Raw genomic sequence first — 94,364 nt, 5'->3', positions numbered from 1 at the left:
GATCATCCTCTCAGACCAGCTACAGATCGTTGCCTTGGTAGGCCTTTACCCCACCAACTAGCTAATCTGACATCGGCCACTCCAATCGCGCGAGGTCTTGCGATCCCCCGCTTTCTCCCTCAGGACGTATGCGGTATTAGCACTTCTTTCGAAGTGTTATCCCCCACGACTGGGCATGTTCCGATGTATTACTCACCCGTTCGCCGCTCGCCACCAGGGTTACCCCCGTGCTGCCGCTCGACTTGCATGTGTAAAGCATTCCGCCAGCGTTCAATCTGAGCCAGGATCAAACTCTTCAGTTTAATTCCCAAAACTCGTCAGAATTCACAGGTATAAGCTTTCGCTTAAAACCTTTGATTCGTATGAGCACTTCAATTTAGTTGTCATGCGATCAACCACCGCCCCAAGTTACCCTGAAACGACAGCTGCTCGCCATCTCAACTACAACGTGCCCACACCTATCGGCTGTTTGTTTTGTTAAAGAACGTTCGCTGCGTCGCGCTGTTTGTTTCGCTGCAGCAGAGAAACGAGACTATAGCGACGTTTTCTTCGTTGCGCAAGCTTTTTTGAAAACTTTTTTGCAACGCACTCGACGCCGAGTGAAGAGTCCTGCGTTTCTCTATGTGTTCGATATCGCACTGCGACATCGAACCAGGCCACTCCGCTTTAGAACCACTTTCCGAACCCGACCGCAACGCGGATCTCAGAAAAGAATCGGCCCGCATGTCCCTAGGACTGAGCGGGCCGTCCTGAATCTGGCGGAGAGGGTGGGATTCGAACCCACGGTAGACTTGCGCCTACGCCTGATTTCGAGTCAGGTACATTCGACCACTCTGCCACCTCTCCGGGGTACTGCACGACTTCGTGGTCTCGAAGCGGCGCGCAGTATAGCACCGGGCCGCAGTGAATTGCTACTTTCAGTCGCGGAGGCGGCTCATTCGCGTACCTGCGGACTCAGTGACTCAGACGCTGATGCGCTCCACGCCGCCCATCCAGGGGCGCAGCGCCTCCGGCACAACGACCGAGCCATCCGCCTGCTGGTAGTTCTCCAGGATGGCCACAAGCGTACGGCCGACGGCCAGACCCGAGCCGTTAAGCGTATGCAGGATTTCATTCTTGCCCTGTTCGTTCTTGAAGCGTGCCTGCATGCGGCGCGCCTGGAAGGTTTCGAAGTTCGAGCAGGACGAGATTTCGCGGTAGGTGTTCTGTGCCGGCAGCCACACTTCGAGGTCGTAGGTCTTGGCGGCGCCGAAACCCATGTCGCCGGTGCACAGCGCCACCTTACGGTAAGGCAGTTCGAGTTTTCGCAGGATGGTTTCGGCGTGTCCGGTCAGCTCTTCAAGCGCGGCCCAGGAACGATCCGGGGTCACGATCTGCACCAGCTCGACCTTGTCGAACTGGTGCTGACGGATCATGCCGCGCGTGTCCCGCCCGTACGAGCCCGCTTCGGAACGGAAGCACGGCGTGTGGCAGACGAACTTCAGCGGCAGCGCCGATGCGGCCTGCACGGTATCACGCACGATATTGGTGACCGGTACCTCGGCGGTCGGAATCAAATAGAACTTCCCGCCGTCCCCACGAGGCACCGCGAAGAGGTCTTCTTCGAACTTCGGCAGCTGACCGGTCCCGAACATGCTCTCCGCGTTGACCATATAAGGTGCGTACAGCTCGGTATAGCCGTGATCGGTCGTGTGGGTATCCAGCATGAACTGGGCAAGCGCCCGGTGCATGCGGGCAATGCCTGCACGCAGCAGCGTGAAGCGGGCCCCGCTGATCTTGGTCGCGGTCTCGAAGTCGAGGCCGCCAAGCCCGGTGCCGACATCGACATGGTCCTTCACCTCGAAATCGAAGCTGCGCGGCGTACCCCAGCGCAGCACCTCGACATTGTCAGCCTCAGACTTACCGACCGGAACCGATTCGTGCGGCAGGTTGGGCAGTGAGGCAACGAAGGCCTGGATGTCAGCCAGCAGTGCGGCGAGGCGTTCTTCGCCCGCCTTCAGCGCGTCACCCAGGCCTGCAACCTCGGCCATCACGGCCGAAGTGTCTTCGCCCTTCGCCTTGAGCTGACCGATCTGCTTTGACGCGGCATTACGCTTCGCCTGCAGGTCCTGGGTGTCGGTCTGGATGCGCTTGCGTTCGGATTCCAGCGCCTCAAAGCGGGCAACGTCGAGCACGAAACCCCGAGTGGCAAGGCGTTCCTGAACGAAAGCGAGCTGGCTGCGCAGCAGTTGGGCGTCTAGCATGAAAAGAACCTGTGGCTGATGGAACGGGGCCTGTCCAAGCATTCGGGACAGGCGCTGCAATGTAAAATTCTAACAGCGCACCGTGCCACGGGCGTTATAGTTGCCCTGCCAGCCACCTTCACGCAAACGTCATGCTTTCACTTCGCGACTGCCTCGATCACAGCAATCTGAGCGAACTGGAAGTCGGTGTGCTTGCTGACTACACCGGCCTGTCGCCGATGCTTGCCGCCACGCTGGCCGGTGCGATGCTGCAGAGCGAAGGGGGGGCGGACCTGATGCTGCGCCTTCTGCAGGACGCGGAGAAGCAGGCGGCCCAGCGGCTCAACATGGATGAACGTGCCCGCACCCGGGCTGCGGTAGAGCGCTTCCGCGCAGTACACAAGCCGGATCTGCACTGAACCGGTTCAGTCTGCGGCACGGGCAGTTCGCGGCATCGCAGGCTCGATCAGGCGCAAACAACGGAACGCAGCCCGCCCACAGACGACGGGGCAAGGACCCGGCAGGGCATGAGGCCCGGTCTGCGGGCGCCGACCTGGCCGCCGCACACATCAGTCACCCCTCGCCTTGCGGTCCTGCTCTCGCAGCCAGTTCAGCTTTTCGGCAATCTTCGCTTCCATGCCGCGGTCTGTCGGGCGATACCACTGCACGTCCTTCATGCCGTCCGGAAGGTAGCGCTCGCCGGCAGCGTAGCCACCCTCCTCGTCGTGCGCGTAGCGGTACTCCGCGCCGAAGCCCATGTTCTTCATCAGCCTGGTCGGTGCATTGCGCAGATGCAGCGGCACAGGGCGCGAACCGTCATCGGCGATGAAGCGGCGCACTTCGTTGTAAGCCATGTAGACCGCGTTCGATTTGGCCGCACAGGCAAGGAAGATGACCGCCTGTGCCAGCGCCAGTTCACCCTCCGGGGAACCGAGCCGCTCGTAGGTCTGACAGGCCTGCAGCGAAATCTCCAGTCCGCGGGGGTCGGCCAGGCCGATGTCCTCGATCGCCATGCGGACGATGCGCCGTCCGAGGTAGAGCGGATCGGCGCCGCCGTCCAGCATGCGTACGAACCAGTACAGCGCGGCATCCGGATTGGAACCGCGCACCGATTTGTGCAGCGCCGATATCTGGTCGTAGAAGGCGTCGCCGCCCTTGTCAAAGCGGCGCAGATTGCGCGACAGCGTGCTGTCGACGAATGCTGCGGTGACCGGATCCACCTTCGCGGTACGGGCAGCGGTATTGAGCTGTTCGAGCAGGTTGAGCAGCTTGCGCGCATCGCCGTCAGCGAAGCCGATCAGGCGGGCCCGGGCGTCCTCGTCGAAAACGAGGCCGTTCAGCGCACCGCTGCGTGCGCGCTCGAACAGCGCCACCATTTCGTCCTCGTTCAGGCTCTGCAGGACGTAGACTGAAGCCCGCGAAAGCAGCGCGGAATTCACCTCGAAACTGGGGTTCTCGGTGGTGGCACCGATGAAGGTGACCAGACCGGATTCGACATAGGGCAGGAAAGCGTCCTGCTGAGCCTTGTTGAAGCGATGGACCTCATCCACGAACAGGATGGTGCGCCGGCCGGTGCTGGCATTGACCGCTTCGGCGCGCTGCATCGCTTCGCGGATGTCCTTCACGCCGGAAAACACCGCGGACAGCGCGATGAATTCGGCGTCGAAGGCTGTCGCCATCAGACGCGCCAGCGTGGTCTTGCCCACGCCGGGCGGCCCCCACAGGATCATCGAATGCGGGATGCCGGATTCGAAAGCCAGACGCAGCGGTTTGCCCGGCCCGAGAAGATGCTGCTGGCCGATCACTTCGTCCGGCGTCTTCGGGCGCAGCAGCTCTGCCAGCGGCGCGTTGGCGGGAGGGCTGGCCAGCGTGCGCACCTCGGCGCCGCCCGCCGTGGCGGCACGTCGCACAGGCGCCGGTTCGTCCGGGATGCCGAACAGGTCGCTCACCGTACCCTGCTCACTTCTTCGCGTCGTCGCTGATCACGTCCGCGCCCGCCGGCGGCGTGAAACGGAACTGCCCGGGATCAATGGCCGGATTGCGCTCGAATGCGGTGAAACGCAGCTTCGTCGTCTGGCCGAAACTGTCGCGCAGCACCATACCACGCAGCAGACCGTCCTTGAATCCGATGCGCACCGCCTCGAAGCCGCCCTCGGTGGCTTTCGGCTTCGCATCGACCCAGTCCAGCCCGTCTTCGGCGCCGCCTTCGGTGAGATCGAAATTCTTTTCCAGCTCGTTGCGGCCGGCCAGCAGTGCTGCGGGCGTGGACGCGAGTGCGTCGCCCAGCCTCTTCACCGTCACCTGGTTCAGGTCGCGGTCATGCACCCACAGCCTTTCGCCGTCACCGACCAGCAGCTGATAGTAGGGCTTGTCGTAGGTCCAGCGGAACTTGCCCGGACGCGAGAACGCCATCGTGCCGCTGGCGTTCTGCGGCTTGCGGCCGGATTTCGCGGTCACCTGCTGTTCGAAGGTGGCGCGGCCGGACTGCGTCGATTCGACGAAAGCACGCAGCTGGTCGATCGCGCCGGCAGCGAAGGCCGACACGGGCAGCGCCAGCACGGCGGCGGCAATGCAGCTTCGGAAACGTGAAATCATGGTCATTCCTCGCGGGCGGGCGCGATCACCTCGCGGCCGCCGGTGGCATTCATCGGGGTTACCAGACCCGACCGTTCCATCTGTTCGATCAGTCGCGCCGCCCGGTTGTAGCCGATGCGCAAGTGGCGCTGAACCAGAGAGATCGACGGACGCCGGGTCTTGAGCACGACTTCGACCGCCTGATCGTACAAAGGGTCCGACTCGCCGTCGGCGCTCCCGCCGCCTGCGCCTTCCAGCGAGAGATCGCCGCCGTCGTCATCGCCGGCTCCGCTCAGGATGCCTTCGACGTAATCCGGCGCACCGGTGGTCTTCAGATGCTCGACCACCTTGTGCACTTCGCCGTCGGCGACGAAAGCACCATGCACCCGGATCGGCACCCCGGTGCCCGGTGCGAGGTAGAGCATGTCGCCCTGCCCCAGCAGCGCCTCGGCGCCCATCTGGTCGAGAATGGTGCGCGAGTCGATCTTGCTCGACACCTGGAAGGCGATGCGGGTCGGTACATTGGCCTTGATCAGGCCGGTGATCACATCGACCGACGGCCTCTGCGTCGCGAGGATCAGGTGGATGCCCGCCGCGCGCGCCTTCTGTGCCAGCCGTGCGATCAGTTCCTCGATCTTCTTGCCGGCAACCATCATCAGGTCGGCCAGTTCGTCGATCACCACCACGATCATCGGCATGGTCGACAGCGGCTCCGGCGTTTCCGGCGTGATCGAGAACGGATTGGTCAGCGGCGTGCCGGCCTTCTCGGCGTCGGCGATCTTGCTGTTGTAGCCGGCCAGATTGCGCACGCCCATCGCCGACATGAGCTTATAGCGGCGGTCCATTTCGCCGACGCACCAGTTCAGCGCGTTGGCGGCGTGCCGCATGTCGGTCACCACCGGCGCCAGCAGATGCGGAATGCCCTCATAGACCGACAGTTCCAGCATCTTCGGGTCGACCATGATGAGCCGTACCTTGGACGGGTCGGCCTTGTACAGCAGCGACAGGATCATCGCGTTGATCGCCACCGACTTGCCGGAGCCGGTGGTACCGGCGACCAGCACGTGCGGCATGCGGGCGAGATCGGCCACCATGGGCTGACCGCCGATGTCTTTGCCCAGCGCCATCGTCAGCGGACTGGACATGTCGTGATACACCGCCGAACCGAGGATTTCCGACAGCCGCACGATCTGCCGTCGGGTGTTCGGGATTTCCAGGCCCATGCAGCTCTTGCCCGGAATCGTTTCGACCACGCGGATGCTCATGACCGACAATGCGCGCGCCAGGTCCTTCACCAGATTGACGATCTGGCTGCCCTTCACGCCGGTGGCCGGCTCGATTTCGTAGCGCGTGATGACCGGGCCGGGATAGGCGGCCAGCACCTTTACCTCGACGTTGAAGTCGGCCAGCTTGCGTTCGATCTGGCGCGAAATGAGCTCCAGCGACTCGGGGCTGGGCGGGTCGATCTCCGCTTTCGCCTCGTCGAGCAGCGCCAGCGGCGGCAGCGAACCCGGCAGGTCGGCGAACAGCGTCTGCTGGCGTTCCTTCTCGACCCGCTCCGACTTCTGGACCTCGACTTCCGGCACCTCGATCCGCACCGGCTCGCGCCGGCGGGTCGGCTTGCGGCGCTCGGCCTCGACCACCGCCTCGCGCTGTTCCGCCACCTGCTCGCCGATGCGGCGGTCACGCCAGCGGACGATGGCATGCAGCGCCGCGAACCAGCCGGCCTCGAGCGCCGCCCCCACCCGCTCGGCCGCGCGCAGCCAGGTCACCCCGGTCATCGCACTCAGGCCGACACCCAGCGTGACCAGCAGCAGCAGCGTGCTGCCGGTGAAACCGAAGGCGCCACTGAGCAGTCGCCCGAGCTCCATCCCGACCATGCCGCCGGGTCCGACCGGCAGTTCGGCCTGCAGGCTGTAGAAACGGATGGCTTCCAGCGCACAGCTGGCCAGCAGCACGACCAGGAAGCCGGCCAGCGCGACGAACAGCGGGCGGCGGTCCTCCCGGCGTTCCGCGCTGCGCGCCAGCCAGACACAGCCGCCGATCAGCATGGCCACCCACCACCAGGCGGACAGGCCGAACAGGAAAAGCGCCAGATCGGACAGCCAGGCGCCGAAGCGGCCACCCGGGTTATGCACGTGCTCGACGACCGAGGCATGCGACCAGCCGGGGTCGGCGCGGTCATAGCCGCCCAGTACCATGACCAGATAGAGCGCAAGCGCGCCCAGAATGAGCCAGCGTGCTTCGTGCAGCACGGCGGCAATGCGTTCGGGAAGGGGAAGCTGCTGAGCGTCTTTCGCCACAGGGGAAATGGCGCGGGGCCGGGGGAGAAACAAAGCCGGATTATATAAGCGGCACGGGCCGCATCAGCGGCCCGTGTGCATCAGGGGGAAACAGTCGGGTCAGACGGTTTCGAGCCGCTCACGCAGCAGGATCTTGCCGTTGGTTTCCTCGATCAGGCCCTGCAGGTGCAGGTCCTTCATCACGCGCGACACCATTTCGCGCGATGCACCGATCATCTTGGCGATGTCCTGCTTGGAAATCTTGCGGTTCACCACCTTCTCGCCATTGACCTCATCGGCCATTTCCAGCAGCAGGCGGGCGACACGGCCGTACACGTCCATCAGCGCCAGGCTCTCGATCTTGCGGTCGGCGGTACGCAGGCGGGCCACCAGATTGCGCATGATGAACATCGAAACTTCGAAGTTCTCCTGCAGCACCCGCTTGAAATCGCTCTTGGCGATCACGATGAGGTCGCTGGGCACCACGGTGACCACGGTGGCGGAGCGCGGGTTGTCATCCAGCACGCCCATTTCGCCGAACAGTTCGCCCGGGCCGAGCATGGACAGGATGACTTCGCGACCTTCCTCGTCGCTCACCAGCACCTTGAGACTGCCGGAAAGCACCAGATATACGAAATCGGTCTTGTCACCGGCACGCACCACGATGGAACCACGCGGCACGCGCCGCATGTTCGAAACCTTGGCGATCGGCTCCAGGCTCGCGTCAGCCAGACCGCTGAACATCGAAAACGTCCGCAGAGCGGTAATTGAAACGGGGTGAGCCGTTACCATCAAAAGACCTCCTGATACGGGCATGCCGGACGGGGCAACAGGCTGCGCCGCTTTGAATGGATCGTCGCGCCTGTGGTCGGTGCCGAGGGCCGCGCCAGTGCGGCCGTTCAGCGGAATCGAGCCACAAACACTGAAGCGGCCCTGATTATAGGTAGTTTTTCACGGCGGAAACAAACTGACCCATTATCTGTCACCTGTATCGGTCCCGGATCACCCGAACTTGAGCCCCGACGGCCGATGCAGGCCGGCTCGTTATAATCGCCCGACTCCTTTTCAATACAACGAACGGAATTCCGCCATGGCTGTACGTCACTCCCGCCTGCTCATCCTCGGTTCGGGCCCGGCCGGCTACACCGCCGCCGTCTATGCCGCCCGCGCCAACCTCAAGCCGGTGCTGATCACCGGCCTGGCGCAGGGCGGTCAGCTGATGACCACCACCGACGTGGATAACTGGCCGGCGGACGCCGACGGTGTCCAGGGGCCGGACCTGATGTCCCGCTTCCAGCGCCACGCCGAGCGCTTCGAAACCGAAATGGTGTTCGACCACATCCACACCGCCCACCTGAAGGAAAAGCCGATCCGTCTGGTCGGCGACAGCGGTGAATACACCTGCGACGCGCTCATCATCGCCACCGGCGCCAGCGCCAAATACCTCGGCCTGCCGTCGGAAGAGGCCTTCGCCGGCAAGGGCGTGTCGGCCTGCGCGACCTGCGACGGCTTCTTCTACCGCAACCAGGACGTGGCGGTGATCGGCGGCGGCAATACCGCAGTCGAAGAGGCGCTCTACCTGTCGAACATCGCGCGCCACGTGACCGTGGTGCATCGCCGCGACAAGTTCAAGTCCGAGAAAATCCTGCAGGACAAGCTGTTCGAGAAGCAGGCGCAGGGCAAGGTCACCATCCGCTGGAACAGCACGCTGGACGAAGTGCTGGGTGACAAGACCGGCGTGACCGGCATGCGCATCAAGTCGACCCATGACGGCAGCACCGAGGACATCGCGCTGGCTGGCGTGTTCATCGCCATCGGCCACCAGCCCAACACCCAGCTGTTCGAAGGTCAGCTCGAGATGGAGGGCGGCTACATCGTCACCCAGGCCGGCCGCAACGGCAATTTCACCGCCACCAGCATTCCCGGCGTGTTCGCCGCCGGCGACGTGCAGGACCACATCTACCGGCAGGCGGTCACCAGCGCCGGCACCGGCTGCATGGCGGCACTGGACGCCGAACGCTATCTGGACAGTCTCGGCCTGGCCTGAGTGCGGTCGCAAGACCCGCTCCATGTCATCGAAGAAGCGGCGCCACCCTAGAGCGCCCGCGCTGCCCAGCGAAGACGACATCGCGCTGTTCCGGCAGGCGGTGGTCGGCGTGCAGCCGATCACCACCGACCGCGTGCTGCTCGAACTTCCGCCGCCGCGCGCATGGCCTGCCCAGCGTGAGGCCGACGACCTGTCGGTGCTGGCCGAATCGATACGCGGACCGCTGTCGATCGACCTCAGGCTGGAGGGCGGCGAGGAGCCGTCCTTCCTGCGCGCCGGACTGACGCGGCAGGTGCTGCGCGACCTGCGCCGCGGGCGCTGGGTATCACAGGGCCAGATCGACCTGCACGGCGCCACGCGCGACGTGGCGCACGATCTGGTGGTCGAATTCCTGCACGACGCGCACCGCCGCGGCATTCGCTGCGTGCGGGTGATACACGGAAAGGGACTGGGTTCTCCCGGACGGGAGCCGGTACTGAAAGGACTGGTGCTGCGCTGGCTGATGCACCGGCCGGAGGTGCTCGCCTTCTGTCAGGCCCGGCCGCACGAAGGCGGCGCCGGGGCCCTGATGGTGCTGCTGAAGCCGGCCACGCGCGACTGAGTCAGGCCTTCGCCTGACTGCGCGCCGCCGGCCGCGGCGGAGTTCAGATCGCCGCTTCGCCCGCTTCGCCGGTGCGGATGCGGATCACCTGCTCCACCGGCATGACGAAAATCTTGCCGTCGCCGATCTTGCCGGTGCGGGCCGCCTTGATGATGGCCTCCACAGCCTGTTCGACCGTCTCGTCGGCGACGATGACCTCGATCTTGATCTTGGGCAGGAAGTCGACCACGTACTCGGCGCCGCGGTACAGCTCGGTATGACCCTTCTGGCGACCGAAACCCTTCACCTCGGTCACGGTAAGGCCGGTCACGCCGACTTCGGACAGACCTTCGCGGACTTCATCGAGCTTGAACGGCTTGATCACTGCTTCGATTTTCTTCATGGAACGCTCTCCTCGCTGAGGCGGCGAAGTATAAAGGTTCGGACGCTTCATCAGGGTGCATTGTGCGGCTGCATGCGCCGCAGCCAGTCGTACATCGCGGACCGGCACGCGCGCTCAAGCCTCTGATCCGTCAGCTGACAACGGCGTTCGCGACAGGCGCGTGCGAGGTCCGGATGAAGGGTGTGGTGTTTGCCAAGTTCATCGACATGGTGGAGCAGCGCTGCACGCCGGAATGGATGGACGAGGTGATCGAGGCGGTCGCGGAGCCTATACCGCGGTCGGCCACTACGACCACCGCAAAAGGGTGAGCATGGTGGTCGTACTGTCGGCCCGCACCGGCGCGCCCGTGTCCGGTCCGGTAAACACCTTCGGCGAATACCTTTTCGGACGCGTCCACAAGGGCTTTCCCCAGCTGTTCGCCGGCGTGAAGATGCGTTCCAGATGCTGTCCAGCATCCACCCGGAAGTACGCAGGCTCTATCCGGATGCCCGCCGCATTTCGACATCGGCGGCGACGGCGTGAATACCCTTGAAATGACCTGCCGCTCGGTCCGTCACTTCGGCGAACGGGTCGCGGTCCGTCGTGAAGACCTGACCGTGACGTCGGGCAGCACGATCCGCTTCACGCTCTCGCGCACCGGAACATGAACGAAGAGGACGTCGCGGAGAAGGCGCGCGAACCGTTCGACAGCAATGCTGCGCGCGTTCGCCACCACGCTGGAGGCCCAGGTCGAGGAGCGCACACGCACACTCGCCGCCGCACTGGCCCGGGCCGAACAGGCCGACCGCGCGAAATCGGCATTCCTGGCCACGATGAGCCATGAAATCCGCACGCTGATGAATGGTGTGACCGGCATGGCCCTGCTGCTGGCGTCGTCGCCGCTCGACGCCGAACAGAGCGCCTGTGTCGATACACTGATCGAGTGCTGCAAAAGCCTGCTGGAGCAGCACGGCATCCGCGCCGAAGTGGCCTGCGATGGCGGGGAGGCGGTGAGCCAGTGCGGCCTGCAGCCGTTCGAAGTGGTGCTGATGGACATGGCCATGCCGGGCATGGACGGTCTCGAAGCCACGCGCCTCATCGGCGGCTGCGGCATGCACCCGCCGCACATCATCGCGCTCACCGCCAATGCCTTCGAGAGCGACCGGCGCGCCTGCCTGGACGCCGGCATGGACGATTTCCTGGCCAAGCCGATGGACGCCTGCCAGCTGGCGGCCAAGCTGGCTCTGGCCGTGCCCCGGCCAGCCTGAAACCTGCGTTCAGACCGCGGTCAGATCCGTGCGCAGTGGCATCGTGATGACGAAGCGCGCCCCGCCCCGCTCGGACGCATCCGCGACCAGCGAGCCGCCCTGGCGGACCACCAGCGCGTGGGCGATCGACAGACCGAGACCGGATCCGCCGGTGGCCTTGGAGCGCGAGCGATCGGTGCGCATGAAGCGCTGGAACAGATGGCGCCGCGCTTCTTCGGACAGCCCCATGCCGCCGTCGCTGACTTCGATCCGCGCATGCCGGCCGTCCGTGTCCGCGGCCACCCGCACGCCGAGCCAGCCGCCGTCGTGCGCGTGACGCAACGCGTTCTCGATCAGATTGACCAGCACCTGGCGCATGCGGTCGCGGTCGGCATGTACCCAGGCCTCGTCCAGCTCGTACCGGATCTCGGTGGCCATCGCATGTTCCATCAGCCGACCTTCGAAGGTGGCCAGCACCTCGCCGACCAGGGGCACCAGATCCAACCATTCGAGCTGCATGGACAGCCGGCCCGCGTCGGCCAGCGACAGCGTGTGCAGATCCTCGACCAGCCGGCCGAGATGCTCGACCTGATCCAGCAGGGTATGGAATTCGTCCGGACCGGGCGTGATGACACCGTCGCACAGCGCGTGCAGCCGGGCCCTGAGCACGGTCAGCGGCGTGCGCAGCTCGTGCGACACCGCGGCCGCGGTCATCTTGCGCTCGCGTTCGAGCATTTCGAGCGCGTCGGTCATGTGGTTGAAGTGGCGCACCATTTCCGCCAGTTCGCCGCGATAGCGGCCGGTCTGCGCCCGCACCGAAAAGTCGCCGGTCGCCACCCGCTGCGCCGCTTCAGCCATCGATGCCAGCGGCAGCGTCACCAGCCGCGACACCATGAAACCGGTCACCAGACCGACCGGCAGACAGACCAGCAGGCCGATCACCAGCGACCATTTCTCGCCGAACAGAATGTCGCCGGTCCAGTACTCGCCGTAGATCGCCATCGCCCGCGGGCTGTCTTCCAGCCCGGCGCCATGCAGCGCATCGAGTTCGTGCCGCACCGCTTCCGGCAGACTCTTCTGGAACTCGCTGTACTCATGCTGCGCGAACAGGCCCACGCTCACGCTGAGCACCGCCACCGTCACCAGCACCGTGGCGGCGATCCACAGGCCGAAGCGGATCCAGATGCGGTCTAGGCCTCGGGCCACAGGCGGTATCCGATGCTGCGTACGGTTTCGATCAGGTCGCCCAGCCCGGCCTGCTGCAGCTTGCGCCGCAGCTTGCTCAGATGGGAGTCGATGACGCGGTCCATCGCGTCGCTCTCCGGCAGACAGGTCTCGATCAGGTGGCTGCGCGAGAAGCACTGCCGCGGCTGTCGCGCCATGCAGGCGAGCAGCCGGAACTCGGTCAGCGTGAGCGGCAGCGGCAGCTGGTTGCCCTGCTCGTCCTCGACCAGCGCACAGTGCGCGCTCATGTCGACGATCAGCCGCCCGACCCGGATCAGTTCCTTGCGCGCCCCCTCCTCGCGCCGGGCAGAGCGGCGCAGCACCGCGCGCACCCGGGCCACCACCTCGGCCGGGCTGAAAGGTTTCACCACGTAGTCGTCGGCGCCCAGCCGCAGGCTGAGCAGCTTGTCCACGTCCTCGGCGCGCGCGGTCACCATGATGACCGGTACCTCGCCGGCTGCCCGCACGCTGTTCAGCACGTCGATGCCGTCCATGCCCGGCAGCTGGATGTCGAGCAGCACCAGATCCGGCCGGATGCGCGCGAACATCTGCAGCGCTTCCTCTCCGGACAGGGCATGCACCGCGCGCAGGCCGTCGCGCTTCAGGTAGGCCAGCAGGATTTCGGCGATCGCCGGCTCGTCCTCGACGACTAGGACGAGCTGAGAGGACGGGGACGCATCGTGGGTGGCGGACATCTGCAAACGGACCTCGGCTGCCTGCGCCGATGGATGAAAGCGGCATCCGGCGCACAGGAATGACGCGCAGTGTAGCGCCCCGTCCAGCCGGTGTGGCAGGCCTGCGTCGTCTCCACGAAACCTCCACACAAGCCGCACGGCGGCTCAAGGTTGCCGCGATCCAATAGGCCCCCTGAACTGATCCGGACTACGCATACCTTGCTGCTGCACCGATCTGCCACGCTGATGACGATCGCCCTCGCACTGAGCGGGCTGGCCGGCTGCGCCACAGTGGACCTGCCGTCGCTGCCCGACGCGGTACCGGCGGCCTGGCGTGATCGTCCGGTGCTGCACGCGGGCGCCCCGGCGGCCGACCCTGCGCTGTGGTGGACCGGACTGAAGGACCCGGTGCTGGACGACCTGGTCAGCCAGGCACTGCGCGACAACCTCTCGCTGGCCCAGGCACACAGCCGGCTGCGACAGGCCGCCGCAGTGGCCAGCGGCGGCGACGCGCTGTACCGCCCGGCGCTGTCGCTGTCCTCGCGCACGCTGCAGGACGTGTCGGCCACCGACACCTATCTGCACGTCGGTCTGGACATGGTGTGGGAGATCGGTGCGTTCGGCGCACGCGAGGCGCACCAGCGGGCGGCCCGAGCCGATCTCGACAGCGCGGACACCGACGCCCGCCTGGCCCGCGTCAATACGGTGGCCGGCGTGGTCCGCACCTATGCCGAACTGCGCACGGCCAGCCGGCAGGCCGCGCTGTTCGGCGATCTCGCCGCGGTCGATGGCCGCAGCCGCGACCTGCTGGCCGTACTCGAAACACAGCGTCTGGGTACCCATGGCGCGGTGCTCGAAGCCGCCGCCCAGCTGGCCCGCACCGAAGCCGGCCAGGCCCCGCCGGAACAGCAGCGCGACCGTTCCGCTCAGGGTCTGGCACTGCTGCTCGGCCGCACCGAGCCGGATCCGTCCTGGCTTCAGGGTGCGCCGGCACCGGTGGTGCCGTCCTTCTCGCTGACCCGGCTGCCGGCCGACCTGCTCCGCCAGCGCCCTGAAATCCGCCACGCCGAAGCGGGCGTGCTGCGGGCGGCCGGCGAACTGGGTATCGCACGGGCCGACCTTTACCCCAAGCTGTCGCTGGGTGCGTCACTGCTCTACGCCTACAACATCACGAAGAGCATCGGCACCCGTACCGACCATCTGCCGGCGATCGGGCCGACGATAGACATTCCGCTGTTCGACTGGGGACAGCGTCGCGCCGCAGCCAGCGCCCGCGAAGAAGCGCTGCAGGGCAGCCTGCTGGCCTACCGCCAGACCGTGCTCGAAGGCGTCGCCGAAACCGAACAGGCACTGGCCGCGCTGCAGGCGACCACCGCCCGCCGCGACCGGCTGGCCGACGCGCTGGACCTGCTGCGCAGCCGCGAACAGGCGGCCATCGCCCGCCGGCAGGCCGGCCTGTCGAGCGAACTTGCGGTGCTGGGCGCACACCGGGACGCGCTGCTGGCCGAACTGGACCTGTCCGCCGCCGAACTGGACCGCACGCTGTCCTTCGTCGCGCTGTTCCGTTCGCTCGGCGGTGCCGCGCTGCCGGCGGAGGCCACGCCGTGATTCCGCTGGCGCGCAAGACCCTGTTCCACGAATGGCGGCGCTTCGTACCCGCGCTGTTCGCGGTCGCCTTCTCCTGCGTGCTGCTGGTGGTGCAGGCGGCGCTGGTCGAGGGCATCTTCGGCAGCGCCGCGCTCTACATCAACGCGTCGTCAGCCGACCTGTGGGCCGGCTACCCCGGTACGCAGAGCGTGAACTTCGGCCGCGAGATCGGGCCGGACGTGGCGCTGCACCTCGGCATGGACCCGGCAGTGAGCGCGGTCGAATCCTATCTGTGGGTCGAGGGCGACTGGTACAACGCGCAGCGCTCCGGCGGCGGCGTGTCGGTCTTCGTATCCGGCATTTCCACCGCAGCCGACGCGCTGATGTTCTCGCGCATCCTGACCCCCTATCTGCGGGCGCTGCTGCGCAGCCCGGACACGGTCATCGTCGATCGCGCCGATCTCGAACAGCTGGGCACCGGTGTCGGCGCTACCGCCTGGCTGAACGGCCGGCGGGTGCGCATCGCCGCCGCGGTCACCGGCCTGCGCGCGCTGGGCGGCGTGAACGTGCTGGCATCGCAGGACACCGCCCGCCTGCTGCAGCCGGGCGATGCCGGTACCGGCAGCACTTATGTGGTGGCCCGCCTGCGCGATCCGGAGCAGGCCGTCGCAGTGCGCGACCGGCTGGCCGGTGCCGCCAGCTTCGGCCCCTATGAACTGTGGACCGCTCAGGAATTCGCGCGCCGCTCGCAGCTGTACTGGCTGCTCGATACCGGCGCCGGCATCGCGGTGCTGTTCATGGCGGTCATCGTCTGCATCGTCGGCGCCATCGTCACCAGCCAGTCGCTGACCGCGGTGGTGATCGCGTCCGCCCGCGAGTACGCCACGCTGAATGCGCTGGGCGCCAGCCTGCGCGCGCTCAGCCGGGTGGTGCTGGAACAGTCGTGCTGGATAGGCGGGCTGGGCCTGGCGATCGGCGGCATGACCAGCGCAGTGCTGCTGTTCATCGCCGCGCGTAACGACGTGCCGGTCCAGCTCACGCTGCCGGTGGCCGGCGGCTGCGCGCTGGCGGTGCTTGCACTGGCGCTGGGTTCAGGCCTGTTCGCGGTACGCGGCCTGCTGCGTGCCGACCCTGCCCTGCTGCTGCGCTGAGGACACACGGCTCATGAATGCACGCACATCCGCCCCGGTCAGCCTCGAAACGCATACCGTCAGCAAGGCCTTCCGCTCGGGCACGGTGACGGTGCACGTACTCGACCGGCTGTCGGTCGCCATCCACGCCGGCGAACTGACCCTCATTTCCGGTCCGTCCGGCTGCGGCAAGAGCACGCTGCTGTCGCTGCTCAGCGGCCTGCAGGCACCGGACGACGGCGATACGGTGGCGCTCGGCGAGAACCTGTCGCGCATGGGCAAGGGCGCGCTCGAGCGCTTCCGGCTGCGCCACACCGGCTTCGTGTTCCAGGGCTTCAATCTGTTCCCGGCGCTGACCGCGTGCGAACAGGTGCAGCTGCCGCTCGGCTACATGGGCGTCAGCGCGCGTGAATCGCTGCGGCGGGCGCAGGAGGCGCTGGAAGAAGTGGGCATGGCGCACCGGCGCGACGCCTTTCCGGCCCAGCTGTCCGGGGGCGAGAAGCAGCGCGTCGCGGTCGCGCGGGCGCTGGCCAAATCGCCCCGCCTGCTGTTCGCCGACGAACCCACCAGCGCGCTCGACGCCGAGAACGGCCAGCGGGTGACCGGCATTCTGAGACGCATCGCGCACCAGCACGGCACAACCGTGCTGTGCGTGAGCCACGACCCGCGCCTGGTGCGCCAGGCGGACCGGGTACTGACCATGGAGGACGGACGCATGCAGAGCGACTGGCGACCGCCGGTGCAGGACGATATCGGACCCGGCGCCGGGCGCGCCTGCATCGAGGACATCGCATCGTGACGGCGGCATCGCACGGACGATGGCGCGCCCGGGGCCTGTCCTTCGGGCTGACGCTGGGCCTGGCGCTGACGCTCGCCGGCTGCGACGGCAACGAGGGCAGTGCCAGCGCGGCCACCGCGACGCCCGTGATGCCGGCGGCGATGGCACGCGGCAAGGTCGAGGTGGAAGGCGGCCTGTTCGAGGTGCTGGCGCCGGTAGAGGGCACGGTAGAGAGCGTCACGGTGAAGGAAGGCGACAGCGTGCGCCGCGGACAGGTGCTGCTGCAGCTTCAGGCCGATCAGGCCCGGCTGGACGTCGACATGGCCGAAGCCGAACTGTCGCTGATCCAGTCGCGCGAACACGCGCAGCGCGCCCGCCAGCCGGCCGCACGGCAGCTGGCCGAGCGCACTGCCGCGGCGGCGCGCGCCGGCGCCTTCGAACAGCAACGCGCCGACGAGGCGCACCAGGCGCTGCAGGACATCGAGTCGGGCATCTCGGTGCTGGAATCCGAACAGGCGGTGGCACGGCAGAAGCTGCGCCAGGCCCGGCTGGCGGAACAGCGGCTCACGGTTCGGGCAGCAGCCGACGCCAGCGTACTGAAGCTCGCGGTGCAGCCGGGCGCCCGGGTCGGGCCGCAGGCGGGCCGCGCGCTGATGGTGCTGCTGCCGCACCGGCCGCTGCTGGTGCGCGCCGAGCTGAACGAAAGCTTTCTCGCCAGCGTGCATCCGGGCATGAGCGCCACGGTCACACCGGACGTCGATCTGCATCCGGGCGAGCACGCGCCGTCGCAGCAGGCGCGGGTGGCCCGCCTCAGTCCCGCCTACAGCGGCAGCCGGCTGGGCGAAGACGCGGTGCGCGGCAGCGTGCGGGTGGTCGATTGTTTCCTCGAACTGGATCCGGCCGCGTCATCGGCGCTGCGCCTGGGTCAGAACGTGAAGGTGAGTTTTCATGAATGACGCATGCAACCGTGCGCTGTACGCCCCGCTCCGTCAGGCGTTCGCGACGCCCTCCATCGCATGGGCGGTGCAGTGCGATTTCGACGGCACCATCTGCCTGACCGACGTCGCCGACTCGCTGCTGCAGCGCTTCGGCCGGCCCGGCTGGGAGGCGCTGGAAGAGGACTGGGAGGCGGGCCGGATCGGCTCGCGCGCCTGCATGCAGGGCCAGGTCGCGCTGCTCGACATGAGCCAGGACGAACTCGATGCGCATCTGGACCGGCTGTCCATCGATCCCGGCTTCCCGGCCTTCGTCGCCGCCGCGGAGCGCCTCGGCGTGCCGCTGCAGGTGGTCAGTGACGGTCTGGACTACGCGATCCACCGCATCCTCGCCGCACACGGGCTGGATCACCTGCCGGTACTGGCCAACCGGCTGCTGCGCACCGGCGAGCGCAGCTGGGCGCTCGAATGCCCGCACGGCAGCGACGCCTGCGTGCGCGCCAGCGGCAACTGCAAGTGCGCCCGGCTGGCGGACGTGAAACCGGTCCGTGCCCGGCAGGTGCTGTTCGTCGGCGACGGCAGTTCCGACTTCTGCGTGTCCGGCCGTGCCGACCACGTGCTGGCCAAGGCGCGGCTGATCGACCACTGCCGCGAACGCGGCTATCCGCACACCCCCTTCGCGCAGTTCGACGAGGCGTGCGCGATGCTGCAGCAGCTGGCACTGCCGGAAGGAGCCTGCGCATGAATGCCCGCGTCGACGACCCGCTGCTCAACGCAGCCCTGGACGCACCGCAGACACCCTGCGTCACGCCGCACGAATTCTTCCTGCCCGGCAGCGGCGAGGCGGGCCGCACCGGCGTGCTGCTGGTGCACGGCCTCACCGGCACGCCGAACGAAATGCGCCTGCTGGCCAAGGGCCTGAACCGGGGCGGCTTTGCGGTCTATGCGGTGCAGCTGGCCGGCCACTGCGGCACGCCGGACGACCTCATCCGGGTGCGCTGGACCGACTGGACCGCCAGCGTGCACGCCGGCGCCGAGCGGCTGCGCGCCCAGGTCGACCGCGTGGTGGTGATGGGCCTGTCGATGGGCGCCGTGCTGGCGCTGGAACTGGCCATCGCACGCCCGGATCTGGTGGACGGCGTGGGCGCCCTGTCCGCCACCTTCCGCTACGACGGCTGGAGCATTCCGCGCTACACACGCCTGTCCTTCCTGCTGCCGCTGTTCCGCCTGCTCGGCATCGGCCGCCGGCGCGCCTTCATGGAACAGCCGCCCTACGGCATCAAGGACGAGGCGCTGCGCAAGCGCGTGGTCGAACAGATGAACAGCGGCGACAGCAGCGCCGCCGGGCTGCCGGGCAACCCGTGGTACGCGGTGATCGAAATGCACCGCCTGTCGTCCCACGTGCGCCGGCGCCTGCAGTCGGTGCGCGCGCCCTGCCTGGTGCTGCATGCGAGCGAAGACGACATTTCCAGCGTGAACAACGCCCGCCTGATCGCTCGCCGGGTACGCGGACCGGTCAGTCTGGTGCTGCTGCACGACAGCTATCACATGATCACGATAGACCGCGAACGGCGCACCGTGACCACACTGGCCACCGAATTCGTCGGCCGGCTGGCGGTGGATGCCGACGGCACCGCCGCCGCATGAGTGCGCCCGCCGGATGGCTGGTCGCGCTGCTGTGGGCACTGAACGTGGTGGTCGATACCGCCGGCCAGCTCGCCTTCAAGGCGGCCGCCCACGACGCGCACGAAAGTGACGGCCTGCAGCGCTGGCGGCACATGGCCAGCCGCCCCTGGCTGTGGCTGGGCATAGGCTGCTACATCGCCGAATTCCTGGTCTGGCTGGCCTTCCTGTCGCTGGTGCCGCTGTCCGAAGGGGTGCTGCTCGGATCGATCAACATCGTGGTCGTCATGCTGGCCGGCCGCGTGCTGTTCGGCGAACGGCTGTCGCGGATGCGCACCGCCGGCATCCTGCTGATCGCGACCGGCGTCGCGCTGGTGGGCCTGCCCTGATGCGCCGCTTCTATGTCATCGGCTTCGGGCTGCTGCTGCTGTTCGACACGCTGGCCCAGATCAGCTTCAAGCTGGCGGGCGATTACGCGCTGCCGCTCGAATTCGGCCCGGCCTGGCTGCTGCGGGTCTTCGGCGCGCCGTGGATCTACGGCGCTTTCGTCGGCTATGTCGGCGCCTTCTTCACCTGGATGACGCTGCTGCGGCACGCGCCGATCGGCCCGGCCTTCGCCGCCTCGCACCTGGAAATCGTGTCGGTGCTGCTGCTGTCGCACGGGCTGTTCGACGAGCACATCGGCACGCTGCAGCTGCTGGGCGCGCTGTGCATCGTGGCCGGCATCCTCTGTCTGGCAGTCGGCGAAACCGAAAGCGAACGCGCCGGCGCCACGCTGGAACACCTGCCGCCGGCGCCACATGAGCCGCCACTTGAGCCCCCACGTGAGCCGCCCCGCTGAGCGCTGCGTGCCGCCGACCGCGGGGCTGCCGCTGGCACTGTCCGATCTGTTCGGCCGCGTGCCGGGTGCGGACTCCGATCTGGCCAGCGGGCTGGCGCGCGCATTCAACCTGCCCTGGGCGCGCATCGAATGTTCGGGCACCGCCGCGCTGGTGATCGCGCTGACCGCGCTGCAGCGCCTGCAGCCGGGGCGCAACGAGGTCATCGTGCCGGCCTACACCTGCCCGCTGGTCGCCATCGCGGTGGCGCACTGCGGGCTCGAACTGCGGCTGTGCGACCTGCAGCCGGGCCGGCCCGACATGGACCTCGACCATCTGGAAAGACTGTGCGGCGCGCGCACGCTGGCGGTGCTGCCCACCCACCTCGCCGGACGGGTGACTGACGTGGCCGGCGCGGCAGCCCTCGCCCGCCGCACCGGCGCCTTCGTGATCGAGGACGCCGCGCAGGCACTGGGGGCCCGGATCGGAACCGAAAGCGTGGGCACACAGGGCGACATCGGTTTCTTCAGCCTGGCGGTGGGCAAGGGTCTCACGCTCTATGAAGGCGGCGTGCTGGCCGCGCGCGACCCCGCGCTGCGCGCGGCCTGTACCCGGGCGAGCGAGGCGCTGGCCCGCAGGCACGCCGGCTGGGAACTGCGCCGCACGCTCGAACTGGTCGCCTATGCGCTGTGCTACCGGCCGGCGCTGCTGGGCGTGGTCTATGGCCGCCCGCTGCGCAACGCGCTGCGGGCCGGCGACCGGGTGGATGCCGCCGGCGATCTGTTCGACCTCCGCATACCGCTGCACCGGCCCGGACGCTGGCGCCAGTCGGTGGGCCTGCGCGCGCTCGGCCGCCTGCCCGCCTTCATCGCCGGCTGCACCGACCGGGCACGGCGGCGCCGCGCGCAGCTGGAAAGCCTGCCGGGCATCGAAGTGCTGGGCGACAGCCCGGTGGTGCCCGGCGCTGCCGGCATCTGGCCAGTGCTGCTGCTGCGGGTCAGCGACGCAGCGCGGCGCGACCGGCTGCTCGATCGTCTGTGGGTCGCCGGCTGCGGCATCGGGCTGCCGTTCGCACACGCCCTGCCGGACTACCGGCGCTATGCCTCGGTCGTGCCCTGGCAGGACGCCGGCGCCCTGCCGAACGCACGCGACTTCGCGGCGCGCGTACTGTCGCTGAGCAACAGCCCATGGCTGGACGACGAACGCTTCGAGCGCCTGTGCGCAGCGCTGGTGGCGGACTGATCAGCCGCCCGCCGCGGCGATGCGGGCGATCAGCGCGCGGTTCACCTCGTGCTGGCGACCCTGACCGCCGTCGATCGCGGCGGCGGTCAGATCGATGTCCTGCCCGTCCAGACCGCTCAGCAGGCGCTTCCACAGCGTGGCGTAGCGGTGACTGGAAATTTCGCCGGTGATGTCGCTGCCTTCGATGCAGCCCGTGAGCACGTCGATCACCGCGCCGGCCTGCTCCAGCGTGAGCACGCCCTGATCCCAGTTGGTCTGGACCACGGCGGTGGACAGCACGTCCTTGTCGATGGACAGATAGGTGGGTTCGGGTCGCGCCACCAGATGGGCGGTCAGCGCGGCCACCAGTTCGGCGCCGTCGCGGTGCGCGTGAAAGGCATGGTCCAGCCCGAGCCAGCGCGCCCAGCGGGTGTCGACGCCACAGCTCCAGTAGCTCAGCTTGCCGGCCCGCAGCGGCTGCAGCCGGTTTTCCCAGCAGTGGGCGACGCTGATGTCGGCCGAGGTGATGCCGGCCACATGGACGTGGCTCACCGCCTCATCCATCGCCACCTGCCGAACCCACGAGCCGCAGTGCACGCCGAACGGGAAACGCATATTGTCCGGATGGTTGTCGAGCACCACCACGCGCAGGCGCTGGCCGGTGCGCGCGTGCAGCGCCCGTGCGCAGCGCAGGATGAGCGGCACGCTCAGATGATGGAAATCGCCGCTGCCGATGAAGGTGGTGCCGGTGCGCCGGACCGCCGGCAGCAGCTGCGCGAGGTCGCGGGCGAGCTGGTCCAGCTGGCGCGCGGAACAGCCGAAGCGCAGCGCTTCCTGCCGGTCGCTCAGCGCAATCCGCAGTTCGCCGTCGAGCGCACCGACCGCGCCGTCCACGTCCAGCACCACCGGAATGCGGGACTGCAGCGTCACGCCGCGTCTCCTTCCCGTTCCGCCTGCCAGATGCGGTCGCTTTCGAAATGACCGGCAAAGCGCCGGGCCAGCGCCCGCAGCAGCGGATTGCGCACGTGCACCGCGTGCCGGGTGAAGGTGAAACGCGCGCCGAGCTGCGCCTTCACGCCCGGGTCGCTCCAGCCGGCCACATAGGCGGTGAGGCCGCGCTCGAGCGCGTATTCGAGATTGACCATCCAGCTCACGAAATAGAGATTGCAGTCGCGCGCCTGCGGGTAGCGCAGACCGATGTACTTGTCGACCAGACGGCCGTCATGCTCGAAACACAGATTCCAGCCGACGAGTGCGCCGTCCAGCCAGTACTCGAACACGATGCCGCCAGTCGCGGCGTCACGCAGCACGGTGGCGAAGAAGTCGCGGGTCAGGCGGTCGAAATGCAGTTCGCTCTGCGCATAGACCGCCTCGTACAGCGCGTAGTACGCATCGACAGCGACCTCGTCCGCGAACGCGGCATCGCCGCAGGGCCGGCGGCGCACCTCAAGCCGCGCACGCTGGCGCAGCTTGCGCTTCAGATCCTTGCGCCGGCCGGCCGACAGCCGCTGCAGATAGGCGTCGATGCTGTCGAAATCGATCGGTACGTAGGCCAGCGCCTGGCCTTCGACCAGAATGCAGCCGGCCTGCACGCAGGCCTGCGCGAGCGCTTCGGCAAAGGCGTTGTCGCGCGGCCCGAGCAGCGGCGACGCGAGCGGCAGGTCCTTCACGATGAGCAGCGGATAGCGCGGCGCCCAGTCAGACAGCACGCGGCGCAGCTGCGCCTGCGCGCGGTCGGCGCGCGGCCAGGGCAGGTACTCGGACACGGTCGCACCGAAGAAGGCGGTACGCAGACGCAGCAGCCGTGACCACAGACGGTAAAGCGGCAGCCGCGCCAGCCGGCGCTTAAGCGCGGGGTCGGCGGTGGTGAGCAGATCGAAGGGCGCGGCGAACAGCAGCGGCCGCCCGGCGAGCACCTCGAAACCTTCCGGCGGATGTGCACGGAAGGCTTCGATCAGCGCGTCGGGTTCGAGCTGGAAGGCAGTGTGCCCCTCCTCCCGGGCGGTGCTCACGGACGCTTGGCGTACACCAGCAGCTGGTCGAGCAGCACCATGGCTTCGTCGATCTCGGCGCGGGTGATTTCGAGCGAGGGCGCGAAGGTGATGACGTTCTTGTAGTAGCCGCCGACATCCAGCACCAGTCCGGCGCGCCGGCCCTGGTATTCGAGCCGGCCGCTGAGGCCGATGTCCACCATGCGATCGAGCAGCGCACGGTTGGGCGTGAATCCGTCGGCGGTACAGATTTCGGCGCGCAGCGCCAGACCCAGACCGTCGACATCGCCGATTTCCGGGTGCCGCTTCTGCAGGTCCTTCAGGCCTTCGAGGAAGTAGGCACCGCTGGCGCGCACCTTGGCGCCGTAATCGACCTCGGCGGTCATCTTCAGCACTTCCAGACCCAGCGCGGTACCCAGCGGGTTGGACGCGAAGGTGGAATGGGTCGAGCCGGGCGGGAACACGGTCGGGTTGATCAGTTCCTCGCGCGCCCACAGGCCGGACAGCGGATTCAGGCCGTTGGTGAGCGCCTTGGCGAACACCAGCACGTCCGGTTCGACGCCGAAGTTCTCGATCGACCACAGCTTGCCGGTGCGCCAGAAACCCATCTGTATTTCATCCACCACCATCAGGATGCCGTGCTCGTCCAGCACCTTTTTCAGGCCGGTGTAGAAATTGGCCGGCGGCACCACATAGCCGCCGGTGCCCTGGATCGGTTCGACGTAGAAGGCGGCGTATTCGCACTGGCGGGTTTTCGGGTCCCACACCGCGTGGTACTCGTTCTCGAACTTGCGCGCGAACTCGGCGACGATGGCGTCCGCGTATTCTTCCGAGGTCATGCCCTTGGGGCGACGGAAGGGATAGGGGAATGGAATGAACTGCGCGCGGTCACCGAAGTGACCGAAGCGGCGGCGGTAGCGGTAGCTGGAGGTGATGCTTGAGGCGCCCAGCGTGCGGCCGTGATAGCCGCCCTCGAAGGCGAACATCAGGCTCTTGCCCTGGCTGGCGTTGCGCACGATCTTCAGCGAATCCTCGATCGCCTGCGCACCGCCGACGTTGAAATGCACCCGGCCCGGCCGGCCCCACTTGCGCTGCGCGTCCTGCGCGATCCACTTCGCCAGTTCGATCTTGGTCGGATGCAGGTACTGGCTGGCGATCTGCGGCAGCGTTTCGAGCTGCCGCTTCATCACGTCTTCGAGGCGCTTGTTGCGGTAACCGAAATTCACCGCGGAGTACCACATCTGGAGGTCCAGATAGGGCGTGCCCGCCTCGTCGAACATGTAGCTGCCTTCGCATCCGGCGAACACCTTGGGCGGGTTCACATAGTGGACCGTGTCTCCGAAGGAGCAATAGGTCGCTTCGTCAGCCAGCAGCTGTTCATTCATCTCTCGAGCACTCCATATCCAGATCATGCGGGGCGGCCGCCGGCGGTGCCGGGCGCGGGCCGGTCATCCGCAGCACCGGGCGCGATGCGCCGGTGTGCGGAGCCTGCAGTCTGGACAGGGAACCTTGAGTGACTGTCGAGCGTATGTGTGCGAATTGTGGAGACGGCCAGCGGCGCTCAGGTGGCGTCGCTCAGCTGGCGTCGTACTCGTCGGCGTAGCGGTTGGTGATCGGGTAGCGCCAGTCCTTGCCGAAGCCGCGTTCGGTCACCCGCACGCCGGGCGGTGCCTGCCGGCGCTTGTACTCGTTGCGCCGGAGCAGGCCGATCACGCGGCGCACGTCCGCCTCTGCGAAGCCGCGCGCGATGATGTCGCGCGGCGACTCGTCGCGCTCCATATAGGCTTCGATGATGGCATCGAGCACCGCGTACGGCGGCAGACTGTCCTGGTCGGTCTGGTCCGGACGCAGTTCGGCCGACGGCGCGCGGGTCAGGATGTTGTCCGGAATGTCGTGCCGCACGCTGTTTCGCCAGTCGCACAAGCGATAGACGAAGGTCTTGAAGATGTCCTTGATCACCGCGAAACCGCCGGCCAGATCGCCGTACAGCGTCGAGTAGCCTACCGCCATTTCGCTCTTGTTGCCGGTGGTGAGCACGATGGCGCCGGTCTTGTTCGACAGTGCCATCAGCATGATCATGCGGGCGCGGGCCTGCACGTTCTCTTCGGTGGTGTCGGCCGCCGCGTCGCCGAACAGCGGCTTCAGCATCTGTTCGAAGGTGGCCATGGCCGGCGCGATCGACACTTCGTCGTACTGCACGCCGAGGTTCTTCACCAGCGCGCGCGAATCGTCGAGACTCATCTGCGCGGTGTAGGGCGAGGGCATCATGACCGCGCGCACCCGGTCCGCACCCAGCGCGTCGACCGCGATGCACAGCGTGAGCGCCGAATCGACACCGCCCGAAAGCCCGATCAGCGCGGACCTGAAACCGTTCTTGCCGAGGTAGTCGCGCACGCCCAGCACCAGCGCCTCGTAACAGTCCTGTTCCACCGTGGACTGCTGCGGCAGCGGCTGCGGCAGCACATCGCCGTCACGCAGTTCGACCAGCGCGAAATGCTCCTGGCAGTGCGGCGCGCGCCAGACCAGACGAGCGCTGCGGTCGAGCGCGAACGAGGCGCCGTCGAACACCAGCTCGTCCTGTCCGCCGACCAGATTGCAGTACACGACCGGCAGACCGGTGGCGGCGATCCGCTCGCCCACCACCTGTTCGCGGGTAACCGGCTTGTTCAGGTGCCAGGGCGACGCATTGAGCACCGCCAGCACCTGGGCCCCGGCGGCGGCCGCGGCTTCAGGCGCGCCCGGCTCCCACACGTCGGCGCAGATGTTCACGCCCACCTTCACGCCGGCGATGTCGACCACCAGAGCATCGGTGCCGGCATCGAAATAGCGTTCCTCGTCGAACACCTCGTAATTCGGCAGCCGCATCTTGCGATAGGTGGCCTCGACCTGCCCGCCCCGGATCAGGCTGGCGGCGTTGTACAGGCGGTCGTCCTCACGATGCGGATGCCCGACCAGCAGCGCCAGTCCCGCCGGCGCGCCGGCCGCGATGCGGGCGAGCTGGCGCGCGCAGGCGCGGTGGAAATCCGGCCGCAGCAGCAGGTCTTCCGGCGGGTAGCCGCACAGCGCCAGTTCCGGCGTCAGCAGCAGATCGGCGCCCTGCTCCGCCGCCCGGCGGGCGGCGTCCAGGATGAGCGCGGCGTTGTGGTCGAGATCGCCGACCACGCAGTTCAGCTGGGCCACAGCGATGCGGAGCGTGCTCATCGCCTCATTCCATGCGCAGGAAGTGTTCGCGGTAGAACTTCAGTTCGTCGATCGATTCGTAGATGTCGGCCAGCGCCTCATGACGCTGCGCCTTCTTGAACTGACCCGACAGCTCCGGACGCCAGCGCCGGCACAGTTCCTTCAGCGTGGACACGTCCAGGTTGCGGTAGTGGAACCACGCTTCCAGTCCGGGCATGTGGCGCGCGAGGAAGCGGCGGTCCTGGCAGATCGAATTGCCGCAGATCGGGCTGCTGCGTTCCGGCACGTACTGGCTCAGGAAGGCGATCATCTGCGCTTCGGCGGCCGCCTCGTCCAGCGTCGATGCGCGCACGCGGTCGGTCAGGCCCGACTTGCCGTGAGTGGAGGTGTTCCACTTGTCCATGCCGTTGAGCACCTCGTCGGACTGATGCACCACCAGCACCGGCCCTTCGGCGATCACTTCGAGCTGCGCGTTCGTGACCACGCACGCCAGTTCGATCACGCGGTCGTTGTCCGGATCCAGACCGGTCATTTCCATGTCCAGCCAGACGAGATGGGAGGGGTCCTGTGCCATAATCGAGAAAATTTCCAAGCGGGATTAATGCGTTCGTCCGAACGCGGAGCGGCCCGATTTTGTCACACTCGCGTGACCTGGACTGAGTCTAAATTCAGTCCCGACACCCAGTCTGGCAATTGAGTCGGCAATCAGTCCGACAACCGTTTCCTACCCGAGGCCACCCCATCATGCTGACCGAAATCTTCGTCGTCGCCCTCGTGCTGACCAGCGCCGTGCGCCTGTGGCTGGCCACACGCCACCGCTCGCACGTGGCCGCTCACCGCGGCGAGGTGCCGCTTGCCTTCCGTGACGCGATTCCGCTCGAAGCCCACCAGAAGGCGGCCGACTACACCGTCGCCCGCGCCGGCCTGGCGCGGGCCGACGTGATCATCGGCGCGCTGTGGCTGGCGGTGCTGACGCTGGGCGGCGGCCTGCAGTGGATGTTCGATGTCGCCACCGGTCTGGCCGGCAGCGGCATGCTGCGCGATCTGGTGTTCATCGGCATCGTCACCTTTGCGTCGTCGCTGATCGAGCTGCCGGTACTGCTGTGGCGCACCTTCGTGATCGAACAGGGCTTCGGCTTCAACAAGATGACGCTGGGCATGTTCTTCGGCGACCAGATCAAGCACGGCCTGGTCGGTGCCGCCATCGGTGCACCGGCGGTGGCCGCGGTGCTGTGGATCATGGACAGCCTGGGCGTGGCCTGGTGGGTGTGGGCCTGGGCCTTCTGGCTCAGTTTCAGCCTCGCGCTGATGGTGATCTATCCCACCTTCATCGCGCCCATGTTCAACAAGTTCGAGCCGATGCCGGCCGGCGAACTGCGCAGCCGCATCGAGTCGCTGCTCGAGCGCTGCGGCTTCCGCTCCGACGGCCTGTTCGTGATGGACGGCTCGCGCCGCTCGGCGCACGGCAACGCCTACTTCACCGGCTTCGGCAAGGGCAAGCGCATCGTGTTCTTCGACACCCTGCTCAACCGCCTCGGCGCGGACGAGATCGAAGCGGTGCTGGCGCACGAACTGGGCCACTACAAGCACCACCACATCTGGAAGCGCGTCGGCTGGATCGCCGCCGGCAGCTTCGCCTTCTTCGCGCTGCTCGGCTGGCTGGTCGATGCGCCATGGTTCTTCACCGAACTGGGTGTGGCGGAACCGGCCAGCTGGGGCCACGCGATGGCGCTCACGCTGTTCGCGCTGGTGATTCCGGTGTTCAGCTTCCCGCTGTCGCCGCTGCTCAAGCTCATGTCGCGCAAGCACGAATTCGAGGCCGACGCCTACGCGGTCGCCCAGACCCGGGCCGACTGGCTGGTCGCCGCGCTGGTCAAGCTGTACCGCGACAACGCGTCCACGCTGACGCCGGACCCGCTGTATTCGCAGTTCTACGATTCCCACCCGCCGGCCGCGCTGCGCGTGGCCCGGCTGCAGTCCGCCTGATCCATGACCCGACAAGAACTTGCACAACAGCAGTGCGCGCCGCAGAAGGGCGCGCACCGCCGCATCGAGGGCGAAGCGCTCGCCCTGGCCCTGAAGGACCTGCACGGCTGGATAGAGGTCGACAAGCACCTGGCGAAGGACTTCCAGTTCGGCGACTACGATCAGGTGGTGAACTTCGTGAATCAGGTTGCCGCGATCGCGAAGTCGCAGGACCACCACCCGGACATCATGTTCGGCGCCAACCGCGTGCGCGTGGTGTTCACCACCCACAGCGTGCGCAGCATTTCGATCAACGACCTCATCTGCGCCGCCCGCATCGAAGCGATGCGCGACGCCGGCTGACGGCTTGAAGAAGACCGCCCAGCCGGCCGCCCGCATCGTGTCGGCCCACGGCCGGCACTACGTCGCCCGGCTGGAGGACGGCCGCGAACTGCAGGCCTTCCCGCGCGGCAAGAAATCGGACATCGCCTGCGGCGACCGCGTGCTGCTCGACATCCAGGGCGAGGACCAGGCGCGCATCGCCGAAGTGCTGCCGCGCACCAGCCTGCTCTACCGCAAGGACATGTGGAAGCAGAAGATGGTGGCCGCCAATGTGGATCTGGTCGCCATCGTGGTGGCCACCGAACCGTCGTTCAGCCCGGAACTGGTGGCGCGCATCCTGGTGGCCTGCGACGCGCAGCAGGTCGACGCGCTCATCGTGCTGAACAAGTGCGACCTGACCGCGGCACTGCCGGCCGCCCGCGCCGCGCTCGAACCTTTCCGCCGCCTGGGCTACAACGTCCTTGAACTGAGCGCGCTGCAGGGGGCGGACGCACTGCGCCCCCACCTTGCCGGCCGCACTGCGGTCTTCACCGGCCAGTCCGGCATGGGCAAATCGACGCTGGTCAATGCGCTGGTGCCGGACGCCCGGGCCGCGACGCGCGAAGTGTCGCAGGCGCTCGATTCGGGCAAGCACACCACCACCTACGCCAAGCTGTACGACCTCGCCGGCGGCGGCGCGCTGATCGACAGTCCGGGCCTGCAGGAATTCGGCCTGGCCCAGCTCGACGTGAACGATCTCGAACAGGCTTTCCCGGATTTCCGCGCCCATCTCGGCAGCTGCCGCTTCCGCGACTGCGCGCACGACAGCGAGCCGGGCTGCGGCCTGCGCGATCACGTCGCGCCCGATCGGCTGGCGCTGTACCACCTGCTGCGCCACGAAATCACCACGGCAGCCGCCCCGCAGTACTGAGCTGCAAGCTGCAAGATTCAAGCGGCAAGACAATACGGAGCCTGCGCGTCTTGAACCTTGCCGCTTGAATCTTGCAGCTTGCCTCTCTACTGCAGCATGAAGGTTTCGTACTCCAGCCGCCCCAGCTTCCGGTCCAGCGTCCACAGGCCCAGCATCAGCGTGAGCAGCACCGACAGCGCATAGCCGTAGCCGTAGAAGCTGGCGCCCAGCTTGAACGACAGCGCGGTGAAAGCGATATTGGACAGGCAGAAGAAGCCGCACAGCGCGAGGATGATGCGCCGCTGGTCGAGGTAGAAGAACACGTTCAGCAGCGCCAGCAGCCCGACCTGCAGGCTGGCGGCCAGGGTCTGGATGTAGAGCAGCGGCAGGTTCAGCTCCGAAATGTCCAGCACCGCGAACACCGCCGGACCGGCGACGATGGCGGCCAGCATGGCCAGCGTCTGTATCTTGCCGATCTCCGCCAGGCCCTGACGTATCGACAGCACCATTTCGTCGCGCATGTCCTCGATGTATTCGAGCGAACCGCCGGTGCGCACCGCGTCGAAGAAGCGGTCGTAGTACTCGACGAAATCGGTTTCGATGCGCACCAGAAACACCGCCATGCCCGGAATGATGGACAGATAGGCCATGAACACCGGCAAGTCGTAGATGACCGACGCGCGCAGCGGCCCGATGATGGCGTCCGACGTTTCCTGCCAGCTCCAGAACATGAACTTGTCCACCCAGACGCCGAGGTTGTACAAGAGGCCAATCAGCATGAGCGAGGGGTAACGGGTTTCCGCGCGCGAAAACTCGTACGAAATCGTGACCCGCGAGCGGTAGTGCCAGGCGGTGATGAGCCACATGCCGATGAACAGCACGAAATGGCCCAGCACGAAGCCGCCGAGCAGGCCTTCCAGCCCCCAGGGGCGCGCCAGCAGCGCGGTGATGACGGTGACCGCATAACCCAGCGCGTACAGCAGCAGAATGGCGCGGTACATCTTGAGGCCGGACAGGAAAATGGTGGCGACCCAGATGCCACACAGCAGCACGAAGCCGGACAGCATGAGCAGCCGGTAGATGACCGGCAGCCCGGCGAACAGCGTGAATGCCAGCATCAGCCCGAGCACGCCGGCCACGCCGATCACCCACAGCAGCAGGCCGTTGAAGTTGGACATGACCAGATCGTCGCGCTTCTCGAACAGGCGGTCCGAAATGAAGCGGGTGAAGGCCAGTTGCACCAGCCCGGTCAGGATGAGCGAACTCGAGATCAGATAGGTGACCGACACCTGGAACTGGGTGATCAGGAATTCCGGCACCACCACCGCGCGCGACAGCAGACCCACCATCAGGATGCCGACGATGGACAGCACCCACGGTCCGGAGCCGATCACGCCGGCATAGCTGTAGGCCTGCACCAGCCCGAGCAGGCTGTCCTTCTTCAGCAGTTTGCGCAGTTCGAAACCGATGCCGGCCATCAGCGCGCTCCGTGTCCGAAGGGGCAGCCGCCGGCACGGCGCGTGTCGTGCTCGAATGCCCCGGCATAGACCTCACGGTAGCGGTCGAACATCAGCGTGTCGGCGTAGTAGCGCTCGACCCGTGCGATGCCCGCCTGCTGCGCCGCCTGCCAGGCGGCGCCGTCATTGAGCAGTTCCAGCGCGGCGTCGGCCAGCGACTGCGGATCGGCGATGCCTACCACCCGGCCGGCGGCGCCCAGCGCCTCGTCCTCCGCGCCCAGCCCGTACATGAGCTGGCGGCAGGAGCCGACGTCGGTGGCCACCGCCGGCACGCCGGCGGCAAACCCTTCCAGCAGCACCAGCGGCAGCGCCTCGGAAATCGACGACAGCACCACCAGCCCGATCTTCGGCATCAGCTCGTCGATCTTCTGCATGCCCAGAAAGCGCACGTTGTCGGTCAGACCCAGACTGTCGACCAGATTGCGACACTCCTCCGCGTAGGCCGGATCCTCGTCCGCCGGGCCGGCGATCCAGCCCTGAGCTTCGGGCATCCGGTTCACCACCCGGCGCATCGCGCGCACGAAGGTCTTGATGTCCTTGATCGGCACCACGCGGCCGATCAGGCACAGCACCGGCGGCGCGTCGGCCGGCCGCTGCGCGCGCAGCGGCGCCAGCCGGCCGATGTTCACGCCATTCGGAATGTTGCGGGTGCGCGCCGCGTCGGCGCCGTCCGCAACCTGACGCAGCCGGTTGGTTTCGTACAGCGCGACGATGGGATCGGCCGCCGCGTAGGTGAGCCGGCCCAGCCACTCGAAGAAACGTATCCAGAGCTGGCGGAAATAGCTCAGTTCGGACGCGTCCTTCTGGAACACGTTGCGGTTGTCCCGTATCCACTCGTTCTGGTACAGGTCGATCTTGCGTTCCTTGGTGTAGATGCCGTGTTCGGACAGCACCAGCGGCCGGCCGGTCGATTGCGCCAGCAGCGCGCCGAGGAAGCCGGCGTAACCGGTAGACACGCTGTGATAGACCCGCGCCGGCACCAGCGTGTGCGCGATGCGGGCCAGCTGCCACAAGGGCTGGTGCATGATGCGCACGGTCCAGAAGTAGTCGACGAAGCTGGGGTCGCTGCAGTAGGTGCGGTAGCGATCGGTCACCACCTCCCACGACGCCTCGCTGCGCAGGAAGGCCTCCAGATCGATGCGGCCGCCCGGCGCGATGTCGCGGCAGGCTTCGCCGAACAGCGACAGCACATCCGGATCAGCGCCGCGACGGAAGGCGTCGTGCAGCGCCGCCATCTGCGCGAAGGCGCCCGCGTCTCCCTTCAGCCCGCGCTTGCGCTCGTGCGCGGTGGCCACCGTGCCGAGATCGTCATGCAGGTAGTGGGTTTCCAGATGCACCACGTTGTCCGGCAGCGCATAGCGCATGTCGCCGTAATCGCCGTGCCGGCTGCCGATGAACACCACGCCGAAGCGCAGGTCCGGAAATGCGCGGATGATCTGGTTCACCCAGCTCGATACCCCGCCCGCCACATAGGGGAAAGTGCCCTCGAGCAGCAGCGCGACATCGACCCCTTCCGGCGCTCGGCGGACGACTTCGCTCATGCCTGCCCCCAGAATTTCAGCACCGGCTCCAGCCGCGACAGCCCTTCCCAGTCCTGCATGGACTGCAGCAGCGCCCGCACGCGCGCGAAGTCTCGCCGCGCGAACGCCAGTTCCGCCAGATAGGGCACCACGCGTGAGGCCGGCAGACCCAGTTCGCGCGCCCGCTGATAGGCGGCATCCGCCTCGTCCAGCCGGCCCATCTGCTGCAGCAGGCGGCCGTGCTGCAGATGCAGCGCCGGGTCTTCGCGCAGCGCGGCCAGCGCAGTTTCGGTGTGGCGCAGCGCCTCGCCGACCGCGTAGTCGAGCAGATCGCCCTGCACCAGCCCCTGATAGATCAGCTCCCAGTACAGCGCGGCGAGCTGCTGCGCCACCCGGCCGCGTTCGTCGTCGCTGCGGCAGGCGGCCAGCTTCTGGCGCGCGGCGTGGATGTCCGCGTTGAGCCGTTTCTCGCGGTTGTCGAGCAGACCGTAGGCCAGCAGGCGCAGGTCGTCCTCGGCGTCGCCCAGCAGTTCGCGCAGCACCGGCGAGCCGATGCGCGACGGCGCGTGCGACAGCGCCACCATGGCGCGCAGCCGCTGCGGCACCGGCGCCCGCTCGTTCTTCAGGAACTGGCGCACGCCGGCCTGACGGAAACCGGCGCCGGATTTCTGGCTGCTTTCGTGAATGTCCAGATCCGGCAGCCGCACCGCCGAAAAGCGGCTGGGAGCCTCCAGCCGCGGCAGCAGGTGGCGCACCAGCGCACCGACCAGCACGCCGACGAAGCCGAGCACCGGCACGAAGAAGATGCAGCAGAACAGCAGCGACAGCACGCTCAGCCGCGGCTTGGAGCGCGCCAGCGGAATCAGCAGATAGACTGCCAGCGCCAGCAGCAGGCTGGCCGGCGCATGGGCGGCCAGATAGGCGGACAGCGCGAGGTCGGGCGACTCGATGTGGCCCAGGCCGTAGAAGGCGGCGAGTTCGGCCAGCAGCGCGGCCAGCGCGAGCTTGCTACTGCCCATTGCGCGCCCCGAGCAGACGGGCCAGCAGTTCGGCCGGCGCCTCCTGATCCAGCATGCGGGTGCGGCTGTCCACCCGGCAGTGGTCCAGTCCGCCGCCGCGATGCTGGGTAAGCCAGTTGTCGATGCGCGCCAGATAGCCTTCGACCGCGGCCGGGCCGGCCAGCGGCATCAGCGTGAGCAGGCGGGCACCGTCCGCGCGTTCGATCCGCCACACCACGTCCAGCGAGCGCTGCATGCGCGCGATCTGCAGCGCCAGATCCTGCCCCGCCTCGCCCGTCGGAAAGCTGAGCATGACGAGCGCGCTGCTGACGCCGGACTCGACGCGTACCCGCCACATGCGGGCCATTTCAAAAGCGAAGTCCAGCGGGCAGTCCGGCAGTTCCGCACGCAGCGGCGCGGCGAGCGCGCTGGCCGACAGCCCGTCCGCGTAATAGCCCAGCAGCAGGTTGAGCATCTGCAGGGTTTCGTCATGCAGCGCAAAGAAAGGCATGCGATCAACCAGCAGCAGCGCGCGCAGGTCGCCGCCCAGACCGGTGAGCGGCGCCACCACCAGATAGCGCGAACCGGCCGGCGCACCGCCGCCGTCGAGCGCGACGTGGGCCAGCCTGCGGTGTTCGAGCGCGAAACGGACCAGCGGATCGCCAGCGTCCACATCGAAGGAGGTGCCGAGCCAGGCCGGCGCATCAGCGGCCGGCCGGCCGTCGGCATCGACCGCCACCAGCGCGGCGCGCTCGATCTGGCAGTACTGCGCCACCAGTCGCAGCAGATCGGCCGCGCCCGGCAGCGCCTCGCCGATCGCTGCGGGCGAGGCCGCCAGGCCGCGCAGGCCGACCAGCGCGTCGCGCATGGACACCGGGCGTGAAATGAGATCCTGCTCCAGCCGGTCGTGCGACAGGCGCAGCAGATAGTGCTGATGGGTCAGGTATTCGAGGCGCTGTTCTAGATAGGACTGCACGCTTTCGGCACGCCGCACCCGGCCGCGCCACAGCGAGGAGAATTCGCCGCAGATCATGACCGCGATCAGCCAGCCGAGGAAGTACAGCTTGGGCAGTTCGCCCAGCGCCACGCCGATTTCGCTGAACACGAACCAGGCGGAAAACAGCAGCGCGCTGGCTGCCAGTCCGGGCACCGGACCATAGCGCAGCGCCACCAGCAGCGGCCCCAGCCACACCCAGGCGAACTGGGCGCGCAGGAAGAAGGGATCGAGCGGATTCAGCCAGAAGGCCAGCAACAGCGACAGCGTCGGCAGCGCCACGGTTTCCGCGAGCGCGGCGGGGCCCGCGCCGGAACCGGTCGGCGTGATGCGCGCCAGCAGGCGCCGCCACAGCGGCTCGGCAACCCGCCGCAGGTGCGGGCGATCGCCGGGCGAACGGGCGTCGTTCATTTGAGCGCCGGCACCAGCAGCGACTTGATCAGTTCCTGCGCCACACCGGACAGCGATTCACGGCTCCAGCCGCTCTTGCCACCGACACCGCTCCACAGCACGCGACCGCTGTCGACCTCGACGATCTGCAGCGCGACACCGACCGCCGGCTCGCCATCGACGCCCACCTTGTAGCGCCACTCATCGACCGTGCCGGTCACCGCATAGCGGGCGCCCTGCTCCTTCGCCCATTCAAGCGCGCGCGCGGCGTCCTTGGGCTGGCCGCTCTCGAACAGCGTGTCGTTCTGCAGGCTGGCCGGATAGCGCTGCACCCGGGCCACGCCCAGGCTGCGCAGCAGATTCTCGGTCACCGCTTCGGCGCGCTGGCCGGCGAACGGCGTTTCGGTCGCGTTGCCGAAGGGCAGCAGCACCCATTGCGCGGACTTGTCCGCGCCCGACGGGGCCGAATGGTCGATCACCGCGCAGCCGGAAAACAGCGCGACGGAGGCCACGAGGGCGCAGAAGAGCTTGATCAGGTGTTTCATGCGAACGCTCCCGGTTCAGAAAAACAGTCGGTAATGCAGTGCGAATTCGGTGGTGCGCGCGAAGATGCCACCACCGCCCTTGTCCTGTCGCCAGGACAGCGAAAAATGATCGGTGCCGAGCACGCTGCCGGCCACGCCCAGAGACACGTCGTAGCCGGCGCCGGCCACGCTGTTGTTCGATACGCCGATCGAGCCGAAAGGCCGCAGCGCCTTCGTGTAATCGCGCAGCAGCCGGATGTTGTGGGTGAGCCGCACGCCCTGCAGCGTGAAACTCTGCGGCCGCAGCGCGGTGGCATCCAGCCCGCTGCCGGCGAACAGCCGCTGCCGCACCTCGACCGCGCGCGCATCGGCCAGATCGATGTCGGCGCGGCTGAACTGGTATCCGGCCACATAGGCGCTCACTTCCAGATCCGGCAGTTCGGTGCGGATCGCGTGCGCAGCCTCCACCTGCCACAGCCGGCCGCGACCGATGTCGAGGCCGTTCTGCGCCTGATAGCGGTAGCTGCCGAACTGCAGGCCGATGCGGTCGTCGCGCGCCACGCGGTAGTTCGCGCGCAGGTCGATCTGGTCGCGCATGCCCGCCATGCGCAGGCCGAGGTTCTCGGTTGCGGGCATGTGCAGCCCGATGCCGACGGTGGCGCTGAGCCGGCTGTCGATGCGCTGTTCGCGTTCGAGAGCGAGCGGATGGATGGTTTCGAAGCCGTCGCGCTGGCCGATCAGGATGCGGGTGACGCCATCATCGTGCTGCCAGGCGAGCCGCGCCAGCAGATAGCCGCTTTCGCCCGGGGTGGCGCTGAACTGCGCGTTGTCGCCCCGGTCGCGGGTGATGGAGCCGAATTCCAGACTCATGCGCAGGTCGGGCGCCACCGCCATGTCCAGCGTGGCGCTGCTCTGCCGTTCGTCGACGCCGCCCAGCGTGCGCTGCGCGATGTCGAGGTCGAAGCGGTGCGAAAAATCGAGCAGCGCGTCCGACAGCTGCAGATGCAGCGGCGCGTCGTCGCGCTGCGCGTCCAGCGTGTCGAAAGCGGCGCTCTGCGCAAGACGCAGGTCGCCCACCATGCGCGCACTGTTCACCCGGTCGTAGCGCGGCAGGCGTTCGTCCCAGGTGTCCAGCAGCGCGCCGACCGCCGCCACGTCGCCCTGTGCCAGCGCCGCGGTGATGTCGGCCCACAGCGGGCGGTTCAGGCTGCGGCCGTACTGCTGCCACAGGAATCCGCGCACCGCGTCGAATTCGCCGCGGTCGATGAAGGCGGACAGCGCCAGTTCGCGTGCCGCCGGCAGCCAGCGGCCATCCGGGTCGCGGTCCAGCCGCATCACTTCGCGCAGCAGCGCGTTCGCCGCGTCGCCCGGCGCCAGCGTGCGCGCCAGCCGCACCCGCGCCTGACGCTGCAACCGGCCGACGTCGTCGGCGCCCAGTTCGGCTAGCCGCGGGCGCTCCTTTTTCCACAGCATCTGGCGCACCCGCCAGGCACGGTCGACGTCGCCGTTCTGCTCAAGTGCGTCGGCCACGTTCATCATCCACAGGAAATCGTCGCGCCGCGCACCGATGCGCGGCAGCAGATAGCGGTCTAGCGCCACCTGCGGGCGCGACAGCGCCTGCCACGCGGCCGCCAGCGCGTCGTGCAGCGCTTCATCGCGCGCCCACACCTGTTCGTGCCGGGCCAGCAATTCGCGCAGCATGCGGGTGTCGTTGCCATCGATCAGCAGCCACAGCAGCGTGGTGCGCACCGATGCGGACTCGGGTTCCACCTTCAGTGCCGCCGACAGGTCGGCGAAGGCCTCGACACGGCGGCCGCCATCCAGATGCCACTGCGCGCGCCGCTGCAGGAAAGCAGCACTGCGCTCGGCTTCGGCGCGCTGCGCCGCCTGTGCAGGCTGCTGCAATTCACCGAACAGCCGCGCCAGCTCGGCCGGCTGGCCGGCGGCGGCATACAGTTCCAGCGTGCGCAGGAACCAGACGCTGCCGCCGAAACGGCGCCAGCCGCGTTCGGCCTCGCGGGCCGCGGCCAGCGGCGACACATCGCTCAGCAGATCGACCAGATCGCCCTGTTCGAAGGCGTCGGAGTCATCGAAGCGGGTCACCCGCTCGAGCGCGCTGCGGGCGCGGTCGTCGTCCTGCACCAGCTGGGCCAGCGCCACGTACAGCCGCCAGAAATCGCGCTGGTCGTCACCGGCGGCGACCTTCGCCGTCTCCATCACCTGCAGTGCATCGTCGAAACGGCTGTCGAGAATGAACAGCGCCGCACGGCGGGCGGCCCGCGCCGGGTCCGGCGGCAGCAGCGCGTCGAGCCGGGCCAGCGTGCGTCGGGCCAGTTCGATGTCGGCCGCGCGTTCGGCCAGATCGGCCAGCATCTGCAGTTCGGCCACCGACGGCGTGTCGCCGGCCGCCCGCTGCAGGAAGGCGATGGCTTCGCGCGGCCGGCCGGCACGTTCGTGCAGCGCGACGATTTCGCCCATGAACCTGAGGTCATGAGGGCGCTGGCGCAGCCGGTATTCGAGCGCCGGCAGCAGCGCGTCGTCGTCGAGCAGGCCGGGCGCCAGTCTGAGCACCGCGTCCCACGCGTCCTCGCGGCCGCTGCGGCGGGCGATCTGCGACCACTGGTCGAGCGCCTCCTGCGGCTTGCCCATCCATTCCTGCACCGTGGCCAGCCGTTCGCGCCAGCGCAGATCGTCCGGCGCCTGCCGCACCGCCGACTGCGCCACCCGCTCGGCATCCTCCAGCTGACGGTTGCCGAGAAAGGCTTCGTAGCCCAGCGTGTAGATGCGGTCGTCGAAGGGCAGCTCCGGCCCGCCACCGGCCGCCACCCGCCAGGGCAGCACATCGAGACCGGCAGCCGCGAACTGGCTGCGGCGCAGCTGCCGCTCCAGCGACAGCTGCAGCATCCGCTTCGCGTAGCGCGCAGCGGCGTCCGGCCGGTTGGCGGCGCGCGCCAGCGTGACCAGGAAGTACATCACCTCGGTGTCGTTCTCCAGCTCGCCAAGCTCGCGGTCGGCGATGTCGAGCGCGAGGTCCAGCCGGTTGCCCGACTGCAGGGTGCGCAGCGCCTGCAGGAACAGCGCCCGGCGCTTCGCGGCATCCGGCTCGCGGCTGCGCTGCAGCAGCAGCATGCGCGCAGCCCCCTCGTACTCGCCATGGCCCAGCATTTCGGCAGCCGCCTGGCCGTACAGACGCGGATCGATGTCGTCGCCATTGCGCCGGAAGGTGGCGATCAGTTCGAGCGCGAGCAGGGCCTGACCGCGCGACAGCGCGCGCTGCACCAGCGACATCCGGTTGTCGTCGGTCAGTCCGTCCACCGTCACCGCATTGCGCAGCCGCTGCGGCAACTGCGCTTCCAGCTCGGCGTGACGCGCGGAAAAGGGCGGCGCGGACAGCAGTTCGCTTTCGTACAGCGTCCATTCGACCCAGCGCGCTTCGGTCAGCGTTTCGCGGTCGGCCGGGCTGGCCAGCAGCGGCGCAAGATCGGCACGGGCCTGTTCGTAATCGCGGCGTGCAATCGACTGGCGGACCAGGGCCAGCCTCAGCTCAGGATTGAGCGGATCGGTGCGCAGCAGGTTGCGCAGATAGGCCAGCGTCAGCGCGTCGCCGCGGGTGGCGTTCAGCGTGTACTGGACCAGCGCGCGATACGGAAACAGCACCGTGAACAGCACGCCGACCAGCAGGCCGATGGCCAGCAGCACATGCGGGGCGACCAGGCGCGGCCGCTCAACCGACGCGGCAGCGTAGCTCGATCGTCGCAGCATGGGCGTCCAGACGGAAATGTGTGAGACCGGCCTCGCTGCGCACCGGGCCCAGCGCGCGGCCGTCGGCGGTGACCCGGCACTGGCTGGCGCCGGACAGCGCGAATTCGAGCGGCACCTGGCCATTCAGACGGTAGCGCTGAACGCCCTGCTCCACACTGGCCGACTCCAGCCGCGCGTTCGCTTCGGCCAGCACCGGGGTCGCGTCGGCACGGTCGCCGAGTACCAGCGTCGCGGTTTCGCCGGTCAGGTGGGCGTAAATGCCTTCGGCGCCGTCGCGCCAGCCGCCGATGCCTGAGGAGGCGCCGATGTCCGGCAGGCCCAGTCCGCGCGGCAGGCGCAGCGTGCGCAGATGGGTGGCGTTGCGCACCAGATAGCGCCCGCCGTCCAGCGTGCGCGCGAGCACGACGTCGTTGAAATTCATCGCGATGCGCACGTATTCGCTCGGATAGACCGGATGCACCGGCTGCGCCAGCGCGTGCCGATACACCTTGTGCAGCACCGCCAGCGAGGCCGGCTTGCTGGCCGAATAGGTGTGGAAGTAGAGATTCACCGGCTTGAGCCGGCGCGGCGTTTCGGTGAAGGCCAGCGTCTGCGTCACCCGCTCGAAGCCGTAGTACGGACCGGTCCACAGATTGGTGTAGACGTTCTCGTTCATGATGGGCGCGTGCACATGGAAGTGCCGCCCCTGCCAGGTGCCCAGCGACGACACCGCCGCCAGACTGGGATAGAGCGTGCTGGCAACGGTGTAGCCGCCATTCATCTGCACCATGCCCAGTCGCTCGACCCATTCCAGCGCCGCCTCGGTCGGCGCCGCGTCGCCGGTCCACAGCATGAGACCGACCGGCTTGCCGGGCGGCGCGAGCCGGCTGCGGATGTAGTCGACCGAGCCGGCGATCTCGCGCTCCAGACTGGGCGTGTAGCCGGCCGGTGCGAGCGAGTAGCCCTGCGCGGCTTCCTTCGCCTCGCCGCGCTCGACGCTGTCCCAGTAGAAAGGGTGGGTGTAGCTGTGCGAAGCGATCTCGACGTGAGGCAGCGCGAACATGCGGCGGGCCACCGCCTCCATTTCGGCGGAATCGCGTGCGAACGGGCCGCGTTCGCTGGTTTCGATCTCGATCACCGACATCGCGTGCGGCACCCGGTAGCGCTTGAGCACGTCTTCCAGCAGCACTTCGGCCGCCAGTCTGCGGCCCTTCATTTCGGCGCGCGAGGCGAAGCCGTCGCCGTCGATGTGGGCGAAGAACATGCGGCGGCCGGTCAGCGTGGTGGTGTCGGGCACGGGCAGCGCCGGCAGCGCCAGCGCATCGCGGATGAAGGCGAAGGGTTCGATCACCCAGCGGGTCTGCGCGTCGTCCAGCGGCAGTACCCGCACCGCGAACGGATGCAGCGCGAAGCCGCCCCAGGCAGTCTGCGCCACCGCGTCGTAGCGGTTGCCGGCGCTGTCGTTCAGGCTCAGCAGCACGCGGGCATCCGGCTGTTCCACCCGCAGTCGCTGCAGCCGGCCGCGGTCGGGAATGGCCGGCGTTTCGAAGCCGACCGCCGGATCGCGCAGCGCGATGTCGAGCCGGCCTTTCGCGGGGGGCGCCTGGGCCAGGCCGGCCGCCCGCAGGAAATCCGCGTCCGGTTCGAAACCGAAGGAACCGAACACCGCCAGCCGCGTGCCTTCGGCGATGCGCGCGACCATCCAGTCCATCAGCGCACGGGCGCGCTCGCCCGGCACATAGCCGTCGAACCACAGCACCGCACCGGCATATTCACCGGCCGGTACCGACTCCGGCAGCGGGCCGGTCACGTCGACATACTCGGCGACATAGCCCAGATGATTCACCGGCATTTCCGCGTAGCGGTGCGGGCTGGACACGTTCACCCGGGCCGCCTCGCGGCTGTTGTAGAGAAACATGAGCTTGCGCGGCAGCACCTCGACCAGACCGACGCCCAGATGCTTCAGGTCGCCGTCGGTCACATAGGGCACGATGCCGTGGGCGTGAATGCGCCGCGCGGTGTCGCGCGCGAGTTCGCGCGCGGCCGGCGCGACATAGTCGATCGCGATCGCGATCACGCCGTAGCGGTCGCGTGCGGTCTGAAGCTGGCCGAGCAGCCATTCGCGGTCATTGGCGGGCACCTCGACATAGCGCTTGCGCTTCGCGTCCCAGCCCCGGTAGAGCGACTCGGCGGCCACGGCATGGACCTCGCCGCGCAGTTCGGGCAGCAGTTCGAAGCCACGGTTGAAGATGAGCCGGATGCCGGGATAGCGCTTGCGCAGCATGCGCACTACGGCCACCAGCCCGCGCTGCTGAGCGGCGACGTCGACATCCTTCACCAGATGGTAGGAATCCAGCGTGTCGAGGAAGAAGCCGCGATAGCCGCGCGCCCACAGCGGCCCCACCACCTCGTCGGCGAAGAAGGCGGGCCAGGCCGGCTGGGCCTGGTCGATCACCAGCGAGTGCCAGGTCGCGTTGCGGCCGATGCGCCAGGCGTCAGGGATGCGGGCGGCGTAGCTCCGCGTCGGGTGAACTTCGCCCACGCTCACGTAGGCGAACAGTTCGGAGCCGCCCTGCCCCCTGTAGGCGAGCGGATCGAAACCGTGGTCAGGTTCGACCACCGCGATATCGAAGGCCTTCATCGCGGCCAGCGGCGCGTCCTTGCCGTAGTGCAGCGCCACCGAAGGCAGGTCGGCGGCATGTACCGCAGGGATCAGGACGCCGAGCAGGGCCAGTGCGCAGACGATGCAGAACCGGATCCGGCCCGGCCAGGATGGACGGGACTGCGGCACGAAGGCGAAGCGGTGCGGAAATGCGGGCATACCGGTCATGGGCGGGGTGAACGGCCCATTCTAGGGAACCTTTAGCTTTGTGGCCCGATCGCCGGCCGGCACCGGTCGCGCGGGGCGATGGCCCACGCGCTAGGGCCATCGGAAACGGCACGGGGAGCCGGCGCAGGCATCCGCCGGTGCGGCGCCCGGCATGCCGCTGCGCCGCGTGTCCGCCGCAGACGAGGAAAGGCCTGCCGGGTCGTCAGTCCGCCAGCCAGTCGGGCGACGGCAGCGCGTGGAAAGCTTCGCGCAGACTGTCACTCCAGCGCTTGCGGATCATGTCGAAGTAGGCGTTGTCGGCGTCGATGCGGGTATGAGAGGCCACTTTCAGCGCACCGGTGCGCAGCACCAGCAGGTCCAGCGGAACGCCCACCGACAGGTTGGACCGTATGGTCGAATCCATCGAGATCAGTGCGCACTTGGCGGCTTCGTCCAGCGCGGTGTCGGGACGGATGACGCGGTCGATGATGGGCTTGCCGTATTTGGCCTCGCCGATCTGGAAGTACGGCGTATCGCGGGTGGCTTCGATGAAGTTGCCGGCGGCGTAGATCTGGAACAGCCGCGGCTCCTCGCCCAGTATCTGGCCACCGAGGATGAAGCTGGCGTTGAACTCGATGCCGAATTCCTTCAGTGCCTCGGCATCACGCGCGTGCACTTCGCGCAGGCAGTCACCGACATGCCGCGCCGCCTCGAACAGATTGGGCACCGTGTGCAGGCTGGGGCCTTCGGCGGCAAGCCGCTCGCGCAGCAGGCTCATCAGGGTCTGGGTGAGCGCCAGATTGCCGGCGCTCATGAGCACCAGCACCCGTTCGCCCGGACGTTCGAACACGGTGAGCTTGCGGAAGGTGTTGATGTGATCGACACCGGCGTTGGTGCGCGAATCGGAAAGGCACACGATGCCCGCATCGAGCAGCATGCCCACGCAATAGGTCATGGCGGAGTTCAGTCAGCGAAAATTGAAGGATGGACGGACCGCACGCACGCTGCCCGCCGGTACCCGCTTCAGTGTGCGTGCACCGACACCCGGGTCAGCGTGCCCTGTACCGACTCGCCGCCGGCCACGCGGACCGGGCAGGCGTCGAGGTGATCGCGCCCGACCGCGAGGCGGCAATAGCCGTGCCCGGCCAGCGTGCGCTCAAGCACGTCCACGCTCACCCAGCCGGCTTCGCCGCCGGCCGCCGGGCCGCTGGCAAGCCAGACGTCTACCCAGCTGTGCGGCACCGCCCATTCGCCTGCGGCGTCGATCAGATAGCCGCTGACGAAGCGCGCCGGCAGACCGGCGGCGCGGCAGCAGGCGATGAAGGCGTGGGCAATGTCGGCGCTGCAGCCGACACCGGCGGCGAGCGCGCTCAGCGCGCCGCCGGGCGGCAGGCGTTCCGGCAGATGACGGACCGCGCCGCACACCGCACCGCTCAGATCCAGCAGTTCGCCGACCGTGTCGCGCCGGGCGCGCAGATGGCTGGCGGCCATCGCGTGCGCCTGTTCGTCCGCTTCGGTCAGCCGCGTGCCGGCCAGATAGGACAGCGGCGACAGCGGGCCGGCGTCGCGCGGCATCCAGGCGTCGGCGTCGGTCAGGCGCACGGTGCCGCTGACCACGATGGTCAGTTCGCTGTGCGGGCGGTCCATCGTGAGCAGGTGGCCGACATTGCCGTGCGCGTCGATCGCGCGCCGCGCGCTGCCGGGCGCCTGCACCCGCCAGTTCAGCGGGCGCTGGGTCGATTCCTCGCGCGGCGTCAGCCGCAGCTGCTGGATGCTGTAGCTGACCGGGCTGGCGTACTGCACCGTGGTTTCATGATGAATGTCGAGCAGCATGGCGGTCTCCTCAACTGGCGGACATCGGAACCAGGAAGTCGTTGGAAATGCGGTTGCCCAGCTCGTTCACGCGCACGATGAACTGGGTCAGGTACTCGTGCAGGCCGCGGGCGAACACGTCCTCGATGCGACCGAACTTGAGGCTGGCCTGCAGTTCGCCGGCACGGCGCTGGGTTTCCTTCGAGCGGTAGTTGGACACCGCCTGCAGGTTTTCGTACACCTCGACCATGCTGGTGCGCAGCGAACGCGGCATCTGCTCGTTCAGGATGAGCAGTTCGGTCACCTTCACCGGCGTGATCAGGTCGCGGTACACCTTGCGATACACCTCGAACGCCGACACCGAGCGCAGCAGCGCGCTCCACTGGTAGTAGTCGGCGGCCGCGTCCGGCGGCGCCTTGCCATCGACCAGCATGTGGTACTTCACGTCGATGAAGCGCGCGGTCGCGTCGGCCCGCTCGAGGAAAGTGCCCAGCCGGATGAAGTGGAAGGCCTCGTCGCGCAGCATGGTGCCCAGCGTGACGCCGCGCGACAGGTGGGAGCGGAACTTCACCCACTCGAAGAACTCGCCGATCTCGCTGCCGGCCAGCTTCCAGCGCGGGTAGTCGCGCATCCTGAGCCAGGTATCGTTGGTGGTTTCCCACATTTCCGAGGTGATGGTGCCGCGCACCGCGTGCGCGTTCTCGCGCGCCATGCGCAGGCAGCTCAGGATGGACGACGGGTTGTCGCCGTCGAACACCATGAAATTCAGCACCGCCTCGGCAGTCGCCTCGTCGTGCTTGGCCCGGAAGGCCTGTTCCAGCCCGTTGATCGACAGCGTGGCGCCCCAGCCGGCGTCGCCTTCCGGCACCATGGACATGCGGTAGTTCACGTCCAGCATGCGGGCGATGTTCTCGGCACGCTCGATGTAGCGCGCCATCCAGTACAGGTGGTCTGCGGTTCTGCTCAACATGGGAACACCATCCGGTTATCTGCAATCGCGATGAACGAAGCGGCCGACGCGCCCGCGCTGCGCCGGCTCTGTGCGAACGAAGTGAGCGTGGGAGCCATCATCACTCCTCCAGTACCCAGGTGTCCTTGGTGCCGCCACCCTGCGACGAATTCACCACCAGCGAACCTTCGCGCAGCGCGACCCGGGTCAGGCCACCCGGCACCATGTTGATGTCCTTGCCCGACAGCACGAAGGGCCGCAGGTCGATGTGGCGCGGCGCGATGCCCTGTTCGACGAAGGTCGGGCAAGCCGACAGCGACAGCGTGGGCTGGGCGATATAGCCCTCCGGGTTGTCGGTCAGCAGCTGGCGGAAGCGGGCGATCTCGTCCTTCGATGCACGCGGGCCGATGAGCATGCCGTAGCCGCCCGCGCCGTGAACCTCCTTCACCACCAGTTCGTCGAGGTGAGCCAGCACATAGGCCAGGTCCTCCTTCTTCCGGCACATGTAGGTGGGCACGTTGTTGAGCAGCGGCTCCTCGCCCAGATAGAAGCGGATCATGTCCGGCACATAGGGGTAGATGGACTTGTCATCCGCCACCCCGGTGCCGATGGCGTTGGCCAGCGTGACGTGGCCAGCGCGATAGACCTGCAGCAGGCCCGGCACGCCCAGCATCGAATCGGCGCGGAACGCGAGCGGATCGAGGAAGTCGTCGTCGATGCGGCGGTAGATCACGTCGACCCGCTGCGGCCCCTGGGTGGTGCGCATGTACAGGTGCTCGTCACGCACGAACAGGTCCTGCCCCTCGACCAGTTCCACGCCCATCTGCTGGGCCAGGAAGGCGTGCTCGAAATAGGCCGAGTTGTAGGCGCCGGGCGTGAGCACGATGACGGTCGGGTCGACCACGCCCTGCGGAGCCACCGCGCGCAGGTTCGCCAGCAGCATGTCCGGGTAGTGCTCGACCGGCGCCACGCGGTGACGCGAGAACAGTTCCGGGAACAGCCGCATCATCATGCGGCGGTCTTCCAGCATGTAGGACACGCCGGACGGTACGCGCAGGTTGTCCTCCAGCACGTAGAACTCGCCGGCGCCGGCGCGCACCACGTCGACACCGGCGATGTGGGCGTAGATGCCGCCCGGCACGTCCACGCCCTGCATTTCCGGCCGGTACTGGCTGTTGGACAGCACCTGTTCGGCCGGAATGCGGCCCGTCTTCAGGATGTTCTGGTCGTGATAGACGTCGTGCAGGAACATGTTCAGCGCCTTCACCCGCTGGCGCAGGCCGGCGGCAAGCTGCTTCCATTCCTGCGCCGGGATGATGCGCGGCACGACGTCGAAGGGGATCAGGCGTTCCTTGCCCTCTTCCTCGCCATAGACCGCGAAGGTGATGCCGACCCGGTGGAACACCAGGTCCGCTTCGGCGCGCTTCTGCGCAATGCGCTCAGGCGGCGTTTCAGCCAGCCACTTCTGGTAGCCGGCGTAATGAGCGCGCACCGTGCCGTCGGCGCCGTTCATTTCGTCGTAGATCGAGGACGGATGGACCATGATCGGGTTTCTCGTGTTGTGTGGCGCATTTTCCTATCAGCGAAAAATGTGCCACCCGGGAAACCCGCGCCAGTGCTGGAAACCCTGCTTACCGCAGGGTCTTGCGCACCAGTGAGGTGCAGACGCGGAGTGCATCTGGTGCAGCCCGTACAAAACAAAACGCCCCGCACGAAGGCGGGGCGTCAGTGCGCGAAAAGCGCGGGCGCGATCAGAGGCGCTCGATCACTGCGGCAATGCCCTGGCCGCCGCCGATGCACATCGTGATCAGACCATAGCGGCCGCCGGTGCGCTGCAGTTCGTACAGGCACTTGACGGTCAGGATGGCACCGGTGGCGCCGACCGGGTGGCCGAGGCCCACCGCGCCGCCATTCGGGTTCACCTTGGCCGGGTCCAGACCCAGTTCGCGGGTGCAGCACATCGCCTGCACTGCGAAAGCTTCGTTGGACTCGATCACCGACAGATCGTCCGCCTTCAGGCCCGCGCGCTGGAGCGCCAGCTTGACCGCAGGGATCGGGCCGGTGCCCATGATGGTCGGATCGACACCGGCCACCGCGTAGGACACCAGACGGGCCAGCGGCTTGGCACCTGCGCGGGCGGCCGCACCGGCTTCCATCAGCACCACGGCACCGGCGCCATCATTGATGCCGGAGGCGTTGCCGGCGGTGACCGAACCGTCCTTCTTGAACACCGGCTTCAGCTTGGCCATGCCTTCGACCGACGCGTCACGGCGGAAATGCTCGTCAGTATCGATGACTGTGGTGCCCTTCTTGGTCACCACTTCAAGCGGCGCGATCTGCGACTTGAAGTGACCGGCATCGGTCGCCGCCGCCGCCTTCTGGTGCGACGCCACTGCGAAGGCATCCTGCTCTTCGCGGGTGAAGCCAAACTGGCTGGCGATGTTTTCGGCGGTGATACCCATGTGCACCGTGTCGAACGGGTCGGTCAGCGCGCCGACCATCATGTCGACCATCTTGGCGTCGCCCATGCGCGCGCCCCAGCGGGCGCTCGGAATCAGATAACCGCCACGGCTCATCGTTTCGACGCCGGCGCCAACCGCACACTCGGCGTCGCCGAGCTGGATCGCGTTGGCCGCCGACACGATGGCCTGCAGGCCGGAACCGCACAGGCGGTTCACGCCCATCGCGCACGATTCCTTGGACATGCCGCCGTTGATCGCGACCACGCGCGAAACGTACATGTCACGGGCTTCGGTGTGGATCACGTTGCCCAGCACCAGGTGCTGCGCTTCCTTCGCGTCGACGCCGGCGCGCGCAAAGGCGGCCTTCACCACGTGCGCGCCCAGATCGCAGGCCGAAAAATCCTTCAGCGAACCACCGTAACCGCCGATCGGCGTACGCGCTGCACCTACGATCACCACTTCTCTTTTGTCAGCCATCAGAACCACCCTCCCGTAGAAATCAGCTACCGACATAGCCAGCCAGCGTAAGCAGGCCCAGCAGAAGAAGACAAAATATAAGTGTGCGCCAGACCAGACCGATCGCGCTCTGCATCAGGTCAACATCCGCTTCATCGCCCATGCCCAGTTCGGGCCGGTCGGCGACTTCGCCCAGTTCGAACAGCGGGGCACCGAGCTTGACGCCCAGCGCGCCGGCACCGCTGGCGAGCAGGATGCCCGCCGCCTGTTCAGGCCATTTTGCGGCCTGCGTGCGCCAGCAATGCACCGCGTCCTCGAAGTCGCCGACGATGGCGAAGGTCGCTGCAGTCATGCGCACAGGGATGAAATCCAGCCATTCGTACATGTTCCGCGCAAAGCGGCCGAAGGCGCCGAACTCGATGTTCTCGCGCCGCGCCCAGGACCACGACAGGCGTTCGGTCAGGCGGTAGATCAGCGGGCCGGTCGGGCCCGGCAGCAGCGCGAACAGTGCCAGCGGTGCGAACACGTGGCGATGGGCGGCCAGCAGGCCCTGCTCTATCGCCAGGCGCGCGATCTCTTCGGTGCGCATGCGGTCGGTGTTGCGCGACAGCCAGTTGCCCAGTTCGCGGCGGGCGGTCTCGGTATCGCCCTCACGCAGCGCGTGCGCGGTCGCTTCGAAATGGTGGCTGAACTGACGGAAACCCATGGTGATGTAGAGCACCACCACATTCAGTACCCAGCCCAGCAGCGGATTGATCCACACCAGCAGCAGATAGAGGAACCAGACGGCGGCGACCGGCAGGCCGACCGCGAGCGACCACGCGACCACGCCATGGCGGGCCTCGCCTGCATTGAGGCGCTGTTCGAACCATGTCGCATAGCGGGCAAGGGGCCCGGCGACCACGCGCTCGTAGGACAGCGGCTTGTACTGCTCGATCAGCAGCGCAACGAAAAGGGACAACCAGGTCATTTAAAGCGTGTTTGCCGTGCGAGCTTCGGGACGATAACACAGCGAAGCTTGCGGAATCCTTTCAGCGAGGGGCTTTCAGCTTTCCAGCACCTGTTCGGCCAGCGACACGATCATGCCGGCGGTCGCCCCCCAGATGTCGTAACCCTGCCAGGGCATGGCCCAGAACTCGCGCACCACACCCTGATGCTCGATGCGCCCGCGCCGGCGGTTGGCCGGATCGAGCAGGAAGGACAGCGGCGGCTGGAAGGCCTCCGCCACCTCGAAACTGTCCAGCCGCAGCGTCAACGGTGCCTGCACCAGACCGACCACCGGCGTGACACGGAAGCCGGTGGCGGTGATCGCGTACTCGGGCAGACGGCCGATCAGTTCGACACGGCCGGGCGCCAGACCGATTTCCTCCTCCGCCTCGCGCAGCGCGGTCGCTTCCGGCGACACGTCGCCGGCATCCACCCGGCCGCCCGGGAAGGCGATCTGGCCCGGATGGTCGTGCAGGTGGGCGGTGCGCCGGGTCAGCAGCAGCGTGGGCTCGCCCGCGCCCAGCACCAGCGGCACCAGCACCGCGGCCGGGGTGTAGCCGGCGTGAAGCGGATCGGCCGGGCGCGGCGGCAGCGCGGACAGCCGCCTGCGCAGCCGCTCGATGTCCAGACCGCGCAGGGTGACCGAAGACAGGCTGGTCTCCATCAGAAGCGCTGCCTCAAGGTCATGACCTGGCCGTTGCGCTGCATGTCCATCCGGTTCAGGAAACTCATGCCCAGCAGCACGCGCGGCATGTCGGCCTCCATCACCGCCGCGTCGATGTCGGTGAGCAGCACGCTGCCCACCTTGACGCTGGCCAGCTTGACCCGCCAGGCGCGCACCACGCCGTTGGCGGTCTGGACCTGGATTTCCGCCCCTTTCGACAGATCGACACCTGCGCGGCGCGCGTGGTTGCGGTCCATCGCCACCACGGTGGCGCCGGTATCGAGCAGGAATTTCATCGGCACGCCGTTGATCGCGCCCGGCGTTTCGAAATGGCCCTGGGCGTCGGCATTCAGGTGGATGACCGAAGACGATTCCGCGACGCCCCTGATCGACGCCACGTTCTCACCGATGCGCAACGCGGTACGCCGTCCTTCGATCTCCACCCAGGCGCGGTCGCCCTCGACCGACAGCAGCTTCACCCCCTCCGGCGACCGGGCGCCGACCGCCAGCGTGCGCGGCGCACCGCCGTCGATGACCAGCACGGCCTTGCCGCCGAACACGCCGGCCAGCGACACGTCGAGCGCATCGGCGGGCAGTGCGAGCACACCGAGCGCGAGCGCCGCTAGAATGCGGCGAGGAGGTGTTTCAATGAAACCCATTGCAGTATTCCGTCACAGTCCGACCGAAGGACCCGGTCATTTTGCAGCATACGTCGCCGGCCTGGGCCGCGAAATCCGGCTGTACGCGATGGATTGCGGAGACCCGGTACCGGCCGATCCGTCCGCCTTCGCCGGCCTGTGCTTCATGGGCGGCCCGATGAGCGTGAACGATCCGCTGCCGTGGATTCCGCCGGTGCTCGAACTGATCCGCAAGGCGGTCGCGGCCGACATCCCGGTGATCGGTCACTGTCTGGGCGGCCAGCTCATGTCCAAGGCGCTGGGCGGTACCGTCGGCGCCAATCGCTGCAAGGAAATCGGCTGGCTGGACGTCCATGCCACCGACCCGAAGACTGCGGAATGGTTCGGTGACCGCGCGCGCTTCCCGTCCTTTCACTGGCACGGCGAAACCTTCACGCTGCCCGCGGGCGCTACCCGCATCCTGGCATCCGACGGCTGCGACAACCAGGCCTGGGTGATGGGCAAGCATCTGGCGATGCAGTGCCACATCGAAATGACCGAGGATCTGGTGAAGTCGTGGTGCGCCGGCGGTGCCGATGAAATCGCGGAAGCATCGGCCCAGCCTACGGTGCAGCAGCCGGCGGACATCCAGCGCGACCTGGAAGCCAGGGTCGCGGCCCTGCATGCGGTGGCGGAAACCGCCTACGCGAAATGGGTTCAGGGTCTGAAGGACTGAAGACCCGAATGCCCCGTCCTGACCGCCCGTGATCCATGATGGCGCGGGTGGAAGCAGGCGCGGGATGGCCGGAGAAAAGCGGGGCTGGGTCCCTGGACGGGCCCATGCGCGGGGCAGGCCGGGGTGACAGGGCGCCACGCCGGTGATCGCAGTGCTGCCGGGGCAGAGTATCCCGCCGCCGGCGCCCATGCTCAGTCGCGGAAGTTGCCGAACTGCAGCGGAATGTCGGTCACCTGCTTGCGCAGCAGCGCGATCGCTTCCTGCAGCACGTCGCGCTTGGCGCCGGTGACGCGCACTTCCTCGCCCTGGATGCTGCCCTGCACCTTGAGCTTGCTGTCCTTCAGGATGCGCACGATCTTCTTGGCGGACTCGCTCTCGATGCCGACCTTGAGCTTGAGTTCCTGCTTCATCTTGTTGCCGCTGATCTTCTGCGCGTCGCCGCGCTCGACCGAGCGCACGTCGATGCCGCGCTTGGCGAACTTGCCGACCAGCACGTCGAACACCTGATCCAGCTTGAAATCGTCGTCGGCGAACAGCGTGAGCAGCTTTTCACCCTGTTCCACCCGCGCGTCCGAACCCTTGAAGTCGAAGCGGTTGGTAATTTCCTTGTTGGCCTGATCGACCGCGTTGCGCAGTTCGACCATGTCGATTTCGGAACTGATGTCGAAGGACGGCATGCTGGGCACCTCGTAAACGGCGAAAGGACGCACGCGGAGCGGAAGGCCCGTGTGCGTCCGGTGATGCATGGCGAAACCGGCGCCGGCCGGATCGCCGTCGGCTGACTCAGCGTCAGCCCGCTGTGATCAACCGAAATGGCAGACGTAGTGGTAGGGCTCGCCGCTCACTTCGATGTCGAAGGACGAATTGCCCGGCACGTTGTAGGACTCGCCCGCGCCGTAGGTTTTCCACTCGGTTTCGCCCTTCAGGCGCACGCGGCAGCTGCCCGCCACGCCTTCCATGATTTCCGGCGCGCCGGTGTTGAAAGTGAGCGTGGCCGGCAGGATGACGCCGACCGACTTCTTGGTGCCGTCGGCGAACTGGATGCTGTGGCTCACGCACTTGCCGTCGAAGTAGACGTTGGCCTTCTTGACGACGCTGATGTTGTCGAACTGGGACATTTTCTTTTCCTGGAATGAAGTGAATGCCGCGCGCCGGTGCGGGGGCGTGCGGCGGGCGCGGACCTCGTGGGCCCTGCCCCGCTGCGCCCTCCCGCGCCTGTCCGCGGCAGATCGACGCTTACTTGCCGCGCTTGATCGCCGCGTTGGCGGCAATGCGCATGCGCAGCGCGTTGAGCTTGATGAAGCCGGCCGCGTCCTTCTGGTCGTAGGCGCCGGCATCGTCCTCGAAAGTGGCGATGGTCGGGTCGAACAGCGAATCGGTCTTGGAATCGCGTGCGACCACGATGACATTGCCCTTGTACAGCTTGAGCCGCACCCAGCCATTGACGGTCTGCTGGGTGTGGTCGATCAGTGCCTGCAGTGCGCGGCGCTCCGGGCTCCACCAGTAGCCGGTGTAGATGATGCTGGCGTAGCGCGGCATCAGGTCGTCCTTCAGATGGGCGACTTCGCGGTCCAGCGTGATCGACTCGATGGCGCGGTGGGCGCGCAGCAGGATGGTGCCGCCCGGGGTTTCATAGCAGCCGCGCGACTTCATGCCGACATAGCGGTTCTCGACCAGGTCGAGACGGCCGATGCCGTGCTTGCCGCCGATCTGGTTCAGCGTGGCCAGCAGTTCGTGCGCCGGCATGCGGGTGCCGTTGATGCTCACCAGGTCGCCGCGCTCGAATTCGAGGTCGAGGTATTCGGCGGCATCCGGTGCCGCTTCCGGCGACACGGTCCAGCGCCACATCGATTCTTCGGCTTCGGCCGACGGATCTTCGAGGTGACGGCCTTCGTAGCTGATGTGCAGCAGGTTGGCGTCCATCGAATAGGGCGAACCGCCCTGCTTGTGCTTCATCTCGATGGGGATGCCGTGGCTTTCGGCATAGGCCAGCAGCTTTTCGCGCGACAGCAGGTCCCATTCGCGCCACGGCGCAATCACCTTCACGTTCGGCATCAGCGCGTAGGCGCCCAGTTCGAAACGCACCTGGTCATTGCCCTTGCCGGTGGCGCCGTGCGAAATGGCGTTGGCGCCGGTTTCGCGGGCGATGTCGATCAGGCGCTTGGCGATCAGCGGACGGGCAATCGAGGTGCCCAGCAGGTACTCGCCTTCGTAGATCGTGTTGGCGCGGAACATCGGGAACACGAAATCTCGCACGAATTCCTCGCGCAGATCGTCGATGTAGATGTTCTCCGGCTTGATGCCCAGCTTGATCGCCTTGGCGCGCGCCGGTTCGAGCTCCTCACCCTGGCCGAGATCGGCGGTGAAGGTCACGATTTCGCACTGATACACATCCTGCAGCCACTTCAGGATGACCGAGGTGTCCAGGCCGCCCGAATAGGCGAGGACCACTTTCTTGATGTCGCTCATCGTCGTCAGTCTTTCAATAAGAGTCGTCGGTTCAGCTGCCGGACACGCGTCCGAGCAGCAGGAATTCCATCAGCGCCTTCTGCGCGTGCAGGCGGTTCTCGGCTTCGTCCCACACCACCGAGTGCGGGCCGTCGATCACGTCGGCCGACACTTCCTCGCCGCGATGCGCCGGCAGGCAGTGCATGAACAGCGAATCAGCCTTGGCCACCTTCATCATGTCGGCATCGACCTGCCAGTCGGCGAAGGCGGCGCAGCGCGCCTCGTTCTCCGCTTCCCAGCCCATCGAGGTCCACACGTCGGTGGTGACCAGATCCGCGCCGCGCGCCGCATCCATCGGGTCGGCGAAGCACTCGTGGTGGCTGCCGGCCACGCCCACCTTGTCCGGCTCGACTTCGTAGCCGGGCGGGGTGGAAATGTTGAGCTTGAAATCGAAAATCTCGGCCGCCTGCATCCAGGTGTGGCACATATTGTTCGAATCGCCGATCCACGCCACGGTGCGGCCGCTGATGTCGCCGCGGTGCTCGATCCAGGTGTAGATGTCGGCCAGCACCTGGCAGGGGTGATATTCGTTGGTCAGGCCGTTGATCACCGGCACGCGCGAGTTGGCGGCGAAGCGCTCGATGATGGTCTGTTCGAAGGTGCGGATCATGACCACGTCGCACATGCGCGAAATGACCTGCGCCGCGTCTTCCACCGGCTCGCCGCGGCCCAGCTGGGAGTCGCGCGTGTTCAGATAGATCGCGCTGCCACCCATCTGGTGCATGCCGGCTTCGAACGAGAGCCGCGTGCGCGTGCTCTGCTTTTCGAAAATCATCACCAGCGTGCGGTCCTGCAGCGGCCAGTACTGTTCGTAGCGCTTGAACTTGTCCTTGATCCAGCGGGTGCGCGCGAACACGTAGTCGAGTTCTTCGCGCGACAGGTCCTTCAGTTGCAGAAAGTGTCTGGGTTCAGTCATTTCACGCAGCGGGTCAGGCGCCCGCGAGGAAGTTGCGGATGAGCGGCGCAAGCCGGTCGACCAGTTCGCGGCTGTCCGCGTCGGAATAGACCAGCGGCGGCACCAGGCGGATGGTGCTGTCCTGGGTCACGTTGATCAGCAGGCCGGCCTCCAGCGCGCGCGCCACCAGCACGCCGCAGGGGCGGTCAAGTTCGATGCCTATCATCATGCCGGCACCGCGGATGTCCTTCACGCCGGCGACGTCCTTCAGCGCTTCTCGGAAGCCGGCACGGATGGCATCGCCCTGCCGTACCGCGTTGCCACGCAGATCGTCGCGCGCGACCACGTCCAGCGTGGTGAGCGCGGCAGCGCAGGCAAGCGGATTGCCGCCGAAGGTCGAACCGTGGGTGCCCGGCTTGAACACCCCGGCCGCCGGGCCGCGCGCGAGGCAGGCACCGATCGGCACGCCGGAGCCCAGTCCCTTGGCCAGCGTCATCACGTCCGGCTCGATACCGGCGTGCTGGAAGGCGAACCAGCTGCCGGTACGGCCGATGCCGCACTGCACTTCATCCACCATGAACAGCCACTGCTGCTCGGTGCACAGTGCGCGCAGCTCGCGCATGTAGGCCAGATCCGCCGCGTGGATGCCGCCCTCGCCCTGTACCGGTTCGAACAGCACCGCAACGATGTTGCGGCTGTGCTCGGCAATCGCGCGCACCGCGGCGATGTCGCTGAACGGCACCCGGTGGAAGCCCGGGGTCAGCGGCTCGAAGCCGGCCTGCACCTTGCGGTTGCCGGTGGCCGACAGCGTGGCCAGCGTGCGGCCATGGAAAGCGTGTTCCATCACGATGATGCCCGGCAGTTCCACGCCGCGCTGATGACCGTACAGGCGCGCCAGCTTGATCGCCGCCTCGTTCGCTTCGCAGCCCGAGTTGCAGAAGAACACTTCGTCCATGCCGGACAGTTCGGCCAGCCGGTCCGACAGCTTTTCCTGTGCCAGTACGCGGTACAGGTTGGAGCAGTGGATCAGTTCGCTGGCCTGGCGCGACACCGCCTGCACCAGATCAGGATGGCCGTGGCCCAGCGTATTCACCGCCACGCCCGCCACCGCGTCCAGGTATTCGCGGCCAGCCTCGTCGTACAGCCGTACGCCCTTGCCGTGGGTGAAGGCAACCGGCTGGCGGCCGTAGGTATTCATCAGATGCGTCATCAAAACGGCTCCGGGACGCTGCTGCCCGCCCGCAGGCGGCACAGCGCGGAAAACAGAAAGCACGGCGCGAAAAAAACACGGCGGCTTGCGCCGCCGTGCTTGATTGAAAACGGATTTTAGTTCAAAGCCCGCCTGCTGTGTAGCAGAGGCCGCTCATGTTGCGGCGCACATTGTCACCCGCCGGGTGGCGCACTCCTGTTGGTACGCACGGCACCCGGTGTCGGGGCCGATGACGCGAATGGATGCAGGAACATGGACTTAGGGCTGTCGCCGTCCCGGCAGCACACCGACCACGGCCTCTGGCACGAAGCGTGCTATCACCGAGCAGCCCATATAGATCTGCCTGAGCTTGCGTTCGGCTTCTTCGGCACTGACCCCCGGAATGGCGAGATTTTCGATCAGTACGCCACTGCGGGTCCGGATGCTGAAACCGAAGCGGGCCATCGGCGGCGGAAGGGCCGGAGACGACGGTTCACTCACTGCCTGGTGCCGTCGCGACCGAAGACTTGAATAGAGCATAAACGCCGTCTCCTCATAGGGATAGGCGGAGTATAGAAATACAACTTGAGCTTTACAACAACTTACTGTTGTTTTTAAAAGAAAAACGAAGAGTACTGTCTGACGCAACACCGCCCCGGAGCCGCACCTGCCACAAGCACATCGGTGCAGCCCGGGCCCACGATCCGCCGGAGGCCCCTGAACAGAACATGAGTGCGATCCCTCAGCCCCAGCTCCAGCCCGCCGCTACCCCGGCGCCGGCCAACGAAACGCTTGTCCGGCAGGCGGACGATCCCCGACGTGCCCGCAGCTTCACCATCATCGGCGCCACGAGCAAGGGCAAGACTTTCCGTCCGAGCGACTGGTCCGACCGCCTCTGTGGCGTCATGTCGTCCTTCGGCAGCCAGCGCAAAATGCGCTATTCCCCCTTCGTACGGCCCGGTTGCTGGATTACCGGCGAAAAATGCGTGTTCGTAGACGCCCGCCTCTATGAGCTCGAACCGCTGGCCTACAATTTCCTGATGCACTTCGCGCGCGACAATGACCTGAAGGTCGATTTCGAGGTCGGCGCGGCGGAGCTCTGACACCGCCCTTCCGGCAGACTGCCGGGCGCGTCAACGCAGGCACACGGCGTCCGGAAGCATCCTTTTTCCGGACGCCTGCGTCCCGATATCGATCATGGCCGCACCGAAGGGCCGGATCGGGCGGTGACGGAATGACGCCGCAGACCTGACGACAAACAGAAAACAGCAATAAAAAAGCCGACCACATGGTCGGCTTTTTTTTGCGCGCCCTTCAGGGCGCTGCATCCACAGCTCAGGCAGCCAGGCCCATCGCCTTGATGGCGCCGGACAGGCGGCTCTTGTGACGAGCGGCCTTGTTCTTGTGGATGATGTTCTTGTCAGCGATGCTGTCGATGGTCGCCTGTGCCTGCACGAACACGGCTTGCGCGGCTGCCTTGTCGCCGGCCAGGATGGCCTTGCGAACGTTCTTGATGGCGGTGCGCAGCTCCGAGCGCTGGCTCATGTTGTGATCACGACGAACGATCGCCTGACGGGCGCGCTTGCGTGCTTGTGCGGAATTGGCCATGTTTCTTGCGAAGTGGTATTCGGGAAAACGCGCGAGTATACGCATCCGGCGCGCGCCGCGCAAGTCCTGTCACGTTTGCCGCACCGCATCCGGCAGCAGCCGCCTCTGGTAAGGTGCGCGCTGTTTCGCAACGCCCTGCCCCGATGAACCTGCTCCGCGCCCTCGCGACGGTCAGCAGCATGACGCTGCTGTCACGCATCCTCGGTTTCGTCCGCGACTTCTTCATTGCCCGGGCCTTCGGTGCCGGCATGGCCACCGACGCCTTCTTCGTCGCCTTCCGGCTGCCCAACCTGCTGCGGCGCATGTTTGCCGAAGGCGCCTTCTCCCAGGCTTTCGTGCCGATACTGGGCGAATACCGCAACCGGCGCGGTACCGACGATACCCGGACGCTGATTGACCACGTTGCCACGCTGCTCGCGCTGGTGGTTGCCGCGGTGACGGTGATCGGCATCGTCACCGCGCCGGTCATCATCTATGTGACCGCGCCCGGCTTCGCCGCAGACGCCGACAAGTTCGATCTGACGGTGACGCTCACCCGCATCACCTTTCCCTACATCCTGTTCATGTCGCTGGTCGCCATGGCCGGCGGCGTGCTGAATACTTTCAGCCGCTTCGCGGTGCCCGCCTTCACGCCAGTGCTGCTGAACCTCAGCTTCATCTTCATGAGCCTGTTCGCGGCACCGTGGTTCGACCCGCCGGTGCTGGCGCTGGCGTGGGCGGTGTTCATCGGCGGCGCGCTGCAGCTGGCGATGCAGCTGCCTGCGCTGGCGCGCATCGGCATGCTGCCGCGCCCGCGGCTGGACCTGCAGGACCCGGGCGTGCGCCGGATCTTCAAGCTCATGCTGCCGGCGATACTGGGTGTATCGGTGTCGCAGATTTCGCTGCTCATCAATACGGTGTTTGCGTCCTTCCTCGAAAGCGGATCGGTGTCCTGGCTCTACTACGCCGACCGGCTGATGGAATTTCCGGCCGGCCTGCTGGGCGTCGCGCTGGGTACCATCCTGCTGCCCTCGCTGTCGCGCAGCCACGCCGATGGCAACGGCACTGAATTTTCTGCGCTGCTGGACTGGGGCCTGCGCCTGACCCTGCTGCTCACACTGCCGGCAGCACTCGCGCTCGGCCTGCTCGCCACGCCGCTGATTGCCACGCTGTTCCACCACGGCCAGTTCTCCGCCCACGACGTGATGCAGACCCGTTCAGCACTGCTGGCCTACAGCGTCGGGCTGACCGGTCTCATCCTGGTCAAGGTGCTGGCGCCCGGCTTCTATTCGCGGCAGGACATCCGCACCCCGGTCAAGATCGCGCTCGGCGTGCTGGTGCTCACCCAGCTGATGAACCTCGCCTTCATCAAGCCTTTCGCGCACGCCGGTCTGGCGCTGTCCATCGGGCTGGCGTCGCTGGTCAATGCCGTCTTCCTGTATCGCGGACTGAGGCGGATCGGTGCTTACACGCCCGCGCCCGGCTGGCGAACCTTCTGGATCAAGATGCTGTCCGCGCTGTCCGTCATGGGCACGGTGCTGTACTTCGGTGCCCGACTGCCGGGTGACTGGCTGCAGATGGGCACACTCGTCCGCATCCTGCACCTGTGCTGGCTGGTGCCTGCCGGCGCCGGCGCCTATTTCGCGGTGCTGTTCGCACTGGGTTTCCGGCTGCGCGATTTTTCCCGTCGCGCGGCCTCGTAACGAGGAGCGTGACCATGAAACTGACGAGCAGGACCTTCACTGACGGTGCCCGCATTCCGGGCGACAACGCCTTCTGCATTCCGGACGGTCAGGGCCGTGCGCAGCTGGGCGGCAACCGCAATCCGCATCTTGCCTGGTCCGGCCTGCCGGCCGGCACCCGTTCGCTGGTGCTCACCTGCCACGATCCGGACGTGCCCACGCGCGGCGACGACGTGAACCAGGACGGCCGCACCGTGCCGGCCAGCCTGCCGCGCGGCGACTTCACCCACTGGATACTGGTGGATCTGGCGCCCGAGGGCGAGATCGCCGAAGGCGAGTTCTCGTCGTCGGTCACACCCGCCGGCAAGCCCGGCCCGGCCGGTCCGCGCGGCACCCGTCAGGGCATCAATGACTACACCGCGTGGTTTGCCGGCGACGAACAGATGAAAGGCGACTACCACGGCTACGACGGTCCCTGTCCGCCGTGGAATGACGAAATCCTGCATCACTACGTATTCACGCTGTACGCGCTGGATGTCGACCGGCTGCCGGTCGAGGGGCGCCTCACGATGGACGCGGTGAAGGCCGCACTGTCCGGCCATGTGCTCGGTCAGGCCAGCCTGACCGGCGTCTATGCGCTGAACCCCTCAGTCGCGGGCTGAGCCGGGCCTTGCGAAAGCGGCCGCCAGCACGGCGGCCAGCAGCGCCCAGGCCAGCGCCTGTGGGTTGCGCCAGTCGGCCAGCCATGCAAGCGTGCTGCCGGTGACCGCGACCAGCGCGAACAGCCGTGTTTCGGGCAGCGCCGGCATCAGGCCGAAGCCGGCCCAGCGCGCCGCCAGACCGAACTGCAGCGCCGGCAGCGCGAACAGCAGGAAGGGGAAGTCGCGGTAACGGCCGTCGACCGCCAGCAGCAGACCGGCCACCGCCAGCCCGAACAGCAGCACCCGCAGCGCCGCGCGCAGCGCGCCCAGCGCACGCCCGGTCAGCGCGAAGGGCAGCAGCGCCCAGGCCGCCCAGCCAGCCAGCGCGACGGCGCCCATGCCCAGCCATTCCGGCAGGTTGCGGCAGGCGAGCAGCAGATACTCCCACTGCAGCAGCGCGACCAGACCGGCCAGCGCGCCCGACAGTGCGCACGCCGCCGCGGCGCCCGATCGGCGCACCCGCGCCGCCAGCACCACGCACACCCCGATCAGCAGGCCGGCGGCACCGGCGGTCAGCGGGGTCGCGCCGTCGTTGCGCTCGGCCTGTGCGCCGTGCCAGCCGAACTTGGCGTGACCGGCCGAATCCAGCACACCCCAGTAGCCACCCACCGTACCCTCCAGCAGGCGCTTCCACGGCTGGTCGTAGGCCTCGATCACGTTGTACCGCCAGCCGTGCGCCTGCGCCGCCAGCAGGAATTCACGCAGATAGCGCGCCTGTTCGACCAGACCCGGGCGTGCGCCGTCGCGCTGCTTGCCCTGGCTGGGCCAGCCGGTCTCACCGATCAGCAGCGGCTTGCCGAGATCGGCGGACATGCGGTCCATCACCGTCTCGACATGCATGATCGCGTCGTCGATGGCCTGCGGATGGTCTTCCCAGTAGGGCAGGATGTGCACGGTCGCGAAATCGACGCTGTCGGCGAGCCCGCGGTGCCTGAGCCAGAACTCCCACACGTCGGCATAGGTGACCGGCACCTCGGTTTCGCGCTGCGCGCGCTCGATGTAGGCCCGCATGGCCGCTTCGGTCTGTTCCCGCCGCAGCAGCACCTCGTTGCCGACGATGAGGCCGCGCACCACGTCACGATGGCGGTTGGCCAGCGCGATCGCCTCGCTCAGTTCCGCATCGTTGCGCTTCAGGTCGCCACCAATCCAGGCACCGACCAGCACTTTCAGCCCGTGCTTGCCGGCCAGTTCGGGCACCGCGTCCAGACCCTGATCGACCGAATACAGGCGGACGCAGTCGGTCACCCGGGCCAGCCGGGCCAGGTCGGCGTCGATGCGCTCGCGCTCGACCCGGAAACCGGGCACCAGCGGCGACTCGCCCGGCCGGTAATAAGGCGCGTAGGACACGCACTGCAGCCGAGCCTGGTCTGGCGGCACCTCGGCCAGCGCCTGCGGCTGGTTGGCGCGCCACAGCCAGAACGCCATCAGCGCCAGTGCAACCAGATGCACCAGGGCATAGCGCGCCCAGCGCGGCGCGCGGTTCAGCGGTTCGATCATCGCGTCAGGCAACCTGGGCCTTGGCCGACGCTGGCGCCGGCTTTTCCGGCAGCTGTGCGATGAACTGGCAGGCCAGCGCCGCCCAGTAAGGCAGCGACTGCAGGCCCAGCATGGTCACCCAAAGCAGCACCTCGACGCTGTCGGTGCCGCGCAGCGCCAGCATGGCGCCACCGGCCGACAGCAGCGCGAGCAGCAGATACATCTCTTCGCGTATCGGCTGGAAGAACTTGGCCAGCCCGCCCTCGGCCTTGCCCTTGGCGGTGCGCAGGAACACGCCGCGCTTGTGGGTGAGGCCGGCGATGATGCCGCGCGCGATCGCGTGCGACAGGCCCAGGCTGACCAGCGAGGCGCCGGCGATGTCGGCCCACGGGCAGTCCATCGCGCGCCGGTACAGGATGGGCCCCATCGCCGCCTTGGCGACCAGCAGGCCGAGCACCGGTGCCAGCATGATGGTGACCGGCAGCGAGAACATCTTGGGCCAGATCAGCATGGCGGCAGTCCAGCCGATGGCGCCCAGCGCGAACATGAACTGCAGCGCGTCGCCGAACCACGAGAACCAGCCGGTGATGAAGTGATAGCGCTGACCGGCGGTCAGCTGGCTCTTGCCCACCAGCGCATGCCAGTGGCCCTTCATGATCTGCATCGCACCGAAAGCCCAGCGGAAGCGCTGCGACTTCAGCGCCGCGAAACTGGCCGGCGTCAGGCCGCGGCCGAACACGCGATCGATGTAGCGCAGTTCGTCGCCGCGCTCGAGCAGGCGCAGCCCCAGTTCGGTGTCCTCGCAGATGCACCACTCCGACCAGTTGCCCGATTCCTCCAGCCGCGCACGGCGCACCAGCGTCATCGTGCCGTGCTGGATCAGCGCGTTGCGCTCGTGCCGGTGGTGCATGCCGATACGGAAGAAGCCGTCGAACTCCCAGTTGCACATGCGCTTGAAGAAGTGGCGTTCCCATTCGCGGTGCGCCTGCGGCGCCTGCACCACCGCCACCTTCTGATCGCGGAAATGCGGCACCAGCGCGCTCAGCCAGTCGGGGGTAACCACGTAGTCGGCATCGACCACGCCGACCACTTCGGTGCGCGGATCGATCTGCTTCATCGCGAAATTCAGCGCACCCGCCTTGAAGCCCGGCCACTGCGGCAGATGGAAGAAGCGGAAGCGCGGACCCAGCTCGGCCATGCGCGCCTCGACCGGCTTCCACAGCGCCTCGTCCTTGGTGTTGTTGTCGACCACGATGACTTCGAAGTTCTGATAGTCCATCGCGGCCAGACTGTCGATGGTGGCGATCACCATGTCCGGCGGCTCGTTACAGCAGGCCAGGTGCACCGACACGAAGGGCTGCTGCTCCGGCGGCAGCGGCTCGGCCGGCTTGTAGGCCCGGCGCCAGCGCGGCTTGAAGAACACCTCGGCGAACTCGAACCCGTTGGTGAGCAGCACGCCGGCGGTCAGCACCACGCCGAATACCAGTCCGACCAGCGCGGTCAGGTCGCGCAGCGTGAAGTAGTAGTCCGCCGGCAGACGGGCGGCAATCACGATGGCGGTAACGCAGGACTGCACCAGCACGCACATCCACAGCTGGCCACCAACGCTCATGCCCCGCTGCACCAGACACAGCAGCAGCATCGGCACCAGCGCGAACACGGTGGCCAGCAGCGCGTCGTCCATCCAGCCGCTGTTGCGGTCCACCGTGCCTTCGAGCGGGAACTTCAGTTCGCGGTCGGCGTTGAACATGCCCCAGTAGGCGCCGGCCCAGCCTTCGATGTCGATCTTCCACGGCTGGTCGTAGGCTTCGATCAGGAAGTAGTCGATGTTCTTGCACAGCGCACGGTGCAGGAACTCGCGCACGAAACGGGCCTGATTCTGTTCCGACGCCACCGCGGCCTGCAGCGTCGGCCCCTTGCTCGGCCAGCCGATTTCGGAAATCAGGATGGCACGACCGGGGAAGGCCTCGACCAGCTCAAGGTAGCGCGCCATCGCGTAATCGACCGCCTTCTCGACCGGCACGCCCTCGTGGTACGGCAGCAGATGCACCGCGAGGAAGTCGACGTGGTCGGCCAGTTCCGGATTCTTCAGCCACACGTGCCAGGGCTCGGCGGTGGACACCGGCAGGTCGGTCGCGTTGCGCACCTCGTCGAGATAGGCGTACATCTCGGGGAAGGTGAGGTCGTCGCGCAGCAGCACTTCGTTGCCGACGATGATGCGGTCGATGTTGTCGTGCAGCCGGGCATCGGCCAGCACCGCACCGATCTCGCGCCGGTTCTTCTCCTTGTTGCGGTCCAGCCAGGCGCCGGCGGTCACCTTCAGGTCGAACTGGCGCGCCAGATCCGACACTTCCGGGTTCTCGGTCGAGTTGTAGGTGCGGATGCGGTGGGCGATGCCGCCCAGCTGCTTCATGTCCGCCTCGATGTCGGCGTAGCTCGGATACTTGCCCTTGAGCGGGGTCTGGTCGCGGCGGTAGGGGCTGTAGGAAAAACCGTCGATGTAATCGAGCGGCTCGATCACGCTGACCGGGCGGTTGCTCACCGCCCACAGCGCGAAATGCGCCGCGGCCACACCGCCTGCAATCAGCAGCGCGATCATCACGCGGGCGAAGGAAATCTGTCTTTTCATGCGCGTCGGGTCCGGCAGTCGGGTCCGGCAGTCGGGTACAGCACGGGAGGCGGTGGGCCGCGATCGGTCGTCGGGCGGTGTCTGGACGGCGATGCGGCATCGGGCTGCAAACCCTGGCCGGATCACGGCAGAATGTTGCAGCGCGGCGATGCTAACACAGCGAAAATCCCGCTTTGCACCCTGACAGACGCCACCTACACAGTATGGATATTCAGTCTTCCCCCCTCCTGCCCGCGACCGTCGGCGCCGACCTGCGCCTGCGCATCGGTACCGGACTGCTGTGGGCGCTCGCGCTGACCGTCCTGCTCGCGGCCGGCCTGCGCCACGGCATCATGGAATCGGATCTGCTGCACACGCAGTGCGCGACCGCGGTCGAGGACTGGCGGTGCGTGGTGCGCCAGTGGGCGCCGCAGCTGTTCATGCACGAACGCATCGGCCTGACCGCGCTGGCGCTCGGCGTGCTCGCGCTGCTCACCCGGCTGCGCCCGCTCGCCGCGCTGGCGGTGCTTGCGGGTGGCGCCGGCCTGGTGCTGTATGCCGCCGACTATGCTGCGGTCGGCCTGCTGCTCGGGCTGTTCGTCCGCCTCGGCGGCGGCCGCGCTGTAAACGCGAGGTAAACGAATTGTCCGGAATTGTCCGGATCGCCCACCGCGGCGGCGCGAGCGGCTAAGCTGCGCTGCATGAACGGACCGAATGCCCGCCCCCGCATCCTGGTGGTCGACGACGACCCGGACCTGCGCGACCTGCTGCGCGACTATCTCGGCAAGCAGGACATGGATGTGCGCACCGTCGCCGACGGTGACGCGCTGCGCGTCGCGCTCGAGCGCGACGGCTGCGACCTGCTCATCCTCGACGTCATGCTGCCGGGCGACGACGGCCTCACGCTGTGCCGGGAAATCCGCGCCAGGTCGCGCCTGCCCATCCTGATGCTCACCGCGCGCGGCGACGAGCTGGACCGCATCATCGGTCTGGAAATGGGTGCGGACGACTACCTGCCCAAACCCTTCCACCCGCGCGAACTGCTGGCCCGGGTGCGCAGCATCCTGCGCCGCGCGCCGGAACATCCGGACGGCGATGGCAGCGTGCGCGCGCTCAAGTTCGCCGGCTGGACGCTGGACCTCGGCGCCCGCCACCTGGTGGACGACGCCGGCGTGGTGACGCCGCTGTCCAGCGGCGAATTCCGCATGCTCAACGCGCTGGCCGAAAATCCGAACCGGGTGCTGTCGCGCGACCAGCTGATGGACGTGCTGGCCGGCCGCGACGCGGGCCCCTTCGACCGCACGGTCGACGTGATGATCAGCCGGCTGCGCCGCCGGCTCGGCGACGACGGCCGCGAGCCGCGCATCATCCGCACGCTGCGCAACGAAGGCTATGTGCTGGCCGGGCCGGTGGAGAAAGTGCTTTGACCCTGCTGTCGCGGCTGTGGCCACGCACGCTGTTCGGCCAGATCCTGTGCGCGCTGCTCGGCGGCCTGCTGGTCGCCAATTCGGTCGGCCTGTGGCTGGTGGTGGATGACCGCGAGCGGCTGTCGCGCCACATGCGCAGCGAATACGCCGCCACCCGCGTGGCCGAATCGATCGCCCTGGTCGACGACACGCCGCCGGCCGGCCGCGCCCGTCTGGTGCGGCTGCTGGAAAGCCCGAGCACCCGGCTGTCGCTGGAAGAACCCTGGTACGACGACGCACCGCCGGTGCCTGACGAATTCGACGTATTCGCCCGCGCGGTCGGCGACCGGCTCAAGGGACGCTATATCCATCACGTGGTGACGCGCGCCCGGCCGGTCAGCCCGGCACTGGCCGAAGCCAGCACCCTGCGCCCGCCGCCACCACCGCCCGGCGTACTGGCGCGGCTGCTGGGCCGTCCCACGCTGAGCAATGTATCCACCCAGGCGCGGCTGTCCGACGGCAGCGTGCTCACCTTCCGCTACGCGCCGCCGCCGCCGGCGGTCGAGCGGCCGGCGCGCATCGTGATCAGTCTGCTGCTGGTGGCGCTGGCGGTGGGCCTGCTGTCGGTCTGGGTGGTGCGGCGGCTGACCCGGCCGCTGGCGATGTTCGCGCGCGCCGCCGACGGTCTGGCGCGCGACCTCGAACAGGCGCCGATGGACACCGCCGGACCGCGCGAAGTGGCCGGTGCGGCGCAGGCCTTCAACCGCATGCAGTCGGCACTGCGCGCGCTGATACAGACCCGCGCCCAGGCACTGGCCGGCGTGTCTCACGATCTGCGGCTGCCGATCACCCGGGTGCGTCTGCGTCTCGAACAGTTGCCGGAAAGCCCGGTGCGCGACGCGATCGAACGCGATCTGGCCGAGATGGAAACGCTGATCGACGACACGCTGGCCTTCCTGCGCGCCGGCGACAGCGCCGAAACCGCGGCGCCCACCCGTCTCGACGCGCTGGTCGAAGGCGTGGCGGACGACATCGCCGCACTGGGTGCGGACATCGAGGTCGAAGGCGGCCTGTCGCAGCCGGTGGTGCTGCGCCCGGTGCAGACCCGCCGCGCACTGGTCAATCTGATGGACAACGCGCGCCGCTACGGCGGCGGCCGGGTAACGGTACGGCTGTCGGAAGCCGGCGGCCGGGCGCGGGTGGACATCGAGGACGGCGGGCCGGGCATTCCGGATGCCGAGCTGGAGCGGGTGTTCGAGCCCTATGTCCGGCTGGAGGCCTCGCGCGCCCGCCATACCGGCGGCAGCGGGCTCGGCCTGGCCATCGCCCGCGCCATCGCCCGCGCCCAGGGCGGCGACATCACGCTGTCGCGCCGCCCCGAAGGCGGCCTGCGCGCCTCGTTCTCGCTGCCCCTGGCGCGCGGCTGATCAGGCCGCGGCCGGCGACGCCGCAAGCGGCAGTTCAAGCAGCACTTCCAGTCCGCCCTGGGGCGCCTGCCGGCGCAGCAGCACGCCGCCCAGCCGGGCCGCCCGCGCATCCATATTGCGCAGGCCGCGTCCGCCCGGACCGCTGCCCGGGGTGGCTGCGGCCGGCTCACCGTCCTTGAGCCCGACGCCGTCGTCGCACACCCGCAATGCCAGCCGGTGGCCGTCGCTGCCCAGTTCTATCCACACGCCGCCGGCCTGCGCGTGGCGGATCACATTGGTGACCGCCTCGCGCAGCACGCGGCCGACGTTGAGCACCTGCGGCTGGCTCAGTTCGACCTCGCCCAGCGCGCCGTACTGCGACCAGTCCAGCGGAATCGCGGCCTCGGCCAGCCGTTTCTCGCACTCGGCACGCCAGTCGGCGGCCACCTCGTCCATGCGGAAGCGGTCGCTGCCGCTGCGCGACACCACGTCGCGCAGATCCTGCAGCGCCGAGCGCGCCAGATCGGCCGCCGACGGCGAACCGGCGCGATACACCAGCGACAGCAGCTTGGCGCCGACGTCGTCGTGCAGGTCGCGGTAGATGCGCTCGCGCTCGTCGGTCACCGCCTGTTCCATCTCCATCTCGCGCACCCGGGCGAAAGTCTGTTCCAGCTGCGCATGCTTGAGCCGCACCCGCGCCTCCAGTTCCTCGTTCAGCCGCTCGAACTCGTTCAGCACCCGCACGAAACGCGAGGTCATGATGAGCCCGACCGCGAGAAAGAGCAGCGGCGCGCCGTAGTGCAGCAGATACACGTCGTCCAGCAGCAGATGGTGGCCGCCGGGCAGCAGGTGGCGGCTGTGCATCAGCCAGTCGTGCGCGGCCAGCACCACCACCACGCCGAGCGCGCCGACCAGCAGGCGGGCGTCGCGGTTGTGCCAGCGGATGGCGGCGCGCAGCAGGAAGGCCAGCGTGGCCGCCGCGCCCGCCAGCGTGTACAGGTGCCAGAAAGCGCTCACCCGGATCGCCTGCGCGTCCGGCGCCAGCCACATGGTGAGTGGCCCGAGCAGCGCCGACAGCATCAGCGCCGGAATCAGCGGCCGGCCGCCGGCTTCGGCGAAGCGCAGCAGCGACACCATGAGCAGCGCCGAGAACACCTGGAAGCTGGCGTTGATCAGCACCTCCCACTGCGCGGTGGTGAAGGGCACGTCGCGCACGTACAGATTGACCGACTGCGCCGCCCACACCAGCGCCGAGGCGGCGAACCAGGCGTAGGCGGTGTCCTGCCGCCGCTGCAGCCACAGCGCCAGCATGAGCACGCCGACGCTGGCGATCAGCAGGCTGGCGGTCTGGTTCAGCGTGATGCGCAGGAAGTGCTCGCGCTCGTAGATCGGCCGCAGCACGCTGTCCGGCCCGATCTTCAGCGGATGCAGCGAAGCCTGGGTGTAGGCGTGGCCGCGCACGTGGATGTAGAGCGCGTTGGCGCCCGGCTTCAGCGTGCCTGGCGGCACCAGGAAAAGCAGCGGCCGGTTCCAGTTGCGCGAGATCGGGTCGTCGAAGCGGCCGCCGTCGCCGATGAAGACGCCATTCAGCCAGACCGCGGCATTCAGCCCCAGCTTAGGCAGGAACACCGCCTGCAGTGGATCGTCGCCCGGGGTGACCATGAAGCGGAAGCGGTACCAGCCGCTGGTGTGCAGCTCCGGATGGCTGTCGCGCCACGCGTCCGGCAGTGCCTGCGGCTGCCAGTCGGCGCGGTCCGGTGGCGGGACCGCATCGCGTGCGGTCAGCGGTGCGACGACAAAGTCCGCCCGCTCCAGCGTGATCACCGGAAAGTCGGCACGCACAGCCGCGGCAGCGGACAGCAGACAGAACAGGGCGAGGCGGAGCAGGTTCATCGCACTCAGAAGAAGCTGGTCACCTGCACATACACGTCACGCACTTTGGGAAAGTTGCGTCCGCCATAGGTGTCCTGCATTTCCAGCTTCACCACCACCGGCAGTGGCAGCGCGCCGCGCAGGAAGGCACCCACGCCGCTCCAGGACAGGCCGGCGCGCCACTGGTCGGCGCGGATATGGGTGTTCGCCTCCAGCGCCGACACGTCGGTACCGCGCGACGAGCGGTAGTGGTCGCCGCTCTTCTCGTACAGATGCCAGGTCAGCGAGCCGCGCCAGGCGCCGATGCTGTGGCCCAGTTCGATGTCGTATTCGCGGTAGTCGCCAAGGTCGCGCTCGACCCGTTCGCGGGTCGAGAACGGTGCCAGGATTTCGCCCGGTCGTGGAATCCGGCGGGTCACCCGGTCCGCGGTCTGTTCGCGGTGACGGGCGAACAGCCGCAGATCCCAGCCGGCGCCGAGGGCGCGGAAATACTCCAGCCGCGCCTCAAGGTCAGTGCTGCCGTCGCTGGCCTGCACGTCGAACAGGTCGTCCGGGTCGTCGTCGCGCGCCCAGCCCGCGTGAACGCCCAGACCGAGCACCGCGCTGTCGTGCGTGCCCTTGTACAGCCGCCACAGGAAGCCGAAGGTCGGGTCGCCGATGCCGCTGGTGGCCACGCTGCCCACCGGCTTGTAGCGGTAGCCGAAAGCCGGGTCGGTCAGCAGGCGCTGCACGCCGGCACTGCCCATCGGCGCCACCGGCCCGCCGACCGGCGCGAACGGGAAATTGCCGGGCCCGATCGGCAGCCCGGCATTGAAGGCCGGGTTGAAGCCGACATTGCCGCCGCTCATCGCGAAACCGACCCCGGTGTGGATGTGCGAGTACGGCAGGATGAAACCCACGGTCAGGTCATCGCTGATGCCGTAGCCCATGGTGAGCGCGGTGAAATCGATATTCACCCGCGAGCGCAGCCGGGTGGTGCCGAGCGTGGCGCCCGGCCCGAGCAGCGCCAGCGCCGGAAAGATGCCGGCGTTGAGGTCCACCCGGTCGAATTCGCCGCCCAGGCCGCGCATGCGGCCACGGTCGTCGAACCACAGGTCGTAGCCGTTGCTGCGCATCTCCAGCCGCGCCGCCCAGCGCCCCCGCGGAGCCATGGTGTCGAGCGCGTGCAGCCGGCTGTCCTGCAGGCCGGCTGCGGGATCGGGCAAAGCCGCGGAGGCGGCGTCGGATACCGTTGCGGGCGGGGCGGCAGCGGCGGCGCCGGACAGCAGGCCCGAAGCCAGAAGGGTCAGCAGACGGCCACGCAGGTGCGGGCGCTGCGCGCGCGCGATGCGCACGGACGAAGGTCGCTCGATCGGCGGCGGCTGCATCGGGCTTTCCGTTGTGTTTGTTGTTGGAGGATGCGGCCCGCGCGGCCGCCCTGACCCGCGCATTGTCCTTGAAGCGGGGCGGCTTGCCAGCCCCCGCGATCACGGGGGTGCGCGGCGGCGACCCGGCGTTATGATGTCCGGGCACTGCAACAGCCGGGGCGCAGGCCCCGCCGTCCCCGATGAAGACCGGATTCATCCTCGAAGATCTGCCGGAATCGCAAGCATGGCTGCGCGATGCGCTCGAACAGAGCTTTCCGGGCATCGCCATCGACAGCGCCTATTCGCTGGCCGAAGCCGCGCACAAGCTGGCCGCCGGGCCGGCGCCCGACATCGCGCTCATCGATCTCGGACTGCCGGACGGCAGCGGGATCACGCTGATCGAACAGATACAGCGGCGTTCGCCGGCCACGCTGTGCATCGTGGCCAGCATCTACGACGACGATGGCCACATCTTTCCGGCGCTGCGCGCCGGCGCCCGGGGCTATCTGCTGAAGGACCAGCCGGTGGCCGGCATCGTGCAGGCGCTGACCGGCATCGCCGCCGGCCAGCCGCCGCTGTCGCCGGCCATCGCGCGCCGCATGCTGGCCTTTTTCCAGCCGGCGCCGTCGGCGCCCGGCCCCGACCTCACCGAACGCGAAACCGAAGTGCTGAGGCTGATCTCGAAAGGCCTCACCCAGGCGGAAACCGCACGCCTGTTGGGCATTTCGCAGCACACGGTGGCCGGCTACGTGAAGGAGCTGTACCGGAAGCTCAATGTGTCGTCGCGCGCCGAGGCCGCGCTGATCGCACGCGATCTCGGCCTGGTTTGACGCAGGGGCTCAGTTGCGCGCCTGCAGCGCCTGTATCGCCGGCGGGTAGTTCTGGCCGGCGGACGCACGCAGCCAGCGCAGCGCCTCATCGCCGTTGCGGACCTGACCTGCGCCGGTGTCCAGCATCACCGACAGCGCGTACTGCGCTTCCGCGTCGCCCTGCTCCGCCGCCACCCGGAACAGCCGGGCGGCTTCGGCCAGATTGCGCTCCACGCCACGCCCGGCCTCATACGCCCAGGCCAGACGGGTGACCCCGCGCACATCGCCGAAATCAGCCAGCTTGCGGTACATCGCGGCCGCATCGGCGTGCCGGCCTTCGGCCTCGAAACGGCGAGCTTCGGCCAGTTCGCGATCGCGCACGCTACCACCGCCCTGCGGGTCATCCAGAGCGGCCAGATGGGTCGCCGCTTCGGCGTCGCCCTTGTCCGCCGCGACCTTCAGCCAGCGCCGCGCACCGTCGAGATCGCGCTGGCCGAGCTTGCCGCCCTGCAGCAGCAGCCCCAGCCGCAGCGCCGCGTTGCGGCTGCCGGCTTCGGCACCGTTCTCGTACAGCCGGCGCGCGGCGTGCGCGTCCCGCGGCTCGCCAAGCCCGTCTTCGGCAAGGATGCCGAGGTTGAACCAGGCCTCGCCGTTGCCGCGCTCGGCCAGCGCGCTCCAGATGCGCTTGGCGTCGGCGTAATGCGCCATCTTGAATTCGGCGTAACCCTTGTACAGGCCCCACGACGGCTTCTGCACCGCCTCGGCGATGTCTTCGTCGGTGACGGCAAGCGCCGCGAACGGCAGGCCGAGCGCGACCACGGCAAGCAGGGAGGGCAGCGCGGACGGAATCAGGGACATCGGAACACTCCGGAAAACATGCGGCGGACGCGCACTGTACGCGCACCGACCGCCGGACGCGGGCGCCGGTTTCGGGCAATTTCCATGCGTCCGCCCGGCATCGCCGCGTTTAGCATCTGCAGCCACTTCGAAGGCCCGCCGGAACGCCCTCATGCCGCCCCCGATCCGCCGTCTGTTCGCCCTTCTGCTGCTCCTGCTCTGCGCCTGTGCGCAGGCGGGCGAGCTGACGCTGGATGCACTGCAGCGCCGCTTCCAGCCCCCGCTGCATGTGCAGCCGCAACTCGATGATCTGCCGGTGTGGCCGATCACCAGCGAACTGGAACCGGAAGCCGGCCCGGTCGGCTATGTGTTCGAATCGATCGACCTCGCACCCATTCCCGGCTTCGAAGGCACGCCGATGAATCTGCTGGTCGCCATCGACCGCAAGGGCGGCTTCATCGATGTCGAAGTGCTGCGCCAGCACGAGCCGGTGTTCCTGAGCGGACTGGGCGAGGCGCCACTGCGCGAGTTCGTGCAGCAGTACGCCGGAAAAAGCCTGAAACAGGAAATCACCGTGTCGTCTGCCTACGGCAACACGCGCGCCGGCGGCAGCGAAACACGGGTGGTACTCGATGGCGTGACCAAGGCCACCGCCTCGGTGCGCATCGTGAACCAGACGGTACTCGCCGCCGGTCTGGCGGTGGCGCGCGCCAAGCTGGGCTTCGCTGATCCCGGCGCGCGCGGACCGACCGCCCGCGCGCGCGCTGACCTGTACGAAAGACTCGATTTCGCCACGCTGCTGAAACGCGGGCTGATCGGCCATCTTCGGGTCACTCACGCGCAGGCGGAAAAGCTGTTCGCCGGCACCGATGGCGAAGGCGCAGACGAGGGGGCGCTGGCCGAGCCGGGCGGCACGCTGGTCGATCTCTACGTCGGCTACCTGAACGCACCCACTGTCGGACGCGCGGTGCTCGGCGATGCGCGCTACGGCGACCTGATGAAGAAGCTGGAAGACGGCCAGCACGCGCTGTGGCTGGCCACCGCCGGCCGGGTGGCGCTGATCGACGACCAGTTCGTGCCGGGCACGCCGCCGCCGGCGCTGTCGCTGACCCAGAGCGGACTGCCGGTGGAAATGCGCGATCTGGTGTTCGAGCACCCGGCGCCGGACGGCGCACCGGCGTTCAACGCGTCCGGCGTGTTCCGCGTCTATGCGCAGGCCGGGCTGGACCCGGCGCGACCGATGCAGTTCACGCTCACGCTCACCCGCGCCAAGGGCATGATGCTGCCGCGCATCACCCACCAGACGGTGACGCTGGACTACCGGCCGGAGGCGGCGCTGTTCGTCTATCCGCCGGAGCCGCCGCCGGAGTGGCTGGTCGCCTGGGCCGGCCGCTGGCCGGATCTGCTGGCCATCGGTCTTGCGCTGACGCTGCTGTCCGCGGTGCTGGCCCGGCCGGACTGGGTCGCTCGCGACGCCCGCCGGCTGGCTCTGTTCCGCAACGTCTTCCTCGCCTTCACGCTGGTGTTCATCGGCTGGTATGCCCAGGGCCAGCTGTCCATCGTGCAGATCACCGGCGCGATCAAGACGCTGACCGCCGGCCAGAATCTGGCGAGCTTCCTGTACGACCCGGTATCGCTGCTCATCATCGCCTTCACCGTCGTGAGCTTCTTCGTCTGGGGCCGCGGCACCTTCTGCGGCTGGCTCTGCCCCTTCGGCGCGCTGCAGGAATTCGTCGCGCTCGCGGCGCAGAAGCTGCGCGTGCCGCAGATGCGCCTGCCCCGCGGCGTGGCGCGCGTGCTCGACCGCGGCCGCTACGCACTGCTGGCCGCACTGGTGCTGTCGGCCGCACTGGCGCCGCGGCTGGCGGAAAGCATGGTCGAGGTCGAGCCGTTCAAGACCGCCATCACCGTCGGCTTCGACCGCTCATGGCCCTATGTCGCCTGGGCGGTCGGCCTGCTCGCGACCGGCGCCTTCAGCTACAAGTTCTTCTGCCGCTTCCTGTGCCCGCTGGGTGCCGCAATGACGCTGGGCGGCAAGCTGCGGCGGCTGGACTGGCTCACCCGCCGCGCCGAATGCGGCCAGCCCTGCCAGACCTGCCGTCACCGCTGCCAGTACGACGCGATCGAGCGCAGCGGCGCCATCCGCTACGACGACTGCTTCCAGTGTCTGGACTGCGTCGGCATCCACGCCGACCCGCAGCGCTGCGCGCCGGTGCTGCTGTACATGAAAAAAGGGCGCACGGTGGCGCCCTTCCCGGTTCCGGTGCGCGCGGCTGACGCGCGGCCCTGAACGCTCAGCCCTGCTGCATCCAGCGCTGCGCGGCGCTGTCATCGGAATCGCGCGCATCCACCCAGCGGCTGCCGTCCGGCGTGTCCTCCCGCTTCCAGAACGGCGCGCGGGTCTTCAGGTAATCCATGATGAATTCGCAGGCGGAGAATGCTTCGCCGCGGTGGCTGCCGGCGACGATGACCAGCACGATGCGGTCGGCCGGCTGCAGCGTGCCGACGCGATGGATCACCCGCACCGCCAGGATGTCCCAGCGCGCCTTCGCCTGCGCGACGATGTCCTCCAGCGCCGCCTCGGTCATGCCGGGGTAGTGCTCCAGCGTCATCGCATGCACGCCGGAGCCGTCGTTGATGTCGCGCACCAGACCGGTGAAGGTGGCCACAGCACCGACGTCGGTCCGGCCGGCCAGCAGCGCGTCGATCTCGGCGCCGATGTCGAAGTCGGCCTGCTGCACGCTCACGCTCACGCTCATGCTTTTCTCCTCAGTGCCGGCTCAGCCGCCGGTGACCGGCGGGAAGAAGGCCACCTCGTCGCCATCGGCGATCGCGGTGTCCGGCTCGGCCATGCGCTGGTTCACCGCCGCGCGCAGGTTCTTCATCTGCGCCAGCCTGTCCCAGTCGCCGCCGCGGTTGGCGATCAGCGCACGCACGCCGGCCAGCGTGGTCACGCCCGCGGGCAGTTCCAGGGTTTCACCGGATGAACCCAGCGCCTCGCGCAGCGCGGCGAAGTACAGCACCTTGATCTTCATGATGTTCAGTAAAGCAGGGATTCAAAGGACAGGAAGGGTACGGCATCGCCCTGCTTCACCGGCTGGCCGGCGGCGATGTCGGCCAGACCGCTGCCCCACACGGTGGAGGTGAGCACGCCCGAACTCTGGTTCGGGAACAGGTCCAGTCCGCCTGCGGCATTGCGGCGCACGCGCAGGAATTCGCGCCGGCGGTCCGGCTTCGGCCAGTCGAAGTCGGCACGCACCGCGAACGGCTGTGGCGTCACGTCGCTCACGCCCATGCGACGCAGGATGAAGGGTCGCACCAGCAGCAGGAAGGTGACGAAGCTGGACACCGGATTGCCGGGCAGGCCGATGAAGTCGGCGTGATCGCCCTCGCCCCGGCGCACATGACCGTGCGCCAGCGGCTTGCCCGGCTTCATCGCGATCTTCCAGCTGTCCAGACCGCCTTCGGCATGCAGGGCCGGCTTGATGTGGTCCTCTTCGCCGACCCCGACGCCGCCGCTGGTCAGGATGAGGTCACAGTTCGCCGCCGCTTCGCGCAGCGCGGCGCGGGTGGCGTCCAGACGGTCGGGCACGATGCCCAGATCCAGCACTTCGCAGCCCAGCGTTTCGCACAGCGCGCGCAGCGTGTAGCGGTTGGAGTTGTAGATGCCGCCCGGCGGCAGCGGCTCGCCCGGCATCACCAGCTCGTCGCCGGTCGAGAACAGCGCCACCCGCGGCCGGCGCACCACCGGCAGTTCGGCCAGCCCGATGGTCGCGGCCAGCCCCACTTCCTGCGCGCGCAGCCGGGTGCCTGCCGCCAGCACCACTTCGCCGGCGCGGATGTCCTCGCCGGCGCGGCGTATCCAGGCGCCCGGCTTCGGAATCTCGTCGAAGCGCACGCCGGTATCGGAGGCGTGGGTCGACTCCTGCATCACGATGGCATCGGCGCCCTCGGGCACCGGCGCACCGGTGAAAATGCGGGCACAGGTGCCGGCGGCCAGCGGCGCGCCGACATGGCCGGCCGGAATGCGCTGGCTCACCGGCAGGCAGTCGCCGGGCGCGGTCAGGTCAGCCAGACGGACCGCGTAGCCGTCCATGCTGGAGTTGTCGTGCGGCGGCACGGTGAGCGTCGAGCGCTGGTCGGCCGCCAGCACCCGCCCGCTGGCGGCGGCCGTGGGCACGGTGTCGGTATCGGTGATCGGGCGCGCGGCGGCGAGCAGACGCTCCAGCGCAGCGTCCAGCGTAAGCATTTCGTTCATCGGATCGTTCCTCGAAACCCCTGATGTCGGAGGATGAAGTCGGCGATGCCGTCCACGTCGTTCAGGTCCAGCCGCGGCAATGGAAGTTCCATCGGCTCGTCGGTCGCCACCGCCACGATGTGCGGATTGTCCGGATGCATCAGCGGACGGCCGTAGGACGGCCGGTGAATTTCGAGCTTCGGAATCGGCGAAGCCTTGTAGCCCTCGACCAGCAGCAGGTCGCAGTCGCCCATCGCCGCGATCTGCTCGTCCAGCGTTGGTTCCGGCCGGCCGCGCAGTTCGTGCATGAGCACCCAGCGGTTGTTCGACACCAGCATGACTTCGGTGCAGCCGGCTTCACGCAGGCGATGCGAATCCTTGCCCGGCCGGTCGATGTCGAATCCGGCATGGGCATGCTTGATCAGCGACACGGTGAGCCCGTCCAGCACGAAGCGCGGAATGAGCTGCTCGATCAGCGTGGTCTTTCCGGAGCCGCTGTAGCCGGCAAATCCGAAGACTTTCATGGAGAGGGGCGCGCGGGAAGAGCGACGAAGTGGACGACGAGGTGGACGATTATCGCCCAGACCGCGGCCGTGCCGCGTACGGATGCCGGACGCCGCCGGACGCGATCGCGTCCGGCGCTGACCGCCCCGCCCGGTGTGCCGGACGGGGCGCAGTCCGCTCAGCCGTTGTTGCGGATGCGGGCGACCAGCGCCTCGGTGTACTCGCGGGTGCTGGCCTTGCCGCCCAGGTCGCCGGTGCGCACGTTGTCCACGTTCAGCGTGTCGCTGACCGCCTGGCGGATGCGGTCGCCCTTGTCCTGCTGCTTCACGTGATCCAGCATCAGCGCGGCCGCCAGCACCAGTGCGGTCGGGTTGGCGATGCCGCGGCCGGCGATGTCCGGCGCCGAGCCATGCACCGCTTCGAAGATGGCCGCGTCGGCACCGATGTTGGAACCGGGCGCCATGCCCAGACCGCCGACCAGACCGGCGGTCAGATCGGACAGGATGTCGCCGAACAGATTGGTGGTGACCAGCACGTCGAACTGCCAGGGGTTCATCACCAGCTTCATGCAGCATGCATCGACGATGACCTGTTCGAACTGGATCTTGCCCTTGTAGCGCTCCTCGAACATCTGTTCGGCGGTTTCCAGGAAGATGCCGGTCAGCGCCTTCATGATGTTGGCCTTGTGCACCACGGTCACCTTCTTGCGGCCGAGCGCGATCGCGTGGTCGAAGGCGTATTCCAGAATGTGGCGCGCGCCCTGGCGGGTGTTCACGCCGGTCGACATGGCGACCGCGTGCGGGTCACCCTCGATCGGGATGAAGTGCTCGTAGCCCATGTACAGGCCTTCGAGGTTCTCGCGGCAGACGATGAGGTCGATGTTGTCGTAGCGGCCACCCGGAATCAGCGTGCGCGCCGGACGGATGTTGGCGTACAGCTTGAATTCCTCGCGCAGGCGCACGTTGATCGAGCGGAAGCCGCCGCCGACCGGGGTTTCCAGCGGGCCCTTCAGCGCCAGCCGGGTGCGGCGGATGCTGTCCAGCGTCTTGCCCGGCAGCGGATCGCCTTCGCTCTTCAGCGCGCCCATGCCGGCCGGCATCTCTTCCCACTCGAACGGCGCCCCCACCGCCTCCAGGGCCGCCAGCGCGGCCTCCATGATTTCCGGTCCGATACCGTCTCCGGGGATCAGTGTGGCGGGAATTTTCTGCGCGCTCATGCGGGGTCTCCTGTCGGGTTGTCAGCACTACCGGACCACGCCGCCGGGTCGGCGACGCATCCGGAAATGTCCGGCCGCCGAAGCAAGAAACCTGCCTCGGCTCGGGGACGGCCGGTCGCCCCTGTATTCATCCGGCCGCGGCCGGTTCGAGCTTGCGCCACACGGTGGCGCCGCCGCTGGCCTTGTCGATCTCGGCCAGCAGCTTCTGGTGTTCGGCGATCTCGGCCTCGCTTGCCTGCACCCGGCGCAATGCACCGCGCGGGCGCGCTGCGGCGGCGGCACGCACCGCCGAGGGCTCGGGTTCGAGATCGATGATCAGGCTTTCCTGGCCGCGCGTCATCGCCAGATAGACCTCGACCAGCAGTTCCGCATCGAGCAGCGCGCCGTGGAATTCGCGGTGCGAGTTCTCGATGCCGAAACGCTCGCACAGTGCGTCGAGGTTGGCGCGCTTGCCCGGGAACATGTCGCGCGCCATGCGCACCGTGTCGATCGCAGGCCACACGCAGATTTCGCGCAGCGGCGGCCGGCCGACGATGTTCAGTTCGTTGTCGATGAAGCCGGTGTCGAAGGCCGCGTTGTGGATGACCAGTTCCGCGTCGCGGACGAAATCGACGATCTGGTCGACCACGTCGCGGAATTTCGGCTTGTCGGCCAGGAATTCTGTGGTGATGCCGTGCACCGCCACCGCGCCCTCGGGCACTTCGCGCTCCGGATTGCAGTACAGGTGCAGCTGACGGCCGGTGCGCTTGCGCCCGACCAGTTCGACGCAGCCGATTTCGATCAGCCGGTCGCCGTTCTGCCATTCCAGGCCGGTGGTTTCGGTATCGAGGATGATCTGACGGGTCATGTCGGTGCGGGCGCTGAAAATGTCGCGCCGGGCGGCGCCGGGCGCGGGGTGCTTGCGGATGAGGCGGGCCGCATTGTACCGGCGGCGCCTTGCGGTTCGCTGACAGCGGTCAACGGCGGGTCGGAATCGCTTCGCGGGCCAGCCGGTCCACGCGTTCGTTCTCCGGGTGGCCGGCGTGGCCCTTCACCCACTTCCATTCGACCTGATGCACGCCGGCGGCCGCGTCCAGCGCCTTCCACAGATCGACGTTCTTGACCGGATCGCCGCCGGCGGTCTTCCAGCCCTTGCGCTTCCAGCCGTGTATCCACTCGCTGATGCCTTTCTGCACGTACTGCGAGTCGGTGTAGACCACCGCGCGCACCGGCTTCTTCAGCGCATTGAGTGCCTCGATCACCGCCATCAGTTCCATCCGGTTGTTGGTGGTCGAGGGTTCGCCGCCGGACATTTCCTTCTCGTGCGTACCGCTCTGCAGCAGCGCGCCCCAGCCGCCGGGGCCCGGGTTGCCGCTGCAGGCGCCGTCGGTATAGATGATGACTTCGTCCAAAAGGATCTCCGGAAGGGTTCAGTGCGGTCGCCGGCTCACTGGCCGGTCGACCTGTCTTTCTGCGCGCGCGGACTGACCGCGGCCAGCGCACGCGCCGCGGCCCGGCGGTCGCGCCAGGCCGGCATGATGAGCCGCATGCCGCGCACGCGCTTGATTCCCTGCAGCACGTAGGCGCCGCCGAGAAAGGGCCACCAGCGCTCGCCGGCGACCTCGATGAACTGCCAGCGCGACAGCCAGGTGTCGCTGCGCACCGGCGGCCGGTAGCAGCCGAAACAGCCGGCCTGGGTGTCCAGGCTGAGCAGCTTGAACCAGTCGCGCAGCCGCGGCACCGACAGCCAGTCGCCGTTCCACGGGAAGGGATCGCGCTCGCGCAGGCGCCGCCGGGCTCCCCACAGGCTGAACGGGTTGAAACCGGTCACCAGCACCTGACCCTCCGGCACCAGCACCCGCTCCACCTCGCGCAGCACCGCGTGCGGATCGCTGGCGAATTCGAGCACGTGCGGCAGCACGACCAGATCGACGCTGGTCGAGGCCAGCGGCAGCTGCACCGGATCGCAGATCAGCGCACGCACCGGACCCGGCTTCGCGTCCTCGCAGTACAGCTTGTACGGCATCCGGTTGGCGCGCAGGTAATCGTGCTCCAGCAGGCCTATCTGCACCGCGTTATAGCCGAACACGTCGGCCACGATCTGGTCCACACATGCCTGTTCCCAGCGCTGGACGTACTGTCCCTGCGGGGTGTCCAACCATTCGTGCAGACCGGGAATCGACATGGGCGGGGCGGATCGCGACGGGGGAAAAACGGCGGGGCGCATTGTCAACGCGAGGCCCAGCCGCCAGAATCGGGCGGATGAAGATATATCCGATCCCCGCATTTGGCGACAACTATCTTTGGCTCGCCGCCGCAGGTGACCGGGCGCTGGTGGTCGATCCGGGCGATGCCGCCCCGGTTCGCGCCGCTCTCGACAAACATTCGCTGCGCCTGGACACCATCCTGATCACCCACCATCACGCCGATCACACCGGCGGCGTGGGCGAACTGAAACGACTGACCGGGGCCCGCGTGTACGGGCCGGACGACGGACGCATCGAGCACATCGACCAGGTGGTGCGCGAGGGCGACCGCATCGCCCTGCCCTGGCTGGATGCGCCGTTCGCGGTACTCGAAGTGCCGGGCCACACCCGCAGTCACATCGCCTATGTCGCCCGCGACCGGCTGTTCTGCGGCGACACGCTGTTCGCGGGCGGCTGCGGCCGGCTGTTCGAGGGCACGCCGGAACAGATGTGGCATGCGCTGTCGCGGCTGGCCTCGCTGCCGCTGCACACCCGGGTGTACTGCGCCCACGAATACACCGAAGCCAACCTGCGCTTCGCGCTGGCGGTGGAACCGGACAACCAGGCGCTGCTCGCCCGCACCCGCCGGGTGGCCCGTCAGCGCGCGGCCGGCGAACCGACGGTGCCGAGCGCGCTGGCCGACGAACTGGCCACCAATCCCTTCCTGCGGGTACGCGAACCGGAGGTGATCAGGGCCGCCCAGGCGCACGCTGGCCGGCCGCTGAACACACCGGTCGAGGTGTTCGCGGCCCTGCGGGCGTGGAAAAACGATTTCTGACCGGCCGGGACGGCCGGCGCTTCAGCCGGCCACGGTTTCCGGCTGGCGGAAGCCGACCCGGTCTCGGCCGCCGGACTTGGCGTCGTACAGCGCCAGATCAGCTTCGGCGATCAGGTTCTGCGGGCCGCCGGTACCCGGCGTCAGGCTGGCCACGCCGACGCTGATGGTGACCACGCCGCTGGGCGACGCACCGTGCGGCAGCTGCAGCGCACGGATCGAGTCACACACGCCTTCGGCCACGTTGCGCGCACCGGCGAGATCGGTTTCCGGCAATACCAGCGCGAATTCCTCGCCGCCGTAGCGCGCCACCAGATCGCTCGGGCGGCGCGACACCGCCTGCAGCGCGTTGGCCACCGACTTCAGGCACTCGTCGCCGGCCAGGTGACCGTAGGTGTCGTTGAACAGCTTGAAGTGATCGACGTCGATCAGCGCCAGCGCCAGCGGCCGCTTGTAGCGCGCGGCACGACGCCACTCCCGCATCAGGGTTTCGTCGAAATGACGTCGGTTGGACAGCCCGGTCAGGCCGTCCAGAGAGGTCAGACGGGTCAGCTCCTGGTTGGCCGCGTCGAGCTTGCGGGTCAGCACCACCAACGAGTAGCGCATCTGCAGGATGCGCTGCATGGCGCGCACTTTGGCGGCCAGCACCACTTCGCTGATCGGCTTGAACAGGTAGTCGTCGCCGCCGGCGGTGATGCCCTGCACCAGATCCGTGTCGGCGGTGCGGGCGGTCAGGAAGATGATGGGCGTCCATTCGCCGGACTGTTCGATGGCGCGGATGCGGCGGGCGACTTCGTAACCGTCCATGCCCGGCAGCACCACGTCGAGCAGCACGATGTCCGGGTTGTGCTCACGGAAAAGCGCCACGCCGCTCTCCCCGTCGGTGGCGGCGATCGGCTGTATGCCCATGCGCTCCAGATGCTGGCTGACGACCGCAAGCCCCGTCTGAGAGTCCTCGATGACCAGCGCTTTCATGTGAACACCCGTTTTTTTGCCCGCCATCATAACGCTGCCTACGCCAACGGCAAGCGGCAGTGCAGCGGGCCCGCTCGCCCCTGTCTTCACGGCGCCTGAAACCGATGGCCGGCAGCGGGGTCGATGCACCGTCATGCACTTTACCTGCCGTCCCCTGCCCGCACCCCGGTTTGACGCTGCACCGTCAGGCTGGCTAGCATTCGGGGTTTGGCTTCTGCGCCACAATGCCGTCTTTCATCGCATCCCTGCTGCGCCGCTCGCTGATCGTGCTTGCGGCCGCCACGCTGGCTGGCTGTGCCGCCACCGGCGTGGTGACCGAGGACAGAGCCGACCCGCCGCCGGGTGCATCGGCCAGTCCGGGTGCCCGTTCGGGCGAACGCCCTGCAGCCCGTCGACCCGCGGACGGGGCCGCCCGCACCACGCCGGGCATCAAGCCGGGCAGTGCCGAACCCATCCCCTTTCCCAAGGCCACCGAGGTGGTCGATGGCGCGACCGACGCGGTCAAGCCGGTCGATCTGACGGTGCCGCCGGACGACCTGTGGGAGCGCATCCGCAAGGGTTTCGGCATGGCCGACCTGAACCACCCGCTGGTGGCCGAGCATCAGGCCTGGTACCTGAACCGCCCGGACTACTTCCGCCGCATCACCGAGCGCGGCCGGCGCTACATGTTCCACATCGTCGAGGAGATCGAGAAGCGCGGCCTGCCGACCGAACTGGCGCTGCTGCCCATGGTGGAAAGCGCCTACAACCCGGAAGCGCTGTCGGTAGCCAAGGCCTCCGGCCTGTGGCAGTTCATTCCGTCGACCGGCAAGCTGTACGGGCTCGAACAGAACGCCCAGCGTGACGACCGTCGCGACATCGTCGCCTCCACCGCCGCCGCGCTGGAATATCTGCAGAAAATCTACGAAATGCACGGCGACTGGCATCTGGCGCTGGCCTCCTACAACTGGGGCGAGGGCGCGGTCGGCCGCGCGGTGATGCGCAATCAGGCGGCCGGCCTGCCCACCGACTACGCCTCGCTCAACATGCCGGCGGAAACCCGCCACTACGTGCCCAAGCTGCAGGCGCTGAAGAACATCATCGCGCAGCCCGAACTGTTCGGCATCGAGCTGGACCCAGTGGCCAACAAGCCGTATTTCGCGCTGGTGGCAGAAGCGCCGACCATGGATCTCGCCACCGCCGCGCGGCTGGCCGACGTGCCGGTGGCCGAGATCAAGGCGCTCAATCCGCAGCACAAGCGGCCGGTCATCCGCACCGGCGAGGGCGGCGCCCAGCTGGTGCTGCCGGCGCACGCGGTCGACACCTTCATGTCGAATCTGGAAAGCCGCGACACCAGCGCGCCCAGCGGCTCGGCCTGGCGCACCTACACGCTGGGGCCGAAGGAAACGATGGCGTCGGTGGTCCGGCGCTTCGGTGTCAGCGAATGGCGTCTGCGCCGCTTCAACGGCCTGTCACCCACGGTCAAGGTGGGTCCGGGCAGCACGCTGCTGGTGCCGGAAGAAGGCACGGAGCTGTCGCCGGAAACCGGGCTCAGCGTCGAGGAAGCGCCCCGGCTGTCGGCGGACAAGGTGCAGACCCGCCGGGTGAAGCGCAACGGCCGCTGGGTGACCGTGCCGCTTGCGCCGACACCCGCGGTGAGCGGCAAGGCGGCATCCGGCAAGCAGGTGGCCAAGCCGGCCGCCCCGCGCAAGAGTGCGGCCCCGGTCACGAAGAAGCAGGGTGCGGTGCCCGCGAAGAAGACCGCCGCACCGGTGAAGAAACCGGTCGCCAAGCCGGCGCCGAAAAAGACCGCGAAGTAAGGTTCAGGCACGCACGGGTGCCTGGCCACCGCCTCACCCGGCGCTGCCCGCCCGCGCGAGGATCAGTCTTCCGGGAACCAGCAGGCCACCGTGTGTGCTGCCCCGGTGTGCCCCGCCCCCGCATGCCCCACTCCATTCCCGGCCGGTTCGAGCAGCGGCGTTTCGCTGCGGCAGCGCGCGCCGGCCTTGGGGCAGCGCGGATGAAAGGCGCAGCCGGACGGCGGATTCGCCGGTGAAGGCAGGTCGCCGGCCAGCTTCTGCGCCTGCATCACGCCATCGATGCGCGGCACCGCGGACAGCAGCGCACGGGTGTAGGGATGGCGCGGCGCGCGCAGCACCTGCTCCACCGGCCCGCTCTCGACGATTTTCCCGAGATACATCACTGCGACGTCGTGCGCGAGGTGCTCGACCACCGCGATGTTGTGAGTGATGAACAGATAGGCCAGACCCAGCTCGCGCTGCAGCCGCCCGAGCAGGTTCAGGATCTGCGCCTGCACCGACACGTCCAGCGCCGAGGTCGGTTCGTCGCACACGATGAGCCGGGGCTGCACCGCCAGTGCGCGCGCGATTGCGATGCGCTGGCGCTGGCCGCCGGAGAACTCGTGCGGATAGCGGTCCGCCATGTCCGGCCGCAGCCCGACCTGGCTCAGCAGCGCCGCCACATCGCCCGGCCGGCCCAGCGTTTTCATGCCCTCGGCGATGATTTCACCCACCCGCATGCGCGGATTCAGTGAGCCGTAGGGGTCCTGGAACACCATCTGCACCTGGGCGCGCAGCGCGCGCAACTGATCGCCGCGGGCGCGGGCCAGATCCACCCCATCCAGCGTGATGCTGCCCGCGGTGGCGTCGATCAGTTTCAGCAGTGCCTTGCCGGCAGTGGTCTTGCCGCAGCCGGATTCGCCGACCAGTGCCAGCGTGCGGCCGGCACGGATGTCGAGCGAGATGCCATCGACCGCCCTGACATGGCCCACCGTGCGCTGAAGGATGCCGCGGCGGATCGGGAAGTGAACCTTCAGGTCGCGCACTGTCAGCAGCGGCGCCCCCGCTTCTGCCGTGGCGGCCGGCGCGCCTCGGCGATCCATGCCGTCGAGTTGTACCAGACGCGCGGCTTCCGCCGGGTCGTGGAGGTGGCAGCGCACCCGGTGTGCCTCACCGGCGTCGTGCCAGGCCGGCAGCTCCTCGCGGCAGCGTGCCCAGGCGCGCGGACAGCGGTCGGCAAAGCGGCAGCCCCGGAAATCGGTGGTGAGCGGCGGCACCGAGCCCGGAATCGTCGCCAGCTCGGTGGCCACGCCGCCGCGGCGCGCGGTGTCCGGCAGCGCGGCAAACAGCAGCTGCGAATACGGGTGCGCAGGATGCGCAAAGAAGGCGGCGCGCGGCGCGCGCTCGATCAGCTGACCGGCGTACATGACGCCCACCTGGTGCGCCATGCGCGCCACCACGCCGAGGTCGTGGGTGATCAGCAGCATGGACATCTCGCGGTCGCGCTGCAGCGCGGCAAGCACGTCCAGCACCTGCGCCTGTATGGTCACGTCCAGCGCAGTGGTCGGCTCGTCGGCGATCAGCAGCTTCGGTTCGCCGGCCAGCGCCATCGCGATCATGACCCGCTGCTTCATGCCGCCGGAGAACTGGAAGGGGTATTCGTCGAGCCGGCGCGCGGCGTCCGGAATGCCCACCGCCTCCAGCAGTTCGCGCGCCCGGGCGCGTGCCGGCGCGCCGCGCAGGCCGCGATGCACCGCCAGCACCTCGCCGATCTGCTGCATCACGGTGAGCACCGGATTCAGGCTGGTGCCCGGCTCCTGGAAAATCATCGCCATGTCGCGCCCGCGCGCCTCACGCATCTGCGCTTCGGTGAGCCCGGTCAGTTCGCGGCCGGACAGGCGCACGCTGCCAGCGGCGAGATAGCCGACATCCGGAAGCAGACGCATCAGCGCGGCAGCAGTCATCGATTTGCCGCAGCCGGATTCACCCAGCAGAGCGAGCGTTTCGCCGGCCTGCAGATCGAGATCCAGCGCGTCCACCGCGCGCGCGATGCCGGCCGGCGTATCGAGTTCGGCGGTAAGCCCGCGCACTTCGAGCAGCGGCGCATTCATGCGGTAGCCCTCCTCGGCATGCGGCGCGCCCGCCACTGGAAGCGCGGATCGAAAGCGTCGCGCACCGCGTCGGCGAACAGGTTGGCGGCCAGCACCAGCGCCAGCATGAGCACGAAGGCGGCGGCCAGCGACCACCACACGACCGGCTCGCGCGACAGCTCCAGCCGCGCAGCGTTGATCATGGTGCCGAAGCTGTTCTGGGTGCTGTCCACGCCGATGCCGATGTAGGACAGCACCGCCTCCGACAGCACCAGGCCGGAGAAGTCCATCACCAGCGCGATCAGCACGATGTGCATCAGATTGGGCAGCAGATGGCGCGCCATGATGCGCGCGTCGGCCACGCCGAAGGCGCGCGCCGCCTGCACGTAATCGAGTTCGCGCAGCTTGAGCGTTTCGGCGCGCAGCAGCCGGCACAGGCCGGTCCACGAGGTCAGCCCGAGGATGAAGCACAGCGCCAGCAGCCGCGCATCGGCGCGCTCGGCGGCGGTTTCGAACCACTCCGGATGGGTGTCGATCACCACCTGCATCATGAGCACCATGGCGGCAATCAGCAGCACGCCGGGTATCGAGTTCAGCACCGTGTAGAGATACTGGATGGCGTCGTCCCACCAGCCGCTACGGAAGCCGGCGATCAGCCCGAGCGCGATCGACAGCGGAAGCGTGACCAGCGTGGTGAGCGTGCCGATCAGCAGCGCGGTGCGTACCGATTTCAGCGACAGATAGAGCACGTCCTGCCCCACCTTGTCAGTGCCGAACACGTGATAGCCGTCGGCCCAGCCGGCCATCACGCCGCCGGCGACGCACAGCACTGCGGTGGTCAGCAGCACCGCACGCCAGGCCACCGGCCGGCTCGCGGAAAGCGCCGGACGCCACACCGCGCGACAGGTGTCGGCGTAGCGCGTGCGGCGCGACAACGCGATCAGCCCGACCACGATGCCGGTAAAGGCCGCCCAGACCAGCGCGCCGCGGAAGGCGCCGGCCGCGGCGCGGGCGATCAGGTCATCGCGATGCTGCGCGAGGTCGTCCAGATGCCGGCCGGCGTGCTGCAGGCGCGGAAAGTCGCGGGTCTGCACGCCGTCGCGTTCCACCGTTTCCTTGGCGAAGGCGTGGGTGGCCAGCGGCGCCGAGTAGGTCTTTTCCTTCTTGAGCCGGAGGTCGGCCAGCAGCGCGTCGAGCGCCGACAGCACCTCGGGTGCGTACTGCACTTCGGTGCTGCCCTCCTTCGCCGGCAGGCGCGGCTGGTAGTGCAGCGAGTCGAGCAGGCCGACCGCGATGAAGGCGGTCAGCAGCGTGGCCGACGCCATCGCCGCCGACGACTCGCCGACCCGCCGCCAGGCACGGCGCAGGTAATCGTGCCGGCGACAGTAGAACGCCAGCACCACGCAGCCGGCCAGCAGCGACCAGAGCAGGATGTCGGACCACAGGAACAGCGGCTTGAAGCTCATGATTGCAGCCAGTTGTCGATCTTCAGTGCATCCACCCGCCCCAGCTCCCGCACATTGTCGGTCACCAGCACGGCACCCAGCGCGCGCGCCTGGGCGGCGATCCACAGGTCGTTCGCACCGATGGGCGTACCGCGTCTTTCCAGCACGGCGCGAATGTCGGCGTAGTGATGCGCCGCCTCGGCATCGAGCGGAACGACGGTCAGGTGCTGCACCACGTCGGCGAGGCGCGCGCGATTCCGTTCCGGCCACGCACTTTTCGCGACGCCGAGCTCCAGTTCCCCCAGCACCACCGGCGACAGCAGCAGGTCCGCGAGCGGCAGCCGCTGCAGGCGCGTGCGCACTTCGCTGCGCCCCTTGAGCGCAGCGATGAAGATGTTGGTGTCGAGCAGATGACGCATCAGTCGATCGGCGCTACGTCAGCGGGCGGCCTGTCCTGCGGCGCTTCGATATCGAACGCCTCGTCGCTGTCCCAGACCGAAGCGAACGCGTCGGCCGCTCGTCGTTCGGGTTCGGGGATCAGCCGGGCAATCACCTTGCCATGCCGGGTGATCGCGATTTCCTCGCCACGCGCCACATCGGCCAGCAGGGCCGCGAGACGCGATTTCATTTCAACGATCGGTACGGTACGCATGACGCCCCCTAAAATTCTGACCATATGGTCAGAATAGCAGTTCCATCATTTCAGCCTCACCCGCGGATCCACCAGCGTGTAGGACAGATCGGTCAGCAGCAGGCCGACGATGTAGAGCACCGAACCGATGAACACCATGGAGCGCACCACTGCGAAGTCCTGCGCATTGATGGCGTCTATCGTGTAGCTGCCCAGACCGGGGATGCCGAAGAAGCTTTCCAGCAGCAGCGAACCCATGAACAGCATCGGGATGACCACCACCACGCCGGTGAGGATGGGGATCATGGCGTTCTTCAGCACGTGGCGGAACAGCACCCGCAGTTCGGACAGCCCCTTGGCACGGGCGGTGCGCACGTAGTCCTTGTTGATCTCTTCCAGGAAGAGCGTGCGGTACCAGCGCGCCGACGAGCCGATGCCGCCGATCACGCTGATCAGCACCGGCAGGATGAGGAAGCGTCCGGCGTCCAGCCCGGGCGCGTACCCGGAAATCGGCACCAGATTCCACACCTTGCTCACCAGGTACTGGCCGCCGATGATGTAGAACAGCCCGGAAATCGACATCGCCACCACGCACAGCACAACGCCGCCCACGTCGAGCGCGGTGTGGCGGAAGAACACCAGCAGCAGCGCGAAACTGACGGTGACGAACAGGCCAAGCAGAAAGGTGGGCAGCGCGATCGCGAGGCTGGGCCCCATGCGGCTGCGGATTTCCAGCGCGATGTCGCGACCGTCATCGGCACGCCCGAAGTCGAAGGCGAACATGCGCACCGACTTGTCGAACAGGATGGTGTCGGTCGCCTTCGCCAGTCCGGGCGCATCGGCATTCCACACCAGCGGCCGGTCGTAGCCGCGCTCGGCCTTCCATTTCTCGATCGCTTCCGGCGTCACCCGCTTGGCGCCCAGCTGCATGCGCGCCATGTCGTCCGGCGAGTTCACGACGAAGAACAGCACGAAGGTGATCAGGTTCACCCCGATCAGGATGGGAATCGCATAGAGCAGCCGGCGGACGATGTAGGCGATCATGCCTGCCCCTCCACCGCGCGCGCCTGTTCCGAGCGTTTCCAGTGCCGCCAGGCCGGCCACACCAGCGCCAGCAGCAGCGCCGCGAAGGCGAACAGCGGCCAGCGCACCGGCCGGTTCCACTCGGCGCGCTTCGCGTCGCGCAGCGCCGGATCGACCCGGGTGTATTTCATCGTGTTGTTGGCGACGTTCGACGGCTTGCGGTTATGCACCCAGCTGTGTTCCAGCCCGTAGCTCTTCGGGTGGAAGCCCCACACCCAGGGCGCGTCGTGACGCAGGATGTCCAGCATGCGGTCGAGCACCGCCTGCCGCTCCGGGCCGTTCTCCATCGCCTTCATCCGCTCGAACAGACGGTCGAATTCCGGGTTCTCGTAGTTCGACGCGTTCTCGCCCTGCGCCTTCACCTTGGACTGCGGGCCGTAGAGCAGGAACAGGAAGTTCTCCGGGTCCGGGTAGTCGGCGTTCCAGCCCCAGAAAAAGAGCTGGGCCGCGCCCTTGCGTATCTTGTCCTGGAAGCGGTTGTAGTCGGTGCTGCGCACCACCAGCTGCACGCCCAGCTTTTCGAACTGCTTGGTGAGCCAGTCGATGCGCGCCTTGCTGCCCAGCCCGGTGCCGGTGGTGTCCAGATTGATCACCAGCGGCTCGCCGGTCTTCGCGTCCCGGCCGTCCGGCCAGCCGGCTTCGGCCAGCAGCTTCTTCGCCACGTCGATGGACTTGCGCTGCGGCTGGCCGTCGACCCAGTCGTACATGTAGCCGTTCACGCCCTCGCGGCCGTCGCGGTGACCGAAGATGCCCGGCGGCAGCGGCGACTGCGCCGGCAGGCCGCGGCCGTTCAGGAAGATGGAAATGAATTCCTCCTGATCCAGCGCAATGCCGATGGCCTGGCGCAGCTTGCGTCCGCGCTCGCCCAGCCCGCCGACCAGCGGATCGGCCATGTTGAAGCCCATGTACATGGTGGAGGTGGACACCGAAGTCTGCAGCTCGATGCCCTGCGCCTTCATGTCGTCGCTCAGACTCACCTCGCCGGTCTGGCCGAACTGCACCGCCTGGTCGAAGGAATCGGAACTGATGCCGGAGGCGTCGTAATAGCCCTGCAGAAACTTGTTCCAGTACGGAATCTGTTCCTTCTCGCGCGTGAACACGACCTGATCGGTCAGCGGCAGCGGCTTGCCGCAGTCGGCCAGCAGGCCGGCCTCGCGATCGCCCGGCTCACCCTCGCACGGGTAAGTTTCGCCGCCGAAGTTCGGGTTGCGCGTGAGCACCATGCGCGCGTTCGGGTCGTTCTGGCTCAGCATGTAAGGGCCGGTGCCGATCGGATACCAGTCCAGCGTCAGATTGCGCTCGGCCATGCCCGGCTGGCTGTGGAAGCGGTCGGCTTCCCACGGCACCGGCGCGAAGAAAGGCATGGTGAGCCAGTACAGGAACTGCGGGTACTTGCCTTTCAGGCGGATGCGGTAGGTGTGGCGATCGATCACCTGTACGCCCGGCAGGTCGTACTGGCGCAGGTCCAGCCACTGGCCCGGCGGCAGAGACTTCGCCGCCGCCTTCAGCGTGTCGCCGTATTCCTTCAGGCCGACGATGTAGTCGCTCATCAGTCCGAACACCGGCGAATGCAGCGCCGGATGCGCCAGACGCCTGATCTGGTAGGCGTAGTCCGCGGCCTCCAGTTCGCGCGTGCCGGTGCGCTCGAAGTCGTACAGCGTGCGCCGCTCGCCCGGTCCGCCCTCGTGGTACAGGTAGTGCCCTGCTTCATCCCGCGCCAGCGCCGGATGCGGCTGGTAGCGGATGCCGGGCCGTATGCGGATTTCGTAGACCGATTCGGCGATGTCCACCGCCGGCGCGTCGGCCGGCAGTTCGCGGCCGGCCGCGTCGTAGAAACGCGGCACCGGAATCGCTTCGGCGGTGGCCGGAATCAGTTCGAACGGGCGCTTCAGGTAGTGGTACTGCAGCGGCGCCTGGTAGATCTGCGCAGTGAAGGTGATCTCGTTCTCGCTGTACGACTGCACAGGGTCGAGATGCTTGGGCCGGTCGGTGAAGGCGGTGTAGAGGATGTTCTGCCCGCGCTCGGCCGCCGGATACGGATCGTTCCACACCTCGCCGCAGCCGCCGGCGAGCAGCACGCACACGCTGGCGAGCAGCCCTCGCAGCGGTCGGGAAATCGGTCGGCGCATCAGGTCAGGCGTCGGGCGCGATCGGGTCATGGGCGCGATTGTAGGCGGCGGCGTTGCGTCTGGGAGCGGGCGCGCGGAAAAAGGTTGCAGGCGAACCTGACCGCCTGTCGCCGGTCTAGGGGGTGTCCCGCTTCGATCGAGCGCCATGCGTCCGCGCCCTCCCCTTGCCCTGCTGTGCATGCTCACCCTGCTTCCGCTGCTGCTGGCCGCCTGCAGCCTGGTGCAGATGGGTTACGGCCAGGCCGACCGCCTGATCGCATGGCGGCTGGAAGAGTACGTGCCGCTCGATGCCGCCGGCCGCGCGCGGCTTGAGCCGGCGCTCGCGCGGCTGCACGGCTGGCACTGCCGCACCCAGCTGCCGGCCTACGCCGCCTGGCTGCGCGACGCCGGTGCCGAGCTGGGCCGCGGCAGCGACGCGGCGCGCATCGACCGCCACATCGACACCCTGTTCGCGCTGTTCGGCCAGACCGCCGCCGAAGCGGCGCGCGACATCGGACCGGTGGTGGCCGGCGCCACGCCGGCCCAGCTGGCGGCGCTGAACCGGCGCTTCGAACGGAACAACCGTGACTATGTCGAGGACTGGGTGCGCCCGCCGGCGGCCGAACTGCAGCGCGAGCGCGCCGAACGTCTGCTGTCCCGCCTGGAAGACTGGATCGGCCGGCTCAGCCCGGCGCAACGCGCCCGTGTCGAGACATGGGCACGCGACATCCGCAGCCCGTCGGGCGACGGGCTGGACAGCCGCCGCCGCTGGCAGGCGGCGGTGAGCGCGCTGCTCGCGCGCCGCGACCTGCCCGCCGACGCGTTCGCCCGCGAACTCGAAGCGCTGTTCGTACAGCCGGCACGGCACTGGACAGCCGGCTACGCCCGCGCCTTCAATGACAACCGCACACTGGCGGCACAGGCGCTGGCCGACCTGTCGCTCACGCTGACCGACACGCAGCGCCGCCACCTCCAGCGCGAGATCGACCGCCTCGCCGGCGACCTCGAAGCGATACGCTGCCGCCCGACGAACGAGGACACCACACGCTCATGACCCTGCCCCCCAATGACCCCTCGCTGTCCGACCAGGCACTGCCGCTTTTTCCGCTGGGCACCGTGCTGTTCCCGGACGGCCGGCTGCCGCTGCGCATCTTCGAGGTGCGCTATCTGGACATGATCAAGAAATGCCACCGCGCCGGCCGCGAATTCGGTGTCGTGTCACTGATCGAGGGCAGCGAGGTGAAGCGCGCCGGCCCCGGCGCACCGGAGCGTTTCCACGCGGTAGGCACCCGCGCGCGCATCGAAACCTTCGCCCAGCCGCAGCCCGGCCTGTACGAAATCGTCACCCGCGGCACCACCCGTTTCCGGATCACCGCGCAGGCGCAGACCCCGCACGGACTTTGGATGGCCGAGGTCGAGGACATTCCGGCGGACGCGCCCTGCCCGCTGCCGCCCGAGCTGGCCTATGTCGCCGGCAATCTGGTCAAGCTGATGGACCTGCTGCGCGCCACCGACCTGTGGCCGGCCGACGGCAGCCGCCGGCTGGACGACGCCGGCTGGGTGGCCAACCGCTGGTGCGAACTGCTGCCGTTGGAGGGCGACGACCGTCAGCGCCTGATGGAAATGCGCGACCCGCTGCTGCGCCTTGAACTGGTCGGCGACCTGCTGGACCGGACCGAATTCGGTCAGGGCTGAGGCGAAGCCGGCCGACCGGCACAAGCCCTGACCGCAATCAGGCATCGAACAGCCTGGGCGCCTTTCCACCGCAACGCGAGGATGCGTGGGAGCGGCGCCCCCCCCCCCGCGATAAGGTCTGGCAACCCCGGCTGTACGTCAGACGGAGCGCTCCGTCAGCGCAGCAGCATCCAGAGGCCGGTCGCCAGCAGCAGGAATGCGAACAGCGTGCGCATGCGCGCTTCCGGCAGCCGGTGGGCGAGCGCGACGCCGGCCGACACGGTGAGCAGGCCGCCGATCGCCATCGGCAGACCCATGGCCCAGTCCACCCGCTGCGCCTGCGCATAGGTGGCCAGCGCGACGGCAGCGCTCGGCGTGACCAGCGCCAGCGCCAGGCTCTGCGCCACCGTCTGCCGCTGGCGGAACAGGCGCACGAACAGCGGTGCGGCCAGCAGGCCGCCGCCCACGCCCAGCAGACCCATGCTGCTGCCGCCGATCAGACCGACCAGCGGAATCAGCCGCTCGCGCCGCCCGGGCCGGGGCGTGTCGGCGGCGGCACCTGTGCGCCACATCAGCGACAGCGCCAGCGCGCTCATGAACACACCGAACAGCACCCGCAGCACCGCCGGATCGAGCCGCGCGGCGAAATGTGCGGTCAGCGCAGTGGTGGCGGTCGCCACCGCGGCCAGCGCAGCAACCCGGCGCCACGGCACCGGATGGCGCTGCTGGTAGCGCCACCAGCCGATCACCAGATTGGGCACCATCATGACCAGCGCGGTGCCCTGGGCCAGCGCCTGATCCATGCCGAAGGCGAGGCCGAGCAGCGGAATCGCGATCACGCCGCCGCCGATGCCGAACAGACCGCCGAAAAAACCGAGCGCCGCGCCAAGCGGCAGCGTGAACAAAAGATCGGACGCAGACATGGCCTTCCACCGGCAGCACGGAAAAGCCGGATGCTAGGCGGTCGGCAGAGAACTACAATGATCATCAATTCAAACAATAATTGCATTTCAGATCATCAATGAAGGATGCCGCCGATCTGCTGTTCTTCACCACCCTTGCCCGTCAGCCCAGTCTGGTGGCGGCGGCCCAGCAGCTGGGCGTAACGCCGCCGGCGGTCAGCCGGCGGCTGGCCACGCTGGAGGCTCGGCTGGGCGTGCGGCTGCTCAACCGCACCACCCGGCGGCTCAGTCTGACGCCCGAAGGCGAGCGCTATCTGCAGGACGGCGAACGCATCCTGCGCGACATCGAGGCGCTCGAACGCGGCCTGTCCGCCCGCGGCGACGCGCCGGCGGGCCTGCTGCGCATCAACGCCTCCTTCGGCTTCGGCCGGCGGCATGTCGCACCTGCGGTGTCCGATTTCGTGCGGCAGTGGCCGGAGGTCGAGGTGGTACTGCAGCTGACCGACCGGCCGCTGGACCTCGAACAGCACGGCCTCGACCTGGGCATCCGCTTCGGACCGCCGCCGGACGGCCGGGTGCACGCACAGCGCATCGCCGGCAACCGCCGCCTGCTGGTGGCCGCGCCGACCTATGTCGCCGCCCACGGCGAGCCGGACTCGCCGCAGGCGCTGCGCGGCCACCGCTGCATCGTCATCCGCGAGAACGACGACACCTTCAACATCTGGACGCTGTCCGACGGCACGCGCGAAGTGCGGGTGAAGGTGGACGGGCCGCTCAGCGCCAACCATGGCGAGGTGGCGGCGGACTGGGCGCTGGCCGGCCACGGCATCGTGCTGCGCTCGGAGTGGGATGTGGCGCCGCTGCTGTGCGACGGGCGGCTGGTGCGCGTGCTGGCGCCGTGGGTGGGGGCGGCCGCCGACATCCACGCGATCTGGCCGCCGCATCACCGGCAGTCGGCCCGGGTGCGCGCCTTTGCGGACTTCCTCGCGGCGCGCTTTGCGGCACAGCGCACGACCGATGGCGAAACCGCGACAGCGTGGTAACGGTCCGATCCGCTGCCCGGTGCTAACCTCGCACCCGCTGCATCCGACTACACGCCTTCATCCGTGACCGCCGCACCGCTCCCCCTCATAGACCAGCTCACCACACGCCGTCCGCGCATCCCGGTCACCGTGGTGCTGATCGCGCTCAATCTGGCGGTGTTCGCCGCGATGCTGGCGGGCGGCGCCGGCCTGTGGCATTCGCAGAACGGCGTGCAGCTCGCCTGGGGCGCCAACTTCGGTCCGGCCACGAAGGACGGCCAGTGGTGGCGGCTGGGCAGCGCGATGTTCCTGCACTTCGGCCTGCTGCATCTGGGCATGAACATGGCCTCGCTGTTCGACGGCGGCCGGCTGGTCGAGCGCATGTTCGGGCCGCTGCGCTTTCTCGCCATCTATGTGCTGAGCGGCCTGACCGGCAACCTGCTGTCGCTCATCGTGCAGGGCGACCGGGCGGTGTCCGGCGGTGCGTCGGGCGCCATCTTCGGCGTCTAT

The 94,364-nt window shown here is 68.0% G+C and carries 89 protein-coding genes, 1 tRNA gene and 1 rRNA gene (1 of these 91 only partly in view); 33 read left to right on the top strand and 58 right to left on the bottom strand.

The window, feature by feature from the left end:
* The 3 genes from METUNV1_RS14000 to serS all read right to left on the bottom strand — a co-directional run.
* A 16S ribosomal RNA gene (locus METUNV1_RS14000) occupies window positions 1–302 on the bottom strand; the annotation flags it as partial.
* Window positions 303–756: 454 nt separating this feature from the next.
* Window positions 757–846, bottom strand: a tRNA-Ser gene (locus METUNV1_RS13995).
* 116 nt (window positions 847–962) lie between these two features.
* Window positions 963–2,243 carry a serine--tRNA ligase gene (gene serS / locus METUNV1_RS13990; protein ID WP_008062888.1) on the bottom strand — a complete coding sequence of 427 codons (1,281 nt, stop codon included), beginning with the start codon at window positions 2,241–2,243 and terminating at the stop codon, window positions 963–965.
* Window positions 2,244–2,374: 131 nt separating this feature from the next.
* On the opposite strand from serS, the gene METUNV1_RS13985 reads away from it, so the two are divergent.
* Entirely contained in the window at window positions 2,375–2,641 is a 267-nt protein-coding gene (locus METUNV1_RS13985; RefSeq protein ID WP_008062886.1) for a hypothetical protein, read from the top strand.
* 150 nt (window positions 2,642–2,791) lie between these two features.
* On the opposite strand, the gene METUNV1_RS13980 is transcribed toward METUNV1_RS13985, so the two are convergent.
* The 4 genes from METUNV1_RS13980 to METUNV1_RS13965 all read right to left on the bottom strand — a co-directional run bounded on the left by METUNV1_RS13980 (window position 2,792) and on the right by METUNV1_RS13965 (window position 7,822).
* Window positions 2,792–4,171, bottom strand: a complete 1,380-nt coding sequence (locus METUNV1_RS13980) for a replication-associated recombination protein A (RefSeq protein ID WP_008062884.1) — start codon at window positions 4,169–4,171, stop codon at window positions 2,792–2,794.
* Between the two features lie 10 nt (window positions 4,172–4,181).
* Complete coding sequence (gene lolA, locus METUNV1_RS13975) at window positions 4,182–4,823, bottom strand: outer membrane lipoprotein periplasmic chaperone LolA (protein WP_008062883.1); 642 nt, start codon at window positions 4,821–4,823, stop codon at window positions 4,182–4,184.
* Window positions 4,820–7,051: a DNA translocase FtsK gene (locus tag METUNV1_RS13970; protein ID WP_008062881.1), complete on the bottom strand. Its 2,232-nt coding sequence runs from the start codon at window positions 7,049–7,051 to the stop codon at window positions 4,820–4,822. Before METUNV1_RS13970 ends, lolA begins: the two co-directional genes overlap by 4 nt.
* 147 nt (window positions 7,052–7,198) lie before the next feature.
* Window positions 7,199–7,822 (bottom strand): Crp/Fnr family transcriptional regulator, encoded by a 624-nt coding sequence (locus METUNV1_RS13965; protein WP_008062880.1) that lies wholly within the window; start codon window positions 7,820–7,822, stop codon window positions 7,199–7,201.
* 346 nt (window positions 7,823–8,168) lie between these two features.
* Between METUNV1_RS13965 and trxB the strand changes: the two genes are divergently transcribed.
* Both trxB and METUNV1_RS13955 read left to right on the top strand, forming a co-directional pair.
* The gene (gene trxB / locus METUNV1_RS13960; protein ID WP_008062878.1) at window positions 8,169–9,125 is read left to right on the top strand and encodes a thioredoxin-disulfide reductase; all 957 of its coding nucleotides are present in this window, start codon (window positions 8,169–8,171) and stop codon (window positions 9,123–9,125) included.
* Between the two features lie 22 nt (window positions 9,126–9,147).
* A complete protein-coding gene (locus METUNV1_RS13955) occupies window positions 9,148–9,726 on the top strand; it encodes a Smr/MutS family protein (protein ID WP_008062876.1) in 579 nt (192 codons plus the stop codon).
* 43 nt (window positions 9,727–9,769) lie between these two features.
* On the opposite strand, the gene METUNV1_RS13950 is transcribed toward METUNV1_RS13955, so the two are convergent.
* Window positions 9,770–10,108, bottom strand: a complete 339-nt coding sequence (locus tag METUNV1_RS13950) for a P-II family nitrogen regulator (protein ID WP_008062875.1) — start codon at window positions 10,106–10,108, stop codon at window positions 9,770–9,772.
* 62 nt (window positions 10,109–10,170) lie between these two features.
* On the opposite strand from METUNV1_RS13950, the gene METUNV1_RS19890 reads away from it, so the two are divergent.
* The 3 genes from METUNV1_RS19890 to METUNV1_RS20130 all read left to right on the top strand — a co-directional run bounded on the left by METUNV1_RS19890 (window position 10,171) and on the right by METUNV1_RS20130 (window position 11,355).
* A complete protein-coding gene (locus METUNV1_RS19890; RefSeq protein ID WP_198291112.1) occupies window positions 10,171–10,416 on the top strand; it encodes a hypothetical protein in 246 nt (81 codons plus the stop codon).
* A gap of 210 nt (window positions 10,417–10,626) precedes the next feature.
* A complete protein-coding gene (locus tag METUNV1_RS20135) occupies window positions 10,627–10,755 on the top strand; it encodes a hypothetical protein (protein ID WP_269746528.1) in 129 nt (42 codons plus the stop codon).
* Window positions 10,756–10,800: 45 nt separating this feature from the next.
* Entirely contained in the window at window positions 10,801–11,355 is a 555-nt protein-coding gene (locus tag METUNV1_RS20130) for a response regulator (protein WP_008062873.1), read from the top strand.
* A gap of 9 nt (window positions 11,356–11,364) precedes the next feature.
* On the opposite strand, the gene METUNV1_RS13940 is transcribed toward METUNV1_RS20130, so the two are convergent.
* Both METUNV1_RS13940 and METUNV1_RS13935 read right to left on the bottom strand, forming a co-directional pair.
* The gene (locus tag METUNV1_RS13940) at window positions 11,365–12,540 is read right to left on the bottom strand and encodes a sensor histidine kinase (protein WP_008062872.1); all 1,176 of its coding nucleotides are present in this window, start codon (window positions 12,538–12,540) and stop codon (window positions 11,365–11,367) included.
* Window positions 12,525–13,253, bottom strand: coding sequence for a response regulator (locus METUNV1_RS13935; RefSeq protein WP_008062867.1), 729 nt, complete (start codon window positions 13,251–13,253; stop codon window positions 12,525–12,527). Before METUNV1_RS13935 ends, METUNV1_RS13940 begins: the two co-directional genes overlap by 16 nt.
* 225 nt (window positions 13,254–13,478) lie before the next feature.
* Here METUNV1_RS13935 and METUNV1_RS13930 point away from each other — a divergent pair, with 225 nt between their 5' ends.
* Genes METUNV1_RS13930 through METUNV1_RS13890 form a run of 9 tightly spaced genes read left to right on the top strand, consistent with a single transcriptional unit; the run spans window position 13,479 to window position 21,345 of the window.
* Window positions 13,479–14,840 carry a TolC family protein gene (locus METUNV1_RS13930; protein WP_008062863.1) on the top strand — a complete coding sequence of 454 codons (1,362 nt, stop codon included), beginning with the start codon at window positions 13,479–13,481 and terminating at the stop codon, window positions 14,838–14,840.
* Window positions 14,837–15,970: an ABC transporter permease gene (locus METUNV1_RS13925; RefSeq protein ID WP_008062861.1), complete on the top strand. Its 1,134-nt coding sequence runs from the start codon at window positions 14,837–14,839 to the stop codon at window positions 15,968–15,970. Before METUNV1_RS13930 ends, METUNV1_RS13925 begins: the two co-directional genes overlap by 4 nt.
* A gap of 13 nt (window positions 15,971–15,983) precedes the next feature.
* Window positions 15,984–16,748, top strand: coding sequence for an ABC transporter ATP-binding protein (locus METUNV1_RS13920; protein ID WP_008062858.1), 765 nt, complete (start codon window positions 15,984–15,986; stop codon window positions 16,746–16,748).
* Window positions 16,745–17,683, top strand: coding sequence for an HlyD family secretion protein (locus tag METUNV1_RS13915; RefSeq protein ID WP_008062857.1), 939 nt, complete (start codon window positions 16,745–16,747; stop codon window positions 17,681–17,683). The genes METUNV1_RS13920 and METUNV1_RS13915 overlap by 4 nt, the downstream gene beginning before the upstream one ends.
* Complete coding sequence (locus METUNV1_RS13910; protein ID WP_008062854.1) at window positions 17,676–18,407, top strand: MtnX-like HAD-IB family phosphatase; 732 nt, start codon at window positions 17,676–17,678, stop codon at window positions 18,405–18,407. The genes METUNV1_RS13915 and METUNV1_RS13910 overlap by 8 nt, the downstream gene beginning before the upstream one ends.
* Complete coding sequence (locus tag METUNV1_RS13905; RefSeq protein WP_008062852.1) at window positions 18,404–19,309, top strand: alpha/beta hydrolase; 906 nt, start codon at window positions 18,404–18,406, stop codon at window positions 19,307–19,309. Before METUNV1_RS13910 ends, METUNV1_RS13905 begins: the two co-directional genes overlap by 4 nt.
* The gene (locus METUNV1_RS13900) at window positions 19,306–19,674 is read left to right on the top strand and encodes an EamA family transporter (protein ID WP_008062851.1); all 369 of its coding nucleotides are present in this window, start codon (window positions 19,306–19,308) and stop codon (window positions 19,672–19,674) included. The genes METUNV1_RS13905 and METUNV1_RS13900 overlap by 4 nt, the downstream gene beginning before the upstream one ends.
* Window positions 19,674–20,126: a DMT family transporter gene (locus METUNV1_RS13895; RefSeq protein ID WP_008062850.1), complete on the top strand. Its 453-nt coding sequence runs from the start codon at window positions 19,674–19,676 to the stop codon at window positions 20,124–20,126. Before METUNV1_RS13900 ends, METUNV1_RS13895 begins: the two co-directional genes overlap by 1 nt.
* The gene (locus tag METUNV1_RS13890) at window positions 20,110–21,345 is read left to right on the top strand and encodes a DegT/DnrJ/EryC1/StrS family aminotransferase (protein WP_043359848.1); all 1,236 of its coding nucleotides are present in this window, start codon (window positions 20,110–20,112) and stop codon (window positions 21,343–21,345) included. The genes METUNV1_RS13895 and METUNV1_RS13890 overlap by 17 nt, the downstream gene beginning before the upstream one ends.
* Here the strand turns inward: METUNV1_RS13890 and METUNV1_RS13885 are convergent, their stop codons facing one another.
* The 5 genes from METUNV1_RS13885 to orn form a co-directional block, all read right to left on the bottom strand.
* On the bottom strand, window positions 21,346–22,254 hold the full coding sequence (locus METUNV1_RS13885) for an arginase family protein (RefSeq protein ID WP_008062848.1): 909 nt from the start codon (window positions 22,252–22,254) through the stop codon (window positions 21,346–21,348). It abuts the gene before it with no gap.
* Window positions 22,251–23,336 (bottom strand): peptidogalycan biosysnthesis protein, encoded by a 1,086-nt coding sequence (locus tag METUNV1_RS13880; RefSeq protein ID WP_008062847.1) that lies wholly within the window; start codon window positions 23,334–23,336, stop codon window positions 22,251–22,253. The genes METUNV1_RS13885 and METUNV1_RS13880 overlap by 4 nt, the downstream gene beginning before the upstream one ends.
* Window positions 23,333–24,700 carry an aspartate aminotransferase family protein gene (locus METUNV1_RS13875; protein ID WP_008062846.1) on the bottom strand — a complete coding sequence of 456 codons (1,368 nt, stop codon included), beginning with the start codon at window positions 24,698–24,700 and terminating at the stop codon, window positions 23,333–23,335. Before METUNV1_RS13875 ends, METUNV1_RS13880 begins: the two co-directional genes overlap by 4 nt.
* A gap of 190 nt (window positions 24,701–24,890) precedes the next feature.
* The gene (locus METUNV1_RS13870) at window positions 24,891–26,516 is read right to left on the bottom strand and encodes an NAD+ synthase (RefSeq protein ID WP_008062844.1); all 1,626 of its coding nucleotides are present in this window, start codon (window positions 26,514–26,516) and stop codon (window positions 24,891–24,893) included.
* A gap of 4 nt (window positions 26,517–26,520) precedes the next feature.
* Window positions 26,521–27,069 (bottom strand): oligoribonuclease, encoded by a 549-nt coding sequence (gene orn / locus METUNV1_RS13865; protein ID WP_008062843.1) that lies wholly within the window; start codon window positions 27,067–27,069, stop codon window positions 26,521–26,523.
* Between the two features lie 170 nt (window positions 27,070–27,239).
* On the opposite strand from orn, the gene METUNV1_RS13860 reads away from it, so the two are divergent.
* From METUNV1_RS13860 to rsgA, 3 genes are read left to right on the top strand one after another with little or no spacing between them, the layout of a single operon-like run.
* Window positions 27,240–28,481: a M48 family metallopeptidase gene (locus METUNV1_RS13860; RefSeq protein WP_008062841.1), complete on the top strand. Its 1,242-nt coding sequence runs from the start codon at window positions 27,240–27,242 to the stop codon at window positions 28,479–28,481.
* A gap of 3 nt (window positions 28,482–28,484) precedes the next feature.
* Window positions 28,485–28,823 (top strand): 4a-hydroxytetrahydrobiopterin dehydratase, encoded by a 339-nt coding sequence (locus tag METUNV1_RS13855; protein ID WP_008062839.1) that lies wholly within the window; start codon window positions 28,485–28,487, stop codon window positions 28,821–28,823.
* A gap of 4 nt (window positions 28,824–28,827) precedes the next feature.
* A complete protein-coding gene (gene rsgA, locus METUNV1_RS13850; protein WP_008062838.1) occupies window positions 28,828–29,712 on the top strand; it encodes a ribosome small subunit-dependent GTPase A in 885 nt (294 codons plus the stop codon).
* 86 nt (window positions 29,713–29,798) lie between these two features.
* Here the strand turns inward: rsgA and pelG are convergent, their stop codons facing one another.
* The 15 genes from pelG to METUNV1_RS13775 form a co-directional block, all read right to left on the bottom strand.
* Complete coding sequence (pelG, locus tag METUNV1_RS13845; RefSeq protein ID WP_008062837.1) at window positions 29,799–31,169, bottom strand: exopolysaccharide Pel transporter PelG; 1,371 nt, start codon at window positions 31,167–31,169, stop codon at window positions 29,799–29,801.
* Entirely contained in the window at window positions 31,169–32,749 is a 1,581-nt protein-coding gene (gene pelF / locus METUNV1_RS13840) for a GT4 family glycosyltransferase PelF (protein WP_008062836.1), read from the bottom strand. Before pelF ends, pelG begins: the two co-directional genes overlap by 1 nt.
* On the bottom strand, window positions 32,746–33,747 hold the full coding sequence (locus METUNV1_RS13835; protein ID WP_008062835.1) for a hypothetical protein: 1,002 nt from the start codon (window positions 33,745–33,747) through the stop codon (window positions 32,746–32,748). The genes pelF and METUNV1_RS13835 overlap by 4 nt, the downstream gene beginning before the upstream one ends.
* A complete protein-coding gene (locus METUNV1_RS13830; RefSeq protein ID WP_008062834.1) occupies window positions 33,737–35,131 on the bottom strand; it encodes a PelD GGDEF domain-containing protein in 1,395 nt (464 codons plus the stop codon). Before METUNV1_RS13830 ends, METUNV1_RS13835 begins: the two co-directional genes overlap by 11 nt.
* Window positions 35,128–35,655 carry a hypothetical protein gene (locus tag METUNV1_RS13825; protein WP_008062833.1) on the bottom strand — a complete coding sequence of 176 codons (528 nt, stop codon included), beginning with the start codon at window positions 35,653–35,655 and terminating at the stop codon, window positions 35,128–35,130. The genes METUNV1_RS13830 and METUNV1_RS13825 overlap by 4 nt, the downstream gene beginning before the upstream one ends.
* A 15-nt stretch (window positions 35,656–35,670) precedes the next feature.
* Window positions 35,671–39,396 carry a tetratricopeptide repeat protein gene (locus METUNV1_RS13820; protein ID WP_008062831.1) on the bottom strand — a complete coding sequence of 1,242 codons (3,726 nt, stop codon included), beginning with the start codon at window positions 39,394–39,396 and terminating at the stop codon, window positions 35,671–35,673.
* The gene (locus METUNV1_RS13815; RefSeq protein ID WP_008062829.1) at window positions 39,359–42,196 is read right to left on the bottom strand and encodes a bifunctional glycoside hydrolase/polysaccharide deacetylase family protein; all 2,838 of its coding nucleotides are present in this window, start codon (window positions 42,194–42,196) and stop codon (window positions 39,359–39,361) included. Before METUNV1_RS13815 ends, METUNV1_RS13820 begins: the two co-directional genes overlap by 38 nt.
* A 211-nt stretch (window positions 42,197–42,407) precedes the next feature.
* On the bottom strand, window positions 42,408–43,139 hold the full coding sequence (locus METUNV1_RS13810) for a proteasome-type protease (protein ID WP_008062826.1): 732 nt from the start codon (window positions 43,137–43,139) through the stop codon (window positions 42,408–42,410).
* A gap of 68 nt (window positions 43,140–43,207) precedes the next feature.
* Window positions 43,208–44,017 (bottom strand): transglutaminase family protein, encoded by an 810-nt coding sequence (locus tag METUNV1_RS13805; RefSeq protein ID WP_008062820.1) that lies wholly within the window; start codon window positions 44,015–44,017, stop codon window positions 43,208–43,210.
* 10 nt (window positions 44,018–44,027) lie between these two features.
* On the bottom strand, window positions 44,028–44,966 hold the full coding sequence (locus METUNV1_RS13800; protein ID WP_008062819.1) for an alpha-E domain-containing protein: 939 nt from the start codon (window positions 44,964–44,966) through the stop codon (window positions 44,028–44,030).
* Window positions 44,967–45,066: 100 nt separating this feature from the next.
* On the bottom strand, window positions 45,067–46,488 hold the full coding sequence (locus METUNV1_RS13795; RefSeq protein ID WP_008062818.1) for a circularly permuted type 2 ATP-grasp protein: 1,422 nt from the start codon (window positions 46,486–46,488) through the stop codon (window positions 45,067–45,069).
* A gap of 208 nt (window positions 46,489–46,696) precedes the next feature.
* Complete coding sequence (locus METUNV1_RS13790) at window positions 46,697–47,884, bottom strand: acetyl-CoA C-acyltransferase family protein (protein ID WP_043359846.1); 1,188 nt, start codon at window positions 47,882–47,884, stop codon at window positions 46,697–46,699.
* 22 nt (window positions 47,885–47,906) lie between these two features.
* The gene (locus METUNV1_RS13785) at window positions 47,907–48,833 is read right to left on the bottom strand and encodes a CobD/CbiB family protein (RefSeq protein WP_008062816.1); all 927 of its coding nucleotides are present in this window, start codon (window positions 48,831–48,833) and stop codon (window positions 47,907–47,909) included.
* Between the two features lie 75 nt (window positions 48,834–48,908).
* The gene (locus METUNV1_RS13780; protein ID WP_008062815.1) at window positions 48,909–49,514 is read right to left on the bottom strand and encodes a CoA pyrophosphatase; all 606 of its coding nucleotides are present in this window, start codon (window positions 49,512–49,514) and stop codon (window positions 48,909–48,911) included.
* Window positions 49,514–50,173: a retropepsin-like aspartic protease family protein gene (locus METUNV1_RS13775; RefSeq protein WP_008062813.1), complete on the bottom strand. Its 660-nt coding sequence runs from the start codon at window positions 50,171–50,173 to the stop codon at window positions 49,514–49,516. The genes METUNV1_RS13780 and METUNV1_RS13775 overlap by 1 nt, the downstream gene beginning before the upstream one ends.
* Between METUNV1_RS13775 and METUNV1_RS13770 the strand changes: the two genes are divergently transcribed.
* Entirely contained in the window at window positions 50,163–50,867 is a 705-nt protein-coding gene (locus tag METUNV1_RS13770) for a type 1 glutamine amidotransferase (protein ID WP_043359924.1), read from the top strand. The two genes, METUNV1_RS13775 and METUNV1_RS13770, sit on opposite strands and share 11 nt — an antisense overlap.
* Before the next feature lie 191 nt (window positions 50,868–51,058).
* On the opposite strand, the gene METUNV1_RS13765 is transcribed toward METUNV1_RS13770, so the two are convergent.
* From METUNV1_RS13765 to METUNV1_RS13740, 6 genes are all read right to left on the bottom strand, one after another.
* Entirely contained in the window at window positions 51,059–51,544 is a 486-nt protein-coding gene (locus METUNV1_RS13765) for a YajQ family cyclic di-GMP-binding protein (RefSeq protein WP_008062809.1), read from the bottom strand.
* A gap of 126 nt (window positions 51,545–51,670) precedes the next feature.
* Window positions 51,671–51,985 carry a pyrimidine/purine nucleoside phosphorylase gene (gene ppnP, locus METUNV1_RS13760; RefSeq protein ID WP_008062806.1) on the bottom strand — a complete coding sequence of 105 codons (315 nt, stop codon included), beginning with the start codon at window positions 51,983–51,985 and terminating at the stop codon, window positions 51,671–51,673.
* Window positions 51,986–52,103: 118 nt separating this feature from the next.
* Entirely contained in the window at window positions 52,104–53,336 is a 1,233-nt protein-coding gene (locus tag METUNV1_RS13755; RefSeq protein ID WP_008062804.1) for an argininosuccinate synthase, read from the bottom strand.
* Between the two features lie 31 nt (window positions 53,337–53,367).
* Window positions 53,368–54,291, bottom strand: coding sequence for an ornithine carbamoyltransferase (gene argF / locus METUNV1_RS13750; protein WP_008062801.1), 924 nt, complete (start codon window positions 54,289–54,291; stop codon window positions 53,368–53,370).
* 13 nt (window positions 54,292–54,304) lie between these two features.
* Window positions 54,305–55,480 carry an aspartate aminotransferase family protein gene (locus tag METUNV1_RS13745; protein WP_008062799.1) on the bottom strand — a complete coding sequence of 392 codons (1,176 nt, stop codon included), beginning with the start codon at window positions 55,478–55,480 and terminating at the stop codon, window positions 54,305–54,307.
* A 258-nt stretch (window positions 55,481–55,738) separates the two neighbouring features.
* A complete protein-coding gene (locus METUNV1_RS13740) occupies window positions 55,739–55,924 on the bottom strand; it encodes a hypothetical protein (protein ID WP_008062797.1) in 186 nt (61 codons plus the stop codon).
* A gap of 263 nt (window positions 55,925–56,187) precedes the next feature.
* Here METUNV1_RS13740 and METUNV1_RS13735 point away from each other — a divergent pair, with 263 nt between their 5' ends.
* Complete coding sequence (locus tag METUNV1_RS13735) at window positions 56,188–56,562, top strand: DUF3579 domain-containing protein (protein WP_008062794.1); 375 nt, start codon at window positions 56,188–56,190, stop codon at window positions 56,560–56,562.
* A gap of 232 nt (window positions 56,563–56,794) precedes the next feature.
* On the opposite strand, the gene rpsT is transcribed toward METUNV1_RS13735, so the two are convergent.
* Window positions 56,795–57,067 carry a 30S ribosomal protein S20 gene (gene rpsT / locus METUNV1_RS13730; protein WP_043359844.1) on the bottom strand — a complete coding sequence of 91 codons (273 nt, stop codon included), beginning with the start codon at window positions 57,065–57,067 and terminating at the stop codon, window positions 56,795–56,797.
* Window positions 57,068–57,210: 143 nt separating this feature from the next.
* On the opposite strand from rpsT, the gene murJ reads away from it, so the two are divergent.
* Window positions 57,211–58,749, top strand: coding sequence for a murein biosynthesis integral membrane protein MurJ (gene murJ, locus METUNV1_RS13725; RefSeq protein ID WP_008062791.1), 1,539 nt, complete (start codon window positions 57,211–57,213; stop codon window positions 58,747–58,749).
* A gap of 14 nt (window positions 58,750–58,763) precedes the next feature.
* Window positions 58,764–59,390, top strand: coding sequence for a YbhB/YbcL family Raf kinase inhibitor-like protein (locus METUNV1_RS13720; RefSeq protein ID WP_008062789.1), 627 nt, complete (start codon window positions 58,764–58,766; stop codon window positions 59,388–59,390).
* On the opposite strand, the gene METUNV1_RS13715 is transcribed toward METUNV1_RS13720, so the two are convergent.
* Together METUNV1_RS13715 and METUNV1_RS13710 are read right to left on the bottom strand one after the other, a co-directional pair.
* On the bottom strand, window positions 59,376–60,926 hold the full coding sequence (locus METUNV1_RS13715; protein ID WP_008062787.1) for a glycoside hydrolase family 17 protein: 1,551 nt from the start codon (window positions 60,924–60,926) through the stop codon (window positions 59,376–59,378). The two genes, METUNV1_RS13720 and METUNV1_RS13715, sit on opposite strands and share 15 nt — an antisense overlap.
* 4 nt (window positions 60,927–60,930) lie before the next feature.
* Window positions 60,931–63,504 (bottom strand): glycosyltransferase, encoded by a 2,574-nt coding sequence (locus METUNV1_RS13710; RefSeq protein WP_008062786.1) that lies wholly within the window; start codon window positions 63,502–63,504, stop codon window positions 60,931–60,933.
* 233 nt (window positions 63,505–63,737) lie between these two features.
* Between METUNV1_RS13710 and METUNV1_RS13705 the strand changes: the two genes are divergently transcribed.
* The 3 genes from METUNV1_RS13705 (at window position 63,738) to METUNV1_RS13695 (ending at window position 66,346) form a co-directional block, all read left to right on the top strand.
* On the top strand, window positions 63,738–64,151 hold the full coding sequence (locus METUNV1_RS13705) for a hypothetical protein (RefSeq protein ID WP_008062785.1): 414 nt from the start codon (window positions 63,738–63,740) through the stop codon (window positions 64,149–64,151).
* 63 nt (window positions 64,152–64,214) lie between these two features.
* Window positions 64,215–64,940 (top strand): response regulator, encoded by a 726-nt coding sequence (locus METUNV1_RS13700; protein WP_008062784.1) that lies wholly within the window; start codon window positions 64,215–64,217, stop codon window positions 64,938–64,940.
* Window positions 64,937–66,346, top strand: coding sequence for an ATP-binding protein (locus METUNV1_RS13695; RefSeq protein WP_008062783.1), 1,410 nt, complete (start codon window positions 64,937–64,939; stop codon window positions 66,344–66,346). The genes METUNV1_RS13700 and METUNV1_RS13695 overlap by 4 nt, the downstream gene beginning before the upstream one ends.
* Here the strand turns inward: METUNV1_RS13695 and METUNV1_RS13690 are convergent, their stop codons facing one another.
* Window positions 66,347–68,218 (bottom strand): ATP-binding protein, encoded by a 1,872-nt coding sequence (locus METUNV1_RS13690; RefSeq protein ID WP_008062781.1) that lies wholly within the window; start codon window positions 68,216–68,218, stop codon window positions 66,347–66,349.
* Between the two features lie 5 nt (window positions 68,219–68,223).
* Window positions 68,224–69,564, bottom strand: a complete 1,341-nt coding sequence (locus METUNV1_RS13685; protein WP_008062779.1) for a hypothetical protein — start codon at window positions 69,562–69,564, stop codon at window positions 68,224–68,226.
* A 179-nt stretch (window positions 69,565–69,743) separates the two neighbouring features.
* Between METUNV1_RS13685 and METUNV1_RS13680 the strand changes: the two genes are divergently transcribed.
* Window positions 69,744–70,373, top strand: coding sequence for a LuxR C-terminal-related transcriptional regulator (locus METUNV1_RS13680; RefSeq protein ID WP_008062777.1), 630 nt, complete (start codon window positions 69,744–69,746; stop codon window positions 70,371–70,373).
* Window positions 70,374–70,382: 9 nt separating this feature from the next.
* On the opposite strand, the gene METUNV1_RS13675 is transcribed toward METUNV1_RS13680, so the two are convergent.
* Complete coding sequence (locus METUNV1_RS13675) at window positions 70,383–71,210, bottom strand: tetratricopeptide repeat protein (RefSeq protein WP_008062775.1); 828 nt, start codon at window positions 71,208–71,210, stop codon at window positions 70,383–70,385.
* Between the two features lie 151 nt (window positions 71,211–71,361).
* Between METUNV1_RS13675 and METUNV1_RS13670 the strand changes: the two genes are divergently transcribed.
* The gene (locus METUNV1_RS13670) at window positions 71,362–73,479 is read left to right on the top strand and encodes a 4Fe-4S binding protein (RefSeq protein ID WP_008062774.1); all 2,118 of its coding nucleotides are present in this window, start codon (window positions 71,362–71,364) and stop codon (window positions 73,477–73,479) included.
* Between the two features lie 4 nt (window positions 73,480–73,483).
* Here the strand turns inward: METUNV1_RS13670 and moaE are convergent, their stop codons facing one another.
* From moaE to METUNV1_RS13630, 8 genes are all read right to left on the bottom strand, one after another.
* Complete coding sequence (gene moaE / locus METUNV1_RS13665) at window positions 73,484–73,942, bottom strand: molybdopterin synthase catalytic subunit MoaE (protein ID WP_081471366.1); 459 nt, start codon at window positions 73,940–73,942, stop codon at window positions 73,484–73,486.
* A gap of 27 nt (window positions 73,943–73,969) precedes the next feature.
* Window positions 73,970–74,224, bottom strand: coding sequence for a molybdopterin converting factor subunit 1 (gene moaD, locus METUNV1_RS13660; RefSeq protein WP_008062770.1), 255 nt, complete (start codon window positions 74,222–74,224; stop codon window positions 73,970–73,972).
* A gap of 5 nt (window positions 74,225–74,229) precedes the next feature.
* Window positions 74,230–75,447: a molybdopterin molybdotransferase MoeA gene (locus tag METUNV1_RS13655; protein WP_008062769.1), complete on the bottom strand. Its 1,218-nt coding sequence runs from the start codon at window positions 75,445–75,447 to the stop codon at window positions 74,230–74,232.
* Window positions 75,444–75,950, bottom strand: coding sequence for a molybdopterin-guanine dinucleotide biosynthesis protein B (gene mobB / locus METUNV1_RS13650; protein WP_008062768.1), 507 nt, complete (start codon window positions 75,948–75,950; stop codon window positions 75,444–75,446). The genes METUNV1_RS13655 and mobB overlap by 4 nt, the downstream gene beginning before the upstream one ends.
* Window positions 75,951–76,108: 158 nt before the next feature.
* Entirely contained in the window at window positions 76,109–77,146 is a 1,038-nt protein-coding gene (locus METUNV1_RS13645; RefSeq protein WP_008062767.1) for an isocitrate/isopropylmalate family dehydrogenase, read from the bottom strand.
* Between the two features lie 127 nt (window positions 77,147–77,273).
* Window positions 77,274–77,993 carry a DNA polymerase III subunit epsilon gene (gene dnaQ / locus METUNV1_RS13640; RefSeq protein ID WP_008062766.1) on the bottom strand — a complete coding sequence of 240 codons (720 nt, stop codon included), beginning with the start codon at window positions 77,991–77,993 and terminating at the stop codon, window positions 77,274–77,276.
* A gap of 109 nt (window positions 77,994–78,102) precedes the next feature.
* A complete protein-coding gene (rnhA, locus tag METUNV1_RS13635; RefSeq protein ID WP_008062765.1) occupies window positions 78,103–78,537 on the bottom strand; it encodes a ribonuclease HI in 435 nt (144 codons plus the stop codon).
* A gap of 35 nt (window positions 78,538–78,572) precedes the next feature.
* Complete coding sequence (locus METUNV1_RS13630; protein WP_008062764.1) at window positions 78,573–79,310, bottom strand: class I SAM-dependent methyltransferase; 738 nt, start codon at window positions 79,308–79,310, stop codon at window positions 78,573–78,575.
* A 77-nt stretch (window positions 79,311–79,387) separates the two neighbouring features.
* Between METUNV1_RS13630 and gloB the strand changes: the two genes are divergently transcribed.
* Window positions 79,388–80,149 carry a hydroxyacylglutathione hydrolase gene (gene gloB, locus METUNV1_RS13625; RefSeq protein WP_008062763.1) on the top strand — a complete coding sequence of 254 codons (762 nt, stop codon included), beginning with the start codon at window positions 79,388–79,390 and terminating at the stop codon, window positions 80,147–80,149.
* Between the two features lie 21 nt (window positions 80,150–80,170).
* On the opposite strand, the gene METUNV1_RS13620 is transcribed toward gloB, so the two are convergent.
* On the bottom strand, window positions 80,171–81,121 hold the full coding sequence (locus METUNV1_RS13620; protein ID WP_008062762.1) for a GGDEF domain-containing response regulator: 951 nt from the start codon (window positions 81,119–81,121) through the stop codon (window positions 80,171–80,173).
* Between the two features lie 224 nt (window positions 81,122–81,345).
* On the opposite strand from METUNV1_RS13620, the gene METUNV1_RS13615 reads away from it, so the two are divergent.
* Window positions 81,346–82,920: a transglycosylase SLT domain-containing protein gene (locus tag METUNV1_RS13615; protein ID WP_008062761.1), complete on the top strand. Its 1,575-nt coding sequence runs from the start codon at window positions 81,346–81,348 to the stop codon at window positions 82,918–82,920.
* Window positions 82,921–82,982: 62 nt separating this feature from the next.
* On the opposite strand, the gene METUNV1_RS13610 is transcribed toward METUNV1_RS13615, so the two are convergent.
* Genes METUNV1_RS13610 through METUNV1_RS13585 form a run of 6 tightly spaced genes read right to left on the bottom strand, consistent with a single transcriptional unit; the run spans window position 82,983 to window position 90,277 of the window.
* Window positions 82,983–85,046 carry an ABC transporter ATP-binding protein gene (locus METUNV1_RS13610; protein ID WP_008062760.1) on the bottom strand — a complete coding sequence of 688 codons (2,064 nt, stop codon included), beginning with the start codon at window positions 85,044–85,046 and terminating at the stop codon, window positions 82,983–82,985.
* Window positions 85,007–86,455: an ABC transporter permease gene (locus METUNV1_RS13605; protein ID WP_008062758.1), complete on the bottom strand. Its 1,449-nt coding sequence runs from the start codon at window positions 86,453–86,455 to the stop codon at window positions 85,007–85,009. The genes METUNV1_RS13610 and METUNV1_RS13605 overlap by 40 nt, the downstream gene beginning before the upstream one ends.
* Window positions 86,452–86,853, bottom strand: coding sequence for a PIN domain-containing protein (locus METUNV1_RS13600; RefSeq protein WP_008062743.1), 402 nt, complete (start codon window positions 86,851–86,853; stop codon window positions 86,452–86,454). Before METUNV1_RS13600 ends, METUNV1_RS13605 begins: the two co-directional genes overlap by 4 nt.
* The gene (locus tag METUNV1_RS13595) at window positions 86,853–87,086 is read right to left on the bottom strand and encodes a type II toxin-antitoxin system Phd/YefM family antitoxin (protein WP_043359838.1); all 234 of its coding nucleotides are present in this window, start codon (window positions 87,084–87,086) and stop codon (window positions 86,853–86,855) included. Before METUNV1_RS13595 ends, METUNV1_RS13600 begins: the two co-directional genes overlap by 1 nt.
* A 45-nt stretch (window positions 87,087–87,131) precedes the next feature.
* On the bottom strand, window positions 87,132–88,109 hold the full coding sequence (locus tag METUNV1_RS13590; protein ID WP_008062739.1) for an ABC transporter permease: 978 nt from the start codon (window positions 88,107–88,109) through the stop codon (window positions 87,132–87,134).
* Window positions 88,106–90,277 (bottom strand): ABC transporter substrate-binding protein, encoded by a 2,172-nt coding sequence (locus METUNV1_RS13585; protein ID WP_043359834.1) that lies wholly within the window; start codon window positions 90,275–90,277, stop codon window positions 88,106–88,108. Before METUNV1_RS13585 ends, METUNV1_RS13590 begins: the two co-directional genes overlap by 4 nt.
* A gap of 178 nt (window positions 90,278–90,455) precedes the next feature.
* Here METUNV1_RS13585 and METUNV1_RS13580 point away from each other — a divergent pair, with 178 nt between their 5' ends.
* Window positions 90,456–91,310 carry a DUF6279 family lipoprotein gene (locus METUNV1_RS13580; RefSeq protein ID WP_008062736.1) on the top strand — a complete coding sequence of 285 codons (855 nt, stop codon included), beginning with the start codon at window positions 90,456–90,458 and terminating at the stop codon, window positions 91,308–91,310.
* Window positions 91,307–91,951 (top strand): LON peptidase substrate-binding domain-containing protein, encoded by a 645-nt coding sequence (locus METUNV1_RS13575; protein WP_008062735.1) that lies wholly within the window; start codon window positions 91,307–91,309, stop codon window positions 91,949–91,951. The genes METUNV1_RS13580 and METUNV1_RS13575 overlap by 4 nt, the downstream gene beginning before the upstream one ends.
* A 155-nt stretch (window positions 91,952–92,106) precedes the next feature.
* Here METUNV1_RS13575 and METUNV1_RS13570 read toward each other — a convergent pair whose 3' ends face one another.
* Entirely contained in the window at window positions 92,107–92,853 is a 747-nt protein-coding gene (locus METUNV1_RS13570; protein WP_008062734.1) for a sulfite exporter TauE/SafE family protein, read from the bottom strand.
* Window positions 92,854–92,951: 98 nt separating this feature from the next.
* On the opposite strand from METUNV1_RS13570, the gene METUNV1_RS13565 reads away from it, so the two are divergent.
* Entirely contained in the window at window positions 92,952–93,875 is a 924-nt protein-coding gene (locus tag METUNV1_RS13565) for a LysR family transcriptional regulator (protein ID WP_008062733.1), read from the top strand.
* 63 nt (window positions 93,876–93,938) lie between these two features.
* Window positions 93,939–94,364 carry the start of a rhomboid family intramembrane serine protease gene (locus METUNV1_RS13560; RefSeq protein WP_008062732.1) on the top strand. 726 nt of this gene lie beyond the right edge of the window, so the window shows 426 of its 1,152 coding nt (coding positions 1–426); its start codon is at window positions 93,939–93,941; its stop codon lies beyond the right edge, outside the window.

Source organism: Methyloversatilis universalis FAM5 (genome assembly GCF_000214035.2).
In the GTDB taxonomy this organism is placed as follows: Bacteria; Pseudomonadota; Gammaproteobacteria; order Burkholderiales; family Rhodocyclaceae; genus Methyloversatilis; species Methyloversatilis universalis.
Note: the sequence above shows the minus strand (reverse complement) of the source record. Positions and strands in the feature narration are given on the sequence as shown.

Coding starts and splice junctions, on each gene's coding strand:
- METUNV1_RS13905 (WP_008062852.1), top strand. CDS start 18,404: ATGAATGCCCGCGTCGACGACCCGCTGCTCAACGCAGCCCTGGACGCA.
- METUNV1_RS13675 (WP_008062775.1), bottom strand. CDS start 71,210: ATGTCCCTGATTCCGTCCGCGCTGCCCTCCCTGCTTGCCGTGGTCGCG.
- METUNV1_RS13965 (WP_008062880.1), bottom strand. CDS start 7,822: ATGTTCAGCGGTCTGGCTGACGCGAGCCTGGAGCCGATCGCCAAGGTT.
- METUNV1_RS13805 (WP_008062820.1), bottom strand. CDS start 44,017: ATGCTGCTCGACATTCATCATGAAACCACGGTGCAGTACGCCAGCCCG.
- METUNV1_RS13680 (WP_008062777.1), top strand. CDS start 69,744: ATGAAGACCGGATTCATCCTCGAAGATCTGCCGGAATCGCAAGCATGG.
- METUNV1_RS13855 (WP_008062839.1), top strand. CDS start 28,485: ATGACCCGACAAGAACTTGCACAACAGCAGTGCGCGCCGCAGAAGGGC.
- METUNV1_RS20130 (WP_008062873.1), top strand. CDS start 10,801: ATGCTGCGCGCGTTCGCCACCACGCTGGAGGCCCAGGTCGAGGAGCGC.
- orn (WP_008062843.1), bottom strand. CDS start 27,069: ATGGCACAGGACCCCTCCCATCTCGTCTGGCTGGACATGGAAATGACC.
- METUNV1_RS13785 (WP_008062816.1), bottom strand. CDS start 48,833: ATGACCTGGTTGTCCCTTTTCGTTGCGCTGCTGATCGAGCAGTACAAG.
- METUNV1_RS13795 (WP_008062818.1), bottom strand. CDS start 46,488: ATGGTCCATCCGTCCTCGATCTACGACGAAATGAACGGCGCCGACGGC.
- METUNV1_RS13645 (WP_008062767.1), bottom strand. CDS start 77,146: ATGAGCGCGCAGAAAATTCCCGCCACACTGATCCCCGGAGACGGTATC.
- METUNV1_RS13575 (WP_008062735.1), top strand. CDS start 91,307: ATGACCCTGCCCCCCAATGACCCCTCGCTGTCCGACCAGGCACTGCCG.
- pelF (WP_008062836.1), bottom strand. CDS start 32,749: ATGAGCGAAGTCGTCCGCCGAGCGCCGGAAGGGGTCGATGTCGCGCTG.
- METUNV1_RS13705 (WP_008062785.1), top strand. CDS start 63,738: ATGGATATTCAGTCTTCCCCCCTCCTGCCCGCGACCGTCGGCGCCGAC.
- METUNV1_RS13780 (WP_008062815.1), bottom strand. CDS start 49,514: ATGGAGACCAGCCTGTCTTCGGTCACCCTGCGCGGTCTGGACATCGAG.
- dnaQ (WP_008062766.1), bottom strand. CDS start 77,993: ATGACCCGTCAGATCATCCTCGATACCGAAACCACCGGCCTGGAATGG.
- METUNV1_RS13810 (WP_008062826.1), bottom strand. CDS start 43,139: ATGACCTATTGCGTGGGCATGCTGCTCGATGCGGGCATCGTGTGCCTT.
- METUNV1_RS13720 (WP_008062789.1), top strand. CDS start 58,764: ATGAAACTGACGAGCAGGACCTTCACTGACGGTGCCCGCATTCCGGGC.
- lolA (WP_008062883.1), bottom strand. CDS start 4,823: ATGACCATGATTTCACGTTTCCGAAGCTGCATTGCCGCCGCCGTGCTG.
- METUNV1_RS13710 (WP_008062786.1), bottom strand. CDS start 63,504: ATGATCGCGCTGCTGATTGCAGGCGGTGTGGCCGCGGCGCATTTCGCG.
- METUNV1_RS13685 (WP_008062779.1), bottom strand. CDS start 69,564: ATGCAGCCGCCGCCGATCGAGCGACCTTCGTCCGTGCGCATCGCGCGC.
- METUNV1_RS13590 (WP_008062739.1), bottom strand. CDS start 88,109: ATGATCGCCTACATCGTCCGCCGGCTGCTCTATGCGATTCCCATCCTG.
- METUNV1_RS13895 (WP_008062850.1), top strand. CDS start 19,674: ATGCGCCGCTTCTATGTCATCGGCTTCGGGCTGCTGCTGCTGTTCGAC.
- METUNV1_RS13570 (WP_008062734.1), bottom strand. CDS start 92,853: ATGTCTGCGTCCGATCTTTTGTTCACGCTGCCGCTTGGCGCGGCGCTC.
- METUNV1_RS13735 (WP_008062794.1), top strand. CDS start 56,188: ATGAGTGCGATCCCTCAGCCCCAGCTCCAGCCCGCCGCTACCCCGGCG.
- METUNV1_RS13790 (WP_043359846.1), bottom strand. CDS start 47,884: ATGGCTGACAAAAGAGAAGTGGTGATCGTAGGTGCAGCGCGTACGCCG.
- pelG (WP_008062837.1), bottom strand. CDS start 31,169: ATGGCCGGCATCGGTTTCGAACTGCGCAAACTGCTGAAGAAGGACAGC.
- METUNV1_RS13870 (WP_008062844.1), bottom strand. CDS start 26,516: ATGAGCACGCTCCGCATCGCTGTGGCCCAGCTGAACTGCGTGGTCGGC.
- METUNV1_RS13815 (WP_008062829.1), bottom strand. CDS start 42,196: ATGCCCGCATTTCCGCACCGCTTCGCCTTCGTGCCGCAGTCCCGTCCA.
- METUNV1_RS13820 (WP_008062831.1), bottom strand. CDS start 39,396: ATGCTGCGACGATCGAGCTACGCTGCCGCGTCGGTTGAGCGGCCGCGC.
- METUNV1_RS13565 (WP_008062733.1), top strand. CDS start 92,952: ATGAAGGATGCCGCCGATCTGCTGTTCTTCACCACCCTTGCCCGTCAG.
- murJ (WP_008062791.1), top strand. CDS start 57,211: ATGAACCTGCTCCGCGCCCTCGCGACGGTCAGCAGCATGACGCTGCTG.
- METUNV1_RS13605 (WP_008062758.1), bottom strand. CDS start 86,455: ATGAGCTTCAAGCCGCTGTTCCTGTGGTCCGACATCCTGCTCTGGTCG.
- METUNV1_RS13765 (WP_008062809.1), bottom strand. CDS start 51,544: ATGCCGTCCTTCGACATCAGTTCCGAAATCGACATGGTCGAACTGCGC.
- METUNV1_RS13620 (WP_008062762.1), bottom strand. CDS start 81,121: ATGAAAGCGCTGGTCATCGAGGACTCTCAGACGGGGCTTGCGGTCGTC.
- METUNV1_RS13955 (WP_008062876.1), top strand. CDS start 9,148: ATGTCATCGAAGAAGCGGCGCCACCCTAGAGCGCCCGCGCTGCCCAGC.
- METUNV1_RS13985 (WP_008062886.1), top strand. CDS start 2,375: ATGCTTTCACTTCGCGACTGCCTCGATCACAGCAATCTGAGCGAACTG.
- METUNV1_RS13670 (WP_008062774.1), top strand. CDS start 71,362: ATGCCGCCCCCGATCCGCCGTCTGTTCGCCCTTCTGCTGCTCCTGCTC.
- METUNV1_RS13950 (WP_008062875.1), bottom strand. CDS start 10,108: ATGAAGAAAATCGAAGCAGTGATCAAGCCGTTCAAGCTCGATGAAGTC.
- METUNV1_RS13835 (WP_008062835.1), bottom strand. CDS start 33,747: ATGGGCAGTAGCAAGCTCGCGCTGGCCGCGCTGCTGGCCGAACTCGCC.
- METUNV1_RS13875 (WP_008062846.1), bottom strand. CDS start 24,700: ATGAATGAACAGCTGCTGGCTGACGAAGCGACCTATTGCTCCTTCGGA.
- METUNV1_RS13595 (WP_043359838.1), bottom strand. CDS start 87,086: ATGCGTACCGTACCGATCGTTGAAATGAAATCGCGTCTCGCGGCCCTG.
- METUNV1_RS13690 (WP_008062781.1), bottom strand. CDS start 68,218: ATGAACCTGCTCCGCCTCGCCCTGTTCTGTCTGCTGTCCGCTGCCGCG.
- METUNV1_RS13655 (WP_008062769.1), bottom strand. CDS start 75,447: ATGAACGAAATGCTTACGCTGGACGCTGCGCTGGAGCGTCTGCTCGCC.
- METUNV1_RS13630 (WP_008062764.1), bottom strand. CDS start 79,310: ATGTCGATTCCCGGTCTGCACGAATGGTTGGACACCCCGCAGGGACAG.
- METUNV1_RS13600 (WP_008062743.1), bottom strand. CDS start 86,853: ATGCGTCATCTGCTCGACACCAACATCTTCATCGCTGCGCTCAAGGGG.
- ppnP (WP_008062806.1), bottom strand. CDS start 51,985: ATGTCCCAGTTCGACAACATCAGCGTCGTCAAGAAGGCCAACGTCTAC.
- gloB (WP_008062763.1), top strand. CDS start 79,388: ATGAAGATATATCCGATCCCCGCATTTGGCGACAACTATCTTTGGCTC.
- METUNV1_RS13935 (WP_008062867.1), bottom strand. CDS start 13,253: ATGTCCGCCACCCACGATGCGTCCCCGTCCTCTCAGCTCGTCCTAGTC.
- METUNV1_RS13700 (WP_008062784.1), top strand. CDS start 64,215: ATGAACGGACCGAATGCCCGCCCCCGCATCCTGGTGGTCGACGACGAC.
- METUNV1_RS13825 (WP_008062833.1), bottom strand. CDS start 35,655: ATGAAACACCTGATCAAGCTCTTCTGCGCCCTCGTGGCCTCCGTCGCG.
- METUNV1_RS13770 (WP_043359924.1), top strand. CDS start 50,163: ATGAAACCCATTGCAGTATTCCGTCACAGTCCGACCGAAGGACCCGGT.
- METUNV1_RS13930 (WP_008062863.1), top strand. CDS start 13,479: ATGACGATCGCCCTCGCACTGAGCGGGCTGGCCGGCTGCGCCACAGTG.
- METUNV1_RS13740 (WP_008062797.1), bottom strand. CDS start 55,924: ATGGCCCGCTTCGGTTTCAGCATCCGGACCCGCAGTGGCGTACTGATC.
- METUNV1_RS13755 (WP_008062804.1), bottom strand. CDS start 53,336: ATGAGCGACATCAAGAAAGTGGTCCTCGCCTATTCGGGCGGCCTGGAC.
- METUNV1_RS13830 (WP_008062834.1), bottom strand. CDS start 35,131: ATGAACGACGCCCGTTCGCCCGGCGATCGCCCGCACCTGCGGCGGGTT.
- METUNV1_RS13910 (WP_008062854.1), top strand. CDS start 17,676: ATGAATGACGCATGCAACCGTGCGCTGTACGCCCCGCTCCGTCAGGCG.
- rpsT (WP_043359844.1), bottom strand. CDS start 57,067: ATGGCCAATTCCGCACAAGCACGCAAGCGCGCCCGTCAGGCGATCGTT.
- METUNV1_RS13800 (WP_008062819.1), bottom strand. CDS start 44,966: ATGTTGAGCAGAACCGCAGACCACCTGTACTGGATGGCGCGCTACATC.
- moaD (WP_008062770.1), bottom strand. CDS start 74,224: ATGAAGATCAAGGTGCTGTACTTCGCCGCGCTGCGCGAGGCGCTGGGT.
- mobB (WP_008062768.1), bottom strand. CDS start 75,950: ATGAAAGTCTTCGGATTTGCCGGCTACAGCGGCTCCGGAAAGACCACG.
- METUNV1_RS13580 (WP_008062736.1), top strand. CDS start 90,456: ATGCTCACCCTGCTTCCGCTGCTGCTGGCCGCCTGCAGCCTGGTGCAG.
- METUNV1_RS13860 (WP_008062841.1), top strand. CDS start 27,240: ATGCTGACCGAAATCTTCGTCGTCGCCCTCGTGCTGACCAGCGCCGTG.
- METUNV1_RS13585 (WP_043359834.1), bottom strand. CDS start 90,277: ATGCGCCGACCGATTTCCCGACCGCTGCGAGGGCTGCTCGCCAGCGTG.
- serS (WP_008062888.1), bottom strand. CDS start 2,243: ATGCTAGACGCCCAACTGCTGCGCAGCCAGCTCGCTTTCGTTCAGGAA.
- METUNV1_RS13745 (WP_008062799.1), bottom strand. CDS start 55,480: ATGACGCATCTGATGAATACCTACGGCCGCCAGCCGGTTGCCTTCACC.
- METUNV1_RS13775 (WP_008062813.1), bottom strand. CDS start 50,173: ATGGGTTTCATTGAAACACCTCCTCGCCGCATTCTAGCGGCGCTCGCG.
- METUNV1_RS13715 (WP_008062787.1), bottom strand. CDS start 60,926: ATGATCGAACCGCTGAACCGCGCGCCGCGCTGGGCGCGCTATGCCCTG.
- METUNV1_RS13920 (WP_008062858.1), top strand. CDS start 15,984: ATGAATGCACGCACATCCGCCCCGGTCAGCCTCGAAACGCATACCGTC.
- METUNV1_RS13615 (WP_008062761.1), top strand. CDS start 81,346: ATGCCGTCTTTCATCGCATCCCTGCTGCGCCGCTCGCTGATCGTGCTT.
- argF (WP_008062801.1), bottom strand. CDS start 54,291: ATGACTGAACCCAGACACTTTCTGCAACTGAAGGACCTGTCGCGCGAA.
- METUNV1_RS13900 (WP_008062851.1), top strand. CDS start 19,306: ATGAGTGCGCCCGCCGGATGGCTGGTCGCGCTGCTGTGGGCACTGAAC.
- trxB (WP_008062878.1), top strand. CDS start 8,169: ATGGCTGTACGTCACTCCCGCCTGCTCATCCTCGGTTCGGGCCCGGCC.